The 89,215-nt window shown below is 72.2% G+C and carries 96 protein-coding genes and 1 pseudogene; 54 read left to right on the top strand and 43 right to left on the bottom strand.

Annotation, left to right across the window (positions count from 1 at the left end; translation table 11 throughout):
- The first annotated feature begins 231 nt into the window (after positions 1-231).
- From ACEPPI_RS11330 to ACEPPI_RS11295, 8 genes are all read left to right on the top strand, one after another.
- Positions 232-885 (top strand): HAD family hydrolase, encoded by a 654-nt coding sequence (locus tag ACEPPI_RS11330; protein WP_373915093.1) that lies wholly within the window; start codon positions 232-234, stop codon positions 883-885.
- 43 nt (positions 886-928) lie between these two features.
- Positions 929-2,155, top strand: a complete 1,227-nt coding sequence (locus ACEPPI_RS11325; protein WP_373915092.1) for an MFS transporter — start codon at positions 929-931, stop codon at positions 2,153-2,155.
- Entirely contained in the window at positions 2,127-3,275 is a 1,149-nt protein-coding gene (locus tag ACEPPI_RS11320; RefSeq protein ID WP_373915099.1) for an acetoin utilization protein AcuC, read from the top strand. Before ACEPPI_RS11325 ends, ACEPPI_RS11320 begins: the two co-directional genes overlap by 29 nt.
- A 78-nt stretch (positions 3,276-3,353) precedes the next feature.
- Positions 3,354-4,184, top strand: a complete 831-nt coding sequence (locus ACEPPI_RS11315; protein ID WP_373915091.1) for a phosphatase — start codon at positions 3,354-3,356, stop codon at positions 4,182-4,184.
- Positions 4,185-4,299: 115 nt separating this feature from the next.
- On the top strand, positions 4,300-4,509 hold the full coding sequence (locus tag ACEPPI_RS11310) for a helix-turn-helix domain-containing protein (protein ID WP_008738568.1): 210 nt from the start codon (positions 4,300-4,302) through the stop codon (positions 4,507-4,509).
- Between the two features lie 151 nt (positions 4,510-4,660).
- Entirely contained in the window at positions 4,661-4,759 is a 99-nt protein-coding gene (locus ACEPPI_RS11305; RefSeq protein ID WP_003948845.1) for a 30S ribosomal protein bS22, read from the top strand.
- A gap of 96 nt (positions 4,760-4,855) precedes the next feature.
- Positions 4,856-5,932, top strand: coding sequence for an NAD-dependent epimerase/dehydratase family protein (locus ACEPPI_RS11300; RefSeq protein WP_373915098.1), 1,077 nt, complete (start codon positions 4,856-4,858; stop codon positions 5,930-5,932).
- Positions 5,932-6,936 carry a lysophospholipid acyltransferase family protein gene (locus ACEPPI_RS11295; RefSeq protein WP_373915090.1) on the top strand — a complete coding sequence of 335 codons (1,005 nt, stop codon included), beginning with the start codon at positions 5,932-5,934 and terminating at the stop codon, positions 6,934-6,936. Before ACEPPI_RS11300 ends, ACEPPI_RS11295 begins: the two co-directional genes overlap by 1 nt.
- A gap of 70 nt (positions 6,937-7,006) precedes the next feature.
- Here ACEPPI_RS11295 and ACEPPI_RS11290 read toward each other — a convergent pair whose 3' ends face one another.
- From ACEPPI_RS11290 to ACEPPI_RS11280, 3 genes are all read right to left on the bottom strand, one after another.
- Positions 7,007-8,224, bottom strand: a complete 1,218-nt coding sequence (locus ACEPPI_RS11290; RefSeq protein ID WP_373915089.1) for a DUF5667 domain-containing protein — start codon at positions 8,222-8,224, stop codon at positions 7,007-7,009.
- A gap of 307 nt (positions 8,225-8,531) precedes the next feature.
- Positions 8,532-9,344 carry an ECF subfamily RNA polymerase sigma factor, BldN family gene (locus ACEPPI_RS11285; protein ID WP_373915088.1) on the bottom strand — a complete coding sequence of 271 codons (813 nt, stop codon included), beginning with the start codon at positions 9,342-9,344 and terminating at the stop codon, positions 8,532-8,534.
- A gap of 340 nt (positions 9,345-9,684) precedes the next feature.
- Entirely contained in the window at positions 9,685-10,683 is a 999-nt protein-coding gene (locus tag ACEPPI_RS11280; protein ID WP_373915087.1) for an HAD-IB family hydrolase, read from the bottom strand.
- A 99-nt stretch (positions 10,684-10,782) separates the two neighbouring features.
- On the opposite strand from ACEPPI_RS11280, the gene ACEPPI_RS11275 reads away from it, so the two are divergent.
- The 6 genes from ACEPPI_RS11275 (at position 10,783) to ACEPPI_RS11250 (ending at position 17,836) form a co-directional block, all read left to right on the top strand.
- Entirely contained in the window at positions 10,783-11,061 is a 279-nt protein-coding gene (locus ACEPPI_RS11275; RefSeq protein WP_030232201.1) for a glutaredoxin family protein, read from the top strand.
- A gap of 273 nt (positions 11,062-11,334) precedes the next feature.
- Positions 11,335-12,147, top strand: a complete 813-nt coding sequence (locus tag ACEPPI_RS11270) for a redox-sensing transcriptional repressor Rex (protein WP_373915086.1) — start codon at positions 11,335-11,337, stop codon at positions 12,145-12,147.
- On the top strand, positions 12,144-13,844 hold the full coding sequence (locus ACEPPI_RS11265) for a glutamyl-tRNA reductase (protein ID WP_373915085.1): 1,701 nt from the start codon (positions 12,144-12,146) through the stop codon (positions 13,842-13,844). The genes ACEPPI_RS11270 and ACEPPI_RS11265 overlap by 4 nt, the downstream gene beginning before the upstream one ends.
- Positions 13,841-14,809 (top strand): hydroxymethylbilane synthase, encoded by a 969-nt coding sequence (gene hemC / locus ACEPPI_RS11260; RefSeq protein ID WP_373915084.1) that lies wholly within the window; start codon positions 13,841-13,843, stop codon positions 14,807-14,809. The genes ACEPPI_RS11265 and hemC overlap by 4 nt, the downstream gene beginning before the upstream one ends.
- Positions 14,806-16,473, top strand: coding sequence for a uroporphyrinogen-III synthase (locus tag ACEPPI_RS11255; RefSeq protein ID WP_373915083.1), 1,668 nt, complete (start codon positions 14,806-14,808; stop codon positions 16,471-16,473). Before hemC ends, ACEPPI_RS11255 begins: the two co-directional genes overlap by 4 nt.
- A gap of 151 nt (positions 16,474-16,624) precedes the next feature.
- Positions 16,625-17,836, top strand: a complete 1,212-nt coding sequence (locus tag ACEPPI_RS11250) for a HEAT repeat domain-containing protein (protein ID WP_373915082.1) — start codon at positions 16,625-16,627, stop codon at positions 17,834-17,836.
- Here the strand turns inward: ACEPPI_RS11250 and ACEPPI_RS11245 are convergent.
- Together ACEPPI_RS11245 and ACEPPI_RS11240 are read right to left on the bottom strand one after the other, a co-directional pair.
- Positions 17,814-18,059, bottom strand: a complete 246-nt coding sequence (locus ACEPPI_RS11245) for a DUF397 domain-containing protein (protein ID WP_373915081.1) — start codon at positions 18,057-18,059, stop codon at positions 17,814-17,816. The genes ACEPPI_RS11250 and ACEPPI_RS11245 overlap by 23 nt on opposite strands.
- Positions 18,056-18,880: a Scr1 family TA system antitoxin-like transcriptional regulator gene (locus ACEPPI_RS11240; RefSeq protein WP_373915080.1), complete on the bottom strand. Its 825-nt coding sequence runs from the start codon at positions 18,878-18,880 to the stop codon at positions 18,056-18,058. Before ACEPPI_RS11240 ends, ACEPPI_RS11245 begins: the two co-directional genes overlap by 4 nt.
- Before the next feature lie 112 nt (positions 18,881-18,992).
- Between ACEPPI_RS11240 and ACEPPI_RS11235 the strand changes: the two genes are divergently transcribed.
- The 5 genes from ACEPPI_RS11235 to ACEPPI_RS11215 all read left to right on the top strand — a co-directional run bounded on the left by ACEPPI_RS11235 (position 18,993) and on the right by ACEPPI_RS11215 (position 21,630).
- Positions 18,993-19,406 (top strand): ATP-binding protein, encoded by a 414-nt coding sequence (locus tag ACEPPI_RS11235; protein ID WP_373915079.1) that lies wholly within the window; start codon positions 18,993-18,995, stop codon positions 19,404-19,406.
- A gap of 42 nt (positions 19,407-19,448) precedes the next feature.
- Positions 19,449-20,450, top strand: coding sequence for a porphobilinogen synthase (gene hemB / locus ACEPPI_RS11230; RefSeq protein WP_373915078.1), 1,002 nt, complete (start codon positions 19,449-19,451; stop codon positions 20,448-20,450).
- A gap of 79 nt (positions 20,451-20,529) precedes the next feature.
- Positions 20,530-20,880 (top strand): hypothetical protein, encoded by a 351-nt coding sequence (locus ACEPPI_RS11225; RefSeq protein ID WP_373915077.1) that lies wholly within the window; start codon positions 20,530-20,532, stop codon positions 20,878-20,880.
- A 58-nt stretch (positions 20,881-20,938) separates the two neighbouring features.
- Positions 20,939-21,211 carry a DUF1876 domain-containing protein gene (locus ACEPPI_RS11220; protein ID WP_373915076.1) on the top strand — a complete coding sequence of 91 codons (273 nt, stop codon included), beginning with the start codon at positions 20,939-20,941 and terminating at the stop codon, positions 21,209-21,211.
- 146 nt (positions 21,212-21,357) lie between these two features.
- A complete protein-coding gene (locus ACEPPI_RS11215; protein ID WP_356213907.1) occupies positions 21,358-21,630 on the top strand; it encodes a DUF1876 domain-containing protein in 273 nt (90 codons plus the stop codon).
- Between the two features lie 76 nt (positions 21,631-21,706).
- On the opposite strand, the gene ACEPPI_RS11210 is transcribed toward ACEPPI_RS11215, so the two are convergent.
- From ACEPPI_RS11210 to argS, 10 genes are all read right to left on the bottom strand, one after another.
- Entirely contained in the window at positions 21,707-21,868 is a 162-nt protein-coding gene (locus ACEPPI_RS11210; protein WP_373915075.1) for a hypothetical protein, read from the bottom strand.
- A 105-nt stretch (positions 21,869-21,973) separates the two neighbouring features.
- A complete protein-coding gene (locus ACEPPI_RS11205; protein ID WP_373915097.1) occupies positions 21,974-22,771 on the bottom strand; it encodes a VOC family protein in 798 nt (265 codons plus the stop codon).
- A gap of 375 nt (positions 22,772-23,146) precedes the next feature.
- Positions 23,147-23,581 (bottom strand): DUF3995 domain-containing protein, encoded by a 435-nt coding sequence (locus ACEPPI_RS11200; RefSeq protein WP_373915074.1) that lies wholly within the window; start codon positions 23,579-23,581, stop codon positions 23,147-23,149.
- Positions 23,582-23,675: 94 nt separating this feature from the next.
- Positions 23,676-24,176, bottom strand: a complete 501-nt coding sequence (locus ACEPPI_RS11195; RefSeq protein WP_373915073.1) for a hypothetical protein — start codon at positions 24,174-24,176, stop codon at positions 23,676-23,678.
- Entirely contained in the window at positions 24,173-24,475 is a 303-nt protein-coding gene (locus tag ACEPPI_RS11190; protein WP_373915072.1) for a hypothetical protein, read from the bottom strand. The genes ACEPPI_RS11195 and ACEPPI_RS11190 overlap by 4 nt, the downstream gene beginning before the upstream one ends.
- A gap of 49 nt (positions 24,476-24,524) precedes the next feature.
- On the bottom strand, positions 24,525-25,064 hold the full coding sequence (locus tag ACEPPI_RS11185; RefSeq protein ID WP_373915071.1) for a hypothetical protein: 540 nt from the start codon (positions 25,062-25,064) through the stop codon (positions 24,525-24,527).
- Between the two features lie 139 nt (positions 25,065-25,203).
- The gene (locus ACEPPI_RS11180) at positions 25,204-26,751 is read right to left on the bottom strand and encodes an alkaline phosphatase (protein ID WP_373915070.1); all 1,548 of its coding nucleotides are present in this window, start codon (positions 26,749-26,751) and stop codon (positions 25,204-25,206) included.
- Between the two features lie 153 nt (positions 26,752-26,904).
- Positions 26,905-27,195, bottom strand: a complete 291-nt coding sequence (locus ACEPPI_RS11175; protein ID WP_373915069.1) for a hypothetical protein — start codon at positions 27,193-27,195, stop codon at positions 26,905-26,907.
- Entirely contained in the window at positions 27,192-27,539 is a 348-nt protein-coding gene (locus ACEPPI_RS11170; RefSeq protein ID WP_373915068.1) for a DUF6247 family protein, read from the bottom strand. Before ACEPPI_RS11170 ends, ACEPPI_RS11175 begins: the two co-directional genes overlap by 4 nt.
- A 92-nt stretch (positions 27,540-27,631) precedes the next feature.
- Positions 27,632-29,401 carry an arginine--tRNA ligase gene (argS, locus tag ACEPPI_RS11165; protein ID WP_373915067.1) on the bottom strand — a complete coding sequence of 590 codons (1,770 nt, stop codon included), beginning with the start codon at positions 29,399-29,401 and terminating at the stop codon, positions 27,632-27,634.
- 219 nt (positions 29,402-29,620) lie between these two features.
- Here argS and lysS point away from each other — a divergent pair, with 219 nt between their 5' ends.
- Positions 29,621-31,348 carry a lysine--tRNA ligase gene (gene lysS, locus ACEPPI_RS11160; RefSeq protein WP_373915066.1) on the top strand — a complete coding sequence of 576 codons (1,728 nt, stop codon included), beginning with the start codon at positions 29,621-29,623 and terminating at the stop codon, positions 31,346-31,348.
- 80 nt (positions 31,349-31,428) lie between these two features.
- On the opposite strand, the gene ACEPPI_RS11155 is transcribed toward lysS, so the two are convergent.
- From ACEPPI_RS11155 to ACEPPI_RS11145, 3 genes are all read right to left on the bottom strand, one after another.
- Positions 31,429-32,757 (bottom strand): DUF2637 domain-containing protein, encoded by a 1,329-nt coding sequence (locus ACEPPI_RS11155; protein WP_373915096.1) that lies wholly within the window; start codon positions 32,755-32,757, stop codon positions 31,429-31,431.
- Positions 32,758-32,855: 98 nt separating this feature from the next.
- A complete protein-coding gene (locus tag ACEPPI_RS11150) occupies positions 32,856-33,671 on the bottom strand; it encodes a DUF3558 domain-containing protein (protein WP_373915065.1) in 816 nt (271 codons plus the stop codon).
- Positions 33,672-33,794: 123 nt separating this feature from the next.
- Positions 33,795-34,697: a DUF3558 domain-containing protein gene (locus ACEPPI_RS11145; protein WP_373915064.1), complete on the bottom strand. Its 903-nt coding sequence runs from the start codon at positions 34,695-34,697 to the stop codon at positions 33,795-33,797.
- A gap of 187 nt (positions 34,698-34,884) precedes the next feature.
- On the opposite strand from ACEPPI_RS11145, the gene ACEPPI_RS11140 reads away from it, so the two are divergent.
- Positions 34,885-36,078 (top strand): RtcB family protein, encoded by a 1,194-nt coding sequence (locus ACEPPI_RS11140; RefSeq protein ID WP_373915063.1) that lies wholly within the window; start codon positions 34,885-34,887, stop codon positions 36,076-36,078.
- 59 nt (positions 36,079-36,137) lie between these two features.
- On the opposite strand, the gene ACEPPI_RS11135 is transcribed toward ACEPPI_RS11140, so the two are convergent.
- Entirely contained in the window at positions 36,138-36,716 is a 579-nt protein-coding gene (locus tag ACEPPI_RS11135; protein ID WP_373915062.1) for a Uma2 family endonuclease, read from the bottom strand.
- A gap of 269 nt (positions 36,717-36,985) precedes the next feature.
- Here ACEPPI_RS11135 and ACEPPI_RS11130 point away from each other — a divergent pair, with 269 nt between their 5' ends.
- Positions 36,986-37,552, top strand: a complete 567-nt coding sequence (locus ACEPPI_RS11130; RefSeq protein ID WP_373915061.1) for a polysaccharide deacetylase family protein — start codon at positions 36,986-36,988, stop codon at positions 37,550-37,552.
- Here the strand turns inward: ACEPPI_RS11130 and ACEPPI_RS11125 are convergent.
- Together ACEPPI_RS11125 and ACEPPI_RS11120 are read right to left on the bottom strand one after the other, a co-directional pair.
- Complete coding sequence (locus tag ACEPPI_RS11125) at positions 37,549-38,316, bottom strand: SDR family NAD(P)-dependent oxidoreductase (protein ID WP_373915060.1); 768 nt, start codon at positions 38,314-38,316, stop codon at positions 37,549-37,551. The genes ACEPPI_RS11130 and ACEPPI_RS11125 overlap by 4 nt on opposite strands.
- An 85-nt stretch (positions 38,317-38,401) precedes the next feature.
- Positions 38,402-38,734, bottom strand: coding sequence for a YnfA family protein (locus ACEPPI_RS11120; RefSeq protein ID WP_356213868.1), 333 nt, complete (start codon positions 38,732-38,734; stop codon positions 38,402-38,404).
- A gap of 108 nt (positions 38,735-38,842) precedes the next feature.
- Between ACEPPI_RS11120 and ACEPPI_RS11115 the strand changes: the two genes are divergently transcribed.
- Positions 38,843-39,310, top strand: coding sequence for a hypothetical protein (locus ACEPPI_RS11115; RefSeq protein ID WP_373915059.1), 468 nt, complete (start codon positions 38,843-38,845; stop codon positions 39,308-39,310).
- Between the two features lie 41 nt (positions 39,311-39,351).
- Here ACEPPI_RS11115 and ACEPPI_RS11110 read toward each other — a convergent pair whose 3' ends face one another.
- The 3 genes from ACEPPI_RS11110 to ACEPPI_RS11100 are packed head-to-tail and all read right to left on the bottom strand — an operon-like array spanning position 39,352 to position 42,221.
- Positions 39,352-40,986, bottom strand: a complete 1,635-nt coding sequence (locus ACEPPI_RS11110) for an FAD-dependent monooxygenase (RefSeq protein ID WP_373915058.1) — start codon at positions 40,984-40,986, stop codon at positions 39,352-39,354.
- 42 nt (positions 40,987-41,028) lie between these two features.
- Positions 41,029-41,763, bottom strand: a complete 735-nt coding sequence (locus ACEPPI_RS11105; protein ID WP_373915057.1) for a Mut7-C RNAse domain-containing protein — start codon at positions 41,761-41,763, stop codon at positions 41,029-41,031.
- A 41-nt stretch (positions 41,764-41,804) separates the two neighbouring features.
- Complete coding sequence (locus ACEPPI_RS11100) at positions 41,805-42,221, bottom strand: winged helix-turn-helix transcriptional regulator (RefSeq protein WP_373915056.1); 417 nt, start codon at positions 42,219-42,221, stop codon at positions 41,805-41,807.
- Between the two features lie 160 nt (positions 42,222-42,381).
- Here ACEPPI_RS11100 and ACEPPI_RS11095 point away from each other — a divergent pair, with 160 nt between their 5' ends.
- Entirely contained in the window at positions 42,382-43,281 is a 900-nt protein-coding gene (locus ACEPPI_RS11095) for an NADP-dependent oxidoreductase (protein WP_373915095.1), read from the top strand.
- A 118-nt stretch (positions 43,282-43,399) separates the two neighbouring features.
- Here ACEPPI_RS11095 and ACEPPI_RS11090 read toward each other — a convergent pair whose 3' ends face one another.
- Positions 43,400-43,906, bottom strand: coding sequence for a GNAT family N-acetyltransferase (locus tag ACEPPI_RS11090; protein ID WP_373915055.1), 507 nt, complete (start codon positions 43,904-43,906; stop codon positions 43,400-43,402).
- A gap of 108 nt (positions 43,907-44,014) precedes the next feature.
- Between ACEPPI_RS11090 and ACEPPI_RS11085 the strand changes: the two genes are divergently transcribed.
- Positions 44,015-44,431 carry an EF-hand domain-containing protein gene (locus ACEPPI_RS11085; RefSeq protein ID WP_373915054.1) on the top strand — a complete coding sequence of 139 codons (417 nt, stop codon included), beginning with the start codon at positions 44,015-44,017 and terminating at the stop codon, positions 44,429-44,431.
- 73 nt (positions 44,432-44,504) lie between these two features.
- Here the strand turns inward: ACEPPI_RS11085 and ACEPPI_RS11080 are convergent, their stop codons facing one another.
- Positions 44,505-45,116 (bottom strand): hypothetical protein, encoded by a 612-nt coding sequence (locus ACEPPI_RS11080; RefSeq protein ID WP_373915053.1) that lies wholly within the window; start codon positions 45,114-45,116, stop codon positions 44,505-44,507.
- 133 nt (positions 45,117-45,249) lie between these two features.
- Here ACEPPI_RS11080 and hemL point away from each other — a divergent pair, with 133 nt between their 5' ends.
- The 8 genes from hemL (at position 45,250) to ACEPPI_RS11040 (ending at position 53,536) form a co-directional block, all read left to right on the top strand.
- Entirely contained in the window at positions 45,250-46,572 is a 1,323-nt protein-coding gene (hemL, locus tag ACEPPI_RS11075; RefSeq protein ID WP_356213856.1) for a glutamate-1-semialdehyde 2,1-aminomutase, read from the top strand.
- Entirely contained in the window at positions 46,569-47,243 is a 675-nt protein-coding gene (locus ACEPPI_RS11070; protein ID WP_373915052.1) for a histidine phosphatase family protein, read from the top strand. The genes hemL and ACEPPI_RS11070 overlap by 4 nt, the downstream gene beginning before the upstream one ends.
- Before the next feature lie 175 nt (positions 47,244-47,418).
- Positions 47,419-48,660 (top strand): hypothetical protein, encoded by a 1,242-nt coding sequence (locus ACEPPI_RS11065; RefSeq protein ID WP_373915051.1) that lies wholly within the window; start codon positions 47,419-47,421, stop codon positions 48,658-48,660.
- A 77-nt stretch (positions 48,661-48,737) separates the two neighbouring features.
- Positions 48,738-49,397 (top strand): TlpA family protein disulfide reductase, encoded by a 660-nt coding sequence (locus ACEPPI_RS11060; RefSeq protein WP_373915050.1) that lies wholly within the window; start codon positions 48,738-48,740, stop codon positions 49,395-49,397.
- 4 nt (positions 49,398-49,401) lie between these two features.
- Entirely contained in the window at positions 49,402-50,178 is a 777-nt protein-coding gene (locus ACEPPI_RS11055) for a cytochrome c biogenesis CcdA family protein (protein WP_373915049.1), read from the top strand.
- A gap of 13 nt (positions 50,179-50,191) precedes the next feature.
- Positions 50,192-51,928, top strand: a complete 1,737-nt coding sequence (locus ACEPPI_RS11050) for a cytochrome c biogenesis protein ResB (RefSeq protein ID WP_373915048.1) — start codon at positions 50,192-50,194, stop codon at positions 51,926-51,928.
- A complete protein-coding gene (gene ccsB, locus ACEPPI_RS11045) occupies positions 51,925-53,007 on the top strand; it encodes a c-type cytochrome biogenesis protein CcsB (protein ID WP_373915047.1) in 1,083 nt (360 codons plus the stop codon). Before ACEPPI_RS11050 ends, ccsB begins: the two co-directional genes overlap by 4 nt.
- Before the next feature lie 25 nt (positions 53,008-53,032).
- Positions 53,033-53,536: an SRPBCC domain-containing protein gene (locus tag ACEPPI_RS11040; RefSeq protein WP_373915046.1), complete on the top strand. Its 504-nt coding sequence runs from the start codon at positions 53,033-53,035 to the stop codon at positions 53,534-53,536.
- Here the strand turns inward: ACEPPI_RS11040 and ACEPPI_RS11035 are convergent.
- Complete coding sequence (locus tag ACEPPI_RS11035; RefSeq protein WP_373915045.1) at positions 53,512-54,054, bottom strand: hypothetical protein; 543 nt, start codon at positions 54,052-54,054, stop codon at positions 53,512-53,514. The genes ACEPPI_RS11040 and ACEPPI_RS11035 overlap by 25 nt on opposite strands.
- Positions 54,055-54,163: 109 nt before the next feature.
- On the bottom strand, positions 54,164-54,481 hold the full coding sequence (locus tag ACEPPI_RS11030; RefSeq protein ID WP_373915044.1) for a PLD nuclease N-terminal domain-containing protein: 318 nt from the start codon (positions 54,479-54,481) through the stop codon (positions 54,164-54,166).
- Positions 54,482-54,571: 90 nt separating this feature from the next.
- Here ACEPPI_RS11030 and ACEPPI_RS11025 point away from each other — a divergent pair, with 90 nt between their 5' ends.
- From ACEPPI_RS11025 to ACEPPI_RS11010, 4 genes are read left to right on the top strand one after another with little or no spacing between them, the layout of a single operon-like run.
- Positions 54,572-56,029, top strand: a complete 1,458-nt coding sequence (locus ACEPPI_RS11025; RefSeq protein ID WP_373915043.1) for a menaquinone biosynthesis decarboxylase — start codon at positions 54,572-54,574, stop codon at positions 56,027-56,029.
- Positions 56,026-56,511, top strand: coding sequence for a hypothetical protein (locus tag ACEPPI_RS11020; RefSeq protein ID WP_373915042.1), 486 nt, complete (start codon positions 56,026-56,028; stop codon positions 56,509-56,511). Before ACEPPI_RS11025 ends, ACEPPI_RS11020 begins: the two co-directional genes overlap by 4 nt.
- A complete protein-coding gene (gene mqnP / locus ACEPPI_RS11015) occupies positions 56,508-57,431 on the top strand; it encodes a menaquinone biosynthesis prenyltransferase MqnP (protein WP_373915041.1) in 924 nt (307 codons plus the stop codon). The genes ACEPPI_RS11020 and mqnP overlap by 4 nt, the downstream gene beginning before the upstream one ends.
- A 26-nt stretch (positions 57,432-57,457) precedes the next feature.
- Complete coding sequence (locus ACEPPI_RS11010) at positions 57,458-58,042, top strand: Uma2 family endonuclease (protein WP_373915040.1); 585 nt, start codon at positions 57,458-57,460, stop codon at positions 58,040-58,042.
- A gap of 4 nt (positions 58,043-58,046) precedes the next feature.
- Here ACEPPI_RS11010 and ACEPPI_RS11005 read toward each other — a convergent pair whose 3' ends face one another.
- Complete coding sequence (locus ACEPPI_RS11005; protein ID WP_373915039.1) at positions 58,047-58,640, bottom strand: rhomboid family intramembrane serine protease; 594 nt, start codon at positions 58,638-58,640, stop codon at positions 58,047-58,049.
- A gap of 87 nt (positions 58,641-58,727) precedes the next feature.
- Between ACEPPI_RS11005 and ACEPPI_RS11000 the strand changes: the two genes are divergently transcribed.
- Positions 58,728-59,411: a UbiX family flavin prenyltransferase gene (locus ACEPPI_RS11000; protein WP_373915038.1), complete on the top strand. Its 684-nt coding sequence runs from the start codon at positions 58,728-58,730 to the stop codon at positions 59,409-59,411.
- Here the strand turns inward: ACEPPI_RS11000 and ACEPPI_RS10995 are convergent.
- The gene (locus ACEPPI_RS10995) at positions 59,408-59,542 is read right to left on the bottom strand and encodes a hypothetical protein (protein ID WP_279628676.1); all 135 of its coding nucleotides are present in this window, start codon (positions 59,540-59,542) and stop codon (positions 59,408-59,410) included. The genes ACEPPI_RS11000 and ACEPPI_RS10995 overlap by 4 nt on opposite strands.
- Positions 59,543-59,663: 121 nt before the next feature.
- Here ACEPPI_RS10995 and ACEPPI_RS10990 point away from each other — a divergent pair, with 121 nt between their 5' ends.
- From ACEPPI_RS10990 to ACEPPI_RS10970, 5 genes are all read left to right on the top strand, one after another.
- Positions 59,664-60,119 carry an Lrp/AsnC family transcriptional regulator gene (locus ACEPPI_RS10990; protein ID WP_030232075.1) on the top strand — a complete coding sequence of 152 codons (456 nt, stop codon included), beginning with the start codon at positions 59,664-59,666 and terminating at the stop codon, positions 60,117-60,119.
- Positions 60,120-60,174: 55 nt separating this feature from the next.
- On the top strand, positions 60,175-61,338 hold the full coding sequence (gene mqnE, locus ACEPPI_RS10985) for an aminofutalosine synthase MqnE (RefSeq protein WP_373915036.1): 1,164 nt from the start codon (positions 60,175-60,177) through the stop codon (positions 61,336-61,338).
- 87 nt (positions 61,339-61,425) lie between these two features.
- Positions 61,426-61,950, top strand: coding sequence for an N-acetyltransferase family protein (locus ACEPPI_RS10980; RefSeq protein ID WP_373915035.1), 525 nt, complete (start codon positions 61,426-61,428; stop codon positions 61,948-61,950).
- Between the two features lie 146 nt (positions 61,951-62,096).
- On the top strand, positions 62,097-62,366 hold the full coding sequence (locus ACEPPI_RS10975; protein ID WP_373915094.1) for a DUF4229 domain-containing protein: 270 nt from the start codon (positions 62,097-62,099) through the stop codon (positions 62,364-62,366).
- Positions 62,367-62,811: 445 nt separating this feature from the next.
- Positions 62,812-64,152, top strand: coding sequence for a dicarboxylate/amino acid:cation symporter (locus ACEPPI_RS10970; protein ID WP_373915034.1), 1,341 nt, complete (start codon positions 62,812-62,814; stop codon positions 64,150-64,152).
- Between the two features lie 127 nt (positions 64,153-64,279).
- Here the strand turns inward: ACEPPI_RS10970 and ACEPPI_RS10965 are convergent, their stop codons facing one another.
- The 4 genes from ACEPPI_RS10965 to ACEPPI_RS10950 all read right to left on the bottom strand — a co-directional run bounded on the left by ACEPPI_RS10965 (position 64,280) and on the right by ACEPPI_RS10950 (position 66,071).
- Complete coding sequence (locus ACEPPI_RS10965) at positions 64,280-64,540, bottom strand: hypothetical protein (protein ID WP_373915033.1); 261 nt, start codon at positions 64,538-64,540, stop codon at positions 64,280-64,282.
- 53 nt (positions 64,541-64,593) lie between these two features.
- The gene (locus tag ACEPPI_RS10960; protein WP_373915032.1) at positions 64,594-64,908 is read right to left on the bottom strand and encodes a hypothetical protein; all 315 of its coding nucleotides are present in this window, start codon (positions 64,906-64,908) and stop codon (positions 64,594-64,596) included.
- Positions 64,909-65,013: 105 nt separating this feature from the next.
- Positions 65,014-65,205, bottom strand: a complete 192-nt coding sequence (locus tag ACEPPI_RS10955; protein ID WP_373915031.1) for a DUF397 domain-containing protein — start codon at positions 65,203-65,205, stop codon at positions 65,014-65,016.
- Positions 65,202-66,071 carry a helix-turn-helix domain-containing protein gene (locus ACEPPI_RS10950; protein WP_373915030.1) on the bottom strand — a complete coding sequence of 290 codons (870 nt, stop codon included), beginning with the start codon at positions 66,069-66,071 and terminating at the stop codon, positions 65,202-65,204. The genes ACEPPI_RS10955 and ACEPPI_RS10950 overlap by 4 nt, the downstream gene beginning before the upstream one ends.
- A gap of 154 nt (positions 66,072-66,225) precedes the next feature.
- Here ACEPPI_RS10950 and ACEPPI_RS10945 point away from each other — a divergent pair, with 154 nt between their 5' ends.
- Both ACEPPI_RS10945 and ACEPPI_RS10940 read left to right on the top strand, forming a co-directional pair.
- Complete coding sequence (locus ACEPPI_RS10945) at positions 66,226-66,648, top strand: ATP-binding protein (protein ID WP_373915029.1); 423 nt, start codon at positions 66,226-66,228, stop codon at positions 66,646-66,648.
- A 326-nt stretch (positions 66,649-66,974) separates the two neighbouring features.
- A complete protein-coding gene (locus tag ACEPPI_RS10940; RefSeq protein WP_373915028.1) occupies positions 66,975-67,850 on the top strand; it encodes a helix-turn-helix domain-containing protein in 876 nt (291 codons plus the stop codon).
- A gap of 10 nt (positions 67,851-67,860) precedes the next feature.
- Here ACEPPI_RS10940 and ACEPPI_RS10935 read toward each other — a convergent pair whose 3' ends face one another.
- Positions 67,861-68,268 (bottom strand): hypothetical protein, encoded by a 408-nt coding sequence (locus ACEPPI_RS10935; protein WP_373915027.1) that lies wholly within the window; start codon positions 68,266-68,268, stop codon positions 67,861-67,863.
- A 204-nt stretch (positions 68,269-68,472) separates the two neighbouring features.
- Positions 68,473-68,847, bottom strand: coding sequence for a VOC family protein (locus ACEPPI_RS10930; protein WP_373915026.1), 375 nt, complete (start codon positions 68,845-68,847; stop codon positions 68,473-68,475).
- A gap of 296 nt (positions 68,848-69,143) precedes the next feature.
- On the opposite strand from ACEPPI_RS10930, the gene ACEPPI_RS10925 reads away from it, so the two are divergent.
- Both ACEPPI_RS10925 and ACEPPI_RS10920 read left to right on the top strand, forming a co-directional pair.
- Positions 69,144-69,491: a GntR family transcriptional regulator gene (locus ACEPPI_RS10925; protein ID WP_030232046.1), complete on the top strand. Its 348-nt coding sequence runs from the start codon at positions 69,144-69,146 to the stop codon at positions 69,489-69,491.
- A complete protein-coding gene (locus ACEPPI_RS10920; protein WP_373915025.1) occupies positions 69,488-70,438 on the top strand; it encodes a DUF1648 domain-containing protein in 951 nt (316 codons plus the stop codon). The genes ACEPPI_RS10925 and ACEPPI_RS10920 overlap by 4 nt, the downstream gene beginning before the upstream one ends.
- Here ACEPPI_RS10920 and ACEPPI_RS10915 read toward each other — a convergent pair.
- The gene (locus ACEPPI_RS10915) at positions 70,435-73,416 is read right to left on the bottom strand and encodes a HEAT repeat domain-containing protein (protein ID WP_373915024.1); all 2,982 of its coding nucleotides are present in this window, start codon (positions 73,414-73,416) and stop codon (positions 70,435-70,437) included. The two genes, ACEPPI_RS10920 and ACEPPI_RS10915, sit on opposite strands and share 4 nt — an antisense overlap.
- A 234-nt stretch (positions 73,417-73,650) precedes the next feature.
- On the opposite strand from ACEPPI_RS10915, the gene ACEPPI_RS10910 reads away from it, so the two are divergent.
- Positions 73,651-73,827, top strand: a complete 177-nt coding sequence (locus tag ACEPPI_RS10910) for a hypothetical protein (protein WP_373915023.1) — start codon at positions 73,651-73,653, stop codon at positions 73,825-73,827.
- Here ACEPPI_RS10910 and ACEPPI_RS10905 read toward each other — a convergent pair.
- Complete coding sequence (locus ACEPPI_RS10905) at positions 73,812-74,543, bottom strand: hypothetical protein (RefSeq protein WP_345176320.1); 732 nt, start codon at positions 74,541-74,543, stop codon at positions 73,812-73,814. The two genes, ACEPPI_RS10910 and ACEPPI_RS10905, sit on opposite strands and share 16 nt — an antisense overlap.
- Before the next feature lie 273 nt (positions 74,544-74,816).
- On the opposite strand from ACEPPI_RS10905, the gene ACEPPI_RS10900 reads away from it, so the two are divergent.
- Positions 74,817-76,676, top strand: coding sequence for a long-chain fatty acid--CoA ligase (locus tag ACEPPI_RS10900; RefSeq protein ID WP_373915022.1), 1,860 nt, complete (start codon positions 74,817-74,819; stop codon positions 76,674-76,676).
- 139 nt (positions 76,677-76,815) lie between these two features.
- Positions 76,816-78,507, top strand: coding sequence for an alpha/beta hydrolase (locus tag ACEPPI_RS10895; protein WP_373915021.1), 1,692 nt, complete (start codon positions 76,816-76,818; stop codon positions 78,505-78,507).
- 144 nt (positions 78,508-78,651) lie between these two features.
- Here the strand turns inward: ACEPPI_RS10895 and ACEPPI_RS10890 are convergent, their stop codons facing one another.
- A complete protein-coding gene (locus ACEPPI_RS10890; RefSeq protein WP_373915020.1) occupies positions 78,652-79,860 on the bottom strand; it encodes a PLP-dependent aminotransferase family protein in 1,209 nt (402 codons plus the stop codon).
- 127 nt (positions 79,861-79,987) lie between these two features.
- Here ACEPPI_RS10890 and ACEPPI_RS10885 point away from each other — a divergent pair, with 127 nt between their 5' ends.
- The gene (locus ACEPPI_RS10885; RefSeq protein ID WP_373915019.1) at positions 79,988-80,866 is read left to right on the top strand and encodes a hypothetical protein; all 879 of its coding nucleotides are present in this window, start codon (positions 79,988-79,990) and stop codon (positions 80,864-80,866) included.
- Positions 80,867-81,019: 153 nt separating this feature from the next.
- Here ACEPPI_RS10885 and ACEPPI_RS10880 read toward each other — a convergent pair whose 3' ends face one another.
- The 3 genes from ACEPPI_RS10880 to ACEPPI_RS10870 form a co-directional block, all read right to left on the bottom strand.
- The gene (locus ACEPPI_RS10880; RefSeq protein ID WP_356213794.1) at positions 81,020-81,217 is read right to left on the bottom strand and encodes a DUF397 domain-containing protein; all 198 of its coding nucleotides are present in this window, start codon (positions 81,215-81,217) and stop codon (positions 81,020-81,022) included.
- A gap of 211 nt (positions 81,218-81,428) precedes the next feature.
- Positions 81,429-82,316: a helix-turn-helix transcriptional regulator gene (locus ACEPPI_RS10875; RefSeq protein ID WP_356213792.1), complete on the bottom strand. Its 888-nt coding sequence runs from the start codon at positions 82,314-82,316 to the stop codon at positions 81,429-81,431.
- A gap of 277 nt (positions 82,317-82,593) precedes the next feature.
- Positions 82,594-83,337 carry a GPP34 family phosphoprotein gene (locus tag ACEPPI_RS10870; RefSeq protein WP_030232012.1) on the bottom strand — a complete coding sequence of 248 codons (744 nt, stop codon included), beginning with the start codon at positions 83,335-83,337 and terminating at the stop codon, positions 82,594-82,596.
- Positions 83,338-83,522: 185 nt separating this feature from the next.
- Between ACEPPI_RS10870 and ACEPPI_RS10865 the strand changes: the two genes are divergently transcribed.
- From ACEPPI_RS10865 to ACEPPI_RS10855, 3 genes are all read left to right on the top strand, one after another.
- Positions 83,523-86,405 (top strand): hypothetical protein, encoded by a 2,883-nt coding sequence (locus ACEPPI_RS10865; protein ID WP_373915018.1) that lies wholly within the window; start codon positions 83,523-83,525, stop codon positions 86,403-86,405.
- 131 nt (positions 86,406-86,536) lie between these two features.
- Positions 86,537-88,384: an MFS transporter gene (locus ACEPPI_RS10860; RefSeq protein WP_373915017.1), complete on the top strand. Its 1,848-nt coding sequence runs from the start codon at positions 86,537-86,539 to the stop codon at positions 88,382-88,384.
- A gap of 99 nt (positions 88,385-88,483) precedes the next feature.
- On the top strand, positions 88,484-88,687 hold the full coding sequence (locus tag ACEPPI_RS10855) for a hypothetical protein (RefSeq protein WP_280917382.1): 204 nt from the start codon (positions 88,484-88,486) through the stop codon (positions 88,685-88,687).
- Between the two features lie 146 nt (positions 88,688-88,833).
- Here ACEPPI_RS10855 and ACEPPI_RS10850 read toward each other — a convergent pair.
- Positions 88,834-89,215, bottom strand: a pseudogene (locus tag ACEPPI_RS10850) (hypothetical protein); the annotation flags it as partial.

Genomic DNA, 89,215 nt, shown 5'->3' with positions numbered 1-89,215 from the left:
AGCGCCGATGGTACTGCAGGGGGGACCCTGTGGGAGAGTAGGACGCCGCCGAACAATCATTGTGGGAAAGCCCCGCACCTTATGGTGCGGGGCTTTTCTGCGTTTACGGGCATTTACCGGCCGATCCACCCGTTCGCCCCGGGCCGGCCGGGGGTGGGTCAACCGTCGGTTCCACCGTTTACCCGCACGGGGTTGCCGGGAACCCGCGCCGGTCGCTCGTACGCTGGGTGGATGGGCTATGAGCTGGTCATCTTCGACAACGACGGCGTCCTCGTGGACAGCGAGCCGCTCGCCAACTCCATCCTGTCCGCGTATCTGACGGAGATCGGGCACCCCACCACCTATGAAGAGTCCCTGCGGGACTACATGGGAGCGGCGGTGCACCGGGTGCACGACCTGGTCTTCGAACGGACCGGGCAGCGGCTGCCCGAGGAGTTCGACCACACCCTGCAGGAACGGATCTCCGCCGGGTTCGCGCGGGAGCTGAAGCCCGTCCCCGGGGTCACCGAGGTGCTGGCCGAGCTGTCCGCGCAAGGGGTGCCGTACTGCCTGGCCTCCTCCGGGACCCACGAGCGGATCCGGGTCGGACACCGCAGCGCGGGCCTGGGGGAGTGGTTCGAGGAAGAGTGGATCTTCAGTGCGGAGGACGTGGGGCGGGGCAAGCCGGCGCCGGACCTGTTCCTGCACGCCGCCGACATGATGGGCGTCGAGGCCGCGCGGTGCGTGGTGGTCGAGGACAGTCCGCTCGGGGTGGAGGCCGCACGGGCCGCGGGGATGGACGTCCTCGCCTACACCTCGATGTCCCCCGCCGCCGCCCTCCCCGGGGCCACCGGCTACTTCGGCGAGATGAAGGAGCTCGCCGCCCTGCTCGGATTGGGTGTGTGATCTCTCTACCCACCGGTAAACGGGGGGCCTACGCTGTGCCGCCATGACAGTTGACGTGCGGCTGCGGCGCGGGCGGGGCGCGCTCGGGTTCGGCTTCTTCGCGCAGGGCGTCGCCTTCGCCCTGCTGGTGACCCGGATCCCGGCCATCCAGGGCCAGTACGGGATATCCGACGGGCTGCTGCCCGCCTTCCTCGCCGCCGTGCCGATCCTCGCCGGCGTCTCCAGCGTCGCCACCGAGCACCTGGTGAAGCGGATCGCGCCGAGCACGGTGCTGCGGTGGGCCCAGCCCGTCGTGCTGCTGGCGCTGCTCGGCGTCGGGGCCGGTACCCGGATGTGGCACGTCGCGGTGGCCCTGGGGGTGTTCGGGCTGGCGGTCGGGGCACTGGACGCCTCGATGAACATGCTGGGGGTGAGCCTCCAGCGGGCGTACGGACGCAGCATCATGCTCGGGTTCCACGCCGCGTACAGCCTCGGCGGGATCCTGGGGGCCTCGGCGGCCTGGGCGGGCGCGCACTGGCACCTGGCGCTGTTCACCGGGTACCTGCCGGCCGTGCTGGTGCTGCTGCCGTTGGTGCTGGCGGGCAGCCGGTTCTACGTGGACGCGACGGCCGGCGGGGCCGGGGAGGCGGCCGAGGGGTGGCCGGCCGGGGGCGGGAAGCTGCTGCTGCCGCTGTGCCTGGTGATGGCGTGCGCGTACATCGGGGACTCTACGGTGGCGAACTGGAGTGCCAAGTACCTCCAGGACGTGCTGGGCAGCTCGGAGCAGCTGGCGACGGTCCCGTACAACGTGTACATGGTGACGACCCTGATCGGGCGGGCCGTGGGCGACCTCGGGGTGCGCCGGTTCGGGGCGGTGGCCGTGGTGCGGAGCGGGACGGTGGTGGCGGCCGGCGGGTTCGCGGTGGTGGCCGCCGCGCCCGGGGCGTGGACGGGGATGCTCGGGTTCACGCTGCTGGGCATCGGGCTGTGCGTGATCGTGCCGCAGACCTTCGCCGCCGCGGGGCGGCTCTTCCCGGGGGCTTCGGACACGGCCGTCGCGCGGCTGAACATCTTCAACTACGTGGGTTTCCTGATCGGTTCGCCGCTCGTCGGCGGGATCGGGGACGCCTGGAGCTACCGGGGGGCGATGCTCGTTCCGATGGTGCTCGTGCTGGTCACGCTCTCCCAGGCCCGCTCGTTCGGTCCGGAACGGGCCCGATACGGTGTCGGGCATGAGCGGCGAGCCGGTGACCGGGCTGTTGATGTGGGACGAGGCGGTAACGAGGTATGACTTCGGACCGAGCCATCCGATGGACCCGGTGCGCCTGGCGCTGACCATGGGCCTGGTGCGCGCCTTCGGGCTGGACCGGGCGATGGAGGTGCGGGCGGCCCCGGCGGCCGGCGATTCGACGCTGCGGCTGGTGCACCGCGAGGACTACGTGGCCGCGGTGCGCGAGGTGTCGGCCGACCCGGGGGTGGCCGACGGTTCGTACGGGCTCGGGACGGTGGACGATCCGGCGTTCCCGGGGATGCACGAGGCCTCGGCGCTGATCGCGGGGCAGTCGGTGGCGGGGGCGGAGGCGCTCTGGGCCGGTGAGGCGGAGCACGCGGTGAACTTCGCGGGCGGGCTGCACCACGCGATGCCGGGTGGGGCCGCCGGGTTCTGCGTGTACAACGACGCGGCCCTGGCCGTCGCGCGGCTGCTGGAGCTGGGGGCCGAACGGGTGGCGTACGTCGACGTGGACGTCCATCACGGGGACGGCGTGCAGACGGCGTTCTGGGACGATCCGCGGGTCCTGACGGTGTCGCTGCACGAGCATCCGCGGACGCTGTTCCCGCAGACGGGCTGGCCGCAGGAGACGGGCGGCGCGGCGGCCGAGGGGTCCGCGGTGAACGTGGCGCTGCCCGCCGGGACGGGTGACGAGGGCTGGCTGCGGGCCTTCCACGCGACGGTGCCGGAGCTGCTGGCGGACTTCCGGCCGCAGGTGCTGGTGACCCAGCACGGGGCCGACACGCACTTCGAGGACCCGCTCGCCCACTTGGCGGTGTCGCTGGACGCGCAGCGGGCGGTGCAGGAGGCCTGCCACCGGCTGGCGCACGAGTACGCGGGCGGGCGGTGGCTGGCGCTGGGCGGCGGCGGGTACGCGGTGGTGGACGTCGTACCGCGGTCGTGGACGCACCTGGTGGGGATCGCGGCGCACCGGCCGGTGGACCCGGCGGCGGCGGTTCCGCAGGAGTGGCTCGACCAGGTGTACGCGCGGACGCGGCAGCCGGGGCCGGCGCGGATGACGGACGGCCGTGACGCGCAGTGGCGGGAGTGGGATGCCGGTTACGATCCAGCGGACGCGACGGATCAGGCCGTTCTGGCGACGCGCCGGGCGGTGTTCCCGCTGCGCGGGATGCTCGTGTGACGATGCATCGTTACGCCAACTGTGGGGCGGTTCGCCGGAACTGATGAAGCGCCAGATGGGGTGCGACAGCATCGGAGGGTGTTGAGCACCGGCGCGTTGCGTGCGCATCTGCTGGCAGCCCGGCTGGCCGGGCCCGTCGCCACGTCGAGGGAGTCGAGCCTGCGTCGTTACCGGCTGTTCGCGGCGGGGGATCCGCGGGTGCTGTTGGGGCTGGACCCGGAGCGGGCCTGGGGTGAGGGCGAGCTGCTGCGGCTGATGGCGGCCAAGTGCGGGGTCTCGGCGGATCCGGCGCACGTCAGCGGGCCGGACGTGATCGACCCGGAGCTGACGGTGGCGGCCCTGGGGGCCTTCGCGGAGCGCTTGGGCGCGGCGGCCGGGGCGCGGTCACCCGTGCTGTTCGGCACGGGGCATCCGCACCGCCTCCTGGGCTTCTACGCTGCTTTGGCCGGGGCGCTGTCGGCGGCGGGATGTGATGTCCTCACCCCGGCGCAGGGGGTCGGTGTCGACATGGCGACCCGGTTCGGCGTACGCCCGTACCGGATCGATTACGTACGGGGAGTCGCACTGGTGCGGGAACCCGGCGCGCGGCGGGCCGGGAGTGCGACCGGCGTGCACTCCCATTCGCCGCTGCCGGTTCGGATCGCCCTCGGGGCGCTGGCGGAGGCCGGGGGGCCGCTGCCGGAACTGGTGGTGGGGGATCACGGGTGGGTCTGCGGTGCAGGTCAGCTCGGTGTGGATGCGATCGGGCTGGCCGATGCGGATGATCCCGCGTTGTTCGTCGGGGAGGCCGAGGGGCGGGTCGCGGTGAGCGTTCCGCTTGATGACGGGGTGCGCTCGGAGCACTACGGTCCGCTCGCCCGGTACGTGCTGCGCCGTGCGCGGCTGTCGGTGCGTCAGGAGTGGCCGTAGCTCCTCTTCCCCACTCGTATCACACGCCCCTACTCTGGGGAGTGAGCGTGCGACGACGAGGAGTAACCGGAGGGGAAGCCGGTGCCCGTCACTGCGCGGAAGGTCAAGGTGTGTCATGGCTGCTGGCGAGAGGCCTCTCAGTGAGGTTCAGTTCCTGACCGTGGCGGAGGTCGCCTCGGTGATGCGAGTGTCGAAGATGACCGTGTACCGCTTGGTGCACAACGGTCATCTGCCCGCAATCCGGGTGGGCCGGTCCTTCCGGGTCCCCGAGAACGCGGTTCACGAGTACCTCCGGGAGTCCTATGTGGGGGTGGAGTCGGCCTGAGACTGAGGCTCGGGAAGATCTGCGGAGGGCTCGGATTACAAGCCTGGACTCCGGGCGGGTAGGCTAGGCCGACGTAGGTCGTGTGGGCCCAGACGCCCCGCACCGATCCCCGTCAAGGCGGGGATGTTCCGAGAAGTGAGCGAGGGTAGTCGTGGGCTCTGTTATCAAGAAGCGGCGCAAGCGGATGGCTAAGAAGAAGCACCGCAAGCTGCTCAAGCGCACCCGCGTCCAGCGCCGTAACAAGAAGTAAACGGCAGCTGTACGTGTTCTCCGCAGCCCCTCCACCATCCTTGGTGGAGGGGCTGCGGTGCAGCCGGGGTACTTCTTCGAGGGAGGCGCTGAGCTCGTGGGCAAGGTCGTGCTCGTCACCGGGGCTGCACGGCAGCTGGGAGGCCGCTTCGTACGGCGCATCCAGCGCGACCCGGAGGTGGAACGGGTCATCGCGGTCGACGCGGTGAGCCCGCCGCACCGGCTCGGCTCGGCCGAGTTCGTGCGGACGGACATCAGGCAGTCGGCCATCGCCCGCGTGCTCGCCGAGCACGCCGTGGACACGGTGGTCCACCTGGCCGTCACGGGCGGCGCCGCGGGCGCCCCGGGCGGGCGCAGCGCCGTCAAGGAAACGAACGTCATCGGGACGATGCAGCTCCTCGGGGCCTGCCAGAAGTCGCCGACGGTACGACGGCTCGTGGTGAAGTCGAGCACCAGTGTGTACGGGGGCACCTCCCGGGATCCGGCCGTCTTCACCGAGACCACCCAGCCGAAGTCCCTGCCGAGCGCCGGCTTCGCGAAGGACGCGGCGGAGGTCGAGGGATACGTACGGGGCTTCGCGCGCCGGCGGCCGGACGTGGCCGTGTGCGTGCTGCGCTTCGCGAACATCCTGGGGCCGTTCGCGGATTCGGCGCTGGCGGAGTACTTCTCGATGCCGGTGATGCCGACGGTGCTGGGCTACGACCCGAGGCTGCAGTTCGTCCACGAGGACGACGTGGTGGAAGTGCTCCGGCTGGCCGCGGGGGAGCCGCGGCGGGGGACGCTGAACAGCGGCACGTTCAACATCGCGGGGGACGGGGTGCTGCTGCTGTCGCAGTGCTCACGGAGGCTGGGGCGGCCTACGGTGCCCCTGCTGCTGCCCGCGGTGACGTGGGTGGGGTCGGCGCTGCGCGCGGTCGGGGTGACGGACTTCTCCCCGGAGCAGATCCGGCTGCTGACCCACGGCCGGGTCGTGGAGACCTCGCAGATGCGGGACACCCTGGGGTTCCGGCCGATGTACACGACCGTGGAGACCTTCGCCGACTTCGCGCGCAGCCGCGGGGGCGGGCTCCTGCCTCCGGAGCGGGTGGACCGGGCCGTGCGGCGGGCGGCGGCCGTGCTGAAGGTGGAGGGCCTGGATGTGGGTGCCGGTGTGGACGAGGGAGCGAAGCGATAGTGGCGGACGCGAAGGTCATCCCGTTCGACGAGGACCGGCCGCGCCGGCGCGGCGCGGTCCGGAAGGTACGGGCGGTGCCCGATCCGGCGGAGCCGTTGGAGTCGGTGGAGCCGGTGGAGTCCGCCGTCGGGTCCGGCCCCGAGCCGGTTGCGGCGGGGGCCGGTGACGGCTGGGACCGGCGGATCGCGGGCGGGCTGGCGTTCCTGCGGCGACGGATCACCGGGGAGTACGAGGTCGACGACTTCGGCTACGACAAGGAACTGACGGACCAGGTCCTGATGTCCCTGCTGCGGCCGCTGTACGACAAGTACTTCCGGGTGGAGGTCAAGGGCATCGAGAACATCCCCAAGGAGGGTGGTGCGCTGATCGTGGCGAACCACTCGGGGACGGTCCCGCTGGACGGGCTGATGCTCCAGGTGGCCGTGCACGACCGGCATCCCGCCGAGCGGCACCTGCGGCTGCTGGCGGCGGACCTGGTCTTCATGCTGCCGGTGGTGAACGAGGTCGCCCGCAAGGCCGGGCACACGCTGGCCTGCGCGGAGGACGCGCAGCGGCTCCTGGAGGCCGGGGAGCTGGTCGGGGTGATGCCGGAGGGCTTCAAGGGGGTAGGGAAGCCGTTCGGCGAGCGGTACAAGCTCCAGCGGTTCGGGCGGGGCGGTTTCGTCTCCACGGCGCTGAGGGCGGGTACTCCGATCGTGCCCTGCTCGATCGTGGGCGCGGAGGAGATCTATCCGATGATCGGCAACGCGAAGACGCTGGCGCGGTTGCTGGGGCTGCCGTACTTCCCGGTGACGCCGACGTTCCCGTGGCTGGGGCCGCTGGGCGCGGTGCCGCTGCCGACGAAGTGGACGATCCAGTTCGGGGAGCCGATCCCGACGGACGGGTACGCGCCCGAGGCGGCGGAGGACCCGATGCTGATGTTCAACCTCACGGACCAGGTCCGGGAGCAGATCCAGCACACCCTGTACAAGCTGCTGGTGCAGCGGCGTTCGGTGTTCTTCTGAGCCGGCGCGTTTGAACGGTGGCAGGACGAAGCGGGGGTCGCGCGGTGCGCGGCCCCCGCTGTCGCGTCGGCTACTGGCCGGCGTCCTCCGCGTTGAGGCCCAGGCCCGGGAGGAGGCCCGGGAGGAGCGGCGGGAGGGTGATGTCCGGCTTCGGCTGGTCCGGGGTCGCCGAGGAGGGCGGGGTGGACTGGCCCGGGGCCGGGGGGTGGAGCAGGTCGCCGGCGCCGCCCAGGAGGCCGCCCGCGCCGGCAGCCGGGGGCCGGCTGCCGGAGGGGCTGGGGGTGGCCTGGGGCGCCGCCTGGGAGGGGGCACCCGGTTGCGGCGGGGTCTGCTGCTTGCCCGCCGCCGGACTGCTGGGCTGTTTGGCGGGCGCGCCCGAGCCGCGCGTCTGTTCCGGGGGCTTGGGGAGCAGTCCCTGGAGCGGCGCCACGTCTTCGTCTATGGCCTGGAACACCGATTCGACCTCGCCCCCGACGTCGTTGAGCTGCGCCGGGAGCTTGTCCCGGAGCCTGCCCCACGCGTCGCGGTGCGAGCGGGAGAACGAGGACAGCGTCTGGATCGGGCCGAGCGATCCGTCCCGTTCGTACGCCGCCTGGAGCAGCCGGTGGCCTTCGGCGGCGTCGTGCTTCATGCCCGCGAGGGCCCGGCGGATCGCGCCCAGCACCTCGTGGTCCAGCGGGCCCGATCGGCCGCGCTCCATGAGCCGACGTGCTTCCGACAGCCGGTTCGAGGCCTGGTCCAGGTAGAGCTCGCCCCGGTCCGCGTCCTCGTCGGCCATGCCCAGCTTCAGGTCCTCCATGCCCCGCTTGACGGGGTAGAGGGAGTCACCGGGCAGGGCGTCGGTGCTGGCAGCGGCCACTCCGCTGAAGGCCCCTGCGGCCACACCCACGGTGAGGCCCCCCGCTGCGATGCCCTTGGACCAGCGGGAGCGGGGCCGCAATTTCCGGAGCGAGGTCGCCCGGTGGGCGCCGCGGCCGGTCCGCTGCTCGGGCAGCAGAGGGTTCTCGGCGGCACCGCCCCCGGCCCTCTCCTCCATCACCATGGCCTCCATGGCGGCGACGAGCTGGGCTCGTTGCACCACTTTGACCTCGGGGTCCAGCACCGGGCGCGGCATTCTTTCGCCGAGCGCGCTCGCCAGGGCCAGCAACCGGTCGTGGTCGGCAGGTTCGGCAGGTGCCTCGGACTGCTCGGCCGCCGGGTCCGGTTCCGAAAGGTCGGACGTGGTCCGATCCTCCAGGGCCTGGGCGAAGGCGTTCGCCCGCCGGTGCGGAGTAACGTTCGCGATCACTGGCGGCACCTCCTCTCGTCATGACGATCGACTCCCCAAGCTGTCCGGAAGGTTGCCTTCCTTGAGCACATCCACACTTTCGGGTGAGTGGCTTCGGGCAGGGCGTGTCCACAGGGAGCCTGCATCCCGCACAACGAGCGGCGCGGCACTTGGGTTACGGACGAAGGATGATCGGACCACAGCGTCATCGAGGGGTCACCGGGAGTAGACGTCAGGTTGTCGTTACTGCGGGGTCCGGCGGAGGGGATCGGTGGTCCGCCGGGCGTGGGGGAGGTGTGGGGACGGGGGTGCGGTGCGGGGGAGCGGGTCAGCGGGCGTCGTCCGGGAGCAGGCGGGCCAGGGTGCGGACCGCCCGGTACTGGAGCGTCTTGATGGCGCCCTCGTTCTTCCCCATCACCCGGGCCGTCTCGGCGACCGAGAGGCCCTGCAGGAAGCGCAGGGTCACGCACTCCTGCTGCTGGGGGTTCAGTTTCCGCACGGCTTCGAGCAGGGCCGCGTTGGATAGGGACTCCAGTACGGAGTCCTCGGGGCTGCGCTCGACCTCGTTGGCGTCGAGCATCTCGCCGGTGGTGACCTCCAGGCGGAAGCGGCTGGACTTGAAGTGGTCCGCCACCAGGTTCCGCGCGATGGTCACCAGCCAGGCGCCGAAGTCGCGGCCCTGCCAGGTGAAGGTGGAGATGCGGCGCAGCGCGCGCAGGAAGGTCTCACTGGTGAGGTCCTCCGCGGTCGCCTTGCCCCCGACGCGGTAGTAGATGTAGCGGTACACCGTGTCGCTGTACTGGTCGTAGAGGCGGCCGAAGGCCTCGGCCTCGCCGGCCTGGGCGCGTTCGACCAGGTCCATCATGCGGGCCTGGTCGCTGTCCGCGGTGGGGCGGCGGGCGGCGGGCGCGCCGGTGGCTGCGGTGCCGGCGGGGCTCGCGCCCGTCCGACCTCGTCTGCCCACCGTCGCCCCGCCGTCGGTCAGGGCGTAGCAAGGACCGGCCGGGCCGAGGCCGGCAGGGACCGCGGCGGCGAGGGCGGGGACGGCGTACGCGGTGGGGACGAAGCCGCGCAGGTGGTCGAGGACCGTTGCGCGCAGCGTAGCCAGGCCCGAGGCGTCAACCCCGACAGGTGGGTACACGGGACTCCCAGAGGCAGAGCTTCCATCACGTGCAGTGCGGGACCGTTCACCCGTCGTGGCGACAGATGGGCGGTGGCATGCGTTTGAGGAGAATAACGCTTCGTACAGGCAGCGCTACACCCAGTTGCTGAAATCACCGGTTCCGACACTTCTGTTGCGTGTCCAGGGCATATTCAGGCCTGGTTGGTGATCGGTTCTTGATCGGATGGGTGCGCGGAATGGACGCTTCCGCGCTGGCTCGCGACCGACCCGGGCAGGCCGGAGTGCCGCGCCGACGGCGCGGGCAGGGGTGGGCGGTTGGGCGCGGCGGGGCCCGTGGCCGGGCCGGGGCCCGGTGTCGCTACTTGCGGCGGCGGTGCAGGGCGATGGCGGCGGCCGCGCCACCTGCGATCGCGCCGACTCCGGCCGCGGCCGGGACGCCGACCTTCACGGCCTTGCGGCCGGTCCGATAGTCGCGCAGCCGCCAGTCGTTGGCCTGGGCGTGCTTGCGCAGTTTTGTGTCGGGATTGATCGCGTACGGATGTCCGACCAGCGACAGCATCGGGATGTCGTTGTGCGAATCGCTGTACGCGGCGCAGCGGGCGAGGTCCAGGTCCTCGGCGGCGGCCAGCGCGCGCACCGCCTCGGCCTTGGCGGGGCCGTGCAGGGGCTCGCCGACCAGGCGGCCGGTGTACACGCCGTCCACGGACTCCGCGACGGTGCCCAGGGCTCCGGTCAGGCCCAGGCGGCGGGCGATGATCGTGGCCGTCTCCACGGGCGCGGCGGTGACCAGCCACACCTTCTGGCCGGCGTCGAGGTGGGCCTGGGCGAGGGCGCGGGTGCCGGGCCAGATCCGCTCGGCCATGTACTCGTCGTAGATCTCCTCGCCGATGGACATCAGCTCCGAGACCCGGTGGCCCTTGACGATGGACAGGGCGCTGTCGCGGGCGTCCTGCATGTGGTCGGGGTCCTCGACCCCGGCGAGCCGGAACCAGGCCTGCTGCCAGGCGAAGCGGGCCAGTTCGCGGCGGCGGAAGAACTCGCGCTTGTAGAGGCCGCGGCCGAAGTGGAAGATCGCGGCGCCCTGCATGACGGTGTTGTCGAGGTCGAAGAAGGCGGCGGCCAGGTCGTCGCCCGGAACGGGGAACTCCGGCTCGGGGGCGGTCTCCGGGACGTCCGTCGCGGGCGCGATGGAGGCCGCCGGGAGGGCCTGTCCGGCCTCGTCCTGCGGCGGTGTCGTATGAGGTGGGGCTTCGGCCTGCGCGGTCTTGCGGGCGGCCTCGGCCGAGGCCTCGCCTGCCAGCACGCTCCGCGCGGTCGCGGAGCGCCTACGGGGGGTGAGCCATCCCAGAGCGGCCATGACGCGAGCATAGCCACTGTGTTCGGGAGTTCCCGAACCGCCGGGAAACGGAGCGGTTAACTCTTCGGGCACCGCGGCGCGGCGCGGGACAATGAGGACATGAGTCCTTTGCTGCGCCGTAAGGAAAAGAAGCGTCCCGGGGAGCGGATGGTCACGCTCATCGGGAAGCCGGGGTGCCATCTGTGTGACGACGCCCAGGAGGTCATCGAATCGATCTGCGCCGAGACGGGCGCACAGTGGGAGAAGAAGGACATCTCGCAGGACGAGGAGCTCTACCGGCTGCACTGGGAGCAGATTCCGGTGGTGCTGATCGACGGCGAGCAACACACCTTCTGGAGGGTGAACCCAGACCGGCTGCGACGGGCATTGGGAGCCTGACCGCTTCGGCGGTTACCATCATGGGCGATTTATGGGGACTCGGGGGCGTATTGATGAGGAGTGTGTACCGCTTTGCCCCCCTCGGGATTTGAACGGGTTCGGCCCGTTCCCGGTTCCGGCCTTCCCTGCCCAACCCGCGTGACCCCGGTCACTTTGCTCGGACAAAGCGGACACAATCTTTGTGCACGCGTTCACAAAGACATAGCCTGCATTCGACGGGGCGGTCCTGGGACAAGTGGCCGCCTGCAGCCCCGCTCATCCCGCAGGAGCATCGTGGCAACTGGCCGAACTCACCGACCGGCGACCCGCAGCCGAGGTATTCCCGAGGCCACTGTCGCCCGGCTTCCGCTGTACCTGCGCGCCCTCACCGCGCTCTCCGAGCGATCGGTGCCCACGGTGTCCTCCGAAGAGCTCGCGACCGCCGCCGGGGTCAACTCGGCGAAGCTGCGCAAGGACTTCTCGTACCTCGGTTCCTACGGGACCCGGGGCGTCGGCTACGACGTCGAGTACCTCGTCTACCAGATCTCCCGCGAACTCGGCCTGACCCAGGACTGGCCGGTCGTCATCGTCGGCATCGGCAACCTCGGCGCCGCGCTCGCCAACTACGGCGGTTTCGCCTCCCGTGGGTTCCGCGTGGCCGCGCTGATCGACGCCGACCCCGCGATGGCCGGGAAGCCGGTCGCCGGCATGCCCGTCCAGCACACCGATGACCTGGAGAAGATCATCGAGGAGAACGGCGTCTCGATCGGGGTCATCGCGACCCCGGCCGGCGCCGCGCAGCAGGTGAGCGAGCGGCTCATCGCCGCCGGGGTCACCTCCATCCTGAACTTCGCGCCGACCGTGCTGTCCGTGCCCGACGGCGTGGACGTCCGCAAGGTCGACCTGTCGATCGAGCTCCAGATCCTGGCCTTCCACGAGCAGCGCAAGGCCGGTGAGGAAGCGGCCGCCGCGGGCACGGGCGCCGACGCCGGTACGGGTACGGGCGCCGCGCCCGCCGCCGCCGTCGAGCCGCCGGCCGGGCGGTCCGCCGCGGCCACCCGCAAGGGCGGACCCGAGGGTGACGTCCCGGCGGTGATGCCGGCATGAGTCTGCTCGTCGTGGGCCTCAGCCACCGCAGCGCGCCCGTGAGCGTCCTGGAGCGGGCCTCACTGTCCGCCGACGCCAAGGTCAAGCTGCTGCACGACACGCTGGCCGCCGAGCCGGCGGCCGAGGCCACCGTGCTCGCCACCTGCAACCGGATCGAGCTGTACGCCGACGTGGACAAGTTCCACGCCGGTGTCGCCGAGCTGTCCACGCTGCTGGCCCAGCACAGCGGGGTCGCGCTGGAGGAGCTCACCCCTTACCTGTACGTGCACTACGAGGACCGGGCGGTGCACCACCTGTTCTCGGTGGCGTGCGGGCTGGACTCGATGGTCGTCGGAGAGGGCCAGATCCTCGGCCAGATCAAGGACGCGCTCGCGCTGGGCCAGGAGCTCCACACGGCCGGCCGGCTGATCAACGACCTCTTCCAGCAGGCGCTGCGCGTCGGCAAGCGGGCGCACTCCGAGACCGGAATCGACCGGGCCGGACAGTCGCTGGTGACCTTCGGGCTGGAGCAGCTCGCCGGGCACGCGGCCCCCGTCGGGGAGTGGGCCGCGGGCAAGCGGGCCCTGGTGATCGGCGCCGGGTCGATGTCCTCGCTGGCCGCCGCGACGCTCGCGCGGGTGGGCGTCGCCGAGATCGTCGTGGCCAACCGGACCGCGGAGCGGGCGGAACGTCTCGCCGGGATTCTGGTTGCCTCGGGCACCGGTGTCGCGGCGCGGGCCGTGACGATGGGCGCCGTCACCGACGAACTGACACGTGTTGACGTGGTCGTCTCCTGTACGGGCGCGACCGGGCTGGTCCTGACCGGCGACGACGTGGCGCACGCGGTGGAGGCCGGCCCCGCCGGGCCCATTCCCGCCCCGCCGCTCCCCGAGACCGGCGCCGCCCCCCGGGTGGCCGTGGCCGACGCCGAGGTCGTGGCACGGCTGGTCGCCGCCGCCGAGGCCGGGCGCCGGCTCGCCGACGCCGGGGCCGCGCGGACCATCGTGCCGGCGCCGGCCACCACCGAGCCGGACGGCTGCCCCCTCGGCCCGGACACCCCCGCCGGAGACGGACGCTCCGCGCTGACCGGGGTCGACGCCACCTCCCTCGAACTGCACGGCACCTGGGCCGACCAGGGCGAGGCCGCCGCGCAGCGGCAGCCCCGCCGGACGGTCCGCAGCAGCGTCGACGGCACGGCCGTGCGGCTCGCGCTGCTCGACCTGGCCATGCCCCGCGACATCGACGCCGCCGTGCACCGGATCCCCGGGGTGCGCCTCGTCGACATCGAGAGCCTCGCCGAGGCCTCGGCCGACGCCCCGATGGCGGCCGACGTCGACGCCGTGCGCACGATCGTCGCGGACGAGGTGGCCGCCTTCGGCGCCGCCCAGCGCGCCGCGCACATCACCCCCACCGTCGTCGCCCTGCGGGCGATGGCCGCCGAGGTCGTCGCCATGGAGGTGGCACGGCTCGACGGGCGGGTACCCGACCTCGACGAGCGGCAGCGGGCCGAGGTCACCCAGACCGTGCGCCGCGTCGTCGACAAGCTCCTCCACGCGCCGACCGTGCGCGTCAAGCAGCTCGCGAGCGAACCCGGCGGCGCCGGGTACGCCGAAGCGCTGCGCGAACTCTTCGACCTCGACCCTCAGACGGTGGAATCCGTCAGCCGGGCGGACGCGGCCGATCCGAAGAACGATGACGACCCAGGACGGGCATCATGAACACACGTCCCGACCAGCCCCTCAGGCTCGGCACGCGGCGCAGCAAGCTGGCCATGTCCCAGTCCGGGCACGTCGCCGAGGCGGTCCGGGCGGTCACCGGCCGCCCGGTGGAGCTCGTGGAGATCACGACCTACGGTGACGTGTCCCGCGAGAACCTCGCCCAGATCGGCGGCACCGGGGTGTTCGTCACCGCGCTGCGAGACGCACTGGTCCGCGGCGAGGTCGACTTCGCCGTGCACTCGCTGAAGGACCTGCCGACCACGCAGCCCGACGAGCTGGTCATCGCGGCCATGCCGAAGCGGGAGGACCCGCGCGACGCGCTCGTGGCACGGGACGGCCTGACCTTCGAGCAGCTGCCCGACGGCGCCCGCGTGGGCACCGGCTCGCCGCGCCGGACCGCGCAGCTGCACGCGTACGCCCGCAGCCTGGGCAAGCGCATCGAGACCGTCGCGATCCGCGGCAACGTCGACACCCGCATCGGGTTCGTGCGCGACGGGGAGCTCGACGCCGTCGTGCTCGCCGCCGCCGGACTGAACCGGATCGGCCGTGGCGACGAGGCGACCGACCTGCTGTCGGTCGACAACATGCTGCCCGCGCCCGGCCAGGGTGCCCTGGCCGTGGAGTGCCTCGCGTCCGAGACGGAGCTCGTCGCCGCACTCGGTGAGCTCGACGACCCGCACACCCGGGCCGCCGTCACCGCGGAGCGGGTCCTGCTCGCCGCCCTGGAGGCCGGCTGCAGCGCCCCCGTGGGCGCACTCGCCGACCTTCTGGCCGACGGGGAGATTGTCAATGAAATGCGCCTGCGCGGTGTCGTCGGAACCCTCGACGGAACCACGCTGGTGCAGCTGTCCACCACCGGTCCCGTGCCCCAGTCGTACGACGAGGCCATGGCGCTCGGCCGCGAACTCGCGGACGAGATGCTGGCCAAGGGCGCGGCCGGTCTGATGGGGGAGCGATCCCTTTGAACCCCTCAAGCCCCACCACCTCCGCTTTTCCGGCCGTCGCCGCGCACGGGCTCGTCACCTTCCTCGGTGCCGGCCCCGGCGACCCGGGTCTGCTGACGCTGCGCGCCGTGGAGGCGCTCGTCGCCGCGGACGTACTGATCGCCGAGCCAGAAGTGCTCGACGTCGTACGGACCCACGCGCGCGCGGGCGTCGACACGCCGCAGCTGACGGTCGCTGACGAACTGTCAGCCGCCGCCGGGGTCCCGGTGATCCGCGACGCCGCCAATCTTGTCATGGAGGCCGCGCGCTCCGGCAGGCGGGTCGTCCGTGCCGTCACCGGCGACCCGGGGCTCGACGGGAACGCCGCCTCGGAGATGCTGGCCTGCGCCCACGCGGGGATCCCCTTCGAGGTGGTGCCCGGTGTCGCCACCGCCGTCGGCGTGCCCGCCTACGCGGGCGTGCCGCTGCGCGGCGAGCAGGGCGCCGACGTCCGCTTCGTCGACGCCCGGCACGCCTCGCAGCGCTGCTGGAGCGAGGTGGGCACCAGCGAGTGCAGCGTCGTCGTCTCCGCGACCCTGGAGACCGTCTCCTCCGCAGCAGCCGAGCTGGTGTCGGCCGGCCGCAAGCCGGAGACCCCGCTGACGGTGACCGTGGGCGGTACGACGACCCGCCAGCGGACCTGGAGCGCGACCCTGGGCACCATCGCCCAGGTGTTCAAGCAGGGCAAGGTGCTCCCCTCCCCCGAGGGCGCGCGGCCCGTCATAGCCGTGGTCGGTGAGCAGGGCGCCGCCGCGCGGCGCGAGGAGCTGGCCTGGTTCGAGTCGAAGCCGCTGTTCGGCTGGCGGGTCCTCGTACCGCGCACCAAGGAGCAGGCCGCTTCGCTCTCCGACCAGCTGCGTTCCTACGGCGCGGTGCCGCACGAGGTGCCGACCATCGCCGTGGAGCCGCCGCGCACCCCGCAGCAGATGGAGCGGGCGGTCAAGGGCCTGGTCACCGGCCGCTACGAGTGGATCGCCTTCACCTCCGTCAACGCGGTCAAGGCGGTGCGGGAGAAGTTCGAGGAGTACGGGCTCGACGCGCGCGCCTTCGCGGGCATCAAGGTCGCCGCCGTCGGCGAGCAGACCGCCGCCGCGCTGGTCGAGTTCGGCGTGAAGCCGGACCTGGTGCCGAGCGGCGAGCAGTCGGCCGCCGGGCTGCTGGAGGACTGGCCGCCGTACGACCCGGTCTTCGACCCGATCGACCGCGTCTTCCTGCCGCGCGCCGACATCGCCACCGAGACCCTGGTGGCCGGGCTGATCGAGCTGGGCTGGGAGGTCGACGACGTCACGGCCTACCGGACCGTGCGCGCGTCGCCGCCGCCGGCCGACACCCGTGAGGCGATCAAGGGCGGCGGCTTCGACGCCGTGCTCTTCACCTCGTCGAGCACCGTCCGCAACCTGGTCGGCATCGCGGGCAAGCCGCACAACGTGACCGTCATCGCCTGCATCGGGCCGGCCACCGCCAAGACGGCGGAGGAGCACGGCCTGCGCGTGGACGTGCTGTCGCCGGAGCCGAGCGTGGGCAAGCTGGCGGAGGCCCTCGCCGCGTACGGCGAGGCCCGTCGCGAGGCCGCGAAGGAGGCCGGAGAAACGGTCTCCCGCCCGAGCGAACGCCGCCCGGGCGCGCGGCGCCGTCGCACGACGTGAGCGGCTTAGGCGGGGCGGCTCCGCCGCAGGACACGGGGAAGGGGCCCGGGTGCACAGCGCACCCGGGCCCCTTCCCCCGTTCCCGGGGGTAATTCGGTTGTCCGCCGGCCCCCGCCGGGCGAGGATCGCCGCCGGACAAGGGGGGGGACGGATGACGGAGCTGGACGCCCGGCTGTGCGCGGCGGTCGCCGCGTATGCGGTGGAGACCGTGGAGGCGCTGGTCGCGGCCGGGGCGGACCCGGACCGGGTGCTGCTGCGGGCCGTCGAAGGGGGCTCCCCGGCGGTGGTGTCGGCGCTCCTCGACACGCGCGGCACGCCACTGCCGGAGGCGGAGCGCGACCGGCTGCTGGTCGCGGCCCGCTGGTGGTACGAGCGGGGCGCGGAGGGGGAGCTGCGGCGGCTGACGGGGGCGGCGGGGCCGGCGGACACCCGGTGGGTGCGGGACGGGGACGACCGCGTCGAGGAGGTGACCCTCGGCGGGCGCACCGTACGGGGTGGGCACGGAGCCGTCCTGACCCAGCTGGAGTGGCGCTGCCGGATCCTGACCCCGGTCGGGGAACTGATGGCCCGGGCCGTGCGGTACGGGGACGAGCAGCACGTCGACGGGTCGGCGGCCTGCTGGGTGCTGCTGTCGCGGCAGAGCGCGGAGACGTGGCGGGAGGTGGTGGCCTACCACCGGCACCCCTCGCCCGCGCACCGGGCGTTCGTCGCCGATTTCCTGGGCCTGGGCAGGCTGATGTCCGGCGTCACGGACCATGCCCCCTGGTACGAGAAGCGGCGCGCCGAGCTGCTTCCCGGCTGGGCTGCCACGGAACGGGACGCCGGGGTACTGGCGAGGGTGCTCCGGCTCGTGTCCGAGGAGGACCTCCCGGAGGCGCGGGAGTTCGGGCTGCGGTACGCGGGGCATCCGGATCCCCGGGTGCGGAGCCGGGTGCCGTGGATGTTCGACCGGCCGCTGGACCCGGAGACGACCCGGGCGCTGTGCGGCCTGGCCCGGGACCCCGACGCGGGGGTACGGGCGGAGGCCGCCGGGGTGCTGGGCGGGGAGGAGCTCGGGGAGCCGGACAGGGCGGTGCTGCTCGCCCTGCTCCGGGACGCGGACCCGCGCGTCCGGCACCGGGCCGTGCGGGTCACCGCCCGCGGCGCCGACCGCTCGCCGGAGGTCACCGAGGCGCTGGCGGAACTCCTCGACGCCGAGGAGCAGGACATCCGGCTCAGCGCCGCCTACGGACTGGCCCTACGGGACGACCCCCGGACTGCGGAGGCCTACGCCCGGGTGGGCCCACTGGGCCCGGAGTTCGAACACGACACCCGGCCGGACGGCCTCTGGCGCTGGCGCCTCAGGAACGAACCCAACGGGTGAGCCCGACCCAGGCGGCGGGGGCGAGGGTGAGCGTCGGCCCGTCGGCGACCTTGGAGTCCCGGACGTGGACCGTGTGGGTGCAGGTGCAGGTGGCGACCTCGACGCACTGGCCGCCTTCGCTGCCACTGTAGGAGGACTTCCGCCACTCGATGGCGACCTCCAGGCACTGGCCGCCTTCGTCGCCGCTGTAGCTGGACTTGAACCACTTCAGTGGGGTGCTCATGACTCTCCTAGCAACCGGTCCAACAGGTCCCTCGTCTCTGCGAAGTTGAGGGCCTGTGACCGCAGCATCGCATACTTCTGGGAGAGGATGCTGACCTCGTTCGGGTCGCGCACGAGGAAGCTGCCGCGCTGGGTTTCCGAGTAGGCGAGATGCTGGAACTCGGGGGTTTCCAGCAGGGTGAAAGGGCCGTTGAGGCCCGCGTGCGAAGTGATGCCGAGGGGCAGCACCTGGAGCGAGATGGTGGGGTGGTCGGCGCAAGCGCGCAGGTGGCGCAGCTGCTCCCGGTAGACCTCGACGCCACCGATGCGGTCCCGGAGGGGCGCCTCCCAGACAATGAAGCTGAGCGTCGGCGGAACGGGCCGGGTGAGGATCTCCTGGCGCTGGATGCGGTGAGCGGTCTGGCGCTCTATCTTCTCCTCGCCGACGAACGGCACGCGGCAGCCGAGTACCGCGCGGGCGTAGTTCTCGGTCTGGAGCAGACCCGGAACGGTCAAGGTGTCGTACCAGGACAGGGCCAGGGCCTCCCGTTCCCGCTCCATGTACTCCTCCGCCCAGGCGGGGATCATGTCGACCTCCGGCATCCTGTTCGCCGCGACCGCCAGGAGGCCGGGCAGGCCCAGGACGCGGTCCATCTTCTCGGCGACGTTGGGCATGAGGACGCGCCTGCCCTGTTCGATCGATGCGACGGTCTCGACGTCGATGTGGAGCGCTTCGGCGAGGACGCGCTGGGTCATTCCCTTGGCGACGCGGGCGGCGGCGACCAGAGCGCCGACCATCTTCATCGCCGTCTCGTTCGGCCGGGGCCTCTTGCGTGGTGGCATGCCTGTGAACTCCCCGAGTACGCACGAGAGATACCGGTACGGACCCGTACTCATGAAGGTGTACGGGTTCTTCGTCTCCGCCACGCTAGTCACGCACCGCGACGATCGCCCCGTGAACGTGGAAATCCATCCGGCCCTGCTGCGTGAGCGGTACTTCCCCCGCAGCCCCCAATCCGTCCGCCCTGCCAGGGAGTTCACGGCGGAGACATTGCACGCGTGGGGTGTCACATGTCGTCGGGACGACCTGTTGCTCTGCGTGAGCGAGCTGGCGACCAACGCCCTGCTGCACGGGGTGCCGCCCGGCCGCTACTACCGGGTGCGGCTGATGCTCTTCGACGGGGCCGTCCGGGCCGAGGTGCACGACAGCGGGGGCGGGCGGCCCCGGATCGCGGACCGGGATCCGGGGGCCGAGGGCGGGCGGGGGCTGCTGCTGGTGGCGGGGGTCGCGGACCGGTGGGGGGTGACGCCGAGGATGCCCGGCAAGGCCGTGTGGTGCGAGTTCGGGGTGCGGACGGCGGGCCCCTAGGCTTGGGGGGACTGCTGTCGAAGCTCGAAGAGGCGACTGAGTATGAGCGCGTACGGATCCTTCCCCGGCTCGCGGCCCCGCCGGCTGCGCACCACCCCGGCCATGCGGCGGATGGTGGCGGAGTACCGGCTGCACCCCTCGGACCTGATCCTCCCGGCGTTCGTCCGGGAAGGCATCACCGAGCCGCTGCCGATCTCGGCGATGCCGGGCGTCGTCCAGCACAGCCGGGACACGCTGCGGAAGGCCGCCGTGGAGGCGGTCGAGGCGGGCGTCTCGGGGATCATGCTCTTCGGCGTCCCGGCCGACGAGAACAAGGACGCGCTCGGCACGGCGGGCACCGAGCCCGACGGGATTCTCCAGGTCGCGATCCGCGACGTGAAGGCCGAGGTCGGCGACGAGCTCGTCATCATGTCGGACCTGTGCCTGGACGAGTACACCGACCACGGCCACTGCGGGGTCCTCGACGAGCACGGCCGCGTCGACAACGACGCCACGCTGGAGCGGTACGCGGAGATGGCGCAGGTCCAGGCCGACGCGGGCGTCCACGTGGTGGGCCCGAGCGGCATGATGGACGGCCAGGTCGGCGTCGTCCGCGACGCCCTCGACGAGACGGGCCACGAGGACGTCTCGATCCTCGCCTACACCGCCAAGTACTCCTCCGCCTTCTACGGGCCCTTCCGCGAGGCCGTCGGGTCCAGCCTCCAGGGCGACCGCAAGACCTACCAGCAGGACCCGGCGAACGCCCGCGAGTCGCTGCGCGAGCTGGCGCTGGACCTGGAGGAGGGCGCCGACATGGTCATGGTCAAGCCCGCCGGTCCGTACCTGGACATCCTCCACCGGGTCGCGCAGGCCGTGGACGTCCCGGTGGCCGCGTACCAGATCAGCGGCGAGTACGCGATGATCGAGGCCGCCGCCGAGAAGGGCTGGATCGAGCGGGACCGGGCGATCCTGGAGGCCCTGCTCGGCATCAAGCGGGCGGGCGCCGACACGATCCTCACCTACTGGGCGACCGAGGTCGCGGGCTGGCTGCGCGAGACCCGCTGAGTGCACTGAGTGCGGTGCGCGGGCCGGGATGAGTACGGACACTCATGCCGGCCCGGCGCCGTCCCGCTTGAGTGGGGGCATGGACACCACCGCCCCCGCCGAGCGCGATCGCCGCGCGTACGTCGCCCCGCTCGTCTCCACCCTGCTGACGCTGCCCGCCGCCGCCGTCACCCTGTTCTTCGCGGGGCTCTCCCCGATGGCCTGCGACTCCTGCGCCGACGAGGCCTCGGACCGCTTCGACGCGAGCTTCGGGCCCGCGTGGACGGTGTTCACGAGCGGGCTGGTCCTCGTACTGCTCCTGCTCGTGGCCTGCTGGGCGCTGCCCTGGAACCACGGCTACCGGGGGCGGCGGATCGCGCTGGCGCTGGCGGCGCCGGGGGCCGTGGTGCTGAACGTGCTCGTCTTCGCCGCCATGGTCGACTGGCCCTAGCGGGGCGGGAGGAGCAGGCTGGGGGGAGAGGCGCACGGCACTGTGGAGGTGATCCGCCATGCCCACACTCGTAGGCTGGCACGTTGAGATGGAGTTCACCGAGGACGGCCACCGCACGAACGCGGCGGCCCTGCTGAGGCTCGCCGACGGTTCCGAGGTCAGGGCGCGCGGCTACGCGATGCGGCACCCGTCCGACCCGGAGCAGTTGCGGGTCGGTGAGGAGATCGCCGGAGCGCGGGCCCTGATGGACCTCGCTGGCCAGCTGCTCCAGAAGGCCCACGGGGAGATCGACGAGGCCACGGGACGGCACTCGTACCCGCTGAACGCGTGACCGCCGCACGCCATGCCAGGGCGGTCCAGGGGGCGTTGCCCGCCGGACGGTCCCGGAGCGGGGCGCGATCGCGCCGCCGGTCGGGGGCGGGCGGGGACGGGCTGACGGGTGCACCCTGGAAAGCAGCTGCCATGGAGGTGATCGCCATGAAGGATGCCGTCGGATGGCATGTGGACGTGGAGTTCCAGGAGGACAGCAGGCGCACCCGCGCCGCCGCCCTCGTCCGGCTGCCGGACGGGAGCGAGCTGCGCTCGCACGGCTATTCAAGCCGTCACCCCAGTGACGGCAATCAGCCCAGGGTGGGTGAGGAGATCGCGGCGGCCCGCGCGCTCAACGATCTGAAGGAGCAACTGCTCACCAAGGCGCACGACGAGATCGACGGCGCGTCGGGGCGCACGTCCTACCCGATCGAGCGCTGACCGGTCCCGGAGGGCAGGGGTCGGCGCGGCGGCCCGGACGTCAGGACGTCCGGGCCGGCGGCCGCGGGCGGCGCCGTCAGTCGCCCCCGCCGCCCCCGCAGGACGAGTCGCCGCCGCAACCGTGGAAGGAACCCGCGTCGCCCTTCGAGCGGCGGCTGCCGGTCGGGCGTCCGCGATCGCGCCAGATGGTGAAGCCCACCCACGCGAGGCCGAACCCGATGACGATCAAGTAGCCCATTGCTCCCCCTGTGGCCGCGTCCCGCCATTCTCGTGGGTGCGGTGAACTCCCCGCACCCACGGGCGTTTCACGGTCCGCGCGGGCCGCGGCCCCGGGGTACGGGGGTCAGGCCGGCTGCTCCTGCATGGTGGCCGTGATGACCGAGAAGGCTCCGCCCTGCGGGTCGGCGAGGACGGCCATCCGGCCGACCGCCATGTCGAAGGCCGGGGCGAGGACGCTGCCGCCGGCGCGGACGGCGGCGGCCTGGACCTCGTCGACGCTGTCCACGTGGAAGTAGGCCTGCCAGTGCGGCGGTACGCCCGGCGGGAGCTGGGTCAGGTCCATCATCCCGCCGACCGCGCGCCCGTCGACCTGGAACTCGATGTACCCCTCGGCGCCGGGCGTCTCGGAGCGGTGCGTGGTGACGGGCAGGATGGAGGAGTAGAACGCGGAGGCGGCCGGGAGGTCGGGGGTGGACAGCTCGTTCCAGATGAGCGCGCCGTGCTCGTTGACGATGCCCGCGCCGTTGAAGGTGCCCGGCTGCCACAGGCCGACGACGGCCCCGGTCGGGTCGGTGATCACGGCCATCCGGCCGAGGTCCATGACGTCCATCGGGCCCATCATGACCGTGCCGCCGGCGTCGGTGACGGACTTGGCGGTGCCGTCGATGTTGTCGGTGGACAGGTACGTGGTCCACACCGTCGGGGGCAGCGGGTCGGGGACGGTGCCGTCCGGGTTCATCGCCTTCATGATCCCGGCGACCGGCTTGCCCTTGAGGGTGCAGACGGCGTACCCGCCGGTCTCGGCCGGGCCGACCTCGCCCTGCCAGCCGAGGAGGTCGCAGTAGAAGTCGAGGGCCGCCTGCTGGTCGGGAACCATCAGGTCGATCCAGCACGGGGTGCCGGGCTTGTAGGGGCCGTTCATGTCGGGCACGGATGCCTCCGGGTGGCGCTCGGGGGAAGGACGGGCCGTCCCCTACCCGGCCCCCGACGGCGGAAATCGGGCCGTACGGGTGAACGTGCGTACGGGTCCCTCTCAGCCTCCCGGCCGGGGCGCCGCGGCGCCCCGGCCGCCAGCCGGTGCGCGGCTTCGTCCAGTTCGCGCCGGGTGGCGAAGGGGACGACCGCCGCCCGGGTGGGGACGCGTACGCCGCCGGTGAGGGCGATCCGGGTGGCGGCCGGGTCGGGGGCGGGGGCGGCGGCGAGGCCGACGATCAGGAAGCGGCTCTGCAGCCAGCACCAGCCGGGGCGGGCGAAGCCGCGCGGGCCAGCGCGACCCCGCGTTCGCGGTCGGCGGGGTTCACCTGGCGCGGGCCAGGCGGGCCGCCGCCCAGCCGAAGCCGAGGCAGGCGGGCGTGTACAGGGCGAGGTTGAGGGCGTGGAAGGGGCTGCCGGGCGGGCTGGGGAGGAGCCCGGCGGCCCAGCCGAGGCCCGCGAGGCCCCGTACGGTGAGCCCGGCGGCCACCGCGCCCGCGACGGCCCGGCTCAGGCGTCCGCCGCGCCCGTACCCGTGGGCCAGGACCCCGGCCCCGGCGGCCAGCGTGAGCGCGGCCAGGGGCAGGACGACGGGCGGCCCGAAGGACACCTCGGTGCCGAGCACGGCCAGCGACAGGGTCCGCTCGTCGGGGGCGGGCCAGGTGGCCCCGGTCGCCCAGTACAGGTGCGCCAGCCCGTCGGCGGCCAGCAGCCCGGCCAGCGCGGTCCCCGTCCGGCGCCGCGTTCTGTCCTCGTCCATGGTGTTCCCCCTCGGTGTGCCGGTTGCCGACGCACCGAAGAGGCGGCGACCCGGGGGAACGTTCCCTGTGACCCGCGTCATGCGGGGTGTCCGGTCAGCCCAGGACGCGCTTGCCCGCCAGGAAGGCGGCGAGGTCTCCGACGTCCAGGACGCGGATCGACTCCGCGGCTCCGGGGAGTGCGTCCCGGTAGGCGGTGATGTCGCGGGGGTCGGAGGTGACGATGACGGCCTCGGGGTGGCGTGCGGCGATGACGACGGCCAGTGCGTCGACCGCGTCCGGGCGCTTCTCGGAGGGGATCGCGGCGCAGGCCAGGAGGCGGCCCGCCCGCTTGGCGTCGTCCACCAGGTGCCCCGACTGGCACACTCCGCACGAGGGTGGAGCCGAGGCGTGCACCCCGAAGACCACGCACTGCGCTACCGCGCGGGTCAGCGGCGTCCACCGGCCGGGCCGCCAGGCCTGGGCCAGCACGGGCAGCGGGACGATCGGCGGGTGCCCCCGCTCGGTGAGGACCCGGTGCAGGAGGCCCGCCGGCCGGTCTCCGCGTTCCAGGGCGATCAGCATCCCGGCGTCGTAGACGAAGGCGGGACTGCTCACGCGGCGGAGTCCCGGGTGTCGGGGGCGAGGGCCTGGGTGATGCCCGCCCGCGCGGCCGCCAGCTCCGCCTCGTCGAAGGCGTCGTCCCGGCCGGTCGGTGCGGGCAGGGCCTCGGTCGCCGCGATGTCGGCGTCGATGTCCGCGAAGCGCCGCGCGACGGCGATGTCCTCGTCGATCTGACGCAGCACGGCCGCTGTGACGTACGAGGAGACGTCGAGCCCCATGGCTTCGGCGTGCTCCTTGACCCTCGTGCGCAGCGCGGCGTCCATGCTGATGCTGAACCGCTCCTTGGAGGCCATGGCATCAACGTAGCACGGCGTGTTACGCGGTGTCGGAGCCTTGCGGCGGCTACTCGTTGACCAGGACCGGGATCGAGAGGACCGCGGCGGCCGGGGTGCCGGTGAGGTGGTCGGCGGGGACGGTGAAGTCGATGCCGTCACCGGTCGCGCGCGGGCCGGTGTGGGGCTGCCCGGCGTGCGCCTCCTCGCCCTCCTCCTCGTGGTGGAAGGTGCCGGTGCCCAGCAGGCGGCCCTCCGCGTCGTAGTACGCGGCGGTGATCTCCAGGGCCAGGGTGTCGCTGACGTCGGAGCCGATGGCGATGTGCCCGGCGACGGAGGACGGCGAAGCCGCCAGGTGCAGGCCGGTCAGTTTCACGCGGTCCGTGAACGGTCCCTGCTGCACGCGGACTTCGCCCGCCGTGGGCGCCGGGGTGAGGACGGCGGCGGGGGAGGGCGCGCTGCGGGGGGCGGGCAGGGCCACCGGGGAGGCGGCGGTGGCCGGGCCCTCGGCGGGGGCGGGCGCTTCGGCCCCCGAGCAGCCCGTGACCAGCGCGAACAGGGCGGCGGTGGCCGTGGCGGCGGCCGCCGCGCGGCGGGGGAGGTACGTCATCGGAAGTGCTCCTGGGGAGGCCGGGAAGGGGCCGGCCACCGGGACGGCGGCCGGGGCCCGCCGGGCAGGCCGGGGCGGGGCCGGGAACGACGGCGGCCGGGGCCGGGGGAGTGCGCCCCCCGCCCCCGCCGCCCGGGGATCAGTGGTGCTGCGGGGAGCGGCCGAACAGCGAGCGGTACAGCTTGCCGTACAGCTCGGTGTTGATCTGGCTCGTGGCGAAGGCGTTGCCGTTCGGGCCGTAGGCGAAGATCGGCACGTCGGCGCCGGTGTGGTTGCCCGACAGGTAGGTGAGCCACAGGCTCGCCTCGGGGCTGCCGTCCTTCACGTCCGCCGGGTCGTCGGGCGTACGGAAGGTGGCCGGACCGAAGTTCTTCGCGTCACCGGAGCCCGCGCCGTTGACGATGCCGCTGGAGCGGACCGGGTCCTTGGCGCCCGAGGCGGCACGCGAGGGGACGCTGTTGTTGGCCGTGTTGCCGGCGTCCGTGTTGGCCGGGGGCGCGACGGCCTCGGCGTTGGTGTAGGTGCCCTTCTCGATGATGTTGAATCCGGCGCACTCGTGGTCCGCCGTGACGACCACGAGGGTGTGGCCGTCCTTCTTCGCGAACTCGTAGGCGGCCTTCACCGCGTCGTCGAAGGCCTTGACCTCGGCGAGGGTCTGCGCGGCGTCGTTCGCGTGCGAACGCTTGTCGATCTGGGCGCCCTCGACCTGGAGGTAGAAGCCCTTCTTCGACTTGTTGCGGTCGTACGAGCCGCCCTGCTTGCGGTCGTTCAGGAGCTGGATCGACTTGCGGGTCATGTCCGCGAGCGAGGGCTCCTGCTTCTGAGGGGCGTCGGCCGGCAGGGCGGCCTTGTTCTGCTCGACCGTCAGGTTGCCGCGGTTGAACAGGCCGATGACCTTCTTGCCGCCCGCCTTGTCCAGGTCGGACTTGGTGGCGACCTTCTGGCTGGCGGCCGTCTGCGCGGGCAGCGCCGGGTCGCCGAAGCTGCCGAGGACCTGGTAGCCCTGGGCCTGGAGGGCCTTCTGGTCGTCCGGCTCGAAGCGGGCGAGACCGCCGCCGAGGATGACGTCGGCGGTGCCGTTGCGGGCGATCTGCTCGGCGATCGGCGTGATCAGCGTCTTGTCCGCCGGGGCCGGCTCGTAGCTGCCGTCGTCCTTCTTGGGGAGGCAGGCGGCGTCGGAGTAGACCGGGCCCTGGCAGCCGCGCAGCAGCGCGTGGCTGAACTGGGCGGCCGGGGTGGCGTCGGTGATCTCGGCGGTGGAGACGTTGCCGGTGGCGAAGCCGGCCGCGTGGGCCTGCTCCATCAGCGTGGCGACCTTCTTCTCGTACGCGTCCACGCCGATGGCCGCGTTGTAGGTCTTCACGCCGGAGGCCCAGGCGGTGGCGGAGCTGGCCGAGTCGGTGACCAGGGCCGGCTTCGCGCTGTTCTTCTCGACGGCGTAGGTGGCGACCGCGCCCGTGTTCGGGAGGGTCTCCATGGTGAGCTTGCCGGCGGCGCCCGCGTAACGGTCGCGCGCGGCCGTCACGTGGGTGCGGCCCATTCCGTCACCGAGCAGGTAGATGACGTTCCGGACGTCCTGGTGCGAGTCGCTCTGCTGGGGCGCGGAGTTCGCGGTGACGGCGGTGCCTGCGGCCACGGCGCTGGCCAGGGCCAGGACGGTGAGCGTCTTCAACGGTCTGCGGCGCATGTGCGGGAGATCCCCCTCGGGTGTTCGGCACGATCGCGCCGACCGTAGGAGGGCCGTGTGAACGGGACACCACCGCCGGGTATTGCCCGGCCGAACGCGGAGAACATGACAGGACGCGGTCATGCGGGGGTCGTTCGGGGTGGCACGGACCGCCTACTGCCAGAAGATTTCCTCCACCACGATCTGCGGCTCGGCCACGCGGGGCAGGAAGGTGAACCGGATCCACCCGCGGTTGCTGTCGAAGTACGCGATGTGGGGGCCGCGGGGGACGGTGGAGCGCGCGGGTTCCACATCCTCCCCTCGGTACGGGTGACGCGCGGTCAGCAGCTCGAAGAGAGCTTCCCAGCACGCTTCCCGCGGCTCGTCGGGCAGGCCGATCCGGTACTTCTCGGCGTCCTGGGTGTAGTCCACCGCCCACGGCGGTCCGGTGAACTCCTCGCTCACTCGCCCGGCTCCAGGGCGCGCAGCCGGTGGCGGATGCGGGAAGCCGCGTCGAGGAGGCCGTGGGCCGTGTCGGCGTCCGTGGCGTCGGCGGCCCTGGCTTCCAGGTCGGCCACGTGCCGGTCGAGCCCGGGGTCGCGCGCGAGGGCGTACTCGCCCCACCAGCGGGCCATGAACGCCGGGACCGGACCGATGTCATAGGCATCGCAGATCTGCCGCCGCCAAGCGGAGTCGAAGTCCGCCAGCAGGGCCGGGGTGTGAGCCGCCATGGCGGCACGCAGGGCCTTCGGCGTGTACTCCGGCATCGGCGGTACGGATCCACCGGGCGCGGGCGTCGCGGTCGTCATTCCCGGCTCCTCCTCGGATCGGACGCCTTCCACGATAGAGCGCGACGGCCCCCGGCGCGGGGTGGTCGCGCCGGAGGCCGTCGGGTGGTGCGTCAGAGCTTCTCGGGGGTGCGGATGCCCAGGAGGGCCATGCCCTTCGAGAGGGTGCGGGCGGTCAGCTCGCACAGGAACAGGCGGTTCTCGACCTGCTCGGGGGTCTCGGCCTTGAGGACCGGGCACTCCGAGTAGAAGGTCGTGTAGAGCGAGGCCAGCTGGTAGAGGTACGCCGCCAGCTTGTGCGGGGCGTACTCCGCCGCGGCCTCCTCGACCAGCGCGCCGAAGCCGTCCAGGTGCAGGCCCAGCGTCCGCTCGGCCGGGGCCAGCTCCAGCTCCGGGTGTGCGACCGGGGCACGGTCGCCCGACTTGCGCAGGATGGACCGGATCCGGGCGTACGCGTACTGGAGGTAGACGGACGTGTCGCCGTTGAGCGAGACCATCTGGTCCAGGTCGAACTTGTAGTCGCGCGCCGCCGAGGTGGAGAGGTCCGCGTACTTCACCGCGCCGATGCCGACCTGGAGACCGTTCTCCACGATCTCCTCCTCGGTCAGCAGCCCGCGGTCCTCGTCCTTCTCCCGGACCACCGAAGTCGCCCGCTCGACGGCCTCGTCGAGGAGGTCCACCAGCCGCACCGTCTCGCCCTCACGGGTCTTGAACGGCTTGCCGTCCTTGCCGAGGACCGTGCCGAAGGCCAGCTGGACGGCCTTGACCCCGTCGTTCAGCCAGCCGGCCCGGCGGGCCGTCTCGAAGACCATCTTGAAGTGGAGCGCCTGGCGGGCGTCCACGACGTAGATGAGCGTGTCGGCCTTCAGGTTGCCCACCCGGTCGCGGATCGCGGAGAGGTCGGTGGCCGCGTAGCCGAAACCACCGTCGGACTTCTGCACGATCAGCGGGGTCGGGTTGCCGTCCGGGCCCTTGTACTCGTCGAAGAACACGCACAGCGCGCCGTTGGAGCGGACGGCGACGCCCGAGTCCTCCAGCAGCTTGCAGGTCTCCGCGAGCATGTCGTTGTAGCCGGACTCGCCGACCACGTCCGGGTCCTGGATGTCCATGTCCAGCTTGTTGAAGACGGAGTAGAAGTAGATCTTCGACTCGTCCACGAACCGCTGCCACAGGGCCAGCGTCTGCGGCTCGCCCGCCTGGAGGTCCACCACCCGCGCCCGCGCCCGCGTCTTGAACTCCTCGTCGGAGTCGAAGAGCGCGCGCGAGGCCTTGTACAGCCGGTTCAGGTTGGACATGGCCTCCTCGCCGGAGACCTCCTCGTCCGACTTGTGGTCCAGCTCGTGCGGGTGTTCCAGCAGGTACTGGATGAGCATGCCGAACTGGGTGCCCCAGTCGCCGATGTGGTGGCGCCGCACCACCGTCTCGCCCGTGAACTCCAGGATCTCCACCATCGCCGCACCGATCACGGCGGACCGCAGGTGCCCGACGTGCATCTCCTTCGCGACGTTCGGCTGCGCGTAGTCGATCACCGTGGTGCCGGCGGACGGCGACAGCGGCACGCCGAGGCGGTCGTCGGCGGCGCGGGCCGCGAGGGTCTCGACGATCGCCCGGTCGGTGATCGTGATGTTGAGGAAGCCGGGGCCGGAGACCTCGATCTTCCGGATCAGGTCACCCGTCGGGATGCCCTCGACCACGGTCGTCGCGAGCTCGCGCGGGTTGGCCTTGGCCTTCTTCGCGAGCGCCAGGATGCCGTTGGCCTGGAAGTCGGCCCGGTCGCTTCGTCGCAGCAGCGGGTCGGTCGCACCGGCCTCCGGCAGGGCGGAGGCGAGGGCGTCCGCGACGCGCTGTTCGACGGAGGAAGCGAGGGAAGGGACCGAGGCCATGAGCTGCCGTTCCTGTGAGTCGGTTGATGCCCGTCGAGTATCCCACGGTGCACCTGTCCACATCCCGGGATTTGTCCGCGGCGGCGGCCGGCCCCGGCGGGCGGCGCCCGTCGCCCGGCGGCCGGGCGCACCGGTCCGCGCCGCGCAGGCAACCTCGGAGGGCCTGCTTCCGTCTGGGAGAATGGCGGTAGCCAGCATTTCGAGATAGAAGGACGTGTCGTGGCTCAGAGCAGCACCGAGACCGACTGGGTCTCCCGTTTCGCGGACGAGGTCATCGCTGAGGCGGAGCGCCGAGCACCCGGCAAAACCGTCGTCGTCGCGTCCGGACTCTCCCCCTCCGGCCCGATCCACCTGGGCAACCTCCGTGAGGTCATGACCCCGCACCTGGTCGCGGACGAGATCCGCCGCCGGGGCATCGAGGTCCGCCACCTCATCTCCTGGGACGACTACGACCGCTACCGCAAGGTTCCGGCCGGCGTCCCCGGCATCGACGAGTCCTGGGCGCAGCACATCGGCAAGCCGCTGACCTCCGTGCCCGCCCCGGCCGGCTCCGCGTACCCGAACTGGGCCGAGCACTTCAAGGCGGTCTTCGTCGAGGCCCTGGCCGAGATGGGCGTCGAGTACGACCCGATCAGCCAGACCGAGCAGTACACCTCCGGCGCGTACCGCGAGCAGGTCCTGTTCGCGATGAAGCACCGCGGCGACATCGACGCAGTCCTCGACCAGTACCGCACCAAGCAGAAGCCGGGCGGCAAGAAGCCCCAGCAGAAGCAGGTCGACGAGGCCGAGCTGGAGGCCGCCGAGGGCTCCGGCGCCGCCGCCGAGGACGACGGCAGCAGCGCCGAGGGCGGCTACTTCCCGTACAAGCCCTACTGCGGCGAGTGCGGCAAGGACTTCACCAAGGTCACCGCGTACGACGACGAGAGCACCGAGCTCACCTACGTCTGCACCGAGGACGAGTTCACCGAGACCGTCAAGCTCAGCGAGTTCAACCGCGGCAAGCTGGTCTGGAAGGTCGACTGGCCGATGCGCTGGGCCCACGAGGGCGTGATCTTCGAGCCCTCGGGCGTCGACCACTCCTCGCCCGGCTCGTCCTTCCAGGTCGGCGGCCAGATCGTGCACATCTTCGGCGGCGAGCAGCCGATCGGCCCGATGTACGCCTTCGTCGGCATCAGCGGCATGGCCAAGATGTCCTCCAGCAAGGGCGGGGTCCCCACCCCGGCCGACGCGCTGAAGATCATGGAGCCGCAGCTGCTGCGCTGGCTGTACGCGCGCCGCCGCCCGAACCAGTCCTTCAAGATCGCCTTCGACCAGGAGATCCAGCGGCTGTACGACGAGTGGGACAAGCTGGAGGGCAAGGTCGCCGACGGCACCGTGCTGCCGGCCGACGCCGCCGCGCACGCCCGCGCCGTCCGCGTCGCCTCCCACGAGCTGCCCCGCACCCCGCGCCCGCTGCCGTACCGCACCCTCGCGTCGGTCGTCGACATCACCGCCGGGCACGACGAGCAGACCCTGCGCATCCTGACCGACCTGGACCCGACGCAGCCGCTGGCCTCCCTCGACGAGGTCCGCCCGCGCCTGGACCGCGCCGAGAACTGGATCACCAGCCAGGTCCCCGCCGACCAGCGCACCCTCGTCCGCGAGGACGCCGACACCGAGCTGCTGTCCTCCCTCGACGACAACGGCCGCGAGCAGCTGCGCCTCCTCCTGGATGGCCTCGACTCGCACTGGTCCCTCGACGGGCTCACCACCCTCGTCTACGGCGTGCCCAAGGTGATGGCCGGGCTGGAGCCCGACGCCAAGCCGACGCCCGAACTCAAGGTCGCCCAGCGCGAGTTCTTCGCCCTGCTCTACCGCCTCCTGGTGACCCGGGAGACCGGACCGCGCCTGCCCACCCTGCTCCTCGCCGTCGGCGCGGACCGGGTGCGCAAGCTCCTCGCCGCCTGAGGCACCCGGCGGCGTACCGGCCGTACGGAAGGGCCCCGCACCCCCTCGGGGGTGCGGGGCCCTTCCGCGTGCCGGGACGATCAGGCGATGTGTTCGTTCTCCAGGTCGCGCTGGTAGCGCTGCTTCAGCTCCGGCATCAGCCGGCTGATCGTGCTGAAACTGCGCGGGTGCGCGATGCCGTGCCGGTCCGAGAGGTATATGTCGACCTGCTCGGGGCTCGGGACCTTGCCGTTCTCCTCGATGTACGTCCGGAAGACCTCGTACGCCGCCTCCGCGAACTTCACCTCGTCGAGGTCGGCCCCGGAGTCGTCGGCCTCCTCGTCCGGCAGCAGCTGCTGCGACGGCTTCCGGGACGGCTCCTGCTCCAGGAGCTCCTCCGGGCCGGACGGCGGCATGACCGGGGTCGGCTCCAGGCCCTCCACGTACTGCGGGTTGTAGCCGCCCTCGTACGCCGCCTGCGGGGCCAGCGGCGCCGCGAACCAGGCACTGTCGTGCGCCGCCGGCATCGCGGTGGGATCCACCGCGAACGCCGGTGGGGCGTGCGTGACGGGGGGAACCGCCGACGGGCCCGCGCCGGGCGCCGACGCCGGACCCGCCTGCTGCGGAACCAGTACCTCCGCGGCCTTCGGACCGGCCGCCGCCTCCAGGGCCGCCGCCTGCAGGGCCGCGGTCTCCGGGGCCGCCGCCTCCAGGGCCGGGGCCGCCGGGCCCGCCGGGGACAGCAGCGTCGGCTCGATGCCCGCCGCCACCAGCCCCTCCGGGGCCGTCTGCGACAGGGGCACGCCGATCCGGGCCAGCCGCAGCGGCATCAGCGCCTCCACCGGCGCCTTGCGCCGCCAGGCCCGCCCGTACCGGGCCTGCAGCCGCGCCTGGTAGATCAGCCGGTCCTGCTCCATGCCGACCGCCTGTTCGTAGGAGCGCAGCTCCCACAGCTTCATCCGGCGCCACAGCTTGAAGGTGGGGACGGGCGAGAGCAGCCAGCGGGTGATGCGGACGCCCTCCATGTGCCGGTCCGCGGTGATGTCCGCGATCCGGCCCACGGCGTGCCGGGCCGCCTCGACCGTGACCACGAACAGGATCGGGATCACGGCGTGCATGCCCACGCCCAGCGGGTCCGGCCAGGCCGCCGCGCCGTTGAACGCGATCGTCGCCGCCGTCAGCAGCCACGCCGTCTGGCGCAGCAGGGGGAACGGAATGCGGATCCACGTCAGCAGCAGGTCCAGCGCCAGCAGCACGCAGATGCCCATGTCGATGCCTATCGGGAACACCAGCGAGAAGTTGCCGAAGCCCTTCTGCAACGCCAGTGCGCGCACCGCGGCGTACGATCCCGCGAAACCGATGCCCGCGATGACCACGGCACCGGCGACCACGACACCGATGAGTATCCGGTGCGTACGAGTCAGCTGCATCGCGGCCACCCGCGACCTCCCCTTGTCGAGCTACGGCAGGCACAGCGTACGGGTGACTGCGCGTCACCCGTTCCCCAGGACCCCTTACCGCCCGTCGCCTACTGCTGCGGGGAAGCGGAACCCGACGGCGAAGCCGAACCGGAAGGCGAAGCGGAACCGGACGGAGCCTGCTCGGGAGCGGCGTCGCCCTTGTTGGCGGAGTCGACCGCGTTCACCGCGTCCCGGGCCGCCGCGACGGCGTCCTGGAGCAGCTTCGCCTGGTCGGGGGCGCCGGCGCCCTCGTAGGCGGCACCGTTGTAGTCGAGCGTGATGACCACGTTGTGGGTGCGGACCACGAGGGTGGTGTTGAAGAAGTCGACGTCCTTCTTCACCCCGTACGCGACCGAGGAACCCTGGTCGCCGATCCCGCCGGCCTGCTCCACCTTGACGTCGTGCGCGCCCTCGGCGGTCTTCGCCAGCTCGATCTGCTTGTTGTACTGCTCCTCGGCGCGCTTGTCACCGCTGCCGAGCGTGGCGTGCGAGTCGTAGCGGACCAGGGAGACGGAGAGCCAGCGGTACTGCGAGCCCTTCACGCCGTCCGTCTGCAGGCCGTTCCAGGAGCAGCTGGCCCGGTTGGCGAGGTCGTTCGACTTCGCGGCCGTACCGTTCTTCTCCTTCGCCTCCGGAACGACCGAATCTATGGTCTTCGACGCGATCGCCTTGCAGGGGTCGGGCAGCTTCGCGAACGCCACCTTCTCCAGGGTGGCCGAGGCCTTCGCGTTCGGCTTGGCGGACGAGGAGGACGTGGACTTCTTGCCGGATTCCGTGCCCGAGGACTTCTCCGAGTCGGACGAGCACCCGGCGGCGGTGAGGATCACCGGGACGACGGCTGCGCAGGCGAGGACACGGGTGAGACGCGAGGCTGATCGGTGCATGGTTCCTTCAGACGTTGGGGACTTCTTACGGGCGCGGGACCCGGGCAACGGTAGCCCGACCGGGTGCCCGCCTGCTGTGCGCGCCGTCACGACGGCCCCGCACGCCCGCTCGGGGCGGGGGCCTCACTCGCTGAAACGCTCGGCCAGGGCCTCTGCCAACTGGCGCGCCTTGTCCTGCGTTTCCGCACTTGAGGGGATCGCGGCGGGTCCGGACGGCTGCACGCTGTACTCGACGGTGACCAGGACGTTGGAGGTGCGGAACACAATCCGCACGGTGCGCGACTGGGCGGCGCTCGCCCCGGCCGGGCTCAGCTTGTCGTCCAGGTACGCCTCGTTGCCGAGCCCTTCCAGAACGCGCGAGCCGAGCTCGGGCGCGGTGGTGGGGGACGCCGGGGCGGAGGGCGAAGCGGAGGCGGGGGCGGAGACAGGAGCGGAAGCGGGAGAGGGGGAAGCGGAAGGCTGGGCCGGGGTCGCGGCGGCGCCGGGGGCGCTACCGGGGGTGGTGCTGGGGGTGGTGCCGGGGGTGGTGCTCGGGGAGGGGGAGCCCGTGATGCCGGGGAAGGGCAGGTGCGCGTCGGTGAGGCGGCGTACGAACACCGTGTGCGCCTTGTCGTCGTCGCTCGCGGCGCCGCGGTCGTACGAGACCACGCGCTCGAACGTGACCGACAGCAGCAGGGTCCCCTCGGGCGCCTGCGCGTTCCAGCGGCAGCCGACGTGCCGGTCGCCGTCGAAGGAGGGCTCCGCGGTCCCGGCGTAGAGCTGCTCGCGCTGCTGGGTGGTGAGGGAGTCGGCGGCCGGGAGCATGGCCTTGAGGCGCTTGGCGTCGGCCGCCTTGCAGGGCTGTGGCAGGCTGCGGTACTTGCCGGGCTGGGCGGGCGCGGCGGTGCTCCCGCCGCCCTTCTGGTCGCTGGTGATCCCGATGCCGTTGCCGTCGGTGCAGCCGGCGAGACCGGTCACTCCGGCCGCGAGTGCGGTGATCATCGCGATACCGGGCAGGACCCGTCGGCGTACCGCCTTGCGCTCCACGTCCACTGGCTCCCTTGGTCCCCTCGGGAAAATCCGTTGCCGCGACTCGGACACGGATGGACACAATGTCTATCGCACACGCTGGTGCCGGCGCCGGTTCCCTGACTGCTTTGGGGCGATGAGCGAGGCTTTTTGCGTATTCCGAGCTTTCTGTGACTTTCTGTGGTTTCCGGGGGATTGACGTCATATGTCGTATGTAGAGGTGTCCGGGGCTAACGTCCCGATCCGGATGTGGACCGATCCGGCGTCGGTCGAGGACAGCGCCATGCGGCAGTTGCAGAACACGGCGGGCCTGCCCTGGATCAAGGGCCTGGCGGTGATGCCGGACGTCCACTACGGCAAGGGCGCCACGGTCGGCTCGGTCATCGCCATGAAGGACGCGGTCTGCCCGGCGGCGGTGGGCGTCGACATCGGCTGCGGCATGTCGGCGGTGAAGACCTCCCTGACGGCGAACGACCTCCCGGGCGACCTCTCGAAGCTGCGCTCGCGCATCGAGCAGGCGATTCCGGTGGGGGCGGGCCTGCACAAGGAGGCGGTGGACCCCTCCCGGCTGTACGGCTTCTCGGTGCAGGGGTACGAGGACCTCTGGAAGCGCTTCGACTACATCACGGACGCGATCAAATTCCGTCAGGAGCGCGCCACAAGGCAGATCGGAACGCTCGGATCTGGCAACCACTTCATCGAATTCTGTCTCGATGAGTCAGGTTCGGTCTGGCTGATGCTGCACTCCGGATCCCGGAACATCGGCAACGAGCTCGCCGCACACCACATCGGCGTCGCCCGGGGGCTGGCCCACAACCAGGGACTGGTCGACCGGGACCTGGCGGTGTTCCTCGCCGCGACCCCGGAGATGGAGGCGTACCGCAACGACCTCTTCTGGGCCCAGGAGTACGCGAAGTTCAACCGCGCGGCCATGATGAGCCTGTTCAAGGAAGTCATCCGCAGGGAGTTCCGCAAGGCCAAGGTCTCCTTCGACCAGGAGATCAGCTGCCACCACAACTACGTGGCGGAGGAGCGGTACGACGGCATGGACCTGCTCGTCACGCGCAAGGGCGCCATCCGCGCCGGCAGTGGCGAGTACGGGATCATCCCGGGCTCGATGGGCACCGGGTCGTACATCGTGAAGGGCCTCGGCAACGAGAAGTCCTTCAACTCCGCCTCGCACGGAGCGGGCCGCAAGATGAGCCGCACGGCGGCGAAGAAGCGCTTCTCGGCACGCGACCTGGCGGAGCAGACCCGGGGCGTGGAGTGCCGCAAGGACGCGGGTGTCGTGGACGAGATCCCGGGCGCCTACAAGTCGATCGAGCAGGTCATCGACCAGCAGACCGACCTGGTGCGGGTCGTGGCGAAGCTCAAGCAGGTCATCTGCGTCAAGGGCTGAGCACGGCGTACGGGGCCCGGACCGGCGACGGCCCGGGCCCCTCCGCGTGCGTCGAGCCCTCATTCGCCGTCGAGGAGGAGGTCCACCGGGAGTTCGAGGGTTACCCCGACGTACTCCGGGACCGTGATGGAAGTGCCGCGCTTGTGGGACGTGCGGAGGCGGTAGGTGCCGTTGCGCGGGTCGCGGCAGACGACGACCTCGTCGTGGCGGCGGTCGGCGATGACGTAGAAGGGGACGTCGGCCTTCGCGTAGGAGTCGACCTTGGAGCCGAGGTCGTCCGACCAGTTCGACGAGGTCACCTCGGCGATGAGGCGGAACACCTCGGGCGAGTAGCAGTTGTTCCGCCCCTTGAAGTCCAGGAAGTCCTTGCTGACGAGCGCGAAGTCCGGGATGGCGTAGTCGTCGGGCCCTGTGGGCAGCCAGATGCCGATGCCCTGGAGGTAGCGTAGACCCGCCTTTTTGGCCCCGGCCTCGAAGAACCTTTCGGTCAGCCAGCTCAAAGTGAGCGCGTGCTCTCCGTCGGCAGGTGGTGTCACGGTGAGCCTCCCCTGGAGAACCTCCACTCGGTGCCGGGGAAGCTCCTTGGAGAGTCGATCGGCGGCTTCCGCGATCGTGGTCTCGCGCTGCATCACGGCCATAGCTTGCTCCCTTTCGCGGCTCACGCTTTCGGATCGTAGCGGCGCCCGTCGGCAATTCGCGTGGATTCACCCGTACGGGCCCGACCGGGGACGCGGGTCGCAACTTCGCTTCTATGTGCGGGGGTTGACGGGTTTGGTTGGTCTAGACCGGGGTGGGTGGCATGTGGAGATCCCGCGTGCTTCTTGCCGCGCTCGCGTCGTTGTCGCTCGCTCTCGGGGCCGCCGGGTCGGCTCAGGCCGGGGTGGGGTTGCCGCCCGTGGTGTCGCACGTGCCGACTCGGGACAAGGTCGTCTTCATCACGATCGACGACGGCTGGACGCACGATCCCGAGGCCGCCCGGATCCTGCTGGAGAAGCGGGTGCCGGTGTCGTTGTTCCTGCTGCCGGGCGCGACCGCGTACGACACCGGGTACTTCACCGAGCTCACGGAACAGGGGCGGGCGACGGTGGAGAACCACACGGTGAACCACCCCGACCTGACCACCCTCGACGCCGCCGGGAAGGACGCCGAGGTGTGCGGGGCCGGGGAGCGGCTGGCGGCGGCCTTCGGGGGGAGGGAGCCCAGGCTGCTGCGGCCGCCCTACGGGGCGGTCGACGACAGCGTGCGGGCCGCGGCGAAGGCGTGCGGGGTGAAGGCGCTGGTGACGTGGACGTACGACTTCACCACCTGGAGCCAGACCCCGCCGACGCCGCGGCTGAAGGCCGGCGACATCGTGCTGCTGCACTTCACGCCGACGCTGGCGGCGGACCTGCGGCGGGCCTTGGACGCGGCGAAGGCCGCCGGGCTGAAGCCGGCGGCCCTCATGCCGCAGCTGAAGGCGGCGGGAGTCCTCTAGAGCTCGCGGTGGACCTTGGTGTTGGAGGCCTGGGCGCGGGGGCGGACGACCAGGAGGTCGATGTTGACGTGGCTGGGGCGGGTGACCGCCCAGGTGACGGTGTCGGCCACGTCGTCGGCGGAGAGGGGCTCCGCGACGCCCTCGTAGACCTTCTCGGCCTTGGCCGCGTCGCCGCGGAAGCGGGTCTTGGCGAACTCCTCCGTCTTGACCATCCCGGGGGCGATCTCGATGACGCGGACGGGCTGGCCGACGATCTCCAGGCGGAGGGTCTCCGCGAGGACGCGGGCGCCGTTCTTGGCGGCGACGTAGCCGGCGCCGCCCTCGTAGGCGGAGTGGCCGGCGGTGGAGGACAGGACGACCACCGTGCCGTCGCCGCTCGCGGTGAGGGCGGGGAGGAGGGCCTGGGTGACGTTCAGGGTGCCGATGACGTTGACCTCGTACATCGTGCGCCAGTCGGCCGGGTCGCCGGTGGCGACGGGCTCGGCGCCGATGGCGCCGCCGGCGTTGTTGACCAGGACGTCACAGCGGTCGAGGGAGGCGGCGAAGGCGTCCACGGCGGCGCGGTCGGTGACGTCGAGGGCGTGGGCGGTGGCCTCGTAGCCCGCGTCGGTCAGGTCGCCGGCGAGGGTCTCGATGCGGTCCTTGCGGCGGGCGGTGAGGACGACGTGGTAACCGGCCGCGGCGAGCTGCCGGGCGGTGGCCGCGCCGATTCCGCTGCTCGCGCCGGTGACTACGGCGGTTCGGGTGGCCGTGCGCGTGCTCATGAGCGGGCTCCTCGTTCGATCGTGGGGACGTTCGTCCGCGGGGTCGTTCGTTCGTACGGGCGAATCCTCGCCAGCATAGGCCGGGTCAGCGGCGCGGCGCGTACATGATCACAGCCATCCCGGCGAGGCAGACGAGGGCGCCGGTGACGTCCCAGCGGTCGGGGCGGTAGCCGTCGGCGACGACGCCCCAGAGGAGGGATCCGGCGACGAAGACGCCGCCGTAGGCGGCCAGCACGCGGGCGAAATCGCCTTGGGGCTGGAGGGTGGCGACGAATCCGTACAGCCCGAGGGCGATGACGCCGGCGCCGATCCAGGCCCAGCCCTTGTGTTCGCGCACGCCCTGCCAGACCAGCCAGGCGCCTCCGATCTCCAGGACGGCGGCGAGGGCGAAGAGGGCGGCGGAGCGTGCGATGAGCATGGCCGGAAGCCTACGCAGGCGAATGGGGGAGGGCTCGCCCTCGTTCGTGTGATGGTCCGACCAGGGGGTGGATGGGCTGGTTAGCGTCCGCGCGAGGAGGTGGTGGCGGTGCGCCTTGGTGCCGTACGGAGTGTGGTGGTGGCGGGCTTGCTGGTGCTGGGCGGGGCCGGGCCCGCGGGTGCGTGGGCCGGGCCGGAGGCCGACGTGGCCTACCACGGGCGGGTGTCCCTGGCACATGGCCGGCTGAAGGTGTGGATGGTGCCGCAGAACGAGGGGCCGTCCGGGGTGCCGAACGCGACGGTGCGGGTGCGGCTGTCGGTCGACCTCGCGGACCGGCAGGAGCTGGCCGAAGGGTGCGCGCGGATCGGGCAGCGCGAGGTGGTCTGCGAGACGGGTGAGCTGCCGGAGCACGGCAGGGGGCGGCACATCGGGCTGTCGCTGGGGCTGCGGGAGCGGCCGGCCGAGGTGGTGGTGCGGATCGACACGTGGTGGAACGGCGGGGCGACCGACCGCAACCGCGGCAACAACGAGCACGTGGTGCTGGCCCTGGACACGGGCGACGGCTACGCCTTCTGAGGGCCTTGAGGGACCCGGGAGCTTTGAGGGCCTTGAGGGCTTTACGGGTTCTGCGGGCTTTGCGGGACCCGGGGGCCGCCGGGTCCCGGCAGGGGGCGGGGCAGCAGCCAGGTGGCGACGGCCGCGGTGAGTTCGGCGTCGGTGGGCCGGTGGGCGCTCCAGGCGACGTATCCGTCGGGGCGTACGAGGACGCACGCGGTGCGCGTCCCGGAAGCCCAGCGGCGGTGGGCGAGGGGGGCTCCCGGCGGGGTGGCGGTGCCGGGCGGGGTGACGAGGACGAAGCCGCCGGTGCGCAGGGCCTCGTAGAGGCGCTCTCCGTGGGCGAGGGCGAGGTCGGGGGCGCGCCGGCCGGCGGGGGTGGGGCGGCGGGTGCCGGGCGGGGGCGGGTAGGCGATGCCGATGCCGGAGACGATGCCGAGGGCGCGTTCCCGGGCGGGGCCGATGTGGGCGAGGACGGCGGCGCCGAGGGCGCGGGCGGTGCGGTGGGCGGGGGTGGCGGCCATGGCGGCGCGGACGATGCTGCCGCTGACGCGCAGGACGAGGCGGCCGACGGGGTGGCGTTCGCGGTGGTAGCTGTCGAGGAGGGCGTCGGGGTCGGGGGCCCGGCCGTGGAGGACGGCGGCGAGTTTCCAGGAGAGGTTGGCGGCGTCCTGGAGGCCGGTGTTCATGCCGAGGCCGCCGGCGGGGGAGTGGACGTGGGCGGCGTCCCCGGCGAGGAAGACGCGGCCGACGCGGTAGTGGGGGACCTGGCGTTCGTCGCTGTGGAAGCGGGACATCCAGCGGGGGTCGTGCATGCCGTGGTCGCTGCCGAGGGCGTCGCGCAGGATGGCGCGGAGTTCGTCGAGGTCGACGGGGGCGGTGTCCGGGGCGTCGGCGTCGCGGCGCCAGCCGATGGCGCGGTACCAGCCGTCGCCGAAGGGGACGAGGAAGCCGAAGGCGTCGGCGGCGCCGTTGACGGCGAGGGCGTCCTCGGGCGGATCGGTGAGGCGGACGTCGGCCAGGATCATGGAGCGGACGACGGCGCGGCCGGGGAAGGGGAGGCCGAGGGCCTCGCGGACGGTGGAGCGGACGCCGTCGGCGCCGACGACGTGGCGGGCGTGGATCCGGCGGGTGGGGGCGGTGCCGGGGGCGGCTGTCGAGGCGCCCGGGGTGTCCGGGGTGTCCGGGGTGGCGGGGCGGAGGTCGAGGGTGACGGTGTCGCGCTCCTGGCGCAGGCCGATGACCCGACTGTCGTACTGGATGTCCACCCCTGTGGACAACGCGCGGCGCTCCAGGAGTTTTTCTGTCTCATATTGAGGGGTGATGAGCGCGAACGGGTAGCGCGAGCGCAGGTGTTGGAGGGAGAGGGGCATGCCACCGAAGGGGCGTATGCGGTCGATCCGGCGGCCGGTGGTGACGAGCGGGTCGGCGAGTCCGCGGGCGTCGAGCAGTTCGAGGGTGCGGGCGTGCACGGCGAAGGCGCGGGTGAGGTTGGCGGCGGTGCGGGGGCGCCGCTCCACGAGGGTGACGGAGAGTCCGGTGGCGGCGAGGTCGCCGGCGAGCAGGAGTCCGGTGGGTCCTGCGCCGACGACCACGACGTCGACGACGGTCCGGGGGTCCGCGGTGGTGGCGGACCGGGGGTCGGTCGCGTTGGTGGCGGGGTCCATGACGTGCGAGGTGTTCTCGGCTGCGGTCATGGCCGGAGAGTCTGCCGGACGAGGGCCTCCGGCGCGTGGGGATCAGGCGGCGGCGCCGCCGAATTCGGCCATGGCCTCGCCGACGATCCGTTCCAGCCGGGCGTGGTGGGCGCCGCGCCAGTAGACGCGCTCGCAGTCGGTGCACTGCGCGAAGACGTCGTATGAGCGCTGCGTGCCGTGCTCCAGACGGTCGCCCACACTGTCCTTGTCGGCCTCGCGCAGGGGGCCGTTGCAGGCGGTGCAGCGGGTCCAGGGGACGAGGTCGGGGGCGAACCGGCCGAGGACGTCACGGAGTTGGTCGTCGGGGTTGTCGCTGTAGACGTAGGCGCCGGCGAAGATCTCGCGGCGGCGCAGGAGGCCGCGGTCGCGGGAGAGCAGGACGCGGCGTTCGGCGGCGGAGCGGGTGGCGAGCGCGGGGTCGCCGATGTCCTCGTTCTCGTAGGCGGCGTCGACGCCGAGCAGGCGCAGGCGGCGGGCGAGGGTGCCGAGGTGGACGTCGAGGAGGAAGCGCAGCGGGGCGTCGGGGAGCCGCTGCGGGCGCTCCACGCCGAACACCTCGACGGACTGGCCCGCTTGGGGCACGTAGGAGACGGGCACCTCGTGGCCGTCGACGAGGAGGCGGCCGACCTCGGTGAGGGGGACGCCCGCGGATTCGACGACGTGGCCGATGCTGGAGGCGCCGTCGGTGGCGGTCGGTACGCGTTCCGCACGCCGGCTGGGCGGGGCGAAGAGGCGCAGCTCGGGGGCGAGGGTGAGATGGATGCCGGGACCGTTCACGATCCCAGCATGCCATCGGGAGGCGGGGTGGCGCGGCCGAATTACGCGGTCGCGAGGGCTTCGTCGTAGGCGTCGCGGTGGGCGCTGACGTCGTCGAAGTGGTTCTCCGCCCAGTGCTTCACGGAGGAGAGGAGACAGCCGAGGCTGCCGCCGAGTTCGGTGAGGGCGTAGTCGACGCGGACGGGGACGGCGGGGGTGACGGTGCGGCTGACGAGGCCGTCGCGTTCGAGGGAGCGGAGGGTCTGGGTGAGCATCTTCTGGCTGACGCCGGGGATCTTGCGGCCGAGGTCGCTGTAGCGCATGGAGCCGGTCTCGGCCTGGCCGAGGGCGCTGAGGACGAGGCCGACCCACTTGTCGCTGATGCGGGCCAGGAGCTGGCTGGTGGGGCATTCCTTGACGAAGGCGTCGTAGGCGGCGCGGGCTTCGTCACGGCGGGCGGCGGCGGTGCGGGTGGCCATGGTTACCCACTTCCGGGTCGGGTACGCACTCCCAAGCACGTACTTACGAAAAGAGAGTACCTCTCCCTAAGTTAGTGGTCATCGGGAAGGGCGGAACCGCCCGGCGAACCCGAGCCGAACGAGCCAGGGGAGAAAGAGAATGAGCGAGCAGACGCACACCATGCGGGCAGCGGTCGTCGACGCCTTCGGCGGTCCGGAGCAGGTGCGGGTGGAGCGGGTGCCGGTGCCGCGCCCGGAAGCCGGCCAGGTCCGGATCCGGGTCCGGGCGGCCGGGGTGAACCCGGTCGACGGAGCGGTCCGCTTGGGGGTCTTCGGCGAGGCCGGGCAGCGGCTCGGGCTCGGCTGGGACGTGGCGGGCGAGATCGACGCGGTCGGCCCGGAGGTGGAGGGCTGGACGGTGGGCCGCCGGGTGGTGGGCCTGCACCACGGCCCGGTGAAGCCGCTCGGCACGCACGCCGAGTACGTGGTGCTCGACGCCTCGGCGCTGGCCCCGGCCCCCGGGACGGCGGACGACGCGGCCGCGGCGGCGCTGCCGCTGAGCGGGCTGACGGCCGCCCGCGCGGTGGACCTGCTGGGACTGGCCCCCGGCGCGTCCGTGCTGATCACCGGTGCGGCCGGGATGGTCGGAGGGCTCGCGGTCCAGCTGGCCGTCCGCGCCGGACTGGCGGTGACCGCCCTGGCGGGCGCGGAGGACGAGGCGTTCGTACGGTCGCTCGGCGCGAGCGCCTTCGTGGAGCGCGGCGGGGCGCCGGCCGGCCCGGTCGACGGGGTCCTGGACGCGGCGGTCCTGGGGGAGGCCGCGCTGGCCTTCGTCCGTGACGGAGGGGTTTACGTCGGGCTCCGCCCGCACGGCGGGCCGGCCGCGGAGCGGGGGATCCGGGTCGAGGAGCAGGAGGTCGCCCCCGACGGCGAGCACCTGGGGCGGCTGGTCGCGCTGGTCGACGCGGGGGAGCTGACGCTCCGGGTCGCGGGCACCTTCGACCTCTCGGACGCCGCGAAGGCCCACGCCGCCCTCGGCACCCCGGGCACGCGGGGCCGGCTGGTCCTCACGGTCGCCTGAGCGGCTGACGGGCTGACGGGCTGAAGGGCCGGGCGACCAGGGCCTCCGGCCGGGCCAGTCCCGGCCGGTCCGGGCCCGGGCCGGCCGCGCGCCCCGGGATCCGGCGGGGAGGGCGGGGTCAGGGGGTGAGGGGCAGGTGCCAGTCGTTGGAGGGGTGCGGGGTGCCCGGGGGGTACTCGAAGTCGACCCGGCCCAGGCACGCGAAGCCCGCCCGGCGGCAGACGGCGTTGGATGCCGGGTGGTCGGTGCCAGGGAAGGCGTGCAGGGCGCCGCGGGAGCCGTGGGCGCGGATGTGGGCGACGAGTTCGGCCAGGGCGACCGCGGCCAGGCCGCGGCCCTGGAACTCCGGGAGCACCGCCCAGCCGGTCTCGTACACCGGCTCGCCGCGCCACTCCCGCTCCCAGAAGCCGATCGACCCGACGGCCTCGGCGCCGAGCACCACCCGGAACATCCGCCCGGCGGCCGGCTCCCGCGCGCTCAGGGCCTCGTAGCGGCGCTGCCGGTCGGCGAGCCTCTCCTCGGACTCGGGCCCGCCGAGGTGCGCGGTCATCTCCGCCGAGTTGCACCGTGACAGCAGCCAGAAGTCGTCCTTGCCCCAGGGCTCCAGCCGTACGCGCGTCTCCATGTGGCCACTCTGCCCCGTGGGCCAGGGGGCGGAAAGAGGTGAGAGGGGGCGCACGGGGCGCGCGGGGCGGGGTAGCGGGCCAGTCCGAAGTGGGCGAAAGGGATCTTCATGGACACGGCCGCCTCGCTCATCGCAAAGCGGCACATCTTCACCATGCTCGATGTGGACGGGGACGGTGTGATCTCCCGGCACGAGTACCTGTCCCGCCCCGAGCGGGCCGCGTCGGCGATGGGCCGCGGCGCCGACGACCCGCGGGTCGCGGCCGCCCGCACCGCGCACGAGCGGGTGTTCACCTCGATGGACGCGGACGGCGACGGGGCTCTGGACCGGGCGGAGTTCACGCGGCTGCGGGAGGCGCTGGGCAATCCGGCCGACAAGGCGGGCCCGGCGTTCGACGCGCTGGACGCGGCCGCCGGCGGTCACGGGCGCGTCGGCCGGGACGTCTGCCCGGCCTCGATCCGCCGCTACGTCACGCAGGGCACGTCACCGATGGCGGAAGCACCGCACACGGCCGCCGCCCGCTGACCGGCCGCGCCGCCCCCGCCTGCCCCGCCGACCACGCCCCCTCCCGCCGCACGACCGCGGCGGGACGGGCCGGTCAGGGCCAGACGAGGCAGTACGGCTGGTGGCCGGCCTCGTGGAGGCGGTGGGAGAAGTCCTGCCACTCGTGCAGCAGCTGGTAGACGTTGAAGGCGTCCCGGGGGCCGCCCCGGTCCGGGACGGTAGACCAGATGAAGGCGGCCGCGCCGACCGACTCCTCGCCGACGCCGCGCAGCGGGTCGACCACCGTCATCGGCAGCTTGACCACGGCGTAGTCGGGGTGCAGGACGACCAGCTCCAGCGGGGGCACCTTGTGCAGGGGTATGCCCTCGATGCCGGTCAGGACCATCGCGGCGACCGTCTCCGGCTTGATCTTGGTGAACATGCCGCCCATGCCGAGCTCGTCGCCGCCGAGCTCCTCGGGCCGCATCGTCTGGGGCACCCGCGCGGCCGTTGCGCCGTCGGGGGCGCCGAAGTACTTGTACGTCACTCCCATGCCGCGGCCCTTGGGGAGGCCGTCCCCGCCGTCCGGCGTCCGGGAGGGACCCGGTACGGGATCGGCCGCCTCGGCGCCGTGGCGCCGGTGCTTGCCGCGACGGGCTCGGGCATCACGGGCGCGCTGCGGGTCCAGGCCGTCCGTACCCTCGCCCGGTCCACCACCGCGTTGCATATCTCCACCCGACACGTTTTGCCTGCCCCGGCCCCGCGGCCTCCGCCACGCAGCCTGATCATCATGGCAGTGACCTCCCCCGCGGCGGCGCGGTGAAACGCCCGTCCGCAAGTCTGTCGCGGCCTCTGAGACCATGGCTGGTGTGAGCTACCCGTACCCGTATGAAGCCCCAGTTTCGCAGACGCTCTTCGAGCGCGCGTCCCTCGTGACCCCCGGCGGCGTGAACTCTCCCGTGCGCGCCTTCCGTGCCGTGGGCGGTACGCCCCGGTTCATGGTGTCCGGTACCGGTCCCTATCTGACCGATGCCGACGGGCGCGAGTACGTCGACCTGGTCTGCTCGTGGGGGCCGATGATCCTCGGCCATTCCCACCCCGAGGTGATCGAGGCCGTGCAGGCCGCGGTCGCCCGCGGCACCTCCTTCGGCACGCCCGGTGAGGGCGAGGTCGCGCTCGCCGAGGAGATCGTCGCCCGTATCGAGCCCGTCGAGCAGGTGCGCCTGGTGTCCTCGGGCACCGAGGCGACCATGTCGGCGATCCGGCTGGCCCGCGGCTTCACCGGCCGCGCCAAGGTCGTGAAGTTCGCCGGCTGCTACCACGGTCACGTCGACGCGCTCCTGGCCGCCGCCGGTTCCGGCCTGGCGACCTTCGCCCTGCCGGACACCCCCGGTGTGACCGGCGCGCAGGCCGGCGACACGATCGTGCTCCCCTACAACGACCTCGACGCGGTGCGGGCGGCGTTCGCCGCGCACCCGGGCGAGATCGCCTGTGTGATCACCGAGGCCGCGCCCGGCAACATGGGCGTGGTGACCCCGGGCGAGGGCTTCAACCAGGGGCTGGCCGACCTGTGCCGGGAGAACGGCGCGCTGTACATCTCCGACGAGGTGATGACCGGTTTCCGTACCTCCCGCGCGGGCTGGTACGGCGTGGACGGGGTCAAGCCCGACCTGATGACCTTCGGCAAGGTCATGGGCGGCGGCTTCCCGGCGGCGGCGTTCGGCGGCCGTGCGGACGTCATGGGCCACCTGGCCCCGGCCGGCCCGGTGTACCAGGCGGGCACGCTCTCCGGTAACCCGATCGCCACCGCGGCCGGTCTCGCGCAGCTGCGGCTGCTGGACGCGGCGGCGTACGAGAAGGTCGACGCGGTCTCCGCGGAGATCCAGGGACTGGTGACGGCGGCGCTGGCCAAGGAGGGCGTGGCGCACCGGCTGCAGACGGCCTCCAACATGTTCTCGGTGTTCTTCACCGAGGACGAGGTCCGCAACTACGACGACGCGAAGAAGCAGGAAGGGTTCCGCTTCAACGGGTTCTTCCACTCGATGCTGGCGCAGGGCGTCTACCTGCCGCCGTCGGCGTTCGAGTCGTGGTTCGTGTCCACCGCCCACGACGAGCGCGCCGTGGAGCGCATCGCGGCCGCGCTGCCCGCCGCCGCCCGAGCCGCCGCGGAGGCGACCGCATGAGCGACATCACCGTCGTCCACCTGATGCGGCACGGCGAGGTGCACAACCCGGACGGGGTGCTCTACGGGCGCCGGGCCGGGTACCACCTCTCCGAGCTGGGCCGGCAGATGGCCGACCGGGTGGCCGAGCACCTCCAGGACCGGGACGTCACGCACGTGGTGGCCTCCCCGCTGGAGCGGGCGCAGGAGACGGCCGCGCCGATCGTGAAGGTGCACGGCCTGGAGCTGGCGACGGACGGCCGGCTGATCGAGGCGGGCAACGTCTTCGAGGGCAAGACCTTCGGCGTCGGCGACGGTGCGCTGCGCAAGCCGGGCAACTGGAAGCACCTGACGAACCCGTTCAAGCCGTCGTGGGGCGAGCCGTACGTGGAGCAGGTCGTTCGGATGATGAGCGCGATCGAGGCGGCGCGGGACGCGGCGCGCGGGCACGAGGCGGTGGCGGTCAGCCACCAGCTGCCGATCTGGATCGTGCGGAGCTTCGCGGAGAAGCGGCGGCTGTGGCACGACCCGCGGCGCCGGCAGTGCACGCTGGCCTCGCTGACGTCGTTCACGTACCAGGGCGACAAGCTGGTGTCGGTGGGCTACAGCGAGCCGGCGCGGGACCTGGTCCCGGCGCACCTCCTGGCCGGAGCGAAGCCGGTGAAGGGCAAGTCCAAGGCCTTCGGCGCCTGACTTCGCCCCCGCGGGCCCGTTCCCGTCCGGGGGCGGGCCCGCGGGTGTCTCCGGGGGCTCCGGGGGCCCTGAGGGCAAAGCCGGGTCATGGGCAGTCCTAATTTCATACAAGTCATGCCCGTGGTGACGTGTCGATGGGTCGACGTCGCAGGATTGTCCGTTTATATGACATTTCATGAGCGACGTACGCGACGTCAGTCGAAGGGGATTGCTCGGGCTCGGACTCGGCGCCGCCGCCGCGATCGGGCTCGCCGGCTGCGGTGGCGGCGGGTCCGGGTCCGGGGCCGGTAAGCACGGCCCGATAACGGCCGGCGACGGCTCCGCGCCGCCCGCCGCCGTCCGCGTGATCGGCGACGGCTCCACCGCCGACACCGGACCGCAGCCGCACCAGCCGCCCCGGCCCGTCCCCCTGGAACCCGGTCAGACCCCGCCGCAGTTCGTCGTCTTCAGCTGGGACGGCGCGGGCGAGGTCGGCAACGGCCTCTTCCCCCGCTTCCTCAAGCTCGCGGGCGACCACGGCGCGGCGATGACCTTCTTCCTCTCCGGCCTCTACCTCCTGCCGGAGTCGAAGAGCGGCCTCTACCACCCCCCGAACAACCCCGTCGGCGCCTCCGACATCGGCTACCTCAAGGACGAGAACGTCCGCAACACCCTCCACTTCGTCCGCCAGGCCTGGCTCGACGGCCACGAGATCGGCACCCACTTCAACGGCCACTTCTGCGGCGGCTCCGGCTCCGTCGCGCACTGGAGCCCGGAGGACTGGCGCTCGGAGATCGACCAGGCGGTGGCGTTCGTCACCAACTGGCGCACCAACACCGGCTTCACCGACCTCGAACCCCTGCCCTTCGACTACCGCAAGGAGCTCATCGGCGCCCGCACCCCCTGCCTCCTGGGCCAGGAGGGCCTGCTGCCGACCGCCGCCCGCCTCGGCTGGCGCTACGACTCCAGCTCGTCCGGCGGCCTGCAGCAGTGGCCGGTGAAGAAGGAGGGCGTCTGGGACCTGCCCCTCCAGTCGCTGCCCTTCCCCGGGCACACGTTCGAGGTGCTGAGCATGGACTACAACATCCTCGCCAACCAGTCGCGGAACACCACCAAGGGCGTGCCCGCCAACTACCCCGCCTGGTGCTCCCAGGCCACCGCCACCTACCTCGGCGGCTTCCGCCGCGCCTACGAGACCAACCGCGCGCCCCTCTTCATCGGCAACCACTTCGAGGAATGGAACGGCGGCATCTACATGGACGCCGTCGAGGAGGCCCTCAAGGCCATGGCGGACAAAAAGGACGTACGCCTCGTATCCTTCCGGCAGTTCACCGACTGGCTCGACGTCCAGGACCGGAAACTGCTGGCCAGGCTGCGGTCCCTGGCCCCCGGACAGGCCCCGCCCGGCGGCTGGTCCGCATACCTTTCGGCCGCCTGACCGGTACTGACCAGCGCCTTAACAACCCCGTCGGGGGGTGCGGAAGATCGGCAAATCGCCCATGCGAAACTTTTCACATGAGCCTTAGCCGCGCCCGTGCCCGTCGTAGTAGCCGCCGCTCGACCAGCCGCCGCTCGACCGGCGGCCGCGCCGTCCTGCTGACCGCGGTGACCCTCGCGAGCGCCCTCACCCTGTCGGCGTGCAGCGACGCGAACGGCGGCGGCAAGCCCTCCGGCTCCGCCGGGGGCAACTACGTGACCGGCCCCAACGGCATCTCCACCGTGGCCAAGGCCGACCGCGTCGACGCCCCCAAGCTCGACGGCGAGACCGTGGACGGCAAGACCGCCGACACCACCGCCCTCAAGGGCAAGGTCGTCGTCCTCAACGTGTGGGGCTCCTGGTGCCCGCCGTGCCGGGCCGAGGCGCCGTACTTCGCGAAGGTCTCCAAGGAGATGGCCGACGCCGGCAAGGACGTCGCCTTCCTCGGGATGAACACCCGCGACAGCAGCAAGCAGAACGCCACCGCCTTCGAGGAGAACTTCGGGATCACCTACCCGAGCCTCTTCGACCCGGACGGCAAGCTGATGCTCCGCTTCCCCAAGGGCACGCTCAACCCGCAGTCCATCCCCTCCACGATCGTCCTCGACAAGGAGGGCAAGATCGCCGCCCGCACCCTCGTCGCGGTCAACGAGGAGCAGCTGCGCTCGATGATCGACCCGCTCCTCGCGGAGAAGTGACCCCGTGGTCACCGCGCACCTCCTCGCCGCCGAAGCCACCGGTGTGAACACCACCGTGCTCAACGGCGCGCTGCTGCTGGCCCTGCCGCTCTCGCTGCTGGCCGGGCTGGTCTCCTTCTTCTCCCCCTGCGTCCTGCCGCTGGTCCCCGGCTACCTGTCCTACGTGACCGGCGTCGGCGGCGCCGACCTCGCCGAGGCGCGGCGCGGCCGGATGCTCGCCGGCGCGAGCCTGTTCGTGCTCGGCTTCACCGCCGTCTTCGTCTCGACCGGCGCGCTCTTCGGCTACTTCGGGGACACCCTCGCCGCCAACAAGGACGTCATCTCCCGGGTGCTCGGCGGGGTGGTCATCCTCCTCGGCTTCTTCTTCATGGGGTGGATCCCCGGTCTGACGATGCGCGAGTTCCGCTTCCACAAGAAGCCGGCGGCCGGCCTCCTCGGGGCGCCGCTGCTCGGCGTGCTCTTCGGGGTCGGCTGGAGTCCCTGCATGGGTCCGACGCTCGCGGCGGTCAACACCCTCTCCATCGACCAGGCGACCGCCGGCCGCGGGGCCCTGCTCACCGTGGTGTTCTGCCTGGGGCTGGGCCTGCCGTTCATCGCCACGGCGCTGGCCTTCCGCAAGGCGCTCGGCGCTTTCGGGTGGGTGAAGAAGCACTATGCATGGGTGATGCGCATCGGCGGCGGCATGCTGATCGTGACCGGTCTGCTGCTCGTCACAGGAATGTGGGCCAGCATCGTCAGTGAGATGCAGGGCTGGACCCAAGGCTTCACGGTGGGGATCTGAGGACTACACGCACATGAGTACGACCGACAAGGCGCCCGCCGAGGCGCCGCACGAGTCCGACCCCACCGACGAGGCGGCCGGCGCGCAGCTGTCCACCGCCCCCGTCGACGACGGCCCCGCCACCCCCGTCGGCATCGGCGTGATCGGCTGGGCCCGCTGGTTCTGGCGTCAGCTCACCTCCATGCGGGTGGCGCTGATCCTCCTCTTCCTGCTCTCGCTCGGGTCCATCCCCGGCTCCCTCATCCCGCAGACCCAGGTCGACGCGATGAAGGTCGCGGACTGGAAGAAGACCCACGAGTTCTGGGTGCCGGCCGCCGAGAAGCTCCAGCTCTTCGACGTCTACAGCTCGGTGTGGTTCTCCGCGATCTACATCCTGCTGTTCGTGTCGCTGATCGGCTGCATCGTTCCGCGCACCTGGCAGTTCGTCGGCCAGCTCACCGGCCGCCCGCCGGGCGCGCCGCGGCGCCTGGACCGGCTGCCGGCGTACACGACGTGGCGTACGCAGAAGTCCCCGGACGAGGTGCTCGCCTCGGCGAAGGGCGTCCTGGGCGGGCGCCGCTTCCGTACGGAGGCGGGCGGGAACTCCGTCGCCGCCGAGAAGGGCTACCTGCGCGAGGCCGGGAACCTGGTCTTCCACATCGCCCTGATCGTGATGCTGGTGGCGTTCGCCGCCGGTCAGCTGTTCAAGTCCGAGGGCGGCAAGCTCGTCCTGCGCGGCAAGGGCTTCTCCAACACGCTCACCCAGTACGACGACTTCAAGTACGGCAGCCTCTTCTCCTCGGACGACCTGGCGCCGTTCTCGTTCACGCTGGACAAGTTCGACGCGACGTACGAGAAGACGGGCCCGCAGAAGGGCACCGCGCGCGACTTCAAGGCCTACGTCACCTACAGCGAGGGCGCCGAGGGCGCGCCGCACAAGGCCGAGATCGAGGTCAACAAGCCCCTGGAGATCGACGGCTCCAAGATCTTCCTGCTGGGGCACGGGTACGCGCCCGTCATCTCGGTGACCGACCCCACCGGGAAGGTGATCTACAAGGACGCCGTCCCGATGCTGCCCTTCGACGCGAACCTGAGCTCCTCGGGCGCGGTCAAGGTCCCGGACGGCTACCGCAACAAGAACGGCGACAAGGAGCAGCTCGGCTTCAACGCCATGTTCGTGCCGACCTTCGCGGGCGAGGGCAAGGGCACGATGCTCTCGCAGTTCCCGGCGCTGGACTTCCCCGTCCTCGCGCTGAGCGCCTACCACGGCAGCCTGGGCGTGGACTCGGGCCTGCCGCAGAACGTGTACCAGCTGAACACCTCCAAGCTCCAGGAGTTCAAGGACGCCGACGGGCAGCTGTTCAAGAAGCGGCTGCTGCCCGGCGAGGCGATGGAGCTCCCGGGAGGCGAGGGCACCGTCAGGTTCGAGGGCGTAGAGCGCTGGGCGACCTTCTCGGTCACCCGGCAGCCTGCCAGCGGGCTGGCCCTAGCGGGCGCCATGGCCGCCATCGGCGGTCTGGCCGCCTCCCTGTTCATCCAGCGCCGCCGGGTCTGGGTCCGCGCGGTGCGCGGCGAGGACGGGGTGACCGTCGTCGAGATGGCCGGCCTGGGCCGCAGCGAGTCCGCGAAGCTGCCGGAGGAGCTGTCGGCGCTCTCGGCCGCCCTGTTCGAGCGGGCGCCCTCGGCACCCGCCGCCGCACCCCCCGCAGACGCGGAATCCGCAGGATCCGCAGAATCCGTAGACGAAGCCCACGAAGGAGAGCGCGCATGACGCTGCTCGCGGCCGCGACCAACGAGAGTCTGGCCGATCTCAGCAACAAGCTGGTGTACGCGTCGATGGCGGTCTACACGCTCGCCTTCTTCGCCCACATCACCGAATGGGTCTTCGGCAGCCGCAGCAAGGTGGGCCGTACGGCCGCCGCGCTGACGCCGGCCGCGGCCGGCGCGGCTCCCGCCGTGCAGGTGCGGACCAAGGCCGGCGGCACGGCCGTCCTCGACAGGCCGCAGGTCGTCACCCGCTCCGCCGCGGGCACCCGGGACGTCCCGGACGGCCCCGGCGCGGCGGGCGGCACCGAGAAGGGTGACCTCTACGGGCGGATCGCGGTCTCGCTGACCGTCCTCGGCTTCCTCATCGAGGCGGCCGGCGTGGTCTCCCGCGCGATGTCGGTGCAGCGGGCCCCCTGGGGCAACATGTACGAGTTCTCGGTGACCTTCTCCACGGTGGCCGTCGGCGCGTACCTGGCGCTGCTGGCGCTGAAGAAGAACGTCCGCTGGCTCGGCCTGATCCTGGTCACCACGGTCCTGCTGGACCTCGGCATCGCCACCACCTGGCTGTACACCGCCAGTGACCAGCTGGTTCCGGCCCTGCACTCGTACTGGCTGTGGATCCACGTCTCGACCGCGATCTTCTGCGGCGCCGTCTTCTACATCGGTGCGGCGGGCGCGGTGCTCTACCTGTTCCGCGACAGCTACGAGGCCCACCTGGAGGCCGGCCGCACGGTCGGCCGGTTCCGTTCCTCGGTGATGGAGCGGCTGCCCTCGGCGGCCTCGCTCGACAAGTTCTCGTACCGCATCAACGCGGCCGTCTTCCCGCTGTGGACGTTCACCATCGTCGCGGGCGCGATCTGGGCGGGCGACGCCTGGGGCCGCTACTGGGGCTGGGACCCCAAGGAGGTCTGGTCCTTCGTGACGTGGGTGGCGTACGCCTGCTACCTGCACGCGCGGGCCACCGCGGGCTGGAAGGGCCGCAAGGCGGCGTATCTGGCGCTGTTCGCCTTCGCCTGCTGGATCTGGAACTACTACGGCGTGAACATCCTGCTCAGCGGCAAGCACTCGTACGCGGGCGTCTGAGCGGAGGCGGTGCGAAGCTGGTGGTATGCCTCCTGTGAGCCATGCCACCAGCGAGCCGCGTGAGGGCGGACGCTGGATCGTCCGCTTCGAGACGCACGTGCCCTTCGCCTACGAGGCCGTGTGGCCCGCCCTGACCACGGCGGACGGGCTGTACGGCTGGCTCGCGGCGGTGGACGTGCTGGAACGCCGGTTCGGCGGGGCCGTCACCCTGCGCCGGCCGTACACCGGGAACACGGTGTCGGGGAAGGTCACGGCCTGGGACACCGAGCGGGTCGTGGAGTACACGGTCACCGGCGAGGGGCGGCTCCGCTTCCACCTGGACCCGGTGGGCACCGATTCGACGGTCGTCCGCTTCCTCGACGAGCGCGCCGGATCCGACGCGGAGCGCCTGGACTGCCTGGCCGCCTGGCACGAGCACTTCGAGGGGCTGGAGGCCGCGCTGGGCGGGCAGCCCGTCGACTGGTCGGCCTGGACCGGGGTCCGGCGGGCGGAGCTGCGGGCGTCCTACGCGTCCTTCTCCAGGACGTAGGCCCCGGGCCGGCCCGGTCCGGTCCCGTTGCCGAAGAAGAAGTACAGCTCCAGCGAGCGGCGCGCGTCGCGGCGCAGCTCGAAGGTCCAGGAGTAGTGGCCGGGTGCCTGGGTGACGGTGCCGGCGCGGATGGCGGTGCCGGTGGCGGCGGGCAGGACCAGGCGCAGGTGCTGGCCGAGGCTGCGGCCGGCGTCGGGGTCCTCGGTGAGCCGCCAGCGGCCGGGGCCGGAGAGCCGCCAGCCGGCGGCGTAGTCGCGTTCCTGGCCGTCGAGGAGGGTGACGGAGGCGCTGCCGTCGGCGCGGAAGACGACCTCGGTGCCGTCGACGCAGCGCCAGGTGCCGACGATCTCGGAGAGGTCGGCGTCGTAGACGGCGGGGACGGGTGGCGTGCCCTGCTGGGGGTTCCACCCGGTCATGGTGAGCAGCGCGGCGACGAGCACCCCGTAGGCGAGGAGATTGCGCAGGATCGTGTCGACGATCCGCGGCCCGCGCTCGCGCGGGGCCCGTGGCAGTGGCATGGGCCCATTCTGACAGCCCTATTGAACGCGTTCAATCAAGTTTTGCGTCACGTTTTGCCGCCGGGGTCCCGGTCCCGCCGGCCCCGCCCCGGTCCCGCCGGCCCTCGGCCTACCGGTCCTTGTCCTTCTCGTCCCGCTTCTCGCGCTCCTCGCGGTTCTCCCGCTCCTCGCCCAGGGACTTCAGGAACTCCGGGTTGTCGTCCGGGGCCACCCACTGCGTGCGCCCCGGGCGGCCGCCGCCGACTCCCGCGCGCTTCTTGCCCGCGAACAGCCACACCACCGGCCCGACGATCGAGAAGATCAGGATGATGATCACCCACACCACCTTGGGGAGGTGCTTGACCTCTTCCTCGGGGGTGTTCAGACAGTCGATGAAGGTGTAGATGGTCAGCGCGATGATCAGCAGGAACGGCAGATAGCGCAGCACGGTGTGGGACCGACTCCCCAGCAGTGGCGGCGGGCCCGCGTCGGGCCCCGGTGACGTCCCCAGGGTAGTTGGTGACGGATACTGGGCCCCATGGCTTACGACGATCTCCGCTCGCTGCTCCGGGCTCTGGAGCGGGAGGGCGACCTCAAGCGCATCAAGGCCGAAGTCGACCCGTACCTGGAGATCGGGGAGATCGTCGACAGAGTGAACAAGGCCGGCGGCCCGGCCCTGCTCTTCGAGAACGTCAAGGGCTCGGCGATGCCGCTCGCCATGAACGTCTTCGGGACCGACCGGCGCCTGCTCAAGGCCCTCGGCCTGAAGTCGTACGGCGAGATCAGCGAGAAGATCGGCGGCCTGCTCAAGCCCGAGCTGCCCCAGGGCTTCATCGGCGTCCGCGAGGCCTTCGGCAAGCTCGGCTCGATGGTGCACGTCCCGCCGAAGAAGGTGAAGGGCGAGTCCGCGCCCGTCCAGGAGGTCGTCCTCACCGGCGACGACGTCGACCTGGACCAGCTGCCGGCCCTCTTCACCTGGCCCAAGGACGGCGGTTCCTTCTTCAACCTGGGCCTCACCCACACCAAGCACCCCGAGACCGGCGTGCGCAACCTCGGCCTCTACCGCCTCCAGCGCCACGACAAGCGCACCATCGGCATGCACTGGCAGATCCACAAGGACAGCCGCAACCACTACGCCGTCGCCGCCGCGCGCGGCGAGCGGCTGCCGGTCGCGATCGCCTTCGGCTGCCCGCCCGCCGTGACGTACGCGTCGACCGCGCCGCTGCCGGGCGACATCGACGAGTACCTCTTCGCCGGGTTCGTCGCGGGCAAGCGGATCGAGATGGTCGACTGCAAGACGGTCCCGCTCCAGGTCCCGGCCAACGCCGAGGTCGTGGTCGAGGGCTGGCTGGAGCCGGGCGAGATGCTGCCCGAGGGCCCCTTCGGCGACCACACCGGCTTCTACACCCCGCAGGAGCCCTTCCCCGCACTGAAGATCGACTGCGTGACGATGCGCAAGCGCCCGCTGCTGCAGTCCATCGTGGTCGGCCGGCCGCCGACCGAGGACGGTCCGCTGGGCCGCGCGACGGAGCGCTTCTTCCTGCCGCTCCTCAAGATCATCGTGCCGGACATCGTGGACTATCACCTCCCCGAGTCGGGCGGCTTCCACAACTGCGCGATCGTCTCGATCGACAAGAAGTACCCCAAGCACGCGCAGAAGGTCATGCACGCCATCTGGGGCGCCCACATGATGTCGCTGACCAAGCTGATCATCGTGGTGGACAAGGACTGCGACGTCCACGACCTGCACGAGGTGTCCTGGCGGGCGCTGGGCAACACCGACTACTCCCGCGACCTCACGGTCGTCGAGGGACCGGTGGACCACCTGGACCACGCCTCGTACCAGCAGTTCTGGGGCGGCAAGGCGGGCATCGACGCCACGAAGAAACTGCCGGAGGAGGGTTACACGCGCGACGGCGGCTGGCCCGACATGGTGGAGTCCGATCCCGCGACGGCGGCCCTCGTGGACCGCCGATGGAAGGAGTACGGCCTGTGAGCCCCATCGCCGTGGGCGGTCCCGCCCTCTTCATCGGCAGCGACACCCCCTGCGTCGCCCTGGTGCGCCCGACGATCGACCCGGCCCAGCCGGCGGTCAAGGAGGCCGCCAAGCGCGCCGGAGTCACGCCCGAGGAGTTCGCCGGACCGTCCGACCAGTGGCAGCTGATCGCCGACCGCACCGACGGCGAGGGGCGGGAGATCGCCCTGAACGACCTCTCCGACGCCGACGCGGGCGCCTTCGCCGAGCGGCTGCTCGCCGCGATCGCCGACCCGGACACCGAGTTCACCGAGGTCCTGACGGTCGCCGCGCACGACGTGCTGCGCCTGGACGGCCGCCCGGCCGGCGAGGGCTTCGCCTTCCTGGCCAGCGTCGTCCCGCCGCCCTCCGAGGGAACGCCCCTGCTGGAGGTGGAGATCGGCCCGTCGTCCATCACGGACCTGCGCGCCGAACTCGAACAGTTCCGGAGGTCCCTCGGATGACATCGGCTGCCGAGGACGTCCTCGGGCCGGGCCCCGCGCCGCAGTCCGCCGGCAAGGTGAAGGCCTTCCTGCGGCTCGTGATGATCGAGCACTCGGTCTTCGCGCTGCCCTTCGCCTACATCGCCGCCTTCACCGCGATGTTCCGGCTCGACGGGCGCGTGCACTGGAGGGAGCTGCTGCTCGTCACCGTGTGCATGGTGGGCCTGCGGACCTTCGCCATGGCCGCGAACCGGATCATCGACCGCGAGATCGACGCCCGCAACCCGCGCACCGCGGGGCGCGAGCTGGTCACCGGCGCGGTGTCCGTGCGGTCCGCGTGGACCGGGGCCGGGGCCGCGCTCGTGGTGTTCCTCGGCTCGGCGGCGCTGCTGAACCCGCTGTGCCTGGCGCTCGCGCCGGTCGCCGTCGTCCCGATGGTGGTCTACCCGTACGGCAAGCGGTTCACGGACTTCCCGCACGCCATCCTGGGCCTGGCCCAGGCGATGGGGCCGATCGGCGCCTGGCTCGCCGTCACGGGCGAGTGGTCCTGGGAGGCCGTGGTCCTCGGCCTCGCCGTCGGCGTGTGGATCGGCGGCTTCGACCTGATCTTCGCCTGCCAGGACGTGGCCGCGGACCGGGCGGAGGGCGTCAGGTCCGTCCCGGCCCGCTTCGGCGTCCCGGCGGCCCTGTGGGGCGCCCGCGGCGCGCACGTCGTCACCACGGCCCTGATCGTCTGGTACGCGCTGCTCACCGACGCGGGCCCGCTGTTCTGGTTCGGCCTGCTGGTCGTCGTGGCGGCCTTCTGCTACGAGCACACCATCGTGAAGCCGCACGACCTGTCCCGCCTGAACCGTGCCTTCTTCACGGTCAACGGCTTCATCGGCATCGCCCTGTTCGTGTGCGCTTTGGCCGATCTCGTGGTGCGGGGTCTGACGGTCTGAGTAGCGTGCGGCCTACCATCGAGTGCATGGACAGGGAGGCCGACGTGACCGTCTCGGAGAGCGACCGCCTGCACTCGCAGCTCAGCCGGTTCGAGGACATGTTCCCGGGCTACCGGATGGAGATTGTCGAGGGCGCCGTCGTGATGAGTCCGCTGAAGCCGCACCACAACGCCACCATCTGGGCGTTGTGGACGACGCTCAGGAGCCAGTTGCCCGACGACTGGGGATTCCTCAGCGATGTGGCGGTGCCCTTCGACGGGGACAACGAGTTCTGTCCGGACCTCGCGGTCATTCCGCAGCCCGAGGTCGCCAAGAACCTCAGCGCCTACTCGCCCGACCTGATCGAGCTGGCCGTCGAGGTCGTCTCCCCGAGCAGCGTCCGCAACGACTACGAGGTCAAGGACCGCGCCTACGCCCGGCGCGGGATCCCGCACTACCTGATCTTCGACCCGTACAAGGCGCAGTGCACGACCCTCTGGAACCCCGGTCCCGACGGCTACCGCGGCCGGGACGTGATCCCGTACGGCGAGACGGTCGTCGTGGAGACGGGCATCGGCAAGCTGACGCTGGACACGTCGCCCCTCCCCGTGGACCCGGGCACGGCCGCCTGAGCGGCTATGCGGTCCGCGCCGGGCGGCGGTGGTACACGGCCGTCGCGATGCCCGCGGCCAGACCGCACAGGTGGGCCTGCCAGCTCACGGTGGCGTCGGTCGGCAGGATGCCGGTCAGGATCGTGCTGCCGTAGACGGCGGCGACGCCCAGGGCCACGGCGATGCCGAGCGTCCTGCGTTCCACGAAGCCCCGCACGAGCAGGTAGCCGAAGAGTCCGAAGACCAGGCCGGAGGCACCCGCCGTGATGGTGTTCGGCGGCGAGATCAGCCAGATGCCGATGCCGTCGGCCAGCATGATCAGGGCGCACACCACGAGGAAGCGGCGGATCCCGGACAGGGCCGTGACGAAGCCGAGGACCAGCAGCGGGACGCTGTTGGCGGCGACGTGGGCGAAGCCGAAGTGCAGGAAGGGCGCGAAGAGGATGCCGCTCAGGCCGTCCGGGTCGCGGGCGAGTATCCCGTACGCGTCGAGCGCGTGGCCGGTGACGAGGTCGACGGCCTCGATCGCCCACAACAGGCCTACCCAGCCGAGCATCAGCCGGGCTGCGGCCCCGGCCCGGTCCGTCCGGGTCCAGGTCTCTTCGGCCATCGTGTTCATGTACGTCCCCTCGCGCCGTCCCACGCCCTGGGACGTGCGGTCACCTTACCGAGTGGCTTCGCTCCGTGGCCGGATAGTCTCGGAGGTATGACAGAGCGCAAGCGCACCCCGTGGGTGGTCGGGGTTTCCGGGGCCTCCGGGACGCCGTACGCGGCGGCGGTGGTCCGCGGGCTGCTGGCGGGCGGTGAGGACGTGGACCTGGTGGTCAGTCGTGCCTCGCGGCTGACCCTGCTGGACGAGACGGGCATCGCCTTCCGGGACGCGCACTGGCGCGGCGACCTCGCCGAGTGGCTGGGCCGGGGGGCCGACGGCAAGCCGGGCACCTTCCAGGTGCCGGATCTGGACGCCGTCCGCTATTGGGGGGCCGGGGACCTCGCCGCCGGTCCGAGCTCGGGCTCGTACCCCGTGAAGGGGATGCTGATCGTCCCCGCGTCCACGGCGTGCGTGGCCGGGGTGGCGCTGGGACTGTCGAAGGACCTGCTCCAGCGCGTCGCGAGCGTCACGCTCAAGGAGCGGCGCCGGCTGGTGGTCGCGGTGCGGGAGACCCCGCTGAACGGGCAGACGCTCAGGCATCTGGTGGCGCTGGACGAGGCGGGCGCGATCGTGCTGCCCGCCTCTCCGGCGTTCTACGCGGGCGCGACGCACATCCAGGATCTGGTGGATTTCGTCGCGGGGCGGGTGCTGGACGCGGCAGGTGTGCCGCACCGGCTGTACCGCCGTTGGGAGGGGGAACTGGGCGCCGCCCGTCCCCGTGGCCAGTCCGGTGACTAGCGCTTCTTGGCGCCGCGCGGCTTGCGGGTCTTGTCGACGCGGTGCGCGGCGGACGGCTGGTCGGTGCGGGATCGGTTGGCCAGCTCCTGGAGCTGTCGCATGTGCGCGTAGGCCATCTCGATCGTGTACACGGTGAACCACTCCTGAAGATCGTCATTGATCTGTTGAAAGATTCACAGGGTGTTGACCCTGTGCGCCTTTGATTCTATACCTAGACTTGCAGCAACGCCGAATAATGGAAGGCTCCACGTAATGGACACGGTGGACAGGCAGCTCATCCAGGCACTTCGCGAGAACGGTCGTGCCTCGTACGCGGAGCTGGGCCGTCTCGTGGGCCTCTCCGGCCCCAGCGTCACCGACCGCATCAACCGTCTGGAGACGGCCGGTGTGATCACCGGCTACCGCGCGACCGTGGACTCGGCCTCGCTCGGTCTCGGCGTCACCGCGCTGATCGGCATCTCCCTCTCCGACGCCGCGGACCACGAGGACGTGGCGCGCCGGCTGCGCGACCTGGCGGAGATCGAGGACTGCTGGTTCATCGCCGGCGACGACTCCTTCATGCTCAAGGTCCGCGCCAGCGACGTCGACGGCCTGGAGAAGATCATCCGCAAGCTCTCCGGCACCAAGGGGGTCTCGCGCACCCGCACCACGATCGTGCTCTCCACGAAGTGGGAGAACCGGGTCGGGGAGCTGCCCGAGGAGGGCTGAGAGTACGGTGGGTGGCGGTTGCACGCAGGACGGGACACGTAGAGGAGACACCGGCATGGACGCTGGGCTCAAGCGCGAGCTGGAGGAGAAGGTCCGCTCCGGCGAGCGGCTGACGCGTGAGGACGGCATCGCCCTCTACGAGTCGGACGACCTGGCCTGGCTGGGCGGTCTCGCCCACGAGGTGCGCATGCGCAAGAACGGTGACGTCGTCCACTTCAACGTCAACCGCCACCTCAACATGACGAACGTCTGCACCGCCTCGTGCGCGTACTGCTCGTTCCAGCGCAAGCCGGGCGAGAAGGACGCGTACACGATGCGCATCGAGGAGGCCGTCCGCCTGGCCAAGGCCATGGAGAACGAGAACCTCACCGAGCTGCACATCGTCAACGGCCTGCACCCCACCCTGCCGTGGCGGTACTACCCGCGCTCGCTGTCCGCCCTCAAGGAGGCGCTGCCGAACGTCTCGCTGAAGGCGTTCACGGCCACCGAGATCCACCACTTCGAGACGATCTCCGGCCTCTCGGCCTCCGAGATCCTCGACGAGCTGATCGAGGCCGGGCTGGAGTCGCTCACCGGCGGCGGCGCGGAGATCTTCGACTGGGAGGTCCGCCAGCACATCGTGGACCACCGCACCCACTGGGAAGACTGGTCGCGCATCCACCGCCTGGCGCACGAGAAGGGGCTCAAGACCCCGAGCACCATGCTCTACGGGCACATCGAGGAGCCGCGCCACCGCGTGGACCACGTGCTGCGGCTGCGCGAGCTCCAGGACGAGACCGGCGGCTTCCAGGTCTTCATCCCGCTGCGCTACCAGCACGACTTCGTGGACATGCAGGACGGCAAGGTCCGCAACAAGCTCCAGGCGCGCACGACGATGGCGACCGGCGCCGAGGCCCTCAAGACCTTCGCGGTCTCGCGCCTGCTCTTCGACAACGTGCCGCACGTGAAGGTCTTCTGGGTGATGCACGGCGTGCAGACCGCCCAGCTCGCGCTGCAGCACGGTGCGGACGACATGGACGGCTCGGTCGTCGAGTACAAGATCACGCACGACGCGGACAACTACGGCACCCCGAACAAGCTGGGCCGCGAGGACCTGCTGGAGCTGATCCGCGAGGCGGGCTTCCGCCCGGTCGAGCGCAACACGCGCTACGAGGTCATCCGCGAGTACCCCGGCCCCGACGCCGGCCTGCGCGAGACCCCGCAGGCGATGCGAGTCTGAGGTCCCGCTCCCGCGTGATGAGCCCCGGTCCCCCGGACCGGGGCTTTTGCGTTGCCCGAAGGAGTTGGTAATGACTATTATTCAGTTATGACCCTTACGTTTACCTTCGACCCGGTGGTCGATCCCGCCCTGCGCGACGGCATCGCCGAGCTGTGGACCGAGGTCTCCAACGCGGGTGGCGCGGTCGGCTTCGTGCCGCCCGTCACCCGTGACGTCATCCGGCCGGAGCTGGTCAAGCACCTCGCCGCCATGGCCGAGGGCCGCCATCGGCTGCTGGTGGGGCGCGACGAGCGGGGCGAGGTCGCGGCCGTCGCGTTCCTCGCCCTCAACACGCACCGGTTGCAGACGCACTGGGTCTGGGCGTACACCGTCATGGTCGGCCCCGCCCTCCAGGGCCGCGGCGCCGGCCGGGAGCTGATGGCCGCCCTCGCCGACGCGGCGCGCTCGCTGGAGGGGATCGAGGCCATCCGCCTCTCCTGCCGCGGCGGCCTCGGGCTGGAGCACTTCTACGCGGCGTGCGGCTACAAGGAGGTCGGCCGCGTCCCCGACGCCATCCGGGTCGCCCCGGGCGACGACCGCGACGACATCACCATGCTGCTGCCGCTGCACTGACCGGCGGGGGAGTCCGGCGGGTGACCCCGGCGGGCCGTAGCGGGGGCCCGGCGTGCTTCACTGGTGAGGCACGTGCCGCCGTAGACGACGAGAGAGAAGGGGTCACCGTGTCCCTCAAGCCGAGCGCGACGATCCGCTACACCGCGATGCGCCTGGGCATCTTCGTCGGATGCCTGGTCCTGGTCGCCGTCCTGGTCAACGTGGGCTGGATGCCCGCAGGTCTGGGCGACGCGAACCCCGCCTGGGTCGTGCTGCTCGCCCTGGTGATCTCCGCCCCGCTCTCCTTCATCCTGCTGCGCAAGCAGCGTGACGAGATGTCCGAGCAGATCGCCGGACGCGTCGCGGGTGCGAAGGGCAAGCTCGCCGCGAACCGCAACCAGGAGGACGCGGCCGACGACGCCGCCCGCGTGAGCTGACGGGAGCCCGTGGGCTTCCTCACACACCGAACGCGCCGAACTCCACCGAAGCGCACCGAACCGCCCCAGCGCCGGGAACACCCCCTGGTCCGCTGGGGCTTCGGCATTTCCGGGGAGACGCGCTCCGGGCCCGCGCGAGCTCGACCCAAAGTACGCCTTTGAGATTCTCAAAGGAGAAGTGTTAGCGTGTTCAACATGTTGACCGCCGCAGCGCACCCGATGACCGTGAGCGTCCCGCTCGTGTCACGCCTGCACGTCGACCTCTGCCGCCGCGTGTCCGCGGCCTGTTGCTGTTGCCGCTGATTCCCCTCGCCCCGTCGAGCCGAATCGATACAGCAGCGGTCCCCGGCCGGCCCGGCCCCTTTCCGGCTGCTGCCGCACCGCATCCCCCGCAGAACACCTCGCAGAAACCTTCCGCCCCACCCCCGTGCGTCACCCCCGGAGAGTGTCCGTGTCCGCGTCCCCCCAGGCCCAGGCTCCCGCCAAGGCCTCGTTCAAGTTCCCGTTCTGGGCCCAGATAGTCGCCGGCCTCGCGCTCGGCGTCCTGTTCGGCTGGCTCGCCCGCAGCCAGGACATCAGCTGGCTCAAGACCTCCCTCGAACAGGTCGGCGACATCTTCATCCAGCTGCTGAAGCTGGCCGTCGCACCTCTCGTCTTCTTCGCGATCCTGGTGTCCATCACCAACCTCCGCAAGGTGAACAACGCCGCGCGGCTCGCCACCCGCACGCTGCTCTGGTTCATGATCACCTCGCTGATCGCGGTCGCCATCGGCCTGGCCATCGGCCTGCTGACCGACCCGGGCGCGGGCACCGGCCTCACCCCGGCCGACGGCAAGGAGCCCAAGCGGCACGGCTCCTGGATCGACTTCCTGACCGGCATCGTGCCGAAGGACATCATCACGCCGTTCACCGAGCTGAACGTCCTGCAGATCGTCTTCCTCGCCGCCGTCGCAGGCATCGCCGCCCTCCAGCTCGGCGGCAAGGCCCAGCCCGTCCTGAACCTGGCCGAGTCGGTCCTGGAACTCCTCCAGAAGGCCCTGTGGTGGGTCATCCGCCTCGCCCCGATCGGCACCGTCGGCCTCATCGGCACCGCCATCGCGAGCTACGGCTGGGACCTGATCGGCAAGTACGCCACCTTCACCGCCGACATCTACATCGGCTGCGCCCTGGTGATGTTCGGCGTCTACCCGCTGCTCCTCGCTACGGTCGCCAAGGTCAACCCGGTCCAGTTCTTCAAGGGCGCCTGGCCCGCGATCCAGCTCGCCTTCGTCTCCCGCTCCTCGGTCGGCACCATGCCGGTCACCCAGAAGGTCACCGAGCGCCTCGGCGTCCCGAAGGAGTACGCCTCCTTCGCCGTCCCGTTCGGCGCCACGACCAAGATGGACGGCTGCGCCGCGATCTACCCGGCGCTCGCCGCGATCTTCATCGCGAACATCTTCGACGTGCAGCTGGGCATCAAGGAGTACCTGCTCATCGCGTTCGTCTCGGTCGTCGGCTCCGCCGCCACGGCCGGTCTCACCGGCGCGACCGTGATGCTGACCCTCACCCTCTCCACGCTGGGCCTGCCGCTGGCCGGTGTCGGCCTGCTGATGGCGATCGACCCGATCCTCGACATGATGCGCACCGCCACCAACGTGGCCGGCCAGGCGCTCGTCCCGGTCCTCGTCTCGGCCCGTGAGGGGATCCTGGACAAGGAGGCGTACGCCGCCGCCTCGTCCTCCCCGCTCGACGAGCCCGCCGCCGCCCCGGCCGCGGCCGAGCCGGCGAAGGTCCCCGTCGCCGCCTGACGCGCACGCACCCACCGCAGCCCCGCCCCCGTCCGGGCGGGGCTGCGGCGTTCGCGGAGCGAGCCGGTACGGGGCTCTTTCCCGGCGTGGCCGGTGGCCTGCGAAGAGAGCGGGGCGCGGGGCGTGCTCAGACCGTCTGCCAGCGCAGGAACGCGAGCGTTGCGAGGAGGAAGGGCCCCGCGTACCACCAGCGGCCCAGCGTGCGGTGGAAGACGGGCACGGCGGTGAGCAGCAGCCCGACGAAGCACAGCCCGACGCCGATCCCGGCCATCAACCGGGCGTCGTCGCGCATGCGGTCATCGGGGAAATCGGGCTGCAACACCAGCGCGCCGTAACAGAAGTACGCGGCGGGCAGATAGCAGAAGAGGACCAGGGGCAGGCCCAGCACCCACCGCAGGCACCCCTGGTCGGCGGGCAGGTCGACGGACTCGCGGCGCGGGCTCAGAACAGGGCCGCCAGCCGGACCGAGGCGATGGCGCCGAGCACGACGGCCGGGGCGGTCCACCACAGGCCCAGCGCCCGCCGGACCGAGGGGCGCAGGCACAGCTGGATCGCGCCGATGCTGAGGCAGATGGAGAACAGGCAGGCCAGCTCTGCCGCCCCGAGCCCGTCCCGGTCCGAGGGGACGGACTGCCCGTCGTTGAGTACGACGTAGACGGTGGCGGCGTTGAGCAGGTGCACGGCCGCGAGCACGGAGCCGGCGACCTGCCGGAACCGTGCCCGGTCGGAGGCCCGCCGAGGGGTTGAGATGTTCATGGTGATCACGACCGCCGCGGGGGCCGGACGGTTGCACGGCCGCCGCGGCGAAACGGAAGGACCACGACCTTGAGCCGGCCGTCCGGGGCGGCGGCCGGTTGCCCGTCAGCGGGCGGAGGCGTAGGGGAGGAAGCCCGTCCAGGCGTGGCGGGTGAAGGTGATGTGGGGGAGGGCGGTGTCCTTGGAGTCGCGGATGTGGATCGCGGCAGGAGTGTTCGCGACCTCGACGCAGTCGTTGCCATCGCTGCTGTCGCTGTAGCTGCTCTTGGACCAGTGCAGCTCGGGGTGGTCGGTCATGTCTCTCCCAGGAGTTCCTTGATGAAGGCCAGCGAATCTCGCGGCGTGAGCGCCTGAGCTCGGATGATGCCATAGCGGAGTTCCAGGATCCTGAGCTGTTTCGGGTCGGAGACCGGGCGGCCGTAGAACGCCCCATCCGATCGGCCCACGGCTGAGCCGTCCTGGAACTTCAGCACCTGGATGCGCCCTGCCATGCCCGCGTGCTCTTCGACCTCGGTCGGCATGACCTGCAACTCGACGTTGGGCAACTGGGCCACCTCCAACAAGCGTTCAAGCTGCCGACGCAGAACCATTGTCCCTCCGATCGGCCGCCGTAGGGTGACTGCTTCCTGGACGAAGCTGAGCGTCGGTGCGGGAGATCGCTCGAAGATGGATTGCCGACCCATGCGGCCGGCCAGCATCCTCTCCGTTTCGTCCGGCGTATAGACCGGACGCCACGTCTTGAAGAGTGCTCGTGTGTATTCCGGCGTTTGCAGGAGCCCATGGATGTTGTGGTTGCTGTAGGTGTGCATCTCGACGGCCCTGGACTCCAGCTTCGCGAGGTCCCGGACTTGCTTCGGGTAGCGCACCTGCTCCGTGTCCGCCTTCATCGCCGCGATCTTGCCGCCCGCCCCCAGGGCCTCGTCCGCCCTGTCCAGGTACTCCGGGCGCGGGATCCGTTTGCCCGACTCGACCTTGCGGACCAGGTCTTCCCCGTATCCGACGGCCACGCCGAAGTCGGCGGCCCGCATGCCCGCCTCCTCCCGCCACGCCTTCAGCTGGCGGCCGAGCGCGGCGAGGACCGCGATGCCCTGTTCGTCGTCGGGGTCGACCTCCCAGCCCGCGTCTTCCGTTTCCGCCTCCGCGCCGTCACCGTCCACGCTCATGCGTACCCTCCTCAGGACGTGCCGATTTCCCCAACGCCCCTCCCCACGGGCCTTCGCGGACAGCCGGGACAGCACCGGACAAGCGTGGGACAGAGTCCCGACGCGAGGGCGTTTCCGCTTCACACGGTACGCACGACCGCCCACGCTGAGTGACGTGAATACTCAAATCGGTTGTTCCGAGACCCGGTTCGCCGCACTCCTGCCCGCCACGCCCCGAGGGGCCCGGCAGGCGCGGCAGCTAGCCGTTGGGCAGGCGCTCGCCTGGGGGCTGGACGGTGAGCCGGTCGGGCTGGTGGTGGGGGAGCTCGCCGCCAACGCGGTGACCCACGGCCGGGTTCCCGGGCGGAACTTCCAGGTGGTGCTGAGCCGGGCCGGGCGGGTGCTCCGGATCGAGGTCGTCGACGCCCGCCGTGACCGGATCCCCCTTCCTCGCGACGCGGATGCCGGCTCGGAGGGCGGGCGGGGGCTGGTGCTGGTCGCGGCCGTCGCCGACCGGTGGGGGGTCGAGGAGGGGCCGCCTCCGTGCAAGGCGGTGTGGGTGGAGCTGGACCTTCCCGGTGAGCGGCGGGAGCCGTGACGCGGGCGGCCGGGACGCGGCGTTCCTCGACGTATACCTACTCAAGTACCGAGGTAAATCCAACCCACCCACCCCTCCGGCTCCCCGCTCACTCGCACGGGTGAACTGTGCCAACTCGGCTGGATTTCGCGAGGGTTGGCGGGCATATGCTCGCCCCACAACATCAGAACTGAGACGGCCCCCGCCGGGACTGGCATCCCGGGCGAGGGCCTGACCAACTAGGAAGTAGCACCTTCCCAATGGCTCTTGAACACCCTAACGCGCGCTCGCGCGCCGCGTCCCGGCATCGCGCCGGAACCGCCCCTTCAGGTGTCGTCCACGTCAACGTGCGGCACACCGATCACTACACCGTGGTGGGCAACCACCTCGCCCAGCACCGGGCGTTGTCGCTCGTCGCGATCGGCCTCGCGCTCCACATCCAGTCGCTGCCCGCCGGTGCCAGGGTCGGCATCAAGGCGCTCGCCGGCCGGTTCCCCGAGGGGGAGATCCGGATCGCCACCGCCCTGCGGGAGCTGGAGGCCCACGGGTACCTGGAGCGCAGCCGCGTACGGACCGAGGACGGGCGGCTGGTGACCCGGACCGTGTCCTACAACCGCCCGCGCAGGCCGGGCGGTCCGGTCCCCGACCCCCCGCCCCCGCCGCCGGACCGGGCGCGCGTACCGGAGCCGGAGCCGCAGCCCGTGCCGGAGCCGCAGCCCGTGCCGGAGCCCGTGCCCGTGCCGGAGCCCGTGCCCGAGGCGGGGCCCGTGGCGGTGCCGGAGTCCTTGGCGGTGCCGGTGGCCGAACCGCGGCCCGCACCCGAGCCCCCGTCAACGGCCGCCGCCCGGCAGGAGGCCGTCGACCTCCTCGCCCGGCTGCGGGTCGACGACCCCCGGCTGCTGCTCGCGGAGCGCGACGTACGGCAGCTCGCGCCGGGTGTGTCCGCCTGGCTGGACCGGGGCGCCGATCCGGAGGCGGTACGGCACGTGCTCACGGGGAACCTGCCCGCCGAGATGCGCAGCCCGGCCGCGGTGATCGGGTACCGGCTGCGGGCCGGGATCCCGCCGCGGATGCCGACGGCCCCGGCCCCGGCCTCCGCCCCGCAAGCCCGGCGGCCCGATCCGTTCCAGGACTGCGACGGCTGCGAACGCGTCTTCCGCTCCCCGGTCCCCGGCCGCTGCGACGACTGCCCGCCGCTCGGTGGGCCAACGGCCGCGGCCTAGCGCGCCGTTCCTACTCGGGGCACTTCAGGCAGTCGTACGGGCTCCACTCCTGCCCAGGCGCCATGCGGGTCCGGCCCCAGGCCTTGTCCCACTGGCCGGTGGCGTAGACGGTGATCGCGTACGGGTGGTCGGGGTCCGGGCGCTCCTGGACCGTGATCTTGCTCTTGACCGAGCCGCCGAGGGACCACCAGCCGCCCCACTGGCCGTTCGTGGTGTAGCGCGTCCACATCGCGTTGTCGGTGCCGACGATGAACTGCTCCTTCTGGCCGCCCGGGAGCGCGTGCTTGGTGACCCCGTACTCGCAGATGTAGAGGCCCCCGCCGCCCGCCTCGCACGTGGACGCCTGTGCCGGTGTGGCGGCGACGGCGAGTCCGGCGACGGCGGCGGCCGCGAGGACGATCGCCTTCAACTTCTTCATGCTGGAGCAGACCCTTCGGTGCGGCGCCGGGAAACCGTTGGTCGGTCGGTTCCCGTACGCCCGTTCACCCTAGGGTCGGTTCGCGGCCCCTCCCGGCGCCCGGCGCGGGCCTGTGGGGAGGGCTGCCCGAAGAAGCAGAGCCCGCGTGGGCCGGGTGGTCCGGCAGGGCAGTTTCCGGCAGGTCGCGGGGGCAGGGGCGGCCGGTCAGGCCTTCCGCTCGGCGGCGCTGCGTTCGACGCAGAACTCGTTGCCCTCGGGGTCCGCCATGGTCACCCAGCCGGTGCCGTCCGGCTTGCGGTGGTCGCCCGCGACGGTGGCGCCGAGGGAGAGGAGCCGTTCCACTTCCTCGTCGCGGGTGCGGTCCTGTGGCTGGAGGTCCAGGTGCACCCGGTTCTTGACGGTCTTGGCGTCCGCGACGGTGATGAAGAGGAGGGCGGTGCCGGGCGCGGTCACCAGCGCTTCCGGGTCGCCCGGGTGGTCGTCGTCGGCGAGGGAGCCGTCCAGGGCCCCGGCCCAGAAGCGGGCCAGGGCGTAGGCGTCGGCGCAGTCGAAGGTCACGTGGCGTACGAGAGAACTCATGAGCGGCACTATCGGCCGACCCGGCGGAGGCTGTCCACGGAGATTCGGGGGCGCGGGGGAAGCGCCCCCGCCGTGGGGCGGGGACGCCTCGGTGCGCCTCGGCGCGGCTCGCGGCTCGCGGCTACCGGCTACCGGTACCCGACGGTCCAGGCCTGGTTCGCGGCCCCGCGCTTCTCGGGCCACTGGATCATCTGCTGGCCGTTATATGCCGGACCTCTGACCATCCAGGAAGGTGGCCGTCCGGCCGTCGGCGTGTCTGGCCGATTGGTGGTGATGGTGCTATGGTCACTAGCACCATGTTGCTGAGGCTGAACACCGCGGACCCACGTCCCCTCCACGAACAGGTGGCGGGAGCCGTCCGGCGCGCCATCGCCGAGGGCGAATGCGCCCCCGGAGACCGGATCCCGCCCGCACGGGACCTGGCGGGGGCGCTCGGGGTCAATGCCAACACCGTCCTGCGGGCGTTGCGCGTCCTGCGCGACGAGGGGCTGCTGGAGTTCCGGCGGGGCCGCGGGGTGACCGTCGCGGAGGGGGCGGGCGGGCGCTCGGGGCTGCTGGACCGCGTACGCGGACTGGTGGAGGACGGGGCGCGGCTCGGGTACAGCAAGGCCGATCTCATCGAGATGATCAGGGAGTTGCCGTGAAGGACCGGGCGGGGTGGGGCGTGGCCGGCGGGGCCGCGGGGGTTCTGGTGCTACTGGTGGGGATGCCGGTGGCGGCGAGCGGGCGGCTGCCGGACCGGCTGGCCACGCACTGGTCCGCGGGCTCCGGGTCCCCGGACGGCTCGATGCCGCTGTGGGCGGCGGCCCTGTTCCCGGCGCTGATCTGGGTGCTCCTGGTGCTCGGGGTCGTCCTGGGGCGGCGGTTCGCGGGGCCGGGCGGCGGCTGGGTCGCGGGCACGCTGGCGGGCGCCGGGGTGGGGCTGGCCGGGGGGCAGGCCGCGATCGTACGGGCCAACCTGGACCGGGCGGACTGGCGGCAGGCCGGGTCGGTGACGGCGTGGGTCGTGGGGGTCGCGGTGGCGGCCGTACTGGCGGCGGTCGGCGGGGCGCTGGCGGGCCGCCGGGGCGCGGGCGGGGCAGAACCTCCCGCCGCCGGGCCCCGGATGGAGATCCCGGACGGCGAACGGCTCGTCTGGCTCTCCCGCGAGAGCAACCCGTGGCTCCGCCTGACCGGGGCCGTACTGGGCCTGGTGGCGGCGGCCGGCGTGCTGGCGGCCCTGGCCGGGCTGGCCGACGCCGCGGCGTGGGCGCTGGTCGCGTCGACCGGCTCCGCGGCCCTGGCCGTGCTGCTCTGCTCGTCGGTCCGGGCGCGGGTGACGGCCGACGGCCTGGAGGTGGCCTTCGGCCCGCTGGGGCTGCCGGTGCGGCGCTGGGCGGCGCGGGACATCGAATCGGCCCGCACGGAACACCGCACCCCGTTGCGGGCGGGCGGCTGGGGGTACCGCATCAACGGCCTGGGCACGACGGTGATGCTGCGGGGCGGCGAATGCCTGGTCATCCGCGCGAAGGGCAAGGACTTCGCGATCAGCGTGGACGACGCGGAGCGGGGCGCCGCGCTGCTGAACTCCGTCTCGGGGCGCCGGGGTTAGTCCCCCTCGGCTGCCTTCTTGAGCGCCTCTTCGGTTGCCTGCCGTACAGCCGGTGCGGTGTCGGCTGCCAGCCGGCGGACGGCCTCTTCGGCGGCAGTGTCGCCCGGCCACCCGGCGACGAGCGCTCTGGCGACCGACGTGCGGACCCGGGCATGCGGGTCGTCCGCGAGCCTCAGCACGGCATCCCGGGCGGCCTGGTTGCCGGACCAGCCTCGCGCGAGTGCGGAAGCGGTCACCTGGCGGACATCTCGGTCGTGGTCGTCCGTGAGCCGCTGGACGGTGTCACGGGCGGACCCGATGCCTGGCCAGCCGATCGCGAGCGCATCGGCGGCGCGCCCGCGGACGCTCGGATCGAGGTCTGCGGCCAGCTGCGAAACGGCGTGTTCGACTGCGGGCTCGCCTGGCCAGCCCACGGCGAGCGCGGCCACTGCGTACCGGCGGACCGTCGTGCTCCCGTCGCTGACCAGCTGTAGAACAACGTTCCGGCCCGTCGGATCGCCGGGCCAGCCTTCTGCCAGTGCGTCAGCGGCCCAGTGCCGGACCTCGGCGTTGGAATCCTCGGCCAGCCGCAGGACGGCATCACGGGCGCGCAGGTCACCCGGCCAGCCTTTGGCGAGCGCGAAGGCGGCGAGCTGGCGGGTCTCCCAGTACTGGTCGCCGGCCAGCTGCAGGACGGACTGACGTGCTGTCGAGTCGCCGGGCCACCCGTCCGCCAGTGCGAAGACGGCCCAACCCCGGGTAGCGGAATCCGAGTCGTGGGCCAGCCGCAGGACGGCGTCACGTACCAGCGGATCGCCTGGCCAGCCTGCCGCGAGTGAGGTCGAGACGTTGCGGCGGACTTCTGTGTTTCGGTCGTCGGCCAGCCGGAGAACGGCGTCCCGCCCTCTGGGCTCGCCGGGCCAGCCTTCTGCCAGTGCGTCAGCGGCCCAGTGCCGGACCTCGGCGTTGGAATCCTCGGCCAGCCGCAGGACGGCATCACGGGCGATCAGGTCACCCGGCCAGCCTTTCGCGAGCGCGGAAGCCGCCCGTCGGCGGACTTCCGTGTCGCCGTCGTCGGCCCTCCGCAGGAGAGTGTCACGGGCTGCGCGGTCCTCTGGCCAGCCGCTCGCCAGCGCGGAAGCCGCAGATTGGCGGACATCCACATCTACGTCTTCGGTCAGCTGCAGGACGATGTCACGGACCGTGGAATCGTTGCCCCAGCCCTTTCCGAGCGCGGTGGCGACGGCCTCGCGGACGATGGGATGCCGGTCGTGGGCGAGGCGTAGAAGTACGTTCCGGGTCGTGGGATCACCCGGCCAGCCCTCCGCAAGTCCGTCGACCGCGTACTGACGGACCCGTGTGTCCATGTCGTCGGCGAGCCGTTGAAGCATGTTTCTCACCACAGGTTGCCCTGGCCAGCCTTCGGCCAGGGAGGAAGCCGCATGCCTACGGACGTCCGCCTCCGCGTCGGCAGCGAGCCGTACGGCGGCGTCAAGGGCAGTCGGGTCGCCTGGCCAGCCTTCCGCGAGTGCCGAAGCCGCGTTTCCGCGTACCTTCGTGTCGCCGTCGCCGGCCAGCCGTTGCACCATGTCATGGGCCGTCGGGTTGCCTGGCCAACCCTGCGAGAGGCTGTCGGCCGCGTAGTAGCGGACGTTCCAATCGGGGTCTTCGGCCAGCCGCAGGACGATGTCACGGGCAGTGGCGTCGTTGCTCCAGCTGCGTCCGAGCGCCCTGGCCACGGATTCGCGGACGTCGGCATGTGAGTCATCGGCGAGCCGAAGCAGCGCGTCCCGGGCGGCCGCATGGCCCGGCCACCCCTCCGCAAGGCCGTCGGCGGCGTGCTCGCGGACTTTTGGTTCCGGGTCGGAGGCCAGGCGAAGGACGGCCTCCCGGGCGGCCTCGACGTAACGCCAGTTGGCCGTGAGCGTGGCGACCGCTCCGTAGCGCGAGGCGGGGTTGGTGGAGCGGGTGGAGGCCAGCACGACCGCGAGTTCGTCGTCCGGCTGGAGGAAGGTGTCGTCACCTGCGAAGGTACTGCGCAGTTCCTCCACCTTCTGCTCCTCGCGGGCGTTCGCCTCTTGAGCCTTGGCCAGCGCGGAGGCGATGTCGTCAAGAGCCGGCTGCGAGAACAGGTTGCCGGTCGGCAGCTGCCGGGGAGAGCCGGCCGGGCCCGGGTAGGTCAGGACGAGCTCCGAGACGTCGGGGTGCAGGGAGAGCCGTTGGATCTCGGCGTGAGCACGGTCCCACAGGCCCTCCAGCTCGCGTTTGCGGACGGCGGCCCGCTCGGTCTCCTGTTGCGCGGCAGCCTTGTGGAACAGGGCTTGACGTGTCTCGTCACGCAGGCGGGCAAGACCCCGCGCATCGGTGCTCTGTTGTGCCCGGATCTCGCGGATGCCGTTTCCGGCGATGATCTCGCGTAGCGCGTTGGTGATCTGGAACATGGTCACGAGCAGGAATTCCGCGTCCCGCAGAGCATGGCGCAGCCGTGTCTCCGCGTGGCGGGCACGTTCCAGGTCCCGCTCCATGCGGGCGGAGTCACGCTGTTGTAGGTACAGGCTGGCGGTGTCGTCGTCGGTGCGCTGCGCGGGCACCGGAGGTGGGGTGGTGGGGGTGCTTGGCGGAGCTGTGGCGGCCAGGACGAGTGCGCGGCCCTGGTCGCAGCGCCGCTGATGCTCCTCCGTTGTGAGACCGGCGGCCAGCTTGGTGATGTGCAGGAACCGGAGGGTGAACGGCACCGGAGGTCTGGGCTTCGCCTGCGCGCTGAAGAGGCGGTCGATGTGGGACTTGGAGTACGCCATGTCGCTGATGAGGAACTCGGGACGCTGCACTGCCTGCGCGCCCCCACCCCGGGCTGCGAGCTGTTCCTGTTCGCGGCGGGCGGCCTTCCTGAAGGCGGCTTCGATCTCGCGCGAGCCCATTCCGGCCTCCGTGGCCTGGCGTCGAAGGAAGTTGCCGTACTCCTCCCACGCACTCGGGCCGGTCTCCTGCGGGTCGTCCATGGATCGCACGCTCGCGCCTTCCCTCGTTCGGACCGTCCCCGGGACGGCTCACCTCGTCCCCGAGCGGACGGGGTTTCGGGCGATCCGCGCAGGCTGGCGGAGTCCGTCGCCCCAGGTGGTCCCAGAACGGCCCCGCCGGTCCCTGCCCAGTTGGGGACCGGGTTCAAACGGGTCAGGGTCTCCTCAAGTCCGGTTCGGCGCAGGCGCGTCGGGCCCCTCGTGGAGGAGAGTCGTATGCGCAGTGACCACGCCCAGGGTCTCGCCCTGCAGTTGCCCGAGGGCGTGCGGGACGTGCTGCTCGCCGCCGCGCCCGAGTTCGTCGGGTCGGTCGCGGCGGCGGTCGTTCTCGGCCTCGTCGCCTGGGGGTGGCGCCGGGTCGTGCGGAAGGCGCGGGGTCAGGAGCGGGAGTAGGAGCCCAGGCCGATGAGGCAGTACACGTACTGGTTGATGACGCTGCCGTTGAGCGTGTAGCGGTACGAGAAGGCGTACTCCGTGTCCGGGTTGCTCTTGCACTGCTCCATGTCGGAGGAGAAGGGGAACCGCTGGATCACCTTGTAGTGCGCGTCCGACGCCGAGCAGGAGACCTCCTTGACGTCGTCCACCCGCTGGGCCGTCTCCGAGTCCGGGAGCCGGCCGTTGAGGCAGGTGCCCTTGTCGAAGGGGGTGGGGGCGGCCTCCGTGGTGGGGAGCGGGAGCGCCGGGAGGGTCGGGAGGGTGGGGCGGGTGGTGCTCGGGGCGTAGGTGTAGGTGGGGGTCGGGTACGGGTCCCGGGTGGTCGGGGCGGCGTACGTCGGGGAGTGGGAGGCGGTGTTCTTCGAGTCGTCGTCCTTGCCGTCGTTCGTCACGACGATGGCGATGATCACGGCCGCCACGACGCCCAGCGCGAGCAGGCAGCCCAGCGGGCTCGACTTCTTCGGCGGTGCGGCCGGCGCGGGCGCGGCCCCCGCCGGTGTCACCCGGACCCGCAGCAGCACCTCGTTGTCGCCGAAGCGGGCGCGGACCAGGTCGCCGTCGCGGGACGGTGGGATGCGCAGCCGGGCCGTGCCGTTGGGCAGGGGAACGGTGACGACCGTGCCCTCGGCGGCCTGCTGCGGGGTGAGCGGTAACTGGATTTCCTGCGGCGACACCGGCGGACTCCTCACGGCGGACGGGAGTGCGGAAGCCGTCGACCGGGCCCCCGCGGGGGATTCTGCCCAGTGGGGGTGGCCTGACGCAGGCGTTCCGCGGTGCTGTTGCCGGTTGGTTACCGGCCGTGGGACGGGGGCGGGGTGCCGATTCGTGCCGGTGGGTGTGGGCAGGGGGTGGGAGGTGGGTGAAGAAGGCGTCCGGGGGGTGGTCGGGGGTCGTTACCCGTGCGTAGATTACCGGCGGTAACCCCGGAACGACCGAGGAGAACAGCCGTGGAAGCCGAGCCGAAGCCGGTCGAGCCCGTCAAGACGACCGTCGCCGGGGTGGTGCGCGAGGTGGCGGTCCCCGCCCTCGCCGGGATGCCGGTGAGCGGCTCGCTCGGGGACCTCCCCTTCGAGAACGCCCGGCAGGCCCCGCACGAGCCCGTGCTCGCCCGCAAGGAGCCCGACGGCACCTGGCGCGACGTCACCGCCGCCGAGTTCGCCCGCCAGGTGCTCGCCGTCGCCAAGGGACTCATCGCCGAGGGCCTCCAGGAGGGGGACCGGCTCGCGATCATGGCCCGGACCACCTACGAGTGGACGCTGCTGGACTTCGCCGGCTGGGCCGCCGGTCTGGTGACCGTACCGATCTACCCCACCTCCTCGGCCCTCCAGGCACGCTGGATCATCCACGACTCCGGGGCCGTGGCCTGCGCCGTGGAGGACACCGCGCAGGCCCGCATCATCAGCGCCGAGCGCGCCAACCTGCCCTGGCTCGCGCACCTGTGGGAGTTCGACACCGGGGCGGTCGCCCGGCTCGTCAAGGCCGGCGAGCACCTGCCCGACGCGATCGTGCACGCCCGCAGGTCCACCCGTACACCGCAGTCCGTCGCCACGATCGTCTACACCTCCGGCACCACCGGGCAGCCCAAGGGATGCGTGCTGACCCACGCCAACTTCTACGCCGAGGTCGACAACGCGGTGGAGCTGCTGCACCCCGTCTTCAAGTCGGTCACCGACGACCCGGCCTCCACCCTGCTCTTCCTCCCGTTGTCCCACGTCTTCGGACGGATGGTCGCCGTCGGCTGCCTGCGGGCCCGCGTGAAACTCGGCCACGCGCCGAGCATCACCACCGAGGACCTCCTCGCCGACCTCGCCGGCTTCCGGCCGACCTTCCTGCTGGCCATCCCCTACGTCCTGGAGAAGGTCTACAACACCGCCCGCGCCACCGCCGAGAAGATCGGCAAGGGCGCCTCCTTCGACCGGGCCTCGCGCATCGCGCAGAGCGTCGGCGAGGCGCAGAGCGAGGGCAGACGGCCCCCGATGGGCACCCGGGCCGCGCACGCCCTGTACGACCCGCTCGTCTACCGCCGCGTCCGCGCCGCCCTCGGCGGCCGCGTGCGCTACGTCCTCAGCGGCGGCTCCCCCCTCGGCCGGCGCCTCGCCGCCTTCTACACGGGCGCCGGGATCGAGGTCTTCGAGGGCTACGGGCTCACCGAGACGACCGCGGCCGCCACCGTCACCCCGCCGCTGCGCCCCCGGCTCGGCACGGTCGGCTGGCCGCTGCGGGGGACGGCGGTGCGCATCGCCGACGACGGGGAGGTGCTGCTGCGCGGGGCGCACGTCTTCGCCGGCTACTGGAACGTCGCCGCGCAGCAGCCCGGCGGCTGGCTGGCCACCGGGGACATCGGCGAGCTCGACGCGGACGGGTACCTCACCATCACCGGCCGCAAGAAGGACGTGATCATCACCTCCGGCGGCAAGAACGTCGCCCCCGCCCCCCTGGAGGACTGGCTCCGCGCCCATCCGCTGGTCGGGCAGTGCATGGTCGTCGGCGACAACCGGCCGTACGTCACCGCCCTGATCACCCTCGAACCGGACGGGCTGGCGCACTGGCGGCAGATGCACAAGAAGCAGGGAGTGCCGATCCGCGAGCTGCTCACCGACGAGGCCCTGCTCGCCGACCTCCAGCGGGCCGTCGACGAGGCGAACGCGCTGGTATCGCGGGCCGAATCGATACGCCGCTTCGCCGTCCTGCCGGGGGACTTCACCGAGGAGCGCGGGCACCTGACGCCGTCGATGAAGCTCAAGCGGGGCGCGGTCGCGCGGGACTACGAGCGGGAGATCGAGGAGCTGTACCGCCGGGAGCGGTGAGGCGGACCCCGGCCGGGCACGCTCCGGACCGCCCCCGGCCGGGGCAACCCCTCCGGCGGCGGCCGAGGGGCGGGTGGGGCCGGGCGCGCTTAGGGTGAGCTGGGCTGACCGGTCCGGGGGGTCACCCGAGGAGGGTGCCGTGCACCGTTCCCACCGCCGTACCCGCTCGCACGGCCTCGGCCGCTCCCATACCGGCGAGCCCGGCCGCTCCCGTGCCGATGTGTCCGGCCGCTCCCATACCGGCGCGCCCGGCCACCCCCGTGCCGACCGGCCCGGCCTGGCCGGTACCCCCGTCCGGGCCCGTCTGCGTACGCGCGGGGCCGCCGCGGCCTGTGCGGTCGTGCTGGCCTCCGCCCTCGGCGCGGGCCCCGGCCCCGGGAGCGGATCCGGGAGCGGATCCGGCACCCCGTCCCCCGCCGCGGGGTCCATACGGTGGGGGGACTGCCCCGAGAAGCCCGTGCCCGACGGCATGACGTGCGGGTACGTGACCGTCCCCCTCGACCACGAAGACCCCGCCAAGGGGACCATCCGGGTGGCGCTCGCCCGGATCCCGGCCACCGCCCCCGGCCGACACCCGCTCGGCTCGCTGCTGCTGAACTTCGGCGGCCCCGGCGGACGCGGGACCACCTCCCTCGCCGCCGACCCCGTGACCTTCTCGAAGCTCGGCGAGCGCTACGACCTCGTCACCTTCGACCCCCGCGGCGTCGGCCTCAGCGAACCCGTCTCCTGCGGCGGCTCCCAGGAGGTCGGCGACGGGGTCCCGCCCGACGCCGCCTCCCAGCTCGCCGCCCTGCGCGCCGTGGCCCGCCGCTGCGCCCTGCACTCCGGACCCGTGCTCCCGTACGTCGGCACCGTCCAGGTGGCCCGCGACCTGGAGGTCATCCGCCGGGCCCTCGGCGACAAGAAGCTCAACTACCTCGGCTTCTCCTACGGCACCCGGCTCGGCGCCGTCTATGCCGCCCTCTTCCCGCACCGCACCGGCCGGATGGTCCTCGACGGGGTCGACACCCTCGTCGAACCGCTCGCCGAACAGGCCCTCGCCTCGGCGCGCGGCCGCCAGCGCGCCCTGGACCGCTTCCTCACCTGGTGCGCCCACCGTCCGGGCTGCGTCTACGGCACCAACACCCGCACCGCCAAGGAGCGGGTCGACGACCTCGTCGCGCGGCTCGACCGGAACCCGCTCATCGGGGACGACGGCTCCTGGTTCACCGGACAGGACGCGGTCGACGCCATCGCCACCGCCCTGTACGCGCCGACCGCCTGGCCCGCCCTCGCCGACGCCCTCGCCCTCGCCGAGCGGCGGCACGACCCCGTCGGGCTGATGCAGCTCGGCGGCCCCACCGGCCCGGTGCCCGACGCGGGCGACGGCCCCGCCACGGTCCCCGCCGACAACGCCGAGGCCGCCCTCACCGCCGTGAACTGCGCCGACGACCCGGACCGCGGCGAAGACCGGGCCGGCCCGGCGGCCGTCGAGCGGGAGATCCGGGACCTGGAGCCGGAGTTCCGCGCGGTGTCGGAGATCTTCGGGCCGGGCCAGCTGGGAACCGTACTGGCCTGCTACGGACGCCCCGCCGGCACCGACTTCATCCGCCGGATCGACCACCCGGGCGCCCCGCGCATGCTCCTCGTCGGCACCCGCGGCGACCCGGCGACCCCGTACGAGTGGACCGAGGAGACGGCCCGCCGGCTGGGCTCGGCCGTGATCGTGGACCACAAGGGCGACGGACACACCGGCTACGGGACCTCCGCCTGCGTACGCGGCCACGTGGACGCCTTCCTCACCGACGGCCGCCTCCCGCACGGAACACGCGCCTGCCCCGCCGGGGAGTGACCTCCCCCGGCGGGGCGGCCACCCGCGGCGCGGCGGCCGGCTCGCTCCCGCCCCGCGCCGCCCCTGTCCTCGGTGCCGTACGGCGCCGCCCGCAGCGCCGCCATCAGGCCGTCCATCGACTCCCCGCACGCCGGCACCCGAGGCCTAGCCCAGGGCCCGGCCCAGCCGGGCCAGGCCCTCGGCGATCTCCGCCGGGGTGTGCGTGGTGAACGACAGGCGCAGCGTGCGCGGGTCCGGGGTGCCGGTGAAGAAGGGCGCCCCGGGGACGTACGCCACGTCGTGGGCCACCGCCGACTTGAGCAGGGCGCCCGCGTCGTACCCCTCGGGGAGCCGCGCCCACACGAACATGCCGCCCTCGGGGCGGTTCCACTCCGAGCCCTCCGGGAGCGCCCCGCCCAGTCCCGCGAGGAGGGCGTCCCGGCGGGCCCGGTAGGCCTCGCGGACCCGGGCGACGTGGGCGTCGAGGTCGGCGGCGCCGAGGTAGTGGGCGGCGGCCAGTTGGTCCACCGTCGAGGTGTGCAGGTCGGCGGCCTGCTTCGCGACCACCGCCGCTCGCCGCAGCGCGCCGGGGGCGCGCAGCCAGCCCAGGCGCAGCCCCGGCGCCATCACCTTGGAGAAGCTGCCGAGCAGGGCGGTGCGGTCCTCGGCGCCCGGGTGGGCGGCGATCCAGGGCTGGTGGTCGCCCTCGTAGCGGAGGTCCCCGTACGGATCGTCCTCGACGAGCCACAGCCCGAGGCGGGCCGCGGTCCGGGCCACCTCGGCGCGGCGCCCGCCCGGCAGGGTGCGCCCGGTCGGGTTCTGGAAGGTGGGGACGGTGTAGAGGAGCTTCGGGCGTTCCCGGGCGGTGAGTTCGGCCAGGGCGTCGGGCAGCAGGCCCCGCTCGTCGCAGGGCACGGGTATCACCCGGGCTCCCGCGAGGCCGAAGCACTGGAGGGCCGCGAGGTAGGTGGGGTTCTCGACGAGGACGGTGTCGCCCGGCTCCAGGAGGGTGGCGGCGATCAGGGTGAGGGCCTGCTGGGAGCCGGTCGTGACCAGGACCTCGTCGGCGGTGGTGGGCAGGCCCCGGGCGCGGGCCCGCGCGGCGACGGCCTCGCGCAGTTCCGGGGCGCCCTCGGTGGTGGAGTACTGGAGGGCGCGGGCGGCGGAGGCCCCGGTGAGGGCGGCGTCGTAGGCGGCCCGCAGGCCGGCGGTGTCGAAGAGTTCGGGCGCGGGCAGGCCCCCGGCGAAGGAGATCACCCCGGGGCGTTCGGTGAGCGCGAGGATCTCCCGTACGGGCGAGCCTCCCACGGAGGCCGCGCGGGCGGCGAAGGGCGGGAGCGGGGCGTCGGCCGGGGCGGGGGAGTCGAGGGGCATGGGGGCTCCTTCGGGTGGCGGATGCCGCGCAGCCTAGCGGCGGAAGGTGTAGACGGCACCTACTGTCCACCGGCTGAACCGCGCCCGACCCCTCCACAACTGACGCATCATCAGTTAGACCGGTGTCATGACGACCAGAGACGATCGGGAACGGCCGGACCGGGAGCGGGAGCCCGCGGACACCCGGGCCGGGGACTACGCGGAGCTGGCGGCCGTGGGCCCGTACGGGGTCCGCCCCGGCCACGCCCTCATCACCATGGTGGAACCCCACCCGGGCCACGAGTACGCGTACAACCGCTGGTACGAGGACGACCACTACTACGCCGGCGCCATGGCCATGCCCTGGATGTACGCCGGCCGCCGCTGGGTCGCCACCCGCGACCTCCAGGAACTGCGCTACCCGGAGAAGTCGGCGGTCGCCCGGCCCGTCACCGCCGGCTGCTACCTCTCCACTTACTGGGTGACCGAGGGCCGCTACGACGAGCACATGAAATGGACCGTCGGCATCAACAAGCGCCTCAACCGGGACGGCCGGGTCCACCAGGCCCGCACCCACGTCTTCACGGCCTTCCAGGACCACGAGGCGACCGTCTACCGCGACGGGGCCGCCGGACCCCGGGACTTCCACGCCCTCGACCACCCGTACGCCGGGCTCGTGCTCCAGGTCGTCGACGCCGAGGACCCCGGTCGGCGGGCGGAGCTGCTGGAACGTTTGCGCTCCCGGGACCTGCCGCGACGGCTGAGCGGCTCGCAGGCGGCGATGGTGACCGTCTTCCGGCCGACGCCGCTGCCCGGCGACCGGATGACCTACGTGAAGCAGGTCGAAGGGGTCGACACCCGGCTCACCCTGCTGTGGTTCCTCGAAGCCGACCCGCGCACCTGCTGGGACCGCTTCCAGGGGCTGGACGCGGAGGTCGCGGAATCGGGGCTGGGGCGGGTGGAACTGGTCGCGCCGTTCATCCCGACGGTGCCGGGCACCGACCGCTACGTGGACCTGCTGCGCTGAGGTCCCCGACATGACCGGGCCCCCTCGGCCAGGACGGCGGGCCGGTCGAGGGGGCTTTGGTCGGCGTTGCCGGACCGGCCGTCGGATCCGGCGCCGGACCCGGTATCGGACCTGGCATCGGACAGGGCGCTTCGGTGTTCAGGCGACGCGCCCTTACCGGCCCGCGACGACGTCGGTGACGAAGGAGGTCCAGGAGGACGGCGCGAAGGTGAGGGACGGGCCGTCCTGCACCTTGGAGTCGCGCACCGCGATCGCTTCCACGGCGGGGGACTTGACCTCGACGCAGGCGCCGTTTCCGCCGGAGTAGGAGGACTTGGTCCAGTTTTCCGTGGCGCCCTGACGAATTGCCATGTTTCTCTCCGGTTCAGCGAGTAGTTCCGGTTGCGTGCCGGTCAATTCCCTGACCGACGTGATCGACGCTACCGGCACCTCCCGAGGCCTGAAGGAGGCATTCACTCGACCGGGTGGCATATTCCGGTCAGGCCTTTTCCGGCCGGGGGCCGACGGTGTACCGTACCGGCCCCTCGCCGCATCAGGCCCTCGGACCATCAGGTCATCAGGTTCACTTCCCCGTCTTCCCCGCGTAGTGGTCGATGATCTCGCCGATGAACTGCCTGGTCTGGTCCACATTGAGGGCCTGGGCACGCAGGTGCTCGTACATCACGCTGTATTTCTGAACGTCGTTGGCCTTCTCCAGGTACAAATCGCTCGTGACGCCCTCGATGTAGACGACCGTCGAGTCGGAGGCGTCCGGAAATTCCAGAATGGCGTACTGCCCGTTCACGCCGGGGTGCGCGCCCATCGAGAACGGCATCACCTGCACCGTGATGTACGGCTGCTGCGACTGCTCTATCAGGTACTCCAGCTGCCGGATCATCAACTGCGGATCGCCCACGTGCCGGCGCAGCGCCGCCTCGTCGATGACCGCCCACAGGCGCAGCGGCCCGACGTCGGGATTGTTGTTGTCCGTCTCCGAGAGCCGCTTCTGACGGTGCATGCGGACCTGGACGCGCTTGTCCACGTCGGCGGGCGCCGTCTCCGGCAGCGCCCCGCGGATGAGGGCCTGGGCGTACTCCGGGGTCTGGAGCAGACCGGGGACCATCTGCGGTTCGTAGGTGCGCAGGCTGGCCGCGTCGGTCTCCAGCCCGATGTAGACGCTGTACGGGATGTCCCCGAAGGCGTGCCACCAGCCCTGCTGGCGGGAGTCCTTGGCCATCTGCATGAGCGAGTCCACGAGCCGGGGGTCCTCGACCTCGTACACCTCGCACAGGTCGCGGACGTCACGCTGGCTGATGGACCGGCGGCCGTTCTCCAGCCGGCTGATCTTCGACTGGGAGACGAGGAGGCGTTCGGCGACCTGTTCGGCCGTCATGCCCTTGTCCTCGCGAAGCTTGCGCAATTCCATGCCCAGTCGGCGGCGTCGGACGGTGGGATTGACATTGGACGCCACGGATCGGCACCTCCGCCTTCTTCTGTCGCTGTCTCTCTGCGTGTCTGCTGTTCAGCAGACTGCCACCGAAGGGTGCGACGGCGCTGGGGAACGGCTGGGAAAAGCAGACACGCGGGGTGGCGGGACCGGCTCACCGGTCACGCCACCCCGCGTGCGGGCGGCTTCCGCGCCGGTCCTTGGGGGACCTCCGGTCGCGGCGATCTGTGCCCCGTTCGGCGGATCAAGGGGTGTCACGGGGCCTGTGCGTGCTGCCTGTACGGGTGTTGCGGGTCCGTCCCTAGTGCGCTGCCGCCCGTGCCATCGCACCCGTCCGGCGCGGCTGCAGCGGCACACCGCTGCTCGCCGTGGCCCGGGCGGCGGGCGGCTGGGCCGGAGCCCGGTCGCGGCGCGGCTGGGCGGCCACACCGTTCTGGACGTCCATCACGGCGTGTGCCACGAGACCGCCCATCGGGTCGTGCCGGATCAGGTCCCGCAGCCGGGACCGTGACGACCGCCCCTCGTTGCCGGGATACAGGTGCTTGCCGAGTCCGACCGCGTGGGCCAGTGCGGCGAGCGCCGCGGTCCGCGGGTCCGGGGGTACACCGGTGCGGATCGCACTGTCGAGCCGGGCACGGATCTCCCGGCTGATCGCCGTGTCGGTCGCCTGGTAGCGAGTCGTCGGCAACACCCCGCACATCTGTCCCGCGACGGCATGCACCATGCCGCAGCGCTCCAGGTGGGCGAGGTAAATCTGGCGGAGCCCCAGCCGGGGTCCGCCGATCCAGTGGACGGCCCGGACCGGGCTGCCGCGCCTGCGCAGCAGTTCCAGTGCGGAGTCCAAAGTCGGATCTCCTGTCGGCCGTGGCATCACCACGGCGATACGATCCCCATCAGGGGCTATCCGTCCTGCCAGAGCCAGCTCCACTAGCTGTGCCCCGGCCAGGCCGAGGTCGAGCGACTGCGGCTGCGCCGTGGTTCCCGTGGCCGGGTCCAAGGCGAGCAGCAAAAGCTCCTCTGGAATTGTTCTGCGGCTCCTGCCCATCCATGCCTCCCCGCGTGGATGAGTGACAGGGTGACGCCTCTCACATTCATCTGTCGAGAGCGCCTGGCCGCTTTGTAGGGGAACCTGCAGCTATGTCGTTCTCGTCTAGCACATGGGCGATGCCCCCTAGACGGGACACTGTTAGACGGTTCGGACAGCGACCGGACGGCGATCGAGGAGGAACGGTGGCGGGCGAGTCCCCCGACAAGTCGGTAGATGAAGGAACGTCGGGAACGGCGAAGTCCTCCTCCGCGGAACAGGACCCGAGGCTTTCGGTCTTCCAGCCGACGCCGCGGCGCGACGCGCTGAAGGAGGCCGTGGCCGCATGGGTCGCGACCGCCGAGCCGACGGGACCGGCGGACCGGACCGCCGCCGCGGACGCGGACGCCGGCACGGACGCCGGCACGGACGCCGGCACGGACGGTGACGGCGGCGGCGAGGGTGCGGACTCGGGCTCGGGCGCCGGGGCCGGCGCGCCCGGGGTGGTCCGCCAGGGCTCGGCGCCCTCGGAGACCTCCGACGGCCCGCAGAAGCCGTCCACGGACGTGCGGACCACCGCGTTCGGGGCCGTGGTGCCCGATTCCGGTTCGGCGCAGGACAAGAAGCCCGCCGACGGGCCCGGGAAGGGCGACGGCGAGCGCACGGCCGTCTTCCGTACCGTGAAGGCGGGTTCCACTTCGACCGAGGACAAGAAGCCCGCGCAGGACCCGCGCGGCGGAGAGCCGGAGAAGCCCGCCGACGGGCCCGGGAAGGGCGACGGGGAGCGCACGGCCGTCTTCCGTACGGTGAAGCCGGGTTCCTCCTCCGCGGAGGAGGAGAAGCCGTCGCGCGATCCGCGCGGTGCGGAGCCGAAGAAGCCGTCCGCGGACGTGCGGACCACGGCCTTCGGCGTCGGCGTGCCCGATTCCGGTTCGGCGCAGGACAAGAAGCCCGCCGACGCACCCGGGAAGGGCGACGGGGAGCGCACGGCCGTCTTCCGCACGGTGAAGCCGGGTTCCGCTCCGGCGGAGGACGAGAAGCCCGCGCAGGACCCGCGCGGGGCCGGGAAGGCCGACGGGCCGGCCGACGGCAAGAGTGAGCGCACGGCCGTCTTCCGGGCCGTGAAGCCGGGCTCCACTCCGGCGGACGAGCCGAAGAAGCCGTCCGCGGACGTGCGCACGACAGCCTTCGGCGTCGTCGTGCCTGGTTCCGGCTCCGGTTCCGGCTCCGGTTCCGTGGAGGGCGAGAAGCCCGCGCAGGACCCGCGCGGGGCCAAGCCGGCCGACGCGGAGAAGGCCGACAAGGCCGACGCGGCGACCCCGGCGGACAAGGCCGGGAAGCCCGCCGCTGCCGACAGTGAGCGCACCGCCGTCTTCCGCACGGTGAAGCCGGGCTCCGGTTCTGGTTCCGGCTCCGGTTCCGTGGAGGGCGAGAAGCCCGCGCAGGACCCGCGCGGGGCCAAGTCGGCCGACGCCGAGAAGGCGGGCGGGGCGGGCAGGGCGGTCGACGGCGACAGCGAGCGCACGGCCGTCTTCCGGGCCGTGAAGCCGGGCTCCGCCCCGGCCGGGGAGAAGAAGCCGGCGGACGCCGCGAAGGGCGGGGCGCGGTCCAGTACCTTCGTGCCGCTGCGCGGAGACGACCAGCCGGCCCCTCCGAAGCCCGAGACGCCGAAGCCCGCGACGCCCGCGCCCGCGTCGCCGAAGCCCGCACCCGCCGCCCCCAAGCCGTTCGCGACGCCCCCGGCCCCGCCGGCGGCGGCCGGCCGGCTGGACTCCAGCGAGCGCACCACCCAGCAGCCGCTGCCCCCGAGGCCGCCGCTCGACATGCTGGCGGACCTCACCAACAACCCGCCCCCGCCGCCGAGCCCCATGCGTACCGCTGTCCGGCGGTTCAAGATCTACGCGCCGATCGTGCTGCTCCTGGCCGTCCTGCTCGCCGTCGTGCAGATGGTGCGCCCGCTGCCCGCGCCGAAGCTGGCGATGACCGCGAAGGCCTCGTACAGCTTCCCGGGCGGGAAGCCCGATCTGCCCTGGCCCACCGAGGGGCAGGCCTCCATGGCCGCCGCCGGCCTCGGCACCATCGGCTCGTCCGGTGAGCAGAAGCCGGTGCCGATCGCCAGTGTCACCAAGTCGATGACGGCGTACATCATCCTGCGCGACCACCCCTTCAAGAAGGGTGAGAAGGGCGCGATGATCGACATCGACAAGACCGCCGAGACCGAGGGCCAGAAAGACAAGTCGGACAACGAGTCCACCCTCAACACGGTCAAGGAGGGCGAGAAGATCTCGGAGTACGACGCGATCGCCGCCCTCATGATCCCGTCGGCCAACAACATCGCGCGGCTCCTCGCGCGCTGGGACTCCGGTTCCCAGGAGGCGTTCGTCAAGAAGATGAACGACACCGCCAAGGAACTCGGCATGACGAACACCACCTACACCGACCCCTCGGGCCTGGACGCGACCACGGTCAGCACCGCCGAGGACCAGGTGAAGCTCGGTCTGAAGATCGTCGAGATCCCGGCGCTGGTGGACATCACCCGCATGCCCAGCTGGACCGACCAGACCGGCAAGGCGTGGTCCAACTGGAACCGACTGGTCCCGTACAACGACTCCCTCGGCATCAAGACCGGTACGACGACCAAGGCGGGCGGAAACCTCCTCTTCGCCGCGCAGAAGAAGGTCGGCGACACCAACCAGCTGATCGTCGGCGCCGTCCTCGGCCAGCACAAGCCGCCGATCATCGACAGCGTCATCGCCGCGAGCCGGACGCTGCTGATCCCCACGCAGAAGGCCATCGAGGGCGCGACCGTCGTGAAGAAGGGCGATGTCGTCGGCTACGTGGACGACGGCCTCGGCGGCCGTACGCCGGTCGTCGCCACCGCCGACGTCCAGGCCGTGGGCTGGTCCTCGCTGACCGTCGCCCTCAAGCTCGGTGACGGCGGCACCAGGATCCCGGAGACGGCCAAGGCCGGAACCCAGGTCGGGGTGCTGACCGTCGGCGAGGGGGCCAGCCAGGTGAAGGTGCCCGTGGCGCTCCAGCGGGAGCTGGTCGCGCCGGGCGCCGGCAGCAAGCTGACCCGTATCGGCTGATCCGATCGCAGGTGCGTCGGGGGGGGGGGCGCCGGGCCCCCCCCCCCCCCCCCCCCCCCCCCCCCCCCCCCCCCCGCGTCTAGGGTGCCGGGGCGGGACTCACGTGTCGTGTCGGGGAGAGAGCGTCGGTTGTGACCACCGCTGAGCAGCATGAGCAGGGACAGGAGCCGGCCGGGGCGTCCCCCGGACCGGGCGGCATAGGCGCCGGGCTGCTCGCACGGGCGCACCGGAATCCGGTGGCCGTGGCCGTCGCCGTGGCCGCCGTCCTGCACGTGGTGTGGTTCTTCAGCCTCGCCAACAGCGGCGGGGACCTGGCGGCGCAGGACGCGTGGGCGGAGTTCGTCGGCCGGCACCCCGACACCGCGTACAACCTCGCCTGGTACGGGGGCATGCACCCGGTCTCGTACAGCATCGTGTCCCCGTACGTCATGCACATGATCGGCGTCCGGACCACGATGATGATCGCCGGCACCTGTTCGGCGGGGCTCCTCGCGCTGATCCTGACCCGTTGCCGCGGCGCCGTCCGCCGCCCCCTGTGGCCGGCCCTGGCGGGGGTCTACGGGCTGCTGTGCAACGCCCTGTCGGGCCGGGTCACCTTCGGGCTCGGGGTGCTGTTCGCGCTCGGGGCCGTCGCCGCCGTCTTCTGCTGGCCCCGCACATGGGCCCGGCGGCGCTGGGCCAAAGCCGCCGTCGCCGCGCCGCTCGCCGGGCTGGCGACCGCGGCGAGCCCGGTCGCGGGGCTGTTCCTCGGGGTGATCGCGGCCGCGCTCTTCCTGAGCGGACGGCGGCCGGGCGCGTACGCCCTGGGGCTGCCCCCGGTGGCCGTCGTGGGGCTGTCGGCCTGGCTGTTCCCCTTCTCCGGTACGCAGCCGATGAAGCTGGGCTCGGCCTGGCTGCCCTTCCTCTTCGGCCTGGCCCTGGTCTTCCTGGTGCCCAAGGGGTGGAAAACGGTCCGGATCGCCTCGGCCGTCTACACCTTCGGGGTGTTCCTGACCTGGGCGATCGACTCCCAGGTCGGCTCGAACGTGACCCGGCTGGTCATGCTCTTCGGCGGGGCGGTGCTGGTCGCCGCCCTCCCCTACACCGCCCCCCGCTCGCGGCGCCGGTACGCGGTGCTGGCGGCCTTCGTGGGGCTGACCGCCTGGATCACCACCAACAGCGTCACCGACATCGTCCGCACCACCCCGGTGGCCGCCTGGAACCGGGAGCTGGCCCCGCTGATCGACCGGCTCGGCAAGGCGGGCGCCGACCGGGGCCGGGTCGAGGTGGTCCCCGCCAGCAGCCACCGCGAATCCTCGGCCTTCCCCGCGTACGTCAACCTCGCGCGCGGCTGGAACCGGCAGGCGGACCTGCAGCGCAACCCGCTCTTCTACGACGGCACCCTCACCGCCGACGGCTACCGGGCCTGGCTGGAGCGCTGGGCCGTGCACTACGTGGTGCTGCCCGCCGACAAACCCGACTCGGGAGGGGAGGCCGAGGCGAAGCTCGTGCGCGCGGGACTCCCGTACCTCCGCGAGGTGTGGGGCGACGAGAACTGGCGGCTGTTCCGGGTGGCCGACCCGACGGACCTGGTGTCCGGACCGGCCGACGTGGTGCGGGCGGGCGCCGATCAGCTGGTCATCGACGTCAAGGCCCCCGGCCGGATCCTCGTGCGGATCCCCCACTCGCCCTGGCTGGGCCTGGTGGACGCGCGGGGCAAGGCGGTCGAGCCCCCGCAGGAGACCCCCGCGTCCAAGGCCCGGGGCACCGCCGCGGCCGGGACGGGCGCGCCGCCCAAGGGGTACGCCAACACGTCCGGGTGCCTCTTCAAGGCGGCCCCCGACGCCGCCGGGGACACCTGGACGGAGCTGCTGGCGCCGGCGCCGGGGGAGTACCGGGTGGCGGCGAAGTACCAGCTCCCGCGGGGTACGCCCTGCCCGGAGGAGCTGATCCGGGCGACCGTGGGCACCCCGAAGCGGCCGGCCGCGCCACGGCCTTGATCCAGCATTCTTTACGCACGGTCCGGGTGCATTGGTCCGTATATCTGCATACGATCCCAGTAGTCCGATTGGGTGCTTCCCGAGGGAGTTGACGACGGGATGAGCAAAGAGCAGAAGCAGGACGTCCAGGCGGCGATCGCGAAGGCGACGGAGGGGCTCCACCTCCCACGCGCGCAGGGTCACGGCTTCGAGGGTCCGGTCCGGACCAAGGTGAAGGGCGGGGCCCACACCAAGGCGTCCCTGAAGCGGGCCGGCACTCCCCAGGGCGACCGGATCGGCGAGCGCAGCAGAGGCCTCAGCTGACCGGCGCGGCCTGACGCGCCCCCTGCCCCGGTCATGACTCACTCCGCCCTCCCGGCCCGGCCGGGAGGGCTTGCGTCCTTCTCCGGCCAGGGCCTTCGCTCCCCGCCGTCCGCCCGGTCCAGGCCCTCCTAGCCCTCCTGGCCCTCCTAGCCCTCCTGGCCCTCCTGGCCCTCCTGGCGGTCCTCTCCGTCCCCTACGCCCTCCCCGTCCTCCACGTCCTCCACGTCCTCCTCGTGCAGGTCCTCGGTCCGCCGCCGCAGGTTCTCGATGTCGGCGCTGAGGCTGACCAGGATCCGGTTCAGCTCTTCGAGGCCGGGCAGCGGGATCACCGGGGTGTGGGCACCCACCTCGGGCTCCAGCAGCTTGAGCCGCTCCAGCGCGTCGTGGGCGGCCGAGAGGCTCGTGCGCAGGACGCTGCGTTCGTCGGCGGCCCGCTGGCTCGCGGGCCGGCCGTCCACGCCCGCGGGCGCCAGGAAGACGGCTGCGGCGCCCGGCCCGCCGGCCCCGTCCGCGGGGCGTTCCGGCGAC

This window comes from Streptomyces sp. AB3(2024) (genome assembly GCF_041862025.1).
GTDB lineage: Bacteria > Actinomycetota > Actinomycetes > Streptomycetales > Streptomycetaceae > Streptomyces.
This window is presented reverse-complemented; position numbering and strand designations above follow the sequence as displayed.

Excerpts from the sequence above, each read along its gene's own strand:
- ccsB (WP_373915047.1), top strand. The coding sequence starts at position 51,925 with ATGACGCTGCTCGCGGCCGCGACCAACGAGAGTCTGGCCGATCTCAGC.
- ACEPPI_RS10990 (WP_030232075.1), top strand. The coding sequence starts at position 59,664 with ATGGACACGGTGGACAGGCAGCTCATCCAGGCACTTCGCGAGAACGGT.
- ACEPPI_RS11240 (WP_373915080.1), bottom strand. The coding sequence starts at position 18,880 with ATGCCACCACGCAAGAGGCCCCGGCCGAACGAGACGGCGATGAAGATG.
- ACEPPI_RS10975 (WP_373915094.1), top strand. The coding sequence starts at position 62,097 with ATGCGCCTGGGCATCTTCGTCGGATGCCTGGTCCTGGTCGCCGTCCTG.
- ACEPPI_RS10910 (WP_373915023.1), top strand. The coding sequence starts at position 73,651 with ATGCGCAGTGACCACGCCCAGGGTCTCGCCCTGCAGTTGCCCGAGGGC.
- ACEPPI_RS11325 (WP_373915092.1), top strand. The coding sequence starts at position 929 with ATGACAGTTGACGTGCGGCTGCGGCGCGGGCGGGGCGCGCTCGGGTTC.
- ACEPPI_RS11090 (WP_373915055.1), bottom strand. The coding sequence starts at position 43,906 with ATGGAGACGCGCGTACGGCTGGAGCCCTGGGGCAAGGACGACTTCTGG.
- ACEPPI_RS10880 (WP_356213794.1), bottom strand. The coding sequence starts at position 81,217 with ATGGCAATTCGTCAGGGCGCCACGGAAAACTGGACCAAGTCCTCCTAC.
- ACEPPI_RS10925 (WP_030232046.1), top strand. The coding sequence starts at position 69,144 with ATGTTGCTGAGGCTGAACACCGCGGACCCACGTCCCCTCCACGAACAG.
- ACEPPI_RS11205 (WP_373915097.1), bottom strand. The coding sequence starts at position 22,771 with ATGAACGGCCCCTACAAGCCCGGCACCCCGTGCTGGATCGACCTGATG.
- ACEPPI_RS11330 (WP_373915093.1), top strand. The coding sequence starts at position 232 with ATGGGCTATGAGCTGGTCATCTTCGACAACGACGGCGTCCTCGTGGAC.
- ACEPPI_RS10915 (WP_373915024.1), bottom strand. The coding sequence starts at position 73,416 with ATGGACGACCCGCAGGAGACCGGCCCGAGTGCGTGGGAGGAGTACGGC.
- ACEPPI_RS11040 (WP_373915046.1), top strand. The coding sequence starts at position 53,033 with ATGCCTCCTGTGAGCCATGCCACCAGCGAGCCGCGTGAGGGCGGACGC.
- ACEPPI_RS11085 (WP_373915054.1), top strand. The coding sequence starts at position 44,015 with ATGGACACGGCCGCCTCGCTCATCGCAAAGCGGCACATCTTCACCATG.
- ACEPPI_RS10960 (WP_373915032.1), bottom strand. The coding sequence starts at position 64,908 with ATGAACATCTCAACCCCTCGGCGGGCCTCCGACCGGGCACGGTTCCGG.
- ACEPPI_RS10855 (WP_280917382.1), top strand. The coding sequence starts at position 88,484 with ATGAGCAAAGAGCAGAAGCAGGACGTCCAGGCGGCGATCGCGAAGGCG.
- ACEPPI_RS11060 (WP_373915050.1), top strand. The coding sequence starts at position 48,738 with ATGAGCCTTAGCCGCGCCCGTGCCCGTCGTAGTAGCCGCCGCTCGACC.
- ACEPPI_RS11095 (WP_373915095.1), top strand. The coding sequence starts at position 42,382 with ATGCGGGCAGCGGTCGTCGACGCCTTCGGCGGTCCGGAGCAGGTGCGG.
- ACEPPI_RS11120 (WP_356213868.1), bottom strand. The coding sequence starts at position 38,734 with ATGCTCATCGCACGCTCCGCCGCCCTCTTCGCCCTCGCCGCCGTCCTG.
- ACEPPI_RS10950 (WP_373915030.1), bottom strand. The coding sequence starts at position 66,071 with ATGAGCGTGGACGGTGACGGCGCGGAGGCGGAAACGGAAGACGCGGGC.
- ACEPPI_RS11275 (WP_030232201.1), top strand. The coding sequence starts at position 10,783 with ATGAGTCCTTTGCTGCGCCGTAAGGAAAAGAAGCGTCCCGGGGAGCGG.
- ACEPPI_RS10935 (WP_373915027.1), bottom strand. The coding sequence starts at position 68,268 with ATGAAGAAGTTGAAGGCGATCGTCCTCGCGGCCGCCGCCGTCGCCGGA.
- mqnE (WP_373915036.1), top strand. The coding sequence starts at position 60,175 with ATGGACGCTGGGCTCAAGCGCGAGCTGGAGGAGAAGGTCCGCTCCGGC.
- hemC (WP_373915084.1), top strand. The coding sequence starts at position 13,841 with ATGAACACACGTCCCGACCAGCCCCTCAGGCTCGGCACGCGGCGCAGC.
- ACEPPI_RS11220 (WP_373915076.1), top strand. The coding sequence starts at position 20,939 with ATGCCCACACTCGTAGGCTGGCACGTTGAGATGGAGTTCACCGAGGAC.
- hemL (WP_356213856.1), top strand. The coding sequence starts at position 45,250 with ATGGCTGGTGTGAGCTACCCGTACCCGTATGAAGCCCCAGTTTCGCAG.
- ACEPPI_RS10955 (WP_373915031.1), bottom strand. The coding sequence starts at position 65,205 with ATGACCGACCACCCCGAGCTGCACTGGTCCAAGAGCAGCTACAGCGAC.
- ACEPPI_RS11320 (WP_373915099.1), top strand. The coding sequence starts at position 2,127 with ATGTGGGACGAGGCGGTAACGAGGTATGACTTCGGACCGAGCCATCCG.
- argS (WP_373915067.1), bottom strand. The coding sequence starts at position 29,401 with ATGGCCTCGGTCCCTTCCCTCGCTTCCTCCGTCGAACAGCGCGTCGCG.
- ACEPPI_RS11100 (WP_373915056.1), bottom strand. The coding sequence starts at position 42,221 with ATGGCCACCCGCACCGCCGCCGCCCGCCGTGACGAAGCCCGCGCCGCC.
- ACEPPI_RS11180 (WP_373915070.1), bottom strand. The coding sequence starts at position 26,751 with ATGCGCCGCAGACCGTTGAAGACGCTCACCGTCCTGGCCCTGGCCAGC.
- ACEPPI_RS11200 (WP_373915074.1), bottom strand. The coding sequence starts at position 23,581 with ATGGACGAGGACAGAACGCGGCGCCGGACGGGGACCGCGCTGGCCGGG.
- ACEPPI_RS11110 (WP_373915058.1), bottom strand. The coding sequence starts at position 40,986 with ATGACCGCAGCCGAGAACACCTCGCACGTCATGGACCCCGCCACCAAC.
- hemB (WP_373915078.1), top strand. The coding sequence starts at position 19,449 with ATGAGCGCGTACGGATCCTTCCCCGGCTCGCGGCCCCGCCGGCTGCGC.
- ACEPPI_RS11050 (WP_373915048.1), top strand. The coding sequence starts at position 50,192 with ATGAGTACGACCGACAAGGCGCCCGCCGAGGCGCCGCACGAGTCCGAC.
- ACEPPI_RS10930 (WP_373915026.1), bottom strand. The coding sequence starts at position 68,847 with ATGAGTTCTCTCGTACGCCACGTGACCTTCGACTGCGCCGACGCCTAC.
- ACEPPI_RS10890 (WP_373915020.1), bottom strand. The coding sequence starts at position 79,860 with ATGCCCCTCGACTCCCCCGCCCCGGCCGACGCCCCGCTCCCGCCCTTC.
- ACEPPI_RS10870 (WP_030232012.1), bottom strand. The coding sequence starts at position 83,337 with ATGGGCAGGAGCCGCAGAACAATTCCAGAGGAGCTTTTGCTGCTCGCC.
- ACEPPI_RS11210 (WP_373915075.1), bottom strand. The coding sequence starts at position 21,868 with ATGGGCTACTTGATCGTCATCGGGTTCGGCCTCGCGTGGGTGGGCTTC.
- ACEPPI_RS11225 (WP_373915077.1), top strand. The coding sequence starts at position 20,530 with ATGGACACCACCGCCCCCGCCGAGCGCGATCGCCGCGCGTACGTCGCC.
- ACEPPI_RS11065 (WP_373915051.1), top strand. The coding sequence starts at position 47,419 with ATGAGCGACGTACGCGACGTCAGTCGAAGGGGATTGCTCGGGCTCGGA.
- ACEPPI_RS11155 (WP_373915096.1), bottom strand. The coding sequence starts at position 32,757 with ATGCAGCTGACTCGTACGCACCGGATACTCATCGGTGTCGTGGTCGCC.
- ACEPPI_RS11170 (WP_373915068.1), bottom strand. The coding sequence starts at position 27,539 with ATGACGACCGCGACGCCCGCGCCCGGTGGATCCGTACCGCCGATGCCG.
- ACEPPI_RS11140 (WP_373915063.1), top strand. The coding sequence starts at position 34,885 with ATGTCGTATGTAGAGGTGTCCGGGGCTAACGTCCCGATCCGGATGTGG.
- ACEPPI_RS11010 (WP_373915040.1), top strand. The coding sequence starts at position 57,458 with ATGGACAGGGAGGCCGACGTGACCGTCTCGGAGAGCGACCGCCTGCAC.
- ACEPPI_RS11185 (WP_373915071.1), bottom strand. The coding sequence starts at position 25,064 with ATGACGTACCTCCCCCGCCGCGCGGCGGCCGCCGCCACGGCCACCGCC.
- ACEPPI_RS11280 (WP_373915087.1), bottom strand. The coding sequence starts at position 10,683 with ATGGCCGCTCTGGGATGGCTCACCCCCCGTAGGCGCTCCGCGACCGCG.
- ACEPPI_RS10980 (WP_373915035.1), top strand. The coding sequence starts at position 61,426 with ATGACCCTTACGTTTACCTTCGACCCGGTGGTCGATCCCGCCCTGCGC.
- ACEPPI_RS10885 (WP_373915019.1), top strand. The coding sequence starts at position 79,988 with ATGACGACCAGAGACGATCGGGAACGGCCGGACCGGGAGCGGGAGCCC.
- ACEPPI_RS11265 (WP_373915085.1), top strand. The coding sequence starts at position 12,144 with ATGAGTCTGCTCGTCGTGGGCCTCAGCCACCGCAGCGCGCCCGTGAGC.
- ACEPPI_RS11250 (WP_373915082.1), top strand. The coding sequence starts at position 16,625 with ATGACGGAGCTGGACGCCCGGCTGTGCGCGGCGGTCGCCGCGTATGCG.
- ACEPPI_RS11125 (WP_373915060.1), bottom strand. The coding sequence starts at position 38,316 with ATGAGCACGCGCACGGCCACCCGAACCGCCGTAGTCACCGGCGCGAGC.
- ACEPPI_RS11070 (WP_373915052.1), top strand. The coding sequence starts at position 46,569 with ATGAGCGACATCACCGTCGTCCACCTGATGCGGCACGGCGAGGTGCAC.
- ACEPPI_RS11215 (WP_356213907.1), top strand. The coding sequence starts at position 21,358 with ATGAAGGATGCCGTCGGATGGCATGTGGACGTGGAGTTCCAGGAGGAC.
- ACEPPI_RS11310 (WP_008738568.1), top strand. The coding sequence starts at position 4,300 with ATGGCTGCTGGCGAGAGGCCTCTCAGTGAGGTTCAGTTCCTGACCGTG.
- ACEPPI_RS11245 (WP_373915081.1), bottom strand. The coding sequence starts at position 18,059 with ATGAGCACCCCACTGAAGTGGTTCAAGTCCAGCTACAGCGGCGACGAA.
- ACEPPI_RS11000 (WP_373915038.1), top strand. The coding sequence starts at position 58,728 with ATGACAGAGCGCAAGCGCACCCCGTGGGTGGTCGGGGTTTCCGGGGCC.
- ACEPPI_RS11005 (WP_373915039.1), bottom strand. The coding sequence starts at position 58,640 with ATGAACACGATGGCCGAAGAGACCTGGACCCGGACGGACCGGGCCGGG.
- ACEPPI_RS11025 (WP_373915043.1), top strand. The coding sequence starts at position 54,572 with ATGGCTTACGACGATCTCCGCTCGCTGCTCCGGGCTCTGGAGCGGGAG.
- ACEPPI_RS11150 (WP_373915065.1), bottom strand. The coding sequence starts at position 33,671 with ATGCACCGATCAGCCTCGCGTCTCACCCGTGTCCTCGCCTGCGCAGCC.
- mqnP (WP_373915041.1), top strand. The coding sequence starts at position 56,508 with ATGACATCGGCTGCCGAGGACGTCCTCGGGCCGGGCCCCGCGCCGCAG.
- ACEPPI_RS11190 (WP_373915072.1), bottom strand. The coding sequence starts at position 24,475 with ATGGCCTCCAAGGAGCGGTTCAGCATCAGCATGGACGCCGCGCTGCGC.
- ACEPPI_RS11135 (WP_373915062.1), bottom strand. The coding sequence starts at position 36,716 with ATGGCCGTGATGCAGCGCGAGACCACGATCGCGGAAGCCGCCGATCGA.
- ACEPPI_RS11080 (WP_373915053.1), bottom strand. The coding sequence starts at position 45,116 with ATGCAACGCGGTGGTGGACCGGGCGAGGGTACGGACGGCCTGGACCCG.
- ACEPPI_RS11035 (WP_373915045.1), bottom strand. The coding sequence starts at position 54,054 with ATGCCACTGCCACGGGCCCCGCGCGAGCGCGGGCCGCGGATCGTCGAC.